The sequence below is a fragment of the Saccharopolyspora kobensis genome, from assembly GCF_900108315.1.
GTDB classification, from domain to species: domain Bacteria; phylum Actinomycetota; class Actinomycetes; order Mycobacteriales; family Pseudonocardiaceae; genus Saccharopolyspora; species Saccharopolyspora kobensis.
In genome coordinates this window covers 461,374-576,040 of record NZ_FNVB01000004.1, presented here as the reverse complement: position 1 = coordinate 576,040, position 114,667 = coordinate 461,374, and the positions used below count along the sequence as shown (strand labels likewise).

Here is a 114,667-nt window from a genome sequence, read left to right as displayed (position 1 = left end):
GGCGGTCGCGTTCAAGGTCGCCGCCGGCGAGGAGTTCAAGGACCGGCAGCGCCGCACCGTCGAGGGCGCGCAGGTGCTGGCCGAGCGGCTGCTGGCCGACGACGCCAAGGCGGCCGGGGTGCAGCTGGTCTCCGGCGGCACCGACGTGCACCTGGTGCTGGTCGACCTGCGCGACTCGGAGCTGGACGGCCAGCAGGCCGAGGACCGGCTGCACGAGATCGGCATCACGGTCAACCGCAACGCGGTGCCGAACGACCCGCGGCCGCCGATGGTGACCTCCGGGCTGCGCATCGGCACCCCGGCGCTGGCCACCCGCGGCTTCGGCAAGGCCGAGTTCACCGAGGTCGCCGATGTGATCGCCGAGGCGCTCAAGCCTGGCTTCGACGAGACCACCAGCGCCAAGCTGCGGGCCCGCGTCGAGGCGCTGGCCGCCAAGCACCCGCTGTACCCGAACCTCTGACGGTTCAGCACTCCGCGGCCGGTGCGCGCAAACCCGCTTTGCGCGCACCGGCCTTTTCGTGCTGAGATCTGGGTCACTCCATCGCGGTATTCAGCCGCGATAGAACGTCAATTTGTTTCACAATTCCCCATTCGCACCAGAACTGCCTCGGTGCACCATTTTCCCCTTTCGTCGGAGAATGCCGCGCGGCGGAGGAAAAGGCTCGATCTCAACTACCCCGAATCTCTTGCCAGCACCGACCGGATGCCGGAGTATCTGCGCAGTTCCAGCGAAACACGCTGACGGACAACGCGTTGCGGGCCGTGCGGTCGCACACCGAGAACCCGGCCCCGTTCTGGAGGAGTCCACTTCGATGAGCCAACCAGCGACCGAGGAGTACCGGAAGGATCTGAGCACCCGGCACATCAACATGATCGCGATCGGCGGGGCGATCGGTGTCGGGCTGTTCCTCGGTTCCGGAAAGGCCCTGCACCAGGTCGGCACCGGCCTGATCCTGATCTACGCCATCGCCGGTGTGATGATCTTCTTCGTCATGCGGGCCCTCGGCGAACTGCTGATGTACCGCCCGGTGAGCGGATCCTTCGCCGAGTACGCCGGTGAGTTCGTCGGCCCGTGGGCGCGGTTCGCGGTCGGCTGGGGCTACTGGCTGGTGTGGATCGTGACCGGCATGGCCGAGATCACCGCCGTCGGCAAGTACTTCCAGTTCTGGTTCCCGACGGTGCCGCAGTGGATCCCGGCGCTGGGCGCGCTGGTCGTGCTCAGCGGGGTCAACCTGATCGCGGTGAAGCTCTTCGGCGAGTTCGAGTTCTGGTTCGCGCTGATCAAGGTGATCGCCATCATCGGGCTGATCGTGCTGGCCGCGGCGATTCTGGTCTTCGGCTTCAGCGACCTCGGCCCGACCGCCTCGCTGAGCAACATCTGGGCCCACGGCGGGCTCTTCCCCAACGGCGGCGCGCAGGCCCTGCTGGCCTTCCAGATCGTCATGTTCGCCTTCATCGGCGTGGAGATGGTCGGGCAGACCGCCAGCGAGAGCGCCAACCCGCAGAAGGTGCTGCCGCGGGCGATCAACGCCGTGATGTGGCGGATCCTGATCTTCTACGTCGGTGCGCTGGTCGCGCTCACCGCGCTGGTGCCGTGGTTCCAGTTCCCCGCCGACAGCAGCCCGTTCGTGCACGCCTTCACCCTGATCGGCATCCCGGCGGCCGCCGGAGTGATCAACTTCGTGGTGACCACCGCAGCGCTGTCGTCCTGCAACAGCGGCATCTACTCCACCGGCCGCATGCTGCGCACGCTGTCCGAGGAGGGGCAAGCTCCCCGCGCGGCCAGCCGGCTCAGCGGCCGCGGAGTGCCCGCCCGGGCGATCGCCGTGACGTTCTGCGCGATGTTCATCGGCGTCGTGCTCAACTACTTCGTGCCGGAAGAGGCGTTCACCTACATCACCAGCGCCAGCACCGCCGGTGCCATCTTCACCTGGGCGATGATCCTGATCGCCCACCTCGGCTACCGCCGCAAGATCGCCCGCGGTGAGATCGAGGCGGGCCCCTTCCGGATGCCGCTGGCCCCGTACTCGAACTACGTGGTGCTGGCCTTCCTCGCGATGGTCGCCGTGCTGCTGGCCTTCGACGCGGAAACCCGCATCGCCCTCTACATCACCCCGGTCCTGGCGATCGCCATCGGCATCGGCTACGTGGCCTCGCGCAAGCGCCAGCAGGAACGCACTCCCACCCGCAACTGACCCACCCAGTCGGCCCGGCTCGCTCTCCAGCGCGCCGGGCCGACGCACGTCCGGGTGATCACTCGACCCCTGGTCGGCCGGGGCTATTCACCGCCCTCGGACTCCAGGTAGTGCAGGACGGCGAGGACGCGGCGGCTGTAGCCGGTGGCCCGGGGCAGGTCGAGCTTGTCGAAGATCGCGTTCGCGTGCTTCTCCACCGCGCTCTGCGAGATGTGCAGGCCGGCCGCGATCCCCGCGTTGGTGCGGCCCTGCGCCATCTGGTCGAGGACATCGCGTTCGCGCGGCGTCAGCGCCGCCAGCGGATCGCGATCACCGGTCGACAGCAGTCGGCGGACCACCTCCGGGTCGAAGGCCACGCCACCGCCGGCCAGGCGCTGGAGGGCGTCCAGGAACTCGTCGACCTGCACCACGCGGTCCTTGAGCAGGTACCCGACCCGGGCCGAGTCGCCGGTGAGCAGCTCGACGGCGTAGCGCTTCTCGACGTACTGCGAGAGCACCAGCACGCCGACGTCGGGGAACCGGCGGCGGATCTCCAGCGCGGCGCGCAGGCCGTCGTCGGTGTGCGTCGGCGGCATCCGCACGTCGACCACCGCGACGTCGGGCCGGTGGCGGTCCACTTCGGCCAGCAGGCTCGGCGCGTCGCCGACCGCGGCGAGGACCTCGTGGCCCTCCTCCGCCAGCAGGCGCGCCAGGCCTTCCCGGAGCAGCGTGGCGTCGTCGGCCAGGATCACGCGCACGGCAACTCCGCGGTGATCACCGTCGGTCCGCCGACCGGACTGTCCACTGTGAACCTCCCATCGAGCGCGGCGACCCGCCGCGCCAAGCCGGAGAGGCCGGCACCGTCGGCGACGGCGCCACCGGCACCGTCGTCGGTGATCTCGGCCACCAGCCACCGTCCTTCCCGTTGCACCCGGATGGAGACGATACGCGCGTCGGCGTGCTTGGCCGCGTTGGTCACCGCTTCCGAAATCACGAAGTACGCCACGGCTTCGACCTCGATCTCCGGCCGGGATTCCACCGCGTAGTGCAGCTCCACGCGCATTCCGGCGCGCTCCGCCAAGGCTTCCAGCGCGGGGTGCAGTCCGCCCGCGTCCAGCGCCGCCGGGTACACGCGCCACGCGACGTCGCGGAAGTCCCGGAGCACTTCCTGGGATTCCTGGTGCGCCTGCGCCAACAGCTCTGCCGTCCGGTCGCCGTCGCCCGCGCGCCGAGCGCGGCCGATCAGCAGGCCCAGCGCCACCAGCCGCTGCTGGACGCCGTCGTGGAGGTCGCGTTCGATGCGGCGGCGCTCCTCGCGGATCGCGGCGACGACGTCGGCGCGCGTGACCGAGAGCTCCTCCACCCGGCGCTGCAACCGCTCGGCCCGGTCCGGTTCGAGGAACCGCCGCGCCAACGCCCGGTCGAGCGCCCCGACGCCGATGAGACCGGCCAGCGCCAGGTAGCCCATCACCGCGCAGAAGACGGCCAGGTAGACCGTGAGCCAGAACTTCTCGCCGGAGGACCGGCCTTCCAGCGGATGCGATGAGGTCCACAGCTCGCCGAACTCGGCCACGGAACCCACCGCGCCGTAGCCCAGCAGAAGCAGCAGGACACCGCCGAGCAGACCGACCAACCCGCGCAGCGCCAGGTACTGCAGCGCCCGCGCACCATCCGGTTGATCGGCGTGCGAACTGCCGAAGTAGCGCGCAAGACGCCGACGTTCGAGCTCGACCAGCGCACGCGCACCCCGGAAGGCCAACGCGCGCGACCGGGGCCAGAGCAGCACGAGGGCCGCGCACAGCACGTACACGAGCTCGATCAACGCCGTGCACGCACCGAACGCCACTCCCAGGAGCCCCCAAAGCCACCGCCGCATGCCCGAAGCCTAAGCACGACGACGACCTGCGGTTTTCCGCACCCCGGCCGGGCGAGCGAAAACCCGTGGCCGCCAACGGACTCGTTCACGTAGCCTCGCCCGCGGAGGAGATGATCGTGCGACGTGCGAAGAGCGGTCCCGCGCGGGTCCTCGTCGTCGGTGATGTGCACGGTGAGTTCGAGCTGCTCGCGAAGTGGTCGGACGCCGTTCGCGCCTCGCACGGCCCGCTCGACGCGATCCTCGCCGTCGGCGACGTCGAGCCGAACCGGGACGAGGCGGACGCGGCGGGTGTGCGCAGCCCGGCGAAGTACCGGAAGGTGGGCGATTTCCCCTTCCTCGCAGCGGGTTTGCTCGACCTGGGCGCTCCGCTGCACTTCATCGGCGGCAATCACGAGCCGTGGCCCGCGCTCGACGCGGCCGGGCCCGGCCAGTGGGCCGAGGACGTGCACTTCCTCGGCCGGGCGGGTGCCGCCGAGGTCGCCGGGCTGCGGGTGGCGTTCCTGTCCGGCATCTACTCGGCGAAGATCACCGATGTGCCGAAGGCGCACCGGGAAACCGTGCGGGACCGCGTCCACTACACGGCGGAGGAAGTGCGGATCGCCGGACGAGCACGCCGACCGGTCGACGTCCTGCTCACCCACGACTGGCCGTCCGGGATCGCCGGACCGCACCGGGAGCGCCCGGTGGGACGCCCGGAACTGCGCGAACTGTGCGAGCGGGTCCGGCCGAAGTGGCACTTCTGCGGGCACATGCACCACCGCCACCAGGCCCGCATCGGCGCCACCGACGTCGTGTGCCTCGGCCACATCTCCGACGGGCCGGATGCGCTCGCCCTCGTCGAACGGCGGCCGGACGGGGAGCTGACCCTCGTCGAGCACGTCGACGCCCGCCTCTGACCCGAGGGGTGCGGTTTTCCGCACCGGGGTTGTGCGCGATGCCGCAGCGAAGTCGCCGGGGAACCGCATTCCACACGGCAGCGCGGATTTCTAGCGTTCCGGGCATGAACTTCCTCGCACAGCCCGAAACCACGACCGGCGGTCTGGTCGGGTGGGTCACCGACCTCATGGAGACCATCGGCGGCCCCGGCGCCGGACTGGCGGTGGCGCTGGAGAACCTGTTCCCGCCGATCCCCAGCGAGGTGATCCTGCCGCTGGCCGGGTTCGCCGCGGCCCGGGGCTCGATGAGCCTGCTCGGCGCCATCCTGTGGACCACGCTCGGCTCGGTGGTCGGCGCGGTGGTGCTGTACTACCTCGGCGCGTGGCTCGGCCGGGAGCGCACCCGCGCGATCGCGGCCCGGTTGCCGCTGGTCAAGGTGGCCGACGTCGACCGCACCGAGGCGTGGTTCGCCCGGCACGGCACCAAAGCGGTGTTCCTCGGCCGGATGGTGCCGATCTTCCGCAGCTTCATCTCGCTGCCCGCCGGGGTGGAGCGGATGCCGCTGCTGCCATTCCTGGTGCTGACCGCGCTCGGCAGCCTGATCTGGAACACCGCGCTGGTGCTGGCCGGCTACTTCCTCGGCCACAGCTGGTGGCTGGTGGAGTCCTACGTCGGGATCTTCCAGAAGGTCGTGATCGTCGCGGTGCTGGTCGCGGTCGCCTGGTTCGTCGCGAACAGGGTCCGCCGCCTCCGCCGCGCCCGCGCCTGATCAAAAGCCCGTGAGCGTTTCGGGGTGCCATGGCGCCCCGAAACGCTCACGGGTTCTTCTCGTCCGGGCGCGCTCATCGGCGATGGCACAACCGACGTTTCCGGCTCCGATGACGACCACGCGGGGCATGGGTGCCTCCAGGCTCGAAGCAGTGGGAGTTGTTGCGCGATGCGCGCCGAGTTCTGCTACGGGCAACACGATCACCGACGCTCCCCGTCGTCGGCAAGGGCGCGAGCCGCGTTTTCCCGCCGCGTAACACGGATGGACGTCATGAACGACGAATCGGCAGAACCCCCTTGACGCACCCCGGACCCGAGCCGCACATTGTTGCGCATAGCACTCCGTGTTCCGGATAGCGCAACGGAGGTCCTGATGCTCGAAGCCTGCTCGATGTCCGACCTGCCGCCCGGCGAAGCCGTCCGCATCGAGGCGCACGTGCCGATCGCGGTGTTCAACGTCGACGGCGAGCTGTTCGCCATCGACGACACCTGCACCCACCAGGACGCCTCCCTCGCGGAAGGCTGGGTGGAGGACTGCCGGGTCGAGTGCCCGCTGCACGCGGCCGCGTTCGACCTGCGCACCGGCCTGCCGTGCGGCCTGCCCGCCAAGCGCCCGGTGCGGACCTATCCGGTGCAGGTCGCCGACGGCGTGGTCTACGTCGAGACCGAGGCGGCGGAAGTCGCGTGAGAACGGTCGCGATCGCCGGTACGCCGACGTCACGGTGGTGCAGGCGCTGAAAGCGCCCGAAGCTGTTCGCCGGGCGTCGCGAGCGGCTGTCCGGCGGAACCCGGGCCAGCGCCGGATCGTTGGGTGCACGTGGAGACCGCGCTGATGCTGGGCATTCCCGGCATGACGCTGCTGCTGGTCGCGGTCGGCGGCTACGAGATCGTGCAGAAGCGGCGCGGGAAGCGCTCCGGAACGCCGCTGGCCGGGACCTACGTCGACGAGGTCACGGCGCTGTTCTACGGCACCAAGCGGATGGAGCTGGAGCACCGCGATTCGACGTCGATGATGCGAGACGAGGAGGGCGACGGGGCACCCGGCGTCGACCTGGACGGCCGCAGGATCGTCCTGCGCCGGGAAGACCTCTGACGCTCAGGCCGCGACGTCCTTCGCCGGCTCCTCCGCGGCGGCGGCCTCGGGCTGCTTGGTCCCGCGACGGCGGCGCAGCAGCCAGATCGACACGCCGATCACGACCACCGCGGCCATCAGGATCCAGCTCGTCCGCCCCAATGCGTCCTCGATGTACTTCGCCGACGCCCCGGCCAGCCAGCCGATGCTCACGTGCGTCGCGGACCAGGCGATCGCCCCGATCAGCGAGGACACCGCGAACTTCGGGTAGGACATCCCGCTGGTCCCGGCCGCGGCGGGCATCAGCGTGCGCACCACCGGCAGGAATCGACCCACCAGCACCGCACCGATGCCCCACTTGCGCAGCAGCTGCCCGGCCCGGTCCCAGTGCTGCTGGCCGAGCTTGCGCACCACCTTGGTCTCGCGCATCTTCAGCCGGTAGCGGCGGCCGAGCCAGAACCCGATGTTGTCGCCGACCGTCGCGCACACCGCGACCACGCCGGCCAGCACGAAGAAGAAGCCGAGATCGGTGACCGCGGCGGAGGCGATCAGCAGCCCGCTCTCGCCCGGCACCAGGAAGCCCAGGCCGATGGTGCACTCGCCGAGCACGAGAGCTCCGGTCACCAACACCAGCAGCGGCTTCGGCAGACTTCCGACAGCTGCCAGGACGTCACTGATGAAGGTCACGGGACGAGCTCCTAGGCATGGGACTTCGACGACAGCCATCACGCTACCGGCGTAACGGTGACGAGGTCTCGGCAATGCCCCCTACTCGACCCTGAGACTGGACTCACACTTTCGACTAGGTGTAGCGCCACTACCTGTGCAAACAGCTGGCCCCGGAGCGCCCGCGCGAGGACACCGGCGCGCTCTTCCCGGAACGGGAACGCTGTCCGGAACGGTGCGCCGCCTCAGTTCAGCAGGCCTTCACCCAGGAGCATTCCAGCGCCCCCTCGTCGATCCCGGTGGCCGGGTCGTCGCGCTGGATCCGCGGCTGCGGCACCCGCGTGCGACCGCGCGGCTGGTCCTCCGCGCCGCGGTACTCGGCCAGCCGGACGGCGATCGCGTCCTCCAGGTCCTTCGGCGAACCGGACACGAAGTCGTTGAACACCACCGAGAACACCAGCTCGCGGCCACCGGCCGTGGTGACGTAACCGGACAGCGAGGTGACTCCGGTCAGCGAACCGGTCTTCGCGCGCACGTTGTTCTCCGCCGCCGTCCCGGCCATCCGGTTGCGCAGCGTGCCGCCGACCATGCGGTCCGCGACGCCGGCCACCGGCAGCGAGTCGTACCAGGCCGGGAACCAGGGGCGCTGCCGGGCGTTGTCCAGCAGCACGGTCAGCTGCTCCGGCGTCACGTTGTCCATCGTGGACAGACCGGAGCCGTCGACCAGGCGCAGCACCTCCGGCGACAACCCGAGCTCGCCCAGCCGCTCGGTCAGCACTTCCAGGCCCGCCGCCCAGCTCCCCTCGCCGCGAACCTCCCGCCCCATCGCCTTGACGAGCACCTCCGCGTGCCCGTTGTTGCTCAGCTTCATGAACGGCACGAGCAGCTCCCGCAGCGGGATCGACTCCCGTTCGGCCAGCACCCGGGCACCTTCCGGCGCCGTCCCCTCACCCGCGTTGCGCACCCGCACACCATGCGCGGCCAGAGCGCGGGTGAACAGATCCGCGGCGTAGGCGGACGGGTCCGGCACCGTGGTGAAGTCCTCGACCGGCTCCGCACCGGCAGGCACCGTTCCGCTCACCACCACGCGCGACCCGCCGTGATCGCGCTGCACCAGCACGTCGGGCTCTTCGCCCTCGGCGGAGGTGGTCGTCCGGTTCTCGATCCGCACGACGTCGGTCGCCGGGTCCAGCCGCACCTCGGCGGGCGCGCCCTCGACGGTCGGGCTGACGCGCACGATCGCGGTTCCGGCGTCGAAGTCGGTGTTTGGCGAGGCGGTCAGCGCCGAGACCGGAGCGGCGTAGTAGTACGGCTCGTCGTCCCAAGCCCAGCCGGTGCCCAGCGGCACGTCGTCGAACCAGGTGTCGTCGGTGCGCAGGCCGCCCTGCACGAAGCGGATGCCCGCCGCCGCGACCTGCTCCGCCAGCCGGTCGTAGTCGGCGGCGAGCAACGTCGGGTCACCGGTCCCGCGCAGGTGCAGGTCACCGAGCAGGACCGGCCCGGCCTGCTGAGCGCCGGTGACCACCTCGGTGCGGAACCGGTAGTCCGGGCCGAGCGCCTCCATCGCGGCGGCCGAGGTGAGCAGCTTCGCGTTGGACGCCGGAGTCGCCCGCGCCGCGGCCTGCCTGCTGTAGAGGACCTCGTCGGTGGCCGGGTCGCGCACCACCACGCCAGCGTGCGAACCCGCCAGCCGGGGATCGGCGAGGATCTCGTCGAGATCGACGCGCAGCGCGTCCGGCCCGGTGGGCGCCGCCCCGGACGGCGCCACGAAGGCGAACGGAATCCCGACCGCGACGACCAACCCGAACGCCACACCCCAACGTCGACGCATCGCGCAGCTCCCTCACCTCGCCCGACCAGATCATGCAGCGTAAGCAGATCGACACGGACGGTCAACGAAACCGCGCCCCACCAACGGAAACCGACCCCACCGAGCACCCGAACCGCCGAACCCGCTCCCCCGTCCAGCCGCCCCGGCACGCCGCCCCGACCAGCCGCCCCGGCACGCCGCCCCGGCACGCCGCCCCGGCACGCCGCCCCGGCACGCAATTTCAATTGAAATCAGACGTCTGATTTCAATTGAAATTGCGGAGGTCGCCGCTGCCGTCGGCGTGTCGGAGGGCGACACGCCGACAGTCCGCAATTTCAATTGAAATCGGAGGTTAGATTTCAATTGAAATTGCGCGACCGCCCGGCGCACCACGGGGCTGTCGGGGGCCGGAGACGCCGGCGGGCCGCGGCTTCATGGGAAGCCGCGGCCTCTTCCGGGCAGGTGGTGCAGGTCAGGCGACTGCGATGGAGGTTGCCATGGCCAGGAGGGCGCCGCCGCAGCAGCGCTCGAAGACCTTGCGGCGGCGGGGATCGGCCAGCAGGGCCGCCAGCCAGCGCACCGACGGGACCACGATCAGCCACCACGCCGCGAAACCGCTCACCGCGACCGCGCTGAGCAGAGCTGCCTGCGTCATCGGGTCGGCTGCCGGGTCCATCGCCTGCGGCAGCAGCGTCAGGAAGGTCAGCATGACCTTGGGGTTGAGCACATCGGTCAGCAGCCCGCGCAGGAACACCGCCCGGCCCGAGGCGGGAACCTCCACCGCGCCGGGTCCCTCGGTCGCGGCGGCACCGGCCTTGCGCAGGATCTGGAAGCCCATCCAGGCCAGGTAGGCGACACCGATCGCCTTCACCACGAGCAGCGCGGCCGGGACGGCCACCACGAGCGCCGAGAGCCCGAGCGTGGCAGCCGTCGCGTGCACCAGCAGTCCGCAGGTCGATCCGGCCGCCGCCAGCCAGCCCCACCTCGCCCCGGTCGCCGCGTTGCGGGTGACCAGCACGAAATCGGGCCCGGGTACGACGACGATCACCAGCAGCGCCAGCAGGAACGGCCCCCAGGCGATGTGCACGACTCCTCCTTCGAAAGAAGTGGTTGGGAAGTGCCGCCATTCTCGGCTTCCCGTTCGCCGCCTCACCACCAGCGCCGTAGCATCTTCGGATATGCAGGACTCCGTAGAACTGGATTCGGTTGACTGGCAGATCCTGGAGGAGTTGCAGAACGATGCGACGCTGCCGAACCGGGTGCTCGCCGAACGGGTCGGGCTGGCCGCCTCCAGCTGCCTGCAGCGGGTCCGCCGCCTGCGCGAACAGGGCGTGATCACCGGGTCGCACATCGACGTCAACCCGGCCGCGACCGGACTGGCGCTGGAGGCGGTCGTGGCGATCAACGTCCGCCCGCACACCCGGCAGGTGGTCGACCAGTTCCGCGAGTTCGTGATGAAGCAGCCGGAGACCCGCTCGCTGCTGCACGTCAGCGGTCAGGCCGACTTCCTGCTGCACATCGCGGTGGCCGACACCAAGCACATGCAGGGATTCCTGGTGGACAAGCTGGCCTCGCGCACGGAGGTCCGCCACTTCACCAGCTCGATCGTCCTGGAGCAGCTGCACACCAAGGCCCTGACGCCGCCCCGGCACCTCCGCCCCAAGCGCCGCCGCCGCAGCTAGCTCCGCACCGGGACACGGGCTCCGCTTCCCCAGGTCAGGCCTCGTGAGTGTGTTGACGGGTCATAGCACCACAAAGCACTCACGGGCCGCCACCAGCGAAAACGGCCCGGGCAAGGACATTTCGGCCGGAACGAGGTGCTCCCGGTCGCTCCGGTTGCCCAGCGGACGCTTGGTTGCGCCGTCGGCCGGACGCCTCCACGGTGGACAGGATCGTCACCGAGCGGGAGGACGGTGCTGTTGGCGGAGCAGGCAGAGCACGTGCTGGGTTTGGTCACCGATCCCGACATGCCCACGCAGGTCGGGCAACGCACCGCTGAGCGGGTCACCGAGTGGCTCGGCAGGCGCACCGGGCACCGCTGGACGATCGACGTGCGCTGCGATCCTCTCACCGCAGGCCACGACACGAGCGAAGACCTCCTCGACTCCGTCCAGCGGCACTGCGAGGAGCACCGCTGGGACTTCGCGATCTGCCTGACCGACCTGCCGCTGCTGCTGGCGAAGGGGCCGCTGCTGGCCGACGTCAGCACGCGGCGCCGGGTCGCGCTCCTGTCGCTGCCCGCGCTCGGCGCGTTCCGGACCTACCACCGCACCCACCGCATGCTGACGCGGATCCTGGACGACCTGCTGCCGGACAGCAGCGACGAGGCGCCGAGGCGGCTGGGCTCGGTCCACCGCACGCACCACGACGGCCCGGTCGACGTCCGGTACACCAACACCCGGCTGCGCGGCTGGCTCCGCCTGGTCTCCGGGATGGTGCGGGCGAACCGGCCCTGGCAGCTGATCTGGGGACTGTCCAGCGCGTTGGCGGCAGCGCTGGCCGCCGCCGGGTTCGGCATGTTCACCTCGACGGTCTGGCAGCTCGGCGACGTGCTGAGCCCGCTGCGCGCGCTGACCACGACGGTCTTCGCACTCACCCTGATGACGGTGTGGTTGATCGCCGCGCACGGGTTGTGGGAACGAGTCGGCCGCCGCGCGGTCCGGGACCGGCGCCTGGCCGTGATCTACAACGCCTCGACGATCACCACGCTGTCGTTCGGCGTCGCCTGCCTCTACGCCGTGGTCTACCTGGTGAGCCTCGCCGGTGCGCTGAGCCTGATCGACGAGGGCGTCCTGGCCCGCACGCTCGGCCACTCCGCGGACTGGTCGGCGTACGCGCGGCTGGCGTGGATGGTCGCCTCCATGGCGCTCATCGCCGGCGCCCTCGGGTCGAGCCTGGAGACCGATGCCGCCGTGCGCCAAGCGGCCTACGGCTACCGCGAGGAGCAGCGCCGCGCCCAGCAGGCCGAGTCAGAGGACTGACCGTCCACCGCACCACGAGAACGGAACCCAGGCGGACGCTGAGGTCCTGCCACGCAGGACGAGCTGCCGGGAAGGCGTTCAGTCCCCGACGCGGAGCAGGCCCTCTTGGACGACGGTGGCGACCAGCTGGCCGTCGCGGGAGAAGAAGCGACCGGTGGCCAGGCCGCGGGCGCCGGAGGCGCTCGGCGAGGCGCAGTCATAGAGCAGCCACTCATCGGCGCGGAACCGGCGGTGGAACCACATCGCGTGGTCCAGGCTCGCGCCGCTGACGTTGTCCAGGCCCCAGTACACGCCGTGCCGGGCGAGCACCGCGTCCAGCAGGGTCATGTCGGAGGCGAACGCCGCGGTGCACACGTGCAGCAGGTCGTCGTCCGGCAGCACGCCGTCCGCTCGCATCCACACCTGGCTGCGGGCTTCGCGCGGGCCGTTCTCCCGGCTCACCCACGGCGGGTCGGTCACGTAGCGCACGTCGATCGGGCGGGGCTGCGCGCGCCCGAGCGTGTCGATCAGCGAACCCACCTGCTCGCCGAAGGTCGGCAGCGTTTCGGGGTCCGGCACCTCCGGCATCGGCTCGGCGTGGTCGATGCCGCCCTCTTCCACCTGGAACGACGCCGACAGCGAGAAGATCGCCTTGCCGTGCTGCACCGCCACCACCCGGCGGGTGGTGAACGAGCGGCCGTCGCGGGTGCGGTCGACCTCGTAGACGATCGGGACGCTCGGATCACCGGGCCGGATGAAGTAGGCGTGCAGCGAGTGCACCTGCCGCTCCGGCGGCACCGTGCGACCGGCCGCGACCAGCGCCTGACCGGCGACCTGCCCGCCGAACACGCGCACCGGCGAGGAGGCGGGGCTGACACCGCGGAAGATGTTCTCCTCGATGCGCTCCAGGTCCAGCAGGGCCACCAGGCTGTCCAGCACCGGCTGGCCGTGCGGCATGCCGTTGACGTCCAGCGGGACGTCGTCCCGCAAGCGGGTTCCCGCCGGATCTGCGGCGGCGGCTCGGGCCGCTTCGGTCACAGCGCGCTCCTCATGTCGTACACCGGGACGGCCGGACGGGAGCGCCGGGTGGCTCCCGTCCGAGAAAGCGGATCAGACGTGGTCTTCCTCGCCCAACCGGTGCACGCGGATGAGGTTGGTGGAACCGACCGTGCCGGGCGGCGAACCCGCCACGACGACGACCATGTCGCCCCGCTGCGAGCGGCCCAGCGACAGCATCGCCTGGTCCACCTGCCGCACCATCTGGTCCGTGGTGTCGACTTTAGGCACCAAGAACGTCTCAGTCCCCCAAGTGAGAGCCAGCTGACTCCGCACCGACTCCTCGGGGGTGAACGCCAGCAGCGGCAGCCTGGTGTGCAACCGGGCCAACCGGCGCACGGTGTCGCCGGACTGCGTGAAGGCCACCAGGGCCTTGGCGTTGAGGCGCTCGCCGATGTCGCGCGCCGCGTAGGAGATCACGCCGCGCTTGGTGCGCGGGACGTGGCTCAGCGGCGGCGGCGCGGTGGATCCTGCTTCGACCGCTTCGACGATGCGAGCCATCGTCTGCACGGTCTCCACCGGGTAGCGGCCGACGCTGGTCTCCCCGGAGAGCATCACCGCGTCGGTGCCGTCGAGCACCGCGTTGGCGACGTCGGAGGTCTCCGCGCGCGTCGGACGCGAGTTGTTGATCATGGAGTCGAGCATCTGGGTGGCGACGATGACCGGCTTGGCGTTCTCGCGCGCGATCCGGATCGCCTTCTTCTGCACCAGCGGCACGTGCTCCAACGGGAGTTCGACGCCGAGGTCACCGCGGGCGACCATGACGCCGTCGAAGGCCAGCACGATGGCCTCCAGGTTGTCCACCGCTTCCGGCTTCTCCAGCTTGGCGATCACCGGAACGCGGCGCCCGACCCGGTCCATCACCTGGTGCACCAGGTCGATGTCGGCCGGACTGCGGACGAAGGACAGCGCGATGAAGTCCACGCCGAGTTCCAGCGCGAACTCCAGGTCCTCGATGTCCTTCTCGGACAGTGCGGGCACCGAAACGTCCATGCCCGGCAGCGAGATTCCCTTGTTGTCCGAAACCGGACCGCCCTCGGTCACCTCGCACACGACGTCGTTGTCCTCGACGCCGGTAACGACCAGCCCCACCTTGCCGTCGTCGACCAGCAACCGGTCGCCGCTCTTGGCATCGTTGGCGAGGCCCTTGTAAGTGGTGGACACCCGGTCGTGGGTGCCCTGGACGTCGTCCACGGTGATGCGAACGATGTCGCCGGTACGCCACTCGACCGGCCCGGCAGCGAACTTGCCGAGTCGGATCTTCGGTCCCTGCAGGTCGCCGAGAATGCCCACGGCGCGGCCGGATTCCTTGGCCGCGGCCCGGACCATCTCGTAGACCCGCTGGTGATCGGCGTGGCTGCCGTGGCTGAAATTCAGCCTGGCGACGTCCATTCCGCTGCTGACGAGCTCTGCCATCTTCTCCGGTGAGGCAGTGGCAGGGCCCATGGTACAAACGATCTTGGCTCGTCGACTCACATCATGCCAGCGTAGTCTGTTGACCGGTGTGCGCAGCACGCGCCATGCCCGGCGTCAGGCCCAGCGGGGAGATCGTTGCTGGATCATTACAGAACGCAGCTCACCCGGATACCCTTCGGGATCGCGGTGCTGGCGAGCCTGCTCGTCCTGTTCATGCCCGCCTCGGGAGTGCCGAGCGCGCCGCCCGGCACCGACAAGGTGGTGCACTTCGCCCTGTTCGCGGTCCTGGCCGCCACCGGCCGGTTCGCCGGTTTCCCGACGGCGAAGCTGCTGGCGGCGCTGGTCGGCTACGCGGCGGTGTCGGAGGTCCTGCAGGGCGTGCTGCCGATCGGTCGCAGCTGCGAACTCGCCGACGGCCTGGTGGACGTCGCGGGTGCGGTGACCGGTTTGGCCGTCGCGATGCTGCTGCGGAAGATCAGCGGCGCTTCTTCGCGGTGACGCCGATGTGGTCGGCGCACCACTGGTTGAGCTCCCGCACTTCCTCCCAGGACCGCCGCACCCGGTCCAGACAACTGCGGTCGTGCAGCGAGTCGTCGGGTTCCCAGCGCCGGCAGGCGTAGAGCGTCCGGTGCCGCAGCAGGTCCAGCCGCGGGTGATCGGCGGCGAACCCGCGCGGGCGGCTCTTGAGCACCTCACCGGCGATCTCCCACCCGGACGCGGTCAGCGCGTCGAGCAACCGCCGCAGCCGCTCGCCGTGGATCTCGGTGTCGACCGCGGTGCGGAGCCGGGCGAGCTGGTCGGACTCGGTGTGGAAGCACCCGCCGGCGACGAGCATCCCGGCGGCCCCGACCTCGACGTAGTAGGCCCCGCCGCCGCGCCCCTGCTCGATCACGGCCCCGCAGTGCGTCTTGTACGGCGACTTGTCCCGGCTGAACCGCACGTCCCGGTGCGGCCGGAACACCTTCCCGGTCCCGAAGCCGGGTCCGAACTCGGGCTCCAGCTCACCGATCAACGCCTCCATCGGCGCCCGCACGTGCTCCCGGTAAAGAGCCAGGTTGTCGCTCCAGAAGGCCTTCGAGTTGTCGGCCTCCAACCCGTCGAAGAACTCGACGGCCCCATCCCCAAAACCCTCGAACCGCACGCCACAAGCCTATCCACCGCACGTTCGGCGACCGGAAGCCGTGACATCACCCTGGGCGTGACCGCGATTACGCAACGCTTCCGCGAGCTGCGGCGATCTAGGAGGAGATCGGGCAGCAGCCCGCATACCAGTGACAACCGGACAGGGGACCTCCATGACCCAGCAGCACGCCCCGTACCCGTACGCGCAGCCGCAGAGGGCGAGGTTCAAGGGGCTCGCGATCGCCGCGCTGGTGCTGGGCATCGTGGGTGTGGTCGGGTCGATCATCCCGATCCTGAACAACGTGACGGCGCTGGCCGCGCTCGTCGGCCTGGTCCTCGGCGTGATCGCGCTGTTCGGCACCAAGAAGGTGATGGCGGGCATCGGAGCCGGCCTGTGCGTTCTGGCGATCGTGGTGACGATCGCGATGCAGGCGCTCTTCCTCCGCGAGCTGGACAAGGCGCTCGGCACCAGCGTTCCCGAGAACGGCCAGGTGGAGACGACCGGCGAGCCGGCCCGCCTCGGGTTCGGCGAGGCGCACAAGTGGTCCACCGGGGAGGTCTTCTCGATCTCGCAGCCCCGCCCGCACACCCCGTCCAACGAGTTCTTGCAGGCACCGGAGGGCAAGCGGTTCGTCGAGTTCGACGTGACGATCCGCAACGAAGGCGATCAGGGCTACAACGTCGTCGTCTCGTCGCTCACCGTCCAGCACAACGGCCACGTCGCCCAGCAGAACTACTTCGCGGGCGACCCGTTCCCGAGCGCGCAGGTCCCGCCCGGCGGCGACGTCACGTTCACGTCGGTGTTCGAGATCGGCAGCGAGCCCGGTGAGCTCCAGATCTCGGTGCAGCCCACCCCGTTCGCGAAGGACACCGCGTACTTCGTCGGACAGGTCTGACCCGAGCGGTGCGGGTGAAGGCACCTTCCGCCCACGTGCCCGGCGGAAGGTGCCTTCACGCCGCGAGCGCGGCCAGCAGAGGCCGATCAGGATCGGGGCCGCGTTGATCGCGCCGTGGATTCGCAGGAGCGGCCACAGCGTGCCGGACGACGAGCCGCTTCCCGCAGATCGCGCGCCACGCCTCAAAGCGGCCGTGCTGCTGGCTTCGGCCGGTGCTCTTCACCGTGCTGCTCTGGTTCGCCGATCCGGAGCCGACGCACGCGGTGCTGAAACTCGTGCTGCTCCTGGCCGTTCCGGCAGTCCCGTTCCCGACGAGGACCGCGACTCCGGCAGCGGGCCGACGTGCCACGTTGAGCACGTCCGCAACATGTCGCACAGCCGTGCGATGCGCGGCTAACTTCCGGATCGCCGGGAGAGCCCGCTCAGCCAGAGCTCCACCTCCGGCACGCGCTCCAGCGTCCAGCCCGGGACCCCGTCGACCTCCACGTCGGGTTCCGGGAACGGGTGCTCGGAGTTCGCGGGGTACTGGCCGAGCCACTTCGACACGTCGCGGCGGGGCACGCCGAGCTGCCGCGCGAGACCCGATACGCCCAGGTAGTGCTGGGCGGTCATGACTCCGGACCGTGCATGTCGACCCCCGGTGGACGGACGGCAACATTGTCCGGCTCCGGGGCGGACTCCACCACCGGCCCGGGGAAGGCCCGCCGGTAGACCTGGCGGGAACCGCCCTCCGGCCCCGGGTCCGCGGGCTCGGCCGGAGCGAAGCCGAGCCGTTCGTAGAAGGTGCGCGCACCGCTGTCGACCGCGCCGGGGTGGTCGGGGCCGAAGGTGATCACCTCGATCGTCCCCGGATCGGGCCCGAACCGGCGCATCGCCTCGGTCAGCAGCGCGCGCCCGACCCCGCTCCCCCGCGCCCGGCCGGACACGACGAGCCAGTGGACGCGGCGGACCGGGGGCTCAGCGCTGAACAGCATCCCGCCGACGATCTCCGAGGTCTCCGCGACCAGCGCCGCGGACCGGCGGATCCGCCCGCGCACGGCGCGGTGGAAACCGGGCTCCTCGACCATCGGCCCGAACCAGTGCTCGACCTGGGCGGCCAGCCGGAGGAAGCCCGGGAAGTCCCGCTCCTGTGCGAGGCGGATGATCATCCCGGCAGTCTGCCAGCCCCGGCTCAGCTCGGTCGCTGCCGCTCTCCCTTCTCCGAGGAAGCGCGGATGGCGTCGAGGACGCGGTGCAGGCGCAAGGCCCTGTCAAAGCCGGGCGCCGTCTGCTCACCGGTCCGCAATCCTTCGGCGATCTGGGCGTAGGTGGCCGCGACGTTGCGGGCTTCCTCGGTCACCGCTCGGGCCGGAGGCAGCTCGACGAGGCTCCACGGGCGTCCGGGCTCGCTCGGGCGGCGCAGTTCGAGATCGCTCATCTGGATCTGCGTGCCGCGCGGGTCCTGCCGACCGCTGGAGGCGATCGCCAGACTTCCCCCGGTGCCGACGATCTCCACGAGCACTCGCGGGTCCTCGGCTTCGGCGTCGCGGACGGTGGCCGACAGCACCGCGCCCGACGCCGACCTGGCGTTCAGCACGAGGTGGTCCGGGCTGTCCACGGGTACCTCCTCACCCGTTTCGGCCACGACCTGGTGCGGGTGCTGCGACGACAGGTCGGCGGACAGCTCGGTGATGTCGCCGATCAGGTGCTCCAGCACCGACAGGACGTGCCCGCCGTGGACTTCCAGCAGACCCGCGCCATTGGCCGACCGCAGCGTGTAAGCCGCCCACGCCGGAACCCGGCCCGCCGCACCCTTCCCCCGCGCGCTGTGCACGGTCACCGAGGTGATGCGGCCCAGCTCGCCGCGGTCGATCAGCTCCTTCGCCCGCACCACCGCCGGAGCGCGCAGCGCCTGGAGGCCGATCACGTCGTGCACCGCGGCCTGCCGCGCGGCTTCGACCAACACCTCGGCCTCCTCCGTGGTGCGCGCCAGCGGCCACTCGCAGTAGACGTGCTTGCCCGCGTCGAGCGCGGCCCGGACCAGCTCCAGGTGCTGGGGCACGCGCACCGCCACGACGACCAGGTCGACGTCCGGGTGGCCGGCCAGCTGCCGCGCGTCGGTGAAGGCGTGCGCGGCCCCGAACTCCGCGGCCGCGCGCTCGGCGCTCTCCCGACGGCTGGTGGCCACCGCGGTCAGCTCGTACTGGTCGAGCGAGCGCAGCGCCGGGACGTGCGCGCGCACCGCCCAGCCCCGTTCCGGGTTGGCTCCGATGATCCCGACCTTGATCCTGTCCACGACGCCTCCGAACCGGACTCGCTCAGTCCGTTTTTCTCCGACAAAACCGGACTCCAGAGGTCCGGTTGTGCGCGGAGTCTAACCGGACTCACCGAGTCCGGTTGTTAGGGTGAGCCGGTGACCGCGGTGGAGAAGCTGCTCGGCGAGACGGCGCGGGCGGACGCCCAGCGCAACGTGCGACGTCTCGTGGCCGCGGCCCGCGAGGCGGTCGCCGAGGTCGGCGTGGACGTGACGGCGCACGAGATCGCCCGCCGGGCCGGGGTCGGCATCGGCACCTTCTACCGGCGGCTGCCCTCCCGCGAAGCCCTGCTGCAGGCCGTCGTCGAGGACACCGTCTACGAGATCGTCGAGCTCGCCCGGGAGGCGCTGCGCGACCCCGATCCGTGGCACGGGTTCTGCACCTTCGCGGCCGAGTTCGTGCAGCTGCGCGCCATGAGCTGCGGCATCAACGAGGCGCTGGGCACCGACTGCGCGCTGTCCCTGGACGCCCCGCTGGAGCAGTTGCGGGAGCAGATCAGGCTGCTCGTCGAGCGCTGTCAGCAGTCCGGGGCCATGCGTGACGACGTGCCCTGGCAGGACGTGCCGTTCGTGCTGACCTCCGTGATGACCGGTGATCGCACGATCGGGTTAACCGCCGCGGACGACCAGTGGCGGCGGAACCTGCGCGTCGTGCTCGCCGGGTTGCGGGCCCAGCAGCTTCACACCTCTGAGTGAATCCGGCCGCGCAGCCGCGCGACGCCCCGGCTGCGGGCTGTTCCGCTCACCACACTTCTGGGTGACGAGGCGTGCGCTGGGACAAGATCGCAGGTCAGAGCCCATTCGGGCGGTTAAGCTCGTGGAGTGGTCACCACTGCGCGAGCCCGCGTGCGGGAGCCGGCGGGCAATCTCCCGGCCGACGTCACGAGCTTCGTCGGCCGGCGCCGTGAGATCACCTTGACCAAGCGGCTGCTCGCCGAATCCCGGGTCGTCACCCTCACCGGCCCCGGCGGCGTCGGCAAGACGCGGCTGGCCATGCGGGTCGCGGGCAACATGCGCCGCTCGTTCCGGGACAAGGCGTGGTGCGTCGGGCTGGAGGACGTGCGGGACGGCTCGCTGGTCGTCGACGCCGTCATCGAGCAGCTCGCCATCGGCGTCCCGAGCGCGGGCGAGGACCTCGACACCGTCGTCGAACAGCTCAAGAACCGCGAGATGCTGCTCGTGCTGGACAACTGCGAGCACGTGGTCGACGACGTCGCGCTGCTGGTCGACGCGGTGGTGCGGTGGTGCCCGGGCGTGCGGGTGCTGGCCACCAGCAGGCAGTCCCTCGGCGTCGCCGGGGAGGCCACCATGGTCGTGCCGCCGCTGCAGGTGCCCGACATCGAGCACCTCCCGCCGCCGGAGGCCTACGAGCAGTTCGCCTCGGTCCGCCTGTTCATCGACCGGGCCAGGGCCGCGGTGCCCGAGTTCGAGGTGACCACCGACAACGCCACCGCGCTGATGCGCCTGTGCTACCACCTCGACGGCAACCCGCTGGCGATCGAACTGGCCGCGGTGCGGTTGCGCTCGCTGTCGCTGCAGCAGTTGGAGGAACGCCTCGCCGAGCGGTACGACCTGCTCACCGAGGGCCGCCGCGGTGCCCCGGCCCGGCAGCAGACGCTGCGCGCGCTGATCGACTGGAGCTACGAGCTGGCCTCCGAGCAGGACCGGCTCGCGTGGGCGCGGATGTCGGTGTTCTCCGGCACCTTCGACCTGGCCGCCGCCGAGCACGTGGCGAGCAACGGCCTGACCGGCTCCGACGTGCTGGGCGCGATCCACTCGCTGGTGGACAAGTCCGTGCTGCTGCGCGAGGAGGACGGCGGCGAGGTGCGCTTCCGGCTCCCGCACGCGCTGCGCGAGTACGGGCAGGACAAGCTCGAGGAGTTCGGCGAGCTGACCGCGATCCGGCAGCGGCACCTCACGTGGTTCAGCGATCTCGCCGGGCGCTTCGCCGCCGACTGGATCGGCCCGGACCAGGTCGCCTGGATGCAGCGGCTGCGCAAGGAGCAGGGCAACCTGCGGACCGCGCTGCAGAACGCCGCGGCGGACCCGGAAACCGCGGGCACCGCGCTGGGCATGGCCACCGACCTCTGGCAGTACTGGGTCATCCGCGGGCTCAACGGCGAGGCGCGCCACTGGCTGGAGCAGGTGCTGGCCAACACCCCGCGCGAGGTGCCCGAGCGGGTGCGCGCGCTGCGCGTCAGCGCGTGGTTCGCGCTGCTGCACGGTGACCTGGACAACGTGCAGTCGATCCTGGAGCAGGCGACGGTGCTGGCCACGCAGCGCGGCGAGGAAGCGGAGAAGCCCTACCTCGCGCTGGTGCGCGGGCTCACCGCGTTCGCGGACAACGACACGGCGCGGGCCGCCACGTTGGTGGAGGACGCGCTGGGCCAGTTCCGCAAGCGCGAATCGCTGGCCGGCGAGCTGTTCGCCCTGTTCGGGCTCGGCATGATCAAGGGGCTCGACGAGTCGGCCGAAACCGGGCTCGCGCTGCTGGCCGAGGGCATCCGGCTGTCCTCCGAGCACGGCGAGCTGTACTGGCAGTCCTACGCGCTGTGGGCGTCGGCGCAGATCGAGGCGCAGCACGGGGATCTGGAGCGGGCCGATGCGGCGGCCAAGAAGGCGCTCCGGCTGCAGTGGCAGCTGGACAACCGGCTCGGCATCGCGTTCAGCATCGACACCCTCGCCCGGATCGCGCAGCAGCAGGGCAAGTACGACCGCGCCGCCCGGCTGTTCGGCGCGGCGGCGTCGGTCTGGGACGTCGTGCGCGCCACGCCGGGCTTCTGGGCCCGCTTCGCCGCCGACCACGACGAGCACCAGGCGCAGACCCGCACCGCGCTGGGCGAGGAAGCGTTCCAGGAGGCGTTCGACCGGGGCCGGGGCCGACAGCTGTCCGTTCAGCAGATCGTCGACTTCGCGCTGGAGGTCAAGCGGCACTCGCGGGTGCGCACCGAGGAGAACGTGCACCCGATGCCGCTGACGCGGCGGGAGCGGCAGATCGCGGACCTGGTCGCGCGGGGCAACACCAACAAGGAGATCGCGGAGAACCTGGTGATCGCCCAGCGCACGGTCGAGGGACACGTGCAGAACATCCTCACCAAGCTGGACTTCTCCTCCCGCGCGCAGATCGCCGGCTGGGTGACGGCCCAGCGCACGGCGAGCGAAGCGAGCGACACCGTCCCGCGCTGAACCCGCCCGGCACGTCGACGGCGAGCGGACGTGGAGACGGCCTTGGCACGGTTTCGCGCGAAATCGCCCTCACCACCGCGTGCGCAACTGGCGATTTCGCGCGAGATCGCCGACCATCCCGCCCGCTTCTCGGCGCGGAGGCCGACCGGTGCGGACGACTCGATCGACGGCTTCGTCATCAGGATCACGGGGCGGTGCTCCCGGACTGTTGTGCGAACCACAAAACCTCACGTTGAGTAGTTAGCCAATCCGCGCTTAGTACTCCGTTTGGGCTAATCTAGGTACCTATGTACGTGCAAACCTCGGTGCGCGTGCACTCTCCGTGCCGGAACCTGGGTTCTCGTGACCCCCGAACCGAAATCCCCCGACAACCGCATCCTCGACGACCGAGATCCCCGGCCGACCGGTTGGCACCGTTGGGAGAGGGCGGTGCCGAACACGGCGAGCTGGCTGCGTGCGGCATTCCTCGGCGACAAGTCCGACCGGCAGCACCGCGTCGCCCCGAAGACGCGGGCGCTGCAGCTCGGCACCGCGGCGGCCGCCTTCGGCGTGCTCGGCGTGGTCACCGGCGTCGGCGGCCCCAGCACCGAGCAGCCCGCGGTGGAGACCGCGGCCGTGGTCACCCCGATCGACCAGGCCGTCCCGCTCCACGTCCCGGCCCCGCAGCCGGCCGCCGACCCCCGTCCGGCGGCCCCCGCACCGGCCGAGCAGCCCGCCCCCGAGGCCGCTCCCGTGCCGGAGCAGCGGGCGCCGGAGGCCAAGCCGGTCGACCAGATCGGCGCCTGGATCGACGAAGCCGTCCACGTCATGGAGCAGAACGGCGTCTCGCGCGACCAGGTCGACACCGAGGCCATCCGCATGATCATCATGCACGAGTCCAACGGCGACCCGAGCGCCACGAACAACTGGGACTCCAACGCCGCGGCCGGCACCCCGTCGATCGGTCTGATGCAGACCATCGAGCCGACCTTCGAGTCCTTCGCGCTGCCCGGCCACGAGGACATCTACAACCCGGTGGACAACATCATCGCGGCCACCCGCTACGCGATCGCGCGCTACGGCTCGGTCGCCGACGTCCCCGGCGTCTCCGGTGTCCGCTCCGGCGGCAGCTACCTCGGCTACTGATCACCCCGACGCACCGCACCCAAGTGAACCCGTCCCTCCCCCGACCCGTGCGCACCAGCCCCGCCGCTGCGGCGCACCGACCGGAAAACGCAATTTCAATTGAAATCAGACGTCAGATTTCCATTGAAATTGCACAACTCCCGACGCACGTCGGCGTGTCAGGGCCCCGACACGCCGGCCGCCCGCCCGGTGCCCCGAGCCGTCCCCAGTCCGGCTCGGGGCATCCGGCCGTCGACCGCGGGTCAGCGGGACGCGGCCTGGGCACCCGCCAAACCGGAGAGGGTTCCTTCCAGGGCTTCGGCGACCAGCTCTCGCATGGCCTCCTCGGCGCGGGCCCGATCACCGCTGCGGATGCACTCGGCGATCTCGCAGTGCAGGCGGACGGCGACCGGGCGCGGATGCTCCGGCATCAGCCCGTGCCCGGCCCGCCAGGTCAGCAGCTCCTCGACCACCTCGTGCAGCTGGGCGAACATCTCGTTGCCCGAGGCCCGCAGCACCAGCCGGTGGAACTCGACGTCGGCCGCCATGAAGGTGTCCAGGTCGCCGGAGCGCGCCGTGGCCACCATCCGCTCGGACAGCGCGACGAGCCGGGCCGCGTCCTCGTCGGCCGCGCGCTGGGCCGCTGCGGCCGCGGCCATCGGTTCGACCGCGGTGCGCAGCTCCGCCAGGGTCTTGAGCTGCGCGGTGCGGTCGGCCGCCAGCAGCCAGCGGATGAGCTGCGGGTCGAAGGCGTTCCACTCCTCGCGGGGGCGGACCACGTTGCCGACCCGCTGGCGGCCCACGACCAGCCGGATCGAGGCCAGGCTGCGCACCACCTCGCGGGCGACGCTGCGGGAGATGCCGAACCGCTGCTCCACCTCGTCGGTGCGCAGGACGCTGCCGGGCGGGTGCGTGCCGGCGGCGATCTCGTGTCCCAGCACGTCCAGGACCCTGCCGTGCAGCCCGCCGCCCATTTCGCCCCTTTCGCCGCTGAACGCACCAAACATAAGCGGCTGGACGGGGGTGACGGGCACAACAGGCATACTTAATCGGTCAACATAGCAATAAAGTCATACTTATTGCTTAGGCTGTGCCGCGCACCAGCTGCTCAACGAGGAGCCCCTCCATGCCAACCAGCCTTTCCGGCGGCCTCGCCGCCGTCCTCGCCCAGGCGCCGCAGGCCGGCGGGTGGACCCCGCACGACACGCGCCTGCTGATCGCGGCCCTGGCGGGCATCGCCGTCATCGTCGTGCTGATCAGCTGGGCGAAGCTGCACCCCTTCCTGTCGCTGGCCCTGGGCGCGACCACGCTCGGCGTGGTCGCCGGGATGCCGTTCACCGATCTCGTCTCGACCTTCACCGAGGGCCTCGGCAAGACCGTCGGCGACGTCGGCCTGCTGGTCGCGCTCGGCGCGATGCTCGGCAAGCTGCTCACCGACACCGGCGGCGCCGAGCGGATCGTGGAGACGGTCCTGCGCCGCACCACCGACCGCACCCTGCCGTGGGCCATGGTGTTCATCGCCGCGCTGCTGGGACTGCCGATGTTCTTCGAGGTCGGCGTCGTGCTGCTGGTCCCGGTCGTGGTGATGGTGGCCAGCCGGTCCGACCAGCCGATGCTGCGCATCGGCATCCCCGCGCTGGCCGGGCTGTCGATCCTGCACGGGCTCGTGCCGCCGCACCCCGGCCCGCTGGCCGCGGTGGACGCGCTCAACGTCGACCTGGGCACCACCCTCGCGCTCGGCGTGCTGGTGTCGATCCCGACCGCCATCGTCGCCGGGCCGCTGTTCGGTTCGTTCATCGCCAAGCGCGTGCAGCTGCCGCCCGCCACCCACCTGCTCGGCAAGTCCCCGGTGGAGACGGCACCGGAGAAGCGGCCCAGCTTCTTCGCCGCGGTCGCCATGCTCCTGCTGCCCGTGGTACTGATGCTGGGCAAGTCGGTGGCCGAGCTGCTGCTGGCCGAGGACAGCTTCGGCTACCTGGTGCTGGACACCGTCGGCACGCCGGTCGTGGCCATGATGCTGACCGTGCTGATCGCCATCGTGGTGCTCGGCACCGGCGCCCGGTTCAGCCGCAACCGGCTCTCCGAGGTGGTCGGCGGTTCGCTGCCCGCGATCGCCGGGATCATCCTGATCGTCGGTGCGGGCGGCGGCTTCAAGCAGACCCTGGTGGAGTCCGGGGTGAACAACATGATCACCGACCTGGCCACCGGGGCGCACCTCTCGCCGCTGGTGCTGGGCTGGCTGATCGCGGTCGGCATCCGGGTCGCCACCGGTTCGGCGACGGTGGCCACCATCTCCGCGGCCGGCATGGTCGCGCCGATGGTGATGGGCCTGCCGCCCGCGCAGGGCGCCCTGGTGGCGCTGGCCATCGGCTCCGGCTCGCTGTTCCTCTCGCACGTCAACGACGCGGGGTTCTGGCTGGTCAAGGAGTACTTCGGGATGACCGTCGGGCAGACCCTCAAGACCTGGTCGGCGATGGAGACGCTGCTGTCGGTGACCTCCTTCGCGGTGATCCTGGGCCTGTCTGCGGTGCTGTGACCACGGGGTCGTGAGCGCCTTTCGCGCTCACGACCCCGCTCCGAGCGCGCGGTATATTGGTGGGTCGGGCCGACCTGCGAGTCGGGCTTGCCCCAATTCCCCCTGAGTACCGAGGTGGCGCAGTTGTCCAATGCCCGATCCGATCGGGATGCCGTCCGCGCGCAGGAGATCGCAGCCGAGCAGCAGTACCTCACCGTGCTGTACGACAAGCTGGACGCCCTCCGGCAGGAGACCACGCAGCGGTTGAAGGACACGCTGCGCGACAGCGGCGGCCCGCCGCAGGCCCGCACCGAGCGGGACATCTCCACCCGGATGTACACCGACAAGCTCACCCAGCTAAGCGCGGTGGAGCACGGGATGTGCTTCGGCCGGCTGGACCTGGACAGCGGTGAGACGTTCCACGTCGGCCGGCTCGGGTTGTTCGACGAGGACAACGAGTACGAGCCGCTGCTGCTGGACTGGCGCGCGCCGGCCGCCCGGCCGTTCTACCTGGCCACGGCGGCGGCTCGCGACGGCGTGCGCCGCCGCAGGCACCTGCGCACCAGCTGGCGCAAGGTGCTCGACTACGAGGACGAGGTGCTCGACCTCGACGCCGCCGAGCAGGGCAGCGACCTCGGGCTGGCCGGGGAGGCCACGCTGCTGGCGCGGCTCGACGCCCGCCGCACCGGGCAGATGCAGGACATCGTCGCCACCATCCAGGGCGAGCAGGACCGCATCATCCGCGCGGGCATGAACGGCGTGCTGGTGGTGCAGGGCGGACCGGGAACCGGCAAGACGGCGGTGGCGCTGCACCGCGCGGCCTACCTGCTGTACACGTTCCGCGAGCAGCTGTCCAAGCGCGGTGTGCTGGTCGTCGGCCCGAACGAGACGTTCCTGCGCTACATCGGGCAGGTGCTGCCCTCCCTCGGCGAGACCGGCGTGCTGCTGTCCACTGTGGGCGGTCTGTACCCGGGGATCACCGCGACCGGCGCGGAATCCGCGCGGGCGGCCGAGATCAAGGGCCGCGAGTGCATGGTGGAGGTGCTCACCGCCGCGGTCCGCGATCGCGAGCAGGTGCCCGCCGACCACGTCGAGGTCGTCTTCGACCGCGAGCCGCTGCGCATCGACCGCAAGACCGCCACGCAGGCCCGCACGCGCGCCCGCCGCGCGCGCAAGCCGCACAACCTGGCGCGCCGGATCTTCCGCAACGAGATGTTCTCCGCGCTGACGCTGCAGGTCGCCGACCGCCTCGGCCGCGACCTGCTCGACCGGCGCGACCTGGACGAGATCAACGTGGAGCTGCGCGCCGATCCGGCGGTGGACCGGGCCCTCGACGAGCTCTGGCCGGAGATCACCCCGCAGCAGCTGCTCGACGAGCTGTTCAGCTCGCCGGAACGCCTGATCACGGCCACCCGCAAGCACCTCGACGATGAGGAGCGCGAAGAGCTGCAGCGGGCCGCGGGCGCACCGTGGACTCCCGCCGACGTGGCGCTGCTGGACGAGCTCGCCGAACTGCTCGGCGAGGACGACGCACAGGCCCGCGCCGAGCGCGAACGCCAGGAGCGCGAGGAACTCGCCTACGCGCAAGGCGTTCTGCACATCATGGAGCAGGACGAGGAGATCGCCGACGAGGAGCGGTTGCGGGTCTCCGACGTGCTCGACGCCGAGCTGCTGGCGGAGCGGTTCCGCGCCCGCAGCGACCTGACCGCGGCGGAACGCGCTGCCGACGACCGCACGTGGACCTTCGGGCACGTGATCGTCGACGAGGCGCAGGAATTGTCGCCGATGGCGTGGCGGGTGCTGATGCGCCGCTGCCCGAGCCGGTCGATGACGCTGGTCGGCGACGTCGCCCAGACCGGCGCGCTGGCCGGGGCGAGCTCCTGGCACGACGTCCTGCACCCGTACGTGCAGGACCGCTGGAAGATGGTCGAGCTGACCGTCAACTACCGCACTCCGGCCGAGATCATGGACATCGCGGCCGAGGTGCTGTCCGAAATGGACACCGAGCTGGAGGCGCCGACCTCGGTCCGGACCAGCGGGCACCAGCCGTGGTCCCGCCGCGTCGACGACCTCGCGACGGCGCTGCCGGAAGCGGTCACCGACGAGCTGCGCGAGGTCGCCGACGGCCGCCTCGCGGTGCTGATGCCGCCGCAGGTGCTGGCGGAAATCGGCCCGCAGCTGGCGGATTCGCTCCCCGAGGCGGCGATCGGCACCAGCGCCGACGACCTGGACGCCCCGGTCGCCCTGCTGACCGTGGAGCAGGCCAAGGGCCTGGAGTTCGACGCGGTCCTGCTGGTGGAACCGGCCGCGATCGCCGAGGAGTCCGAACGCGGTCTCAACGACCTCTACGTGGCCCTGACCCGGGCGACCCAACGCCTCGGCGTCCTCCACACCGACGAGCTCCCCGCGGTCCTCCGCGGGATCTGACCTCCGGCCCGAGGGGCGCCACGCGGCGAGGTGCCCCTCGAACGCTCTCCCTTGACAGGTGGGTGAGCGCTCACCAACTATGGTGAGTAAGTGCTCACCAACCGTGCCCGGAACGACCCGGCCGGTCAGGGGAAGGAACTACCGTGGTGCGAAAGCGCATCGTGTCCGGTAAACGGATCATCGCGTCGGTGTGCGTGGTGCTCGCTGCGACCTTGGTCGTGACAGGTGTCGGCGGGTACTTCGCCTTCCTCCGCTCGCCGGCCAACACGCCGGGCGAGGCCTGCGGGAGCCCGCGCCCAGCGGTGGTCGCCGCCGGCGCCAGCATCACCCGCGGCACGCTCGGCGGTGACTGGATCGGCTCGCTGCGCAGCAGGCCCGATCTGGTGGGCTACGAGTTCGTCAACGCGGGGATCAACGGCAACACCAGCGCCGATCTGCTCGCCCGCATCGACACCGACGTCGTGGCCTGCCGACCGGTCGCGGTGACGATCCTCGTCGGCACCAACGACGTCCGCGACGGCGTGCCGCTGGAGCGGTACCGGGGCAACCTCGCGGCGATCACCGCCCGGATCCAGGACCGGACCGGCGCCCGGATCGCCCTGATGTCCTTACCGCCGATGGGCGAGGACCTGAACGCGGAGATCAACCGCAGGCTCGCCGACTACAACCGCGCGATCGAGGAGACGGCGGCGAACGCCGGAGTGGACTACCTCCCGGTGCACGAGCGGATGGCGGAGATCGTGGCCCAGCGGGAGAACCGGACGCCCTACGACTTCAGCTTCCTGCTGGCGCTGTCCGCCGCGACCCAGCACTACGCGTTCGGCCGCAGATGGGACGACATCGCCGCCAGCGGCGGCCGGGAGCTGCTCATCGACCACATCCACCTCAGCGACCGCGGCGCGGCAGTGATCACCGAACTCGCCGCGGACTGGCTGTCCCGGACCCCCGAGGCGTAGCGAACTCACCGCCGGCGAGAGCCGTTACCAGATCGAGAGCTTCGAACGCTTCTGATCGGCGTCAGGTGGCGGTGCGGCGGCGGTTCGCAGCTCCGGGAGCCGGTCGCGGAGGGCCGCGACGCCGAGCGGGATGAAGACCAGGCACACCGACACCCCGCCGCCCAGCACTCCCAGCGGAATCGCGCTTTCCTTGAGAACTCCCATGAAAACCCATCCGAACAACAGCAGCAGGGTGCCGCGCACGAGCCCGAGCACGCCCGCGCGCCAAGCACCGAGCACGAGCAGCAGCATTCCGAGGATCGAACCGGCGGAGGCCGTGACCGGGATGCGCCACAGCCCGTAGGACAGGTCCACGTAGGAGCTCAGCACGAAATCGGTGGCCTGCTGCAGGCCGATCCGGTCGACCAGCTGGAACGCGGTCAGGTCGACACCGGAGAAGTACAAGCGGGCGAACAGCGAGATGACGAACAGCGTGCAACCCCAGAACGCGAGTCGCGGGCAGCGCGCGGCGACGAGCCGGGCGAAGGCGACCACCGCCGGGAACAGCAGGATGGTGCCACCCGCGAAGAGCGCGTACCCGGCCGTGACCAGCGAAGGGTGCTGGGCGTAGGCGGCCAGCTGGCTCGGCGCGTCGAAGGTCTGCGCGGCGAAGTACGCCTCCTGCTGCGGGGAGAACTCCGCAGCCCGCGCACCGAGGTGCCTGACCAGCAGTCCGGCCAGCCACACCAGCGGACCCGCGATCAACGCCGCCCCGCCGATGAGCCGGCCAGGGGGCCAGGCGTTGGAGAACTGCTGATCCGGTCGGACACCTGCGAACGGCGATGACTTCGTCACGAGGCCTCCACATCCTTGGTGCGCCCCAACAGTTGTAGCCGTTCATCGCCGACAGCACGGGCGCTTCGGGGGCGAAACGCCGGAAAGGGCGCAGCCGGCTTCAGCTGCCCGACTGCTCCCGATCGGCGTGCCTCGCGGGCGCGGTGAGCAGACCGGCGAGCGCGTCGGTCAGCCAGGACAAGCGCTGTTCGTCCACGACACCGGCCTGCTCGGCGTGCTGTTCGAGGTCGGCCGTGCCGGTGATGAGCAACCGCCCGGCGAGTTCGACCCGGTACCGCGCCACCTGTTCCGGCATCCGCGCGGCCAGCAGTTCCCCGAGCAGCTCGATCACCTGCTGCGCGCTTCCCGTCAACCCGTACTCGGGCAGCGTCTCCAGCGTGTGACCGGCGTGCTCGTAGAGCCTGGCGAGGAATCGCGCGTAGTGGCTGCCCGGTCGCGCGGCCTGTTCGGCGAACGGGCGCGCGAGGACATCGCACAGGTGCCACGGGTCGTCGTCCACGCGGTCGGCCCGGATCTCGTCGAGCAGCTCGGTCCGGCGCTGGTCGATGTGCGCGAGGCGGCTGGTGAAGATCGCGCCGATCAGCTTCGGCTTGTCCCCGAAGTGGTAGTGCGCCGCCGCCACGTTGCGCTGTCCCGCCGCCGCGGCGATCTGCCGCAGCGAGACGCCGTCGATGCCGTGCCGGGCGAAGAGCCGTTCGGCGGCGAGCAGCAGTTCCGAGCGGGTGTCCACCCATCCAGTCTGATCAGCCGGAACACCTGCGTCAATGTCGTGTAAAACACTCGCTTTAGCAGTCTAAAACAGTCGCTTTAATTGTTTTCCCGCAGGCACAGTGGAGTTGCGGAGGGATCGAGACGACCGATTCGGAGGCAGTTGTGAAACCGTTGAACAGGCGGAAGTTCGTGGTCGGCGCCGGAGCGACCGCCGCAGCGCTGACGCTCACCTCGTGCACGACGACCGCGGGACCCGTCGGCGGCGCGGGCAGGCGGTTCCCGACCGACACGACCGGACTCCCCTACGGCGACCGCACCGACTTCGCCAACGCCGACCGCGGATTCCTCGGTGCCCTGGAACCGGGGAAGGTCAAGGGCGAGGACGGCGCCGTGGTCTACGACGCCGACGCCTACTCGTTCCTGGCAGGCGACGTTCCCGGCACCGCCGACCCCAGCCTGTGGCGGCAGGGCCAGCTCGCGTCGCGCCAGGGGCTGTACCAGGTCTCGGACCGCATCTACCAGGTGCGCGGCCTGGACCTAGCGAACATGACGTTCATCGAGGGCGACACCGGGGTGATCGTGATCGACACCCTCACCTGCAACGAGACCGCAGTTGCCGCGCTGGGCCTCTACCGCGCGCACCGCGGCGACCGGGCCGTCACCGGAGTCATCTACACCCATTCGCACGTCGACCACTTCGGTGGCACCGAAGGGATCCTGCCGCCCGGCCACGCCGTTCCGGTTCTCGCTCCCGAGGGCTTCATGGAGCACGCCGTCGCCGAGAACGTCTACGCGGGAACCGCCATGAGCCGCCGCGCCGCGTACATGTACGGCGACCACCTCGACGTCGCGCCGGACGGCCAGATCGGCTGCGGTCTCGGCCAGGCAGTGGCCACCGGGACGAGCAGCCTCGTGCCGCCGACCGAATCGATCACCGAGACCGGCCAGCGCCGGACCCTCGACGGCGTGGTGATCGAGTTCCAGCTGACACCGGGCACCGAGGCCCCTTCCGAGATGAACATCTACTTCCCGGAGCTGAAAGCGCTGTGCATGGCGGAGAACGTCGCGCACACCATGCACAACATCATCACGCTGCGCGGTGCCCAGGTGCGAGACGCCCGGCAGTGGTCGCGCTACCTGACCGAGACCCTCGTGCTGTTCGGCGACCAGGCCGAGGTCCTATTCGGCAGCCACCACTGGCCGACCTGGGGAACCGAGCAGCTCAACCGAGCGCTGGCCGAGCAGCGCGACCTGTACGCCTACCTGCACGACCAGACCCTCCGGCTGATCAACCAGGGCCACACCGGCGACGAGATCGCCGAACTCCTCGAACTGCCACCGGCCCTGGAAAACGCCTGGGCCGTCCGCGGCTACTACGGATCGCTCAACCACAACATCAAGGGGATCTACCAGCGCTACATGGGCTGGTTCGACGGGAATCCGGCCCACCTCTGGGAACACCCGCCCGTCGAGCAGTCCAAGCGCTGGGTGCAGGTGATGGGCGGTGTCGCGGACGGGATCAAGCGCGCCCGCTCCTACGCCGATCAGGGCGATCTGCGCTTCGCGGTCACGCTGCTGAACCACTGCGTCTTCGCCGAGCCGGACGACGAGAAGGCCAAGCAGGAGCTCGCGAAGATCTACGAACAACTCGGCCACGGTGCGGAGAACGCGGTGTGGCGGAACTTCTACCTGTCGGCGGCCAAGGAGCTCCGCGAGGGCAAGAAACCGGCGGCCCTGTCCAGCAGCAGCCCGAGCATGCTGACCGCGCTCAGGGTGGACCAGCTGATCGACTCGGTGGCGATCCGGGTGAACGGCCCGAAGGCGTGGGACCGCACCATCACGATGGACTGGAAGCTGACCGACGAGAACAAGATCTGGCACCTGCGCCTGTCCAACGGAGTCCTGACCCACCACAGCGACACCACGCCCGACCCCGCCGCGCAGCTGACCCTGACGATGACGAAGCGCCAACTGCCCGCCCTGCTCGAGAACCAGGACCGGACCGGCATCGACCACCGAGGCGACCTGACCCACCTCCAAGCCCTCGTCGAAGTCCTCGACGAACCAAACCCCGACTTCAACATCGTGACCCCCTGACACCCCAACCGCTCCCGCCCCGAGGGATGACCTCGGGGCGGTCAGAGCCCCACGACCCAACGATGTCCGCCGCCGCAATCGCCGATCCACATAGGACGGATCGCGCGCTCTTCCCGGTCAACCGGAGTGAGAGCCGGGATGCGCGAAGGGCGCCCTCCGCCAATGGTTCTGGTGGAAGGCGCCCTTCGGGGTAGTTGGTCAGACCGCGAGCGGCAGAGCCGTCGGGTGGACCGGGGACGGGAGCTGGGAGGAGCCCGTCAGGTGGGCGTCGACCGCGTTGGCCACCGAGCGGCCTTCCGCGATCGCCCAGACCACCAGGGAAGCTCCCCGGTGGGCGTCTCCGCAGACGAAGACGCCGGGCGTCGTCGTCTCCCAGTTGGAGCCGCAGCCGATCGTGCCCCGCTTGGTCAGGTTGATGCCCAGGCCGTCGAGGAGCGGCATGTGCTCGACTCCTTCGAAGCCGATCGCCAGCAGAGCCAGGTCGCAGGGCAGTTCCTGGACCTCGTCGGAGACCGGGACGACCTGGCGGCGGCCGTTCTCGTCGCGCTCGACCTTCACCTCGCGCAGCCGGACCGCGCGCACGTTGCCCTCGTCGTCACCGACGAACGACTCGATCGCCACCGCGAACCTGCGCTCCCCCGCCTCCTCGTGCGCCGGGTAGGTGCGCAGGACGTACGGCCAGGTCGGCCACGGGGAGCGGTCGTCGTCGCGGGTCGTCGGGGGCTGCGGGTAGTTGTCCAGCTGGGTCACCGACAGCGCGCCCTGGCGGGTCGCGGTGCCGTAGCAGTCCGCTCCGGTGTCTCCGCCGCCGAGGATGATGACGTGCTTGCCCTGCGCCGAGATCGGCGTCGGGCCGTCGCCCTCGCACTCCTTGTTGGCCGGGACCAGGTGCTCCATCGCCAGGTGCACGCCCTTGAGCTCGCGGCCCGGGATCGTGGTGTCGTCGCGGCCGCGCAGCGCGCCGACCGCGAGCACCACGGCGTCGTAGCCGGCGCGCAGGTCCTCGACCGTCAGGTCCACGCCGACCTCGCAGCCGGTGATGAACTTCGTGCCCTCGTCGCGCATCTGCGCCAGCCGCCGGTCCAGGACGGACTTCTCCATCTTGAACTCGGGGATGCCGTAGCGCAGCAGGCCGCCGATGCGGTCGTCGCGCTCGTAGACGGTCACCTCGTGCCCGGCGCGGGTCAGCTGCTGGGCCGCGGCCAGCCCGCCCGGGCCGGAGCCGACCACCGCCACCCGCTTGCCGGTGTGCGCCTCCGTCACCTGCGCGGTGACGTGATCGTTCGCCCAGCTGACCTCGGCGATGGTCTCCTCGACGCGCTTGATGGTCACCGCGCCACCCGCCTCCGGGGAGATCGCCAGCACGCAGGCCGCCTCGCACGGCGCGGGGCACAGCTTGCCGGTGAACTCCGGGAAGTTGTTGGTGGCGTGCAGCCGGTCGCCCGCCGCCTGCCACTGGCCGCGGCGCACCATGTCGTTCCACTCCGGGATCAGGTTGCCCAGCGGGCAGCCCGCCGAACCGGAGTGGCAGAACGGGATGCCGCAGTCCATGCACCGCGACGCCTGCTCCGACACCTGCGCGGTCAAGTCCTCGGTGGACAGCGCCGCGTAGACCTCCTGCCAGTCGCCCAGCCGCTCGTCGGTGGGGCGCTTGGGGGCGTCGGCCCGGGTGTGCTTCAGGAATCCCCTCGGGTCAGCCACGGGAAGCCTCCATGATCGCCTCGTCGATGTCGCGGCCCTCGATCTTGGCCATCCGCATGGCCTCCAGGACTCGCTGGTAGTCGCGCGGCATCACCTTGCGGAACGCCGCCGAACGCCGCGGCCAGTCGCCGAGCAGCGAGGCCGCCACCGCCGAACCGGTCAGCTCGCGGTGCTGCTGCACGATCTCGTGCAGCCACTTGAGCTCCTTGGCGCTGGGCCGCTGCAGTTCCACCATCGCGGTGTTCACCCGCACCGGATCCAGGTCCAGCACGTAGGCGATGCCGCCCGACATGCCGGCGCCGACGTTGCGGCCGGTGCCGCCCAGCACCACCGCGCGGCCACCGGTCATGTACTCGAAGGCGTGATCACCGGCGCCCTCGGAGACCAGCAGCGCACCGGAGTTGCGCACCCCGAAGCGCTCGCCGACCCGACCGCGCAGGAAGATCTCGCCGCTGGTCGCGCCGTAGCCGATCACATTGCCCGCGATCACCTGGTCCTCGGCGGCGAACGCCGAATCCGGGTGCGGGCGCACCACGATCCGCCCGCCGGACAGGCCCTTGCCGACGTAGTCGTTGGCGTCGCCGACCATGTCCAGCGTGATGCCCGGCGGCAGGAAGGCGCCCAGCGACTGCCCGGCCGAGCCCTCCAGCTCGACGTGGATGGTGTCGGTGGGCAGGCCGTCGCCGCCGTAGCGGCGGCTGACCTCGGCACCCAGCAGCGTGCCGACGGTGCGGTTGACGTTGCGCACCGGCAGCTGCAGCTTCACCGGGCGGGCGTCCTCCAGCGCCGCCTCGGCGAGCTGGATCAGCGTGCGGTCCAGCGCGCGGTCCAGGCCGTGGTCCTGCTCGCGGACCCGGCGCCGCACCGTCGAGTACGGGGTCTGCGGCTCGGCGAACACCGGGGTCAGGTCCAGGCCCCGGGACTTCCAGCTCTGCACCGCCTCGTCCACGCCGAGCGCGGAGACCTGGCCGATCGCCTCGTCCAGGGTGCGGAAGCCCAGCTGCGCCAGGTACTCGCGCACCTCCTGGGCGATGAACTCGAAGAAGTTGACCACGTGGTCGGCCTGACCGGTGTAGCGCTTGCGCAGGTCCGGGTTCTGGGTGGCCACGCCCACCGGGCAGGTGTCGAGGTGGCAGACGCGCATCATCACGCAGCCCTCGACGATCAGCGGCGCGGTGGCGAAGCCGTACTCCTCGGCACCCAGCAGCGCGGCCACCACGACGTCGCGGCCGGTCTTGAAACCGCCGTCGACCTGCACCGTGATGCGGTCCCGCAGGCCGTTGAGCAGCAGCGTCTGCTGCGTCTCGGCCAGCCCGACCTCCCACGGCGTGCCCGCGTGCTTCAGCGAGGTCAGCGGCGCCGCACCGGTGCCGCCGTCGTGGCCGGAGATCAGCACCACGTCCGCGTGCGCCTTGGACACACCCGCCGCGACCGTGCCGACGCCGATCTCCGAGACCAGCTTGACGTGCACGCGGGCGTGCTCGTTGGCGTTCTTCAGGTCGTGGATCAGCTGCGCCAGGTCCTCGATCGAGTAGATGTCGTGGTGCGGCGGCGGCGAGATCAGCCCGACGCCCGGTGTGGAGTGCCGGGTCTTGGCCACCCACGGGTACACCTTGTGGCCGGGCAGCTGCCCGCCCTCACCGGGCTTGGCGCCCTGCGCCATCTTGATCTGGATGTCGGTGCCGTTGACCAGGTATTCGCTGGTCACGCCGAAGCGGCCGGAGGCGACCTGCTTGACCGCCGAGCGCCGCTCCGGGTCGTAGAGGCGGTCGACGTCCTCGCCGCCCTCACCGGAGTTGGACTTGCCGCCGATGCGGTTCATCGCGATCGCCAGCGTCTCGTGCGCCTCGGCGGAGATCGCGCCGTAGCTCATCGCGCCGGTGGAGAACCGCTTCATGATCTCCGAGGCCGGTTCGACCTCGTCGATGTCGATCGGCGCCCGCCCGCTGTTCAGCTCGAACAGCCCGCGCAGCGTGCCGCCCTCGGCCGACAGCCGGTCGCACTCCGCGGTGTACTTGCGGAACACGTCGTAGCTGCCGGTCTTGGTGGAGTGCTGGAGCAGGAACACCGTCTCCGGGGTGAACAGGTGCAGCTCGCCCTCGCGGCGGTAGGCGTAGTCGCCGCCGACCTCCAGCTTCCGGTGCACCCGCTCGGTCGGGTTGTCCGGGTAGGCGCGGCGGTGCCGCTGCGCGACCTCCTCGGCCAGCACGTCCAGCCCGACGCCGTCGAGCTTGGAGGTGGTGCCCTCGAAGTACTCGCCGACCAGCTCGGCGGACAGCCCGACCGCCTCGAAGACCTGCGCCGCGGTGTAGGCGCCGACGGTGGAGATGCCCATCTTGGACATCACCTTCAGCACGCCCTTGACCAGCGCCTGCACGTAGTTGCGGATCGCCACCTTCGGCCGGAAACCGGTGATCTGCCCGGTGGCGATCATGTCCTCGATGGTCTCGAACGCCAGGTACGGGTTGACCGCCGCGGCGCCGTAGCCGAGCAGCGTGGCGATGTGGTGCACCTCGCGGGCGTCACCGCTCTCCACCACCAGCGCCACGCGCAGCCGCTCCTTGGTCCGCACCAGGTGCTGGTGCACCGCCGAGACCAGCAGCAGCGACGGGATCGGCGCCCGCTTGTGGTCGGAGTCGCGGTCGGAGAGCACCAGCACGCGCGCACCGGCGGCGATGGCCTCCGAAGCCTCCTCGCGGACCCGCTCGATGGCCTCGGCCAGCGCCTCGCCGCCGCCGTCGACCTCGTACAGGCCGGACAGCACCGCGGAGGCGAAGCCGGGCAGGTCGCCGTCGTCGTTGACGTGGATGAGCTTGGCCAGCTCGTCGTTGTCGATGACCGGGTTGGGCAGCAGGATGTGGCGGCAGGACGCCGCCGACGGGGCGAGCAGGTTCTGCTCCGGGCCCATCACGCGCGCCACCGAGGTGACGATCTCCTCGCGGATCGCGTCCAGCGGCGGGTTCGTGACCTGCGCGAACTGCTGCACGAAGTAGTCGTAGAGCATCCGCGAGCGCTGCGAGAGCACGGCGGGCGGGGTGTCGGCGCCCATCGAGCCCAGCGGCTCGCCGCCGCTGGTGGCCATCGGCGCCAGCAGCAGGCTCAGCTCCTCCTCGGTGTAGCCGAAGGCCAGCTGGCGGCGCACCACCGACTCGTGCGTGTGCACCACGTGCTCGCGGTCGGGCAGCTCGTCGAGGTTCAGCAGCCCGGAGTGCAGCCACTCCTCGTAGGCGTGCTCACCGGCCAGCTCGGACTTGATCTCCTCGTCGTCGACGATGCGGCCCTGCGCGGTGTCGATCAAGAACATCCGGCCCGGCTGCAGCCTGCCCTTGGCCACCACCTGGGCCGGGTCGAGGTCGAGCACACCGGTCTCGCTGGCCAGCACCACCCGGTCGTCGGCGGTGCGCCACCAGCGCGCCGGGCGCAGGCCGTTGCGGTCGAGCACCGCACCGACCAGCGAACCGTCGGTGAAGGTGACGCAGGCCGGGCCGTCCCACGGCTCCATGAGGCTGGCGTGGAACTGGTAGAACGCCTTGCGCTTCGGGTCCATCTCGGCGTGGTTCTCCCACGCCTCCGGCACCATCATCAGCACCGCGTGCGGCAGGCTGCGCCCGCCGAGGTGCAGCAGCTCCAGCACCTCGTCGAAGGACGCCGAGTCCGAGCCGTCCTCGGCGCAGATCGGGTACAGCCGGGACAGCTCACCCGGGATCAGGTCGGAGGCCAGCAGCGCCTCGCGGGCCCGCATCCGGTTGCGGTTGCCGCGGATGGTGTTGATCTCGCCGTTGTGCGCCACGTAGCGGAACGGGTGGGCCAGCGGCCACGACGGGAAGGTGTTGGTGGAGAACCGGCTGTGCACCAGCGCGATCGCGCTGACCAGCCGCTCGTCGGTGAGGTCCGGGAAGAACGCGGGCAGCTGCTCGGTGGTCAGCATGCCCTTGTAGACCATGGTCCGGCTGGACAGCGACGGGAAGTAGAGCTCCAGGCCCTCCGCCGCGGCGGCCCGCTCGGCGCGCTTGCGCAGGCAGAACGCCAGGCGGTCCAGCGCCACGCCCGCCTCGTCGCGCTGCCCGGCGACGAGCAGGGTCGCGAAGTGCGGCATGCACTTGAGCGCCGTGGTGCCCACGCCCGCCTTCTCCGGGGTGGTCGGCACGTCGCGCCAGCCCAGCACGCGCAGCTGCTCCTCGGCGGCGACCTGCTCGATCACCTCCACCGCGCGGCGGCGCTGGTCGGGGTCGGCGGGCAGGAAGGCCATGCCCGCGGCGTAGCGGCGCTGCCCGGCCTCGTCGGCCGCGGGCAGCTCGACACCGGCCTCGGCGCGCAGCAGCTCGTCCGGGAGCTGGACCAGGATGCCGGCACCATCACCGCTGGTCGGCTCGGCACCGGCGGCGCCGCGGTGCTCCAGGTTCGCCAGCGCGGTCAGCGCGTCGGCGACGATGCCGTGCGAACGGCGGCCGCGGATGTCGGCGACCATGGCGACACCGCAGGAATCCTGCTCGGCAGCCGGGTCGTACAGGCCCTGGGCTGCTGGGACGGCGGAGAAGACCACTGCGCAGACCTCCCTCGTCATTCTCGTGCTGGAAGTCGGCGGCCGACTGGCCTGACTTCATGACTTCTGGGCACGGGACGGCGCTGGCCCGCAGATTCCGGTGTCACGACAGAAGTTTTCCGGGCTTTCGAAAGCCCGCTCGCGACCGGAGCGTTCAGAGAACTTTAACAGCCACGATACCCGGAAGCAGCAATCCAGAAGTGATGCTGACCATGTTGTTGTAACGCACCCGTGTGGGTTAAGAGCCCGGTCACAGCGCCGCCTCTCCCAGTTCCGCCTCTCCGCGTTTTTCAGTGGTGGTGGCGTTCGGCGTTGATCGTGCGTTTTCGAGGCTCCCCGGGCTGGGTCGCGTCACGGTCCCCTGCGGTGCGGTGGGGTGGGGGCTGGCTGTGCGGGCTGTTCGTGCGCGCTTCCCGTGCGGGAATACTACGAGAAAGAGTGCTCCGGTGAACACCGTCCGTGGCCGGATCCGGCCACTCGGTCGCCACCTCGGCCGCCCGTGCCCGACGACACCCCGCAGCCGCTCGGCGGGTTGATCGACCCCTGATATCTTTGCAGCTCAGAGTGCCCGGCCACGGGTGCTCGCGGGACGCCAGCGCCAAGCGAAACCGGTGCGAACCCGGTGCTGTGCCGCAACTGCGATGGCCCGGTGCGCCACCGGGCACGAGCCAGGTCGCCTTGCGCGTGGTGTCGATGTCCGCCACTCCCGGTGCAGGGGTGCGGTGTCGGCTTCCCCGGCCGCGCCCCCGTGCACCGGCCGAAACGTAGGGAAGACATGACCCGGCTCCGCCGACTCGCCACCCTGCTGCTCGCCGCGCTGGCCCTGCTCGTCGGGGTCACGGCCTGCGCCACCCGACCTCACTCCCAGACCACCGCCCCGGCCGACGACCCGGCTTCGGCGTTCCCGGTCAAGGTGCAGCTGCCCGGCCAGGAACCGGTGACCCTGCCGCAGCAGCCGAAGCGGATCATCTCGCTCTCCCCGACGGCCACCGAGACCCTCTACGCCATCGGCGCCGGGGACCAGGTCATCGCGGTCGACCAGTTCTCCAACTTCCCGGCTCAGGCGCCGCGCAGCGACCTCACCGCGTTCAACGCGGACGCCGCGGCCGTCGGCGGGCACAACCCCGATCTGGTCATCGCGCCGGACAGCTCCAGCCAGCTGGCGCAGGGCCTCAAGGCCGCCAACGTGCCGACCCTGCTCACCCCGGCGGCGGCGAACCTGGACGAGGCGTACCGGCAGATCGAGGTGCTGGGCCAGGCCACCGGGCACACCCAGCAGGCCGCCGAGCTGGTGGCCAGGATGCGCGCCGAGATCGACGAGATCGTGCGCGACACCCCGAAGCCGCCGGAGCCGCTGACCTACTACCACGAGGTCAGCCCGGACCACTACACCGCGACTTCGACCAGCTTCGTCGGCAACGTCTACAGCCTGTTCGGCCTGCACAACATCGCCGACCCTGCGGGCGGCGACTTCCCGCAGCTGTCCGAGGAGCACATCCTGCAGGCCAACCCGAAGCTGATCTTCCTGTCGGACGTCAAGTGCTGCCAGGTCACCTCCGCGTCGGTCGCCGAGCGGCCGGGCTGGAACACCCTGGACGCGGTGCGCACGCAGCACGTCTTCGAACTCGACGACGACATCGCCAGCCGGTGGGGCCCGCGAGTGGTCGACATGGTGCGCTCCATCGCCGATGGGGTCTCCAAGGCGCAGCAGGGGTGACGGGCACTCCCCTGACGCAGACCAAGCTGCGACCCCGGCACCTGGTGCTCGGGGTCGCGGCGCTGGTGGCCAGCGTCCTGCTGTCGGTGCTGCTCGGGGCGGCCGAGCTCGGCTGGCAGCGGGTGTTCGCCGAGATCGTCGCGCAGCTCACCGGCGGCGTCTCGCCGCTGTCGGAGCGCGAGGCGGCCATCCTCTGGCACCTGCGGGTGCCCAGGGTGGTGCTCGCGGTGCTGGTCGGCGGCGCGCTGGCGGTGTCCGGCGCGGCGTTCCAGGGCGTGTTCCGCAACCCGCTGGCCGACCCGTACCTGCTGGGTGCGGCGGCGGGCGCCGGTTTCGCGGTGACGCTGGTGATCACCGGTGCGCCGCACGCCGCGCTGTCCGTCCCGGTGCAGGCCGCGGCCTTCGCCGGCGCGCTCGGCGGGGTCGGCCTGACCTGGCTGGTCGGGCGTTCGGCGGGGCGCGACACCGCGACGCTGGTGCTGGCCGGTGTCGCCGTCGGTGCGTTCCTCACCGCCGGGCAGACCTTCGTGCAGCAGCTGCGGGTGGATTCGCTGCAGCAGGTCTACATGTGGATCCTCGGGCGGCTGTCCACCACGGGCTGGCGCGAAGTGCTGATCGTGCTGCCGTACCTGGTGCTCTCGGCGGTCGTGCTGTGCGTCTGCGCGCGGCTGCTGGACCTGCTGGGCACCGGTGACGAGGAGGCCGCCGCGCTCGGCGTGCACCCGGGACGGGTGCGGCTGCTGGTGCTGGTGGCGGCATCGCTGGCCACCGCGGCGGCGGTGTCCACGGCGGGCCTGATCGGCTTCGTCGGCCTGGTCGTGCCGCACCTGGTGCGGTTGGCGATGGGCGGCAGCTTCCGGATCATCGTGCCGATGTCGCTGCTGTTCGGCGGCGTGTTCCTGGTGCTGGCGGACATGCTGGCCCGCACCCTGCTGGCACCCGCGGAGATCCCGATCGGCGTGATCACGGCCTTCACCGGAGCCCCGTTCTTCGCCGCACTGCTCCACAGGAGGCGCGCATGAGCAGTCCCGCCCCTCGGCGATTCACGGTGGCGGCCGCCTTTGCAGTTGATCTTGCGTTCGCGGGGTTCTCGTGGCCGGGGTGCGTCACGTTCCCCTGGGGTGCGGTCGAGCAGGAGGCGGGACTGGCATGAGCCGATTGGAGGTGTGTGAGCTTTCGGCGGGTTACCGGCGTGCCGCGGTGATCTCCGGGATTTCGACCACTGTGGACACCGGGGGTTGGCTGGGCATCATCGGGCCGAACGGTTCCGGCAAGTCGACCCTGCTGAAGGCGATCGCCGGACTGGTGCGCCACAGGGGCTCAGTGCTGGTCGACGGTCGGCCGCTGGCCGAGCTGCGCCGCCGCGAACGGGCCCGCGCGATCGGCTACGCGCCGCAGATCCCGCAGCTGCCGATCGGCCTGACCGTCACCGACTACGTGCTCCTCGGCCGCACTCCGCACCTCGGCCCGCTGGGTCGCGAGGGCGCGAGCGACCTGGACGTGGTGCGCTCCCTGCTGGACCGCCTGGACCTGGCGCGCCTCGCGGATCGCCAACTGGCCACGCTCTCCGGCGGCGAGCGCCAGCGCGCGGTGCTGGCCCGAGCCCTGGCCCAGCGCGCGGGCGTGCTGCTGCTCGACGAGCCGACCACCGGCCTGGACGTCGGACACGCGCAGGCCCTGCTCGACCTGATCGACGAACTCCGCCGAGAGCTGGGCACGACGGTCGTCATGACGCTGCACGACCTGACCCTGGCGGCCCAGTACGCAGAACGCCTGCTCCTCCTGGACACCGGCCGCCCGGCAGCCGAGGGCACCCCCACCGAGGTCCTCACGCCGGAAGTCCTCGAGAAGCGCTACACGGCTCGGGTCACGGTCCTCTGCACCCCCGACGGCTCACCCGTCATCGCCCCGATCCGGGGTTGACGACAGCTCCCGTCGCCACGCGGCTTGCCGATCCGCCGGCGGAAGACCGGCTAGAACCTCCCATGCGCCTTCGACCTCCTGACCGGTGACCCGGTCGCACCGACCACGTCGTCCTCCCCGTCACTCGAACTGACCATGCCCGAATAATAGCGTCGACGCGATATCGCGTCGACGCTATTATCGGCTCGTGCCCCACGAAGTCGGAGGTGAACGATGGACGCTCGTGCTATCGCCAGAAGTCGAGCACTGGTACAGGAGTTTGAAGACCCGGGACCGAGCCACAGCGGATCGAATGTTCGACCTGCTCGCGGAGTTCGGGCCGCTTCTCCGCATGCCGCACAGCAGGCATCTCGGAGGTGGTCTGCGCGAACTCAGGTTCCACTGCGAAGGAGTCGATCGCCGGGTGACCCACTTCCTCGACCCGGACCGTCTGGCGGTCGTTCTGACGACGATCCGGAGCAGCGCCCGAACGAACGGCGCGAAGTCGTGCGCGCCCACTCGGTCATGAAGTACGAGCGGAGGGGTTCGAGATGACCTGGAAGAAGCTCGATCAGATTCGGCGCGAGAAGCCGATCACCGATCAGGAGGAGTACGACGAGTCGTACGCGGAGGCATCGCTGGCGTTCTCGCTGGCGCGCCTGGTGTACGGGCTGCGCACGCAGGCCGGGCTCACGCAGACCGAGCTCGCGCGACGGATGGGCACGACCCAGTCCTCGGTGGCCCGGTGGGAGAGCGGCGGCAGCATGCCGACGATCGACCTGCTGGATCGCCTCGGGCAGGCTGTCGACGTCCGCTTGGAGCTGGTGGCGTCGCCGAACGACGACACCAAACCCAAGGACACCAGCAGCAACGCGGTCGCCTTCGGTTCCCGGTAGCGGCCCGGCCGCGCAGGGCGGCAGAACGAGACGGGCCGCGCACTCAGCGCGGCCCGATGCTCAGTCCTTCTCGCTCTTCGCGCCTCCGGCGCTGCGAGCCTGCGAATCGCCTCCGGCGTCCTCGGCTTTCGCCTCGGTCGCCTCCGGCTCCTCCGCCTCCGGCTCCTTCGGATCCGCCCCGTCGGCCTTCGCCTCCGGCTCGGCCTTCGGCTCGTCCTTCGCGTCGACCGGCTCCGCCGGAGCTTCGCCGGACTCCGGCTTGCCCTTCAGCAGCTCCGGGTCCTCGCGCTTGCCCCGCACCATCACCAGGTAGAGCACCGCGCCTGCGAAGACGATCAGGGAGGTGAAGACGTTGATGCGGATGCCGAGGATGAGGGTGGCGTCGTCGGTGCGCATCATCTCGATCCACAACCGGCCGAGGGTGTAGCCGGCGACGTAGAGCGCGAACACCCGGCCGCGACCCATCCGGAACTTGCGGTCGGCCCAGATGACCAGGCCGAAGACCAGCAGGTTCCACAGCAGCTCGTAGAGGAAGGTCGGGTGCACGACGGTGATCGGGGTGTGGTCCAGCGCCACGCCGCCGATGGGGTCGTTGAGGCCGGTGGCCGGGTCGACGCGCCGGTAGATCTCCAGGCCCCACGGGACGGTCGTTGCCGCGCCGTAGAGCTCCTGGTTGAACCAGTTGCCGAGGCGGCCGATGGCCTGCGCCAGGATGATGCCGGGCGCGACGGCGTCGGCGAACGCGGCCAGCGGGACGCCCCGTCGGCGGCAGCCGATCCAGGCGCCCACCGCGCCGAGCGCGACGGCGCCCCAGATGCCCAGGCCGCCCTCCCAGACCTTGAGGGCGTCCAGCGGGTTGCGGTCCGGGCCGAAGTACTTGTGCCAGTCCGTGGCCACGTGGTAGAGCCGACCGCCGACCAGGCCGAACGGCACCGCGAAGACCGCGATGTCGATGACCGTGCCTTCGGCGCCACCGCGCGCCACCCAGCGACGGCTGCCGATCCAGACCGCGGCGACGATGCCCGCGATGATGCACAGCGCGTACGCGCGCAGCGGAACCGGGCCGATGTACCAAACCCCTTGCGACGGGCTCGGGATGTTGGCCAAGAACGAATTCGCCGTGGCGGCAACCGGGGCACTCACGGAGCTAACGGTATCGGTCGCCCCAGCGCGGAACGCGCGGCCCCCGTGATGCACGAGCGAGCACCGGAACACTCCCCCGCCACCTGCGGCGAACAGCCCAACAAGCACACCCGATCGGCCTACGCCCGGAGTCTTCGGACTCCACGGCACCCGAACCGGGATGAGGTGTCAATTTCGCCCGAAATTGACACCTCCCGGGTGACGCCGGGCTTCAGCGGCTGCGAACGCCCCGGGCCAGTTCCGCGGTGAGGTCGCGGACTCCGGTGACGCCGCCCTGCTCCGCGGCGGTCACGAAGGCCGAGCCGACGATCACCCCGTCCGCGTAGGCCGCGATCTCGGCCGCCTGCTCGCCGGAGCGCACGCCGAGGCCCACGCCGATCGGCAGGTCCGTGTGCGCGCGGGTGCGCTGGACCAGGCCGGCCGCCGCCGAGCCGACGGTGTCGCGGGCGCCGGTCACGCCCATCACCGATGTCGCGTAGACGAATCCGCTGGTGGCCTTCGCGGTCAGCGCCAGCCGCTCCTCAGTGGAGGACGGGGCGACCAGGAAGATCCGGTCCAGGCCGTGCTCGTCGGTCGCGGCGATCCAGTCCTCGCCCTCGTCCGGGATCAGGTCCGGGGTGATCACGCCGAGCCCGCCCGCGGCCTTGAGGTCGCGGGCGAAGGCGTTCACGCCGTAGCGGTGCACCGGGTTCCAGTAGGTCATCACCACCGCGCGCCCGCCCGCCTCGGCGATCGAGGAGACCACGTCGAAGGTGTCGCGCAGCCGGAAGCCCGCGCGCAGCGCCTTGTCGCTGGCCGCCTGGACGGTGGGGCCGTCCATCACCGGGTCGGAGAACGGGACGCCGACCTCGACGATGTCGCAGCCGGCGGAGCCGTCGCCGGTCAGCATCGCGCCGAACAGCTCCTTGGACTCCGCCACCGTCGGGAAGCCGGCGGGCAGGTAGCCGATCAGCGCGGCGCGCTGCTCCTCCCGGCAGGTCTGGAAAACCTCGCGCAGGCTCACCGCGCACCCTCCTGAGCCTCGTCGACGAGCCCGAAGTACTTCGCCGCGGTGTCCATGTCCTTGTCGCCGCGCCCGGAGAGGCTGACCACGATGATCGCCTCCGGCCCGAGCTCCTTGCCGAGCTCGATCGCCCCGGCCAGCGCGTGCGCGGACTCGATCGCCGGGATGATGCCCTCGGTGCGCGAGAGCAGCTTGAACGCCTGCATGGCCTCGTCGTCGGTCACCGACCGGTACTCGGCGCGGCCGGTATCCTTCAGGTACGAGTGCTCCGGCCCGACGCCCGGGTAGTCCAGGCCGGCGGAGATCGAGTAGGCCTCCACGACCTGCCCGTCGTCGTCCTGCAGCAGGTAGGAGCGGGCGCCGTGCAGCGTGCCGGGCGTGCCCTCGCCGAGGGTCGCGCCGTGCTCGCCGGAGTCGATGCCGTGCCCGGCCGGTTCGAAGCCCACCAGCCGCACGTCGGCGTCGTCGATGAAGCCGTGGAAGATGCCGATCGCGTTGGAGCCGCCGCCGACGCAGGCGACGACCGCGTCGGGCAGCCTGCCGGTCAGCGCCAGCGCCTGTTCGCGGGCCTCGTCGCCGATGACCCGGTGGAAGTTGCGGACCATCATCGGGAACGGGTGCGCGCCCGCGGCGGTGCCCAGCAGGTAGTGGGTGTGGTCGACGTTGGCGACCCAGTCCCGCAGCGCCTCGTTGATCGCGTCCTTGAGGGTCGCCGAGCCGTTGCTGACCGGGATGACCTCCGCGCCCAGCAGCCGCATCCGCGCCACGTTGAGGGCCTGCCGCTCGGTGTCGACCTTGCCCATGTAGATCACGCACTCCAGGCCGAGCAGCGCGCAGGCGGTGGCGGTGGCCACGCCGTGCTGCCCGGCGCCGGTCTCGGCGATGACCCGGCGCTTGCCCATCCGCTTGACCAGCAGCGCCTGACCCAGCACGTTGTTGATCTTGTGCGAGCCGGTGTGGTTGAGGTCCTCCCGCTTGAGCAGGATCCGCGCGCCGCCCGCGTGCTCGGCGAAGCGCTTGGCCTCGGTCAGCAGCGACGGGCGACCCGCGTAGTTGCGCAGCAGATCGTCCAGCTCGGCCAGGTACTCGGGGTCCTGCTGCGCCTTGGCGTACTCGGCGGCCAGCTCGTCCTGAGCGGCGATCAGCGCCTCCGGCATGAACCGGCCGCCGTAGTCACCGAAGTGCCCGCGCTCGTCAGGGTCGTGCCCTTCCGGCACCGCCTTGCCCTGGCGGTGTGCGCGCGCGGTATCCGCCCCCACGGTCATTGCCCTACCTCCTGTGCCTCGCCGACCCCGTCCAGCCCGGTCACCGGCTCGGCCGCGGGCATGCGGGGTGCGACCCGGCGGTCACCAGCTGGGTGACGGCCGTCTTGGGATTGTCGCTGGTCACCAGGCCTTCGCCCACCAGCACCGCATCCGCGCCCGAGCCCGCGTAGGCCATCAGGTCGCTGGGCCCGCGAACTCCGGACTCGGCGATCTTGAGGACGTCCTGCGGCAGACCCGGCGCGATCCGGCCGAACACGTCGCGGTCCACTTCGAGCGTATGCAGGTTGCGGGCGTTGACGCCAATCACTTTCGCGCCGGCCTCCAGCGCGCGGTCGGCCTCCTCCGCGGTGTGCACCTCGACCAGCGCCGTCATGCCCAGCGACTCGACCCGGTCCAGCAACGCTTCCAGCGCGTTCTGCTCCAGGGCCGCGACGATCAGCAGCACCATGTCCGCGCCGTGCGCGCGGGCCTCGTGCACCTGGTACGGGCTGACGATGAAGTCCTTGCGCAGCAGCGGCGTGCCGACGACCCGCTTGCGCACCGCGTCGAAGTCGGCCAGCGATCCGCCGAACCGGCGTCCCTCGGTGAGGACGCTGATCACCCGCGCCCCGGCGTCGGCGTAGTCGGCGGCCAGCTCGGCCGGTTCGCCGATCTCGGCCAGCTCGCCCTTGGACGGGCTGCGCCGCTTGACCTCCGCGATGACGCCCACGCCCGGCGCCTTCAGCGCGGCGAGCACGTCGTGCGGCGGTGCCGCCGCCGCGGACAGCTGCTTGATCTCGTCGAACGGAATCGCGGATTCGCGAACTGCAAGATCCTCGCGAACGCCTTCGATGATGGATTCCAGAACGGTCACGCGAACACCTCGCCGGCCCTGCCCCGAACAGCTACCCGCAAGTCCCTGAACCACGAGTTGGATGCGCAGATGAACTCATTGCGCTCGATCACGACACTCCCCTTCCCGCCGTGCCGTCGCATGGCCGATGCTAAACCTCGCCCGGGCCCCGGCCCATCAAGGGGTGTCCGGAACGTCCCAGCGCAGCAAGGACCTTCGGCCCTTGTGCACGGGTGGTGCGGGTGTTCGGAACCGTACCGAACTGGGTTTTCCGACTTCACGGGGAAACTTGAAATAAATTCAGCGATCCTGGTCGTCGGTCGGATCGCGACCGGCGTCCAGGTCCTGCCACATCTGCCGGTCCGGATCGTGGGATTTCCGCTTCGCCGTCGCGGGCGCCGAGTACTTGGCGCCCATCGCCGGCATTCGCCCCGCCCGGAGCAGGACCAACACCCCGGCGACGACCAGCAGCACCGCGGCGACCAGCACCAGCAGCGGCCCGTAGGGCTGCGTGGCGACCTCACCGACGGGCGCGCTGCCCGGCGGTGCCGACGGCGCGCTCCGCACCGCCAGGCCGCCGCTGAAGGCCTGCACCGACCGCCAGACGAGCGCGGCGCCCGCGACGAGCACCAGCACGCCCACCACGCGCCGCAGCCAGCCGCCGGTGGCGAGCACCGCCGCCACCGCGGCCAGCGATGCCAGCGCCATCGGCACCAGCTCCGGACGCAGATCCGCGCCCGTCAGCTCGACCAGGACCTCGTTGCCGAACGAGCCGCGGAACAGCTGCTCGGCCCAGGTCAGGCCGCTGGCGCCCCACAACGCCCCGGCGGCGGCCAGCGCCAGCAGCACGACCAGCCACAGCAGTCCCCTGGACCGGCTCGGTTCAGATCCCGGCTCGGTGGTCAACCCGCTCCTCCGTCACCTGCTCGCCGCCCGGCCGGGCCAGCGTCTCCGCCGTCGCGACCGCGTTGAGCACCGCGCGCGCCTTGTTCAGGCACTCCTGGTCCTCCGCGACCGGGTCCGAATCGGCCACGATCCCGCCGCCCGCCTGCACGTAGGCCCTGCCGTCGCGGACCAGCGCGGTGCGGATGGCGATCGCGGTGTCGGCGTCCCCGGCGAAGTCCAGGTAGCCGACCACGCCGCCGTACTGGGCGCGCCGCGTGGGCTCCAGCTCCTCGATCAGCTCCAGCGCGCGCGGCTTGGGCGCGCCGGACAGGGTGCCCGCCGGGAAGCAGGCGGCGATCGCGTCGAAGGCCGTCTTGTCGTCGGCCAGCTGCCCGGTCACCGTCGACACGATGTGCATGACGTGGCTGTAGCGCTCGATGCGGAAGAAGTCGACGACGTGCACCGAACCCGGCTTGCAGACCCGGCCCAGGTCGTTGCGGCCGAGGTCGACCAGCATCAGGTGCTCGGCGCGCTCCTTGTCGTCGTTGAGCAGCTCCTTCTCCAGCAGCGAGTCCTCGTCCTCGTCGGCACCGCGCCAGCGGGTTCCGGCGATCGGGTGCGTGGTGGCCTGGCCGTCGCGCACCGTCACCAGCGACTCCGGGCTGGAGCCGACGATGTCGAACGGGGTACCGCCGTCGGGTGCCTCCAACCGCAGCAGGTACATGTACGGGCTGGGGTTGGTGGTGCGCAGGACCCGGTAGATGTCGAGCGCGTCGGCGCTGGTGGACATCTCGAAGCGCTGGGAGACCACGACCTGGAACGCCTCGCCGGCCCGGATCGCCTCCTTGGCCTTCTCCACCGCCGCGTAGTGCTCCTCCGGCTCGCGGCGGCGGACGAACTGCGGGCTCGGGCGGGAGAACGCCGCCACCGTGGGCGCCGACGGCGTGCACAGCTGCTCGGTCATCTCGTCCAGCCTGCGCACCGCGTCGTCGTAGGCGGCGTCCACGCGCTCCGGGCTGTCGTCCCAGTTCACCGCGTTGGCGATCAGGGTGATGGTGCCCTCGTGGTGGTCCAGGGCGGCCAGGTCGGTGGCCAGCAGCATGACCAGCTCGGGGATCCGCAGGTCGTCCTCGGTGAGCTCGGGCAGCCGCTCCAGCCTGCGCACCGCGTCGTAGCCGAGGTAGCCGACCATGCCGCCGGTCAGCGGCGGCAGGCCGGGCAGCGGATCGGTCTGCAGCAGCCGGACCGTCTCGCGCAGCGCCTGCAGCGGGTCGCCGCCGGCGGGCAGGCCGGTGGGCGGCGTGCCGGTCCAGTGCGCTTCGCCGTCGCGGACGGTCAGCGCGGCGGCGCTGCGGGCACCGACGAAGGACCATCGCGACCAGGAGCGCCCGTTCTCGGCGGATTCGAACAGGAACGTCCCGGGGCGGTTCCCGGCGAGCTTGCGGTACACCCCGAGCGGGGTCTCGTCGTCCGCGAGCAGCCGCCGCACCACCGGGATCACCCGGCGGTCCGCGGCGAGGGCGCGGAACTCCTCGCGTCCGGGACTGATTGAGCCGATATCACCGTCGCCGACCATGCCGACATTGTGCCGCGCACCCGTTCCGGCCCGCGCGCGCCCTCCTGACCGCTTTGCCCCAGGACCGTCGCAGCGGCCAGGATGAGCGGGTGAGCAGTGGAACGAACGGCACCGAGCCGAAGCGGCGCGGACGGCGGCGCAGCGGTGCCGACACCAAGGCCGCGCTGCTGGCGGCGGCGCGCGAGGTGTTCACCGAACAGGGCTACGACGCGGCCACCGTCCGCGCCATCGCGGCGCAGGCCGGCGTGGATCCGGCGATGGTCAACCACTGGTTCGGCGGCAAGGCCGGGCTGTTCTCCGCAGCGGTGCACATCCCGGTGAACCCGGCGGAAGTGGTGCCGCAGCTGCTGGCCGGAGACCGCGAGCAGCTGGCCGAGAGGCTGCTGCGGCGGTTCCTGACGGTGTGGGACAACGCGGAGGGCGGCCAGTTCGCGGCGCTGGTGCGCAGCATCGCGACCAACGAGAACGCGGTGGCGATGCTCCGGGAGTTCATCCAGAACGTGATGTTCGAGAAGCTGATCAAGGCGCTCGACGTGGACCAGCCGGATCTGCGCGGGGCGCTGTGCGGATCGCAGATCGTCGGCCTGGGCATGGCCCGCTACGTGGTGCGCCTGGAACCGCTGGCCTCCGCCGACCACGACACGGTGGTGGCCGCGGTCGGCCCCAACCTCCAGCGCTACCTCACCGGCGCGCTCGACTGAGCCCGCTGGTACCGAGGACCACCGGCGCGTCCGGCGCGGACGAACGGCTCCGTCGCCGACGGCCAGACCTCCGCAATTTCAATGGAAATCAGCTCTTCGATTTCAATGGAAGTTGCACACCTCACCGGCGCGTCGTCCGCGGACACACCGGCGGGGTGTCGGGAACGACGCAATTTCAATGGAAATCAGACGTCTGATTTCCATTGAAATTGCACCCACGAGGCCGCCGTCCCGGCGCGCCCAGCACGGGCCGGGGTCGGGACCCGGAGACGGGGTCGGGACCGGAGGCGGGTCGGGACCGGAGGCGGAAGCGGGGTCGGGACCCGGAGGCGGAAGGGAGGCCGGGGCCGAGGTTGGGGTTGCGGTTGGTCGGAGGGTGGTGTGTTAGGGCTTGGCGGGCAGCAGGGTGTCCGCGTCGAAGCAGGTTCGGTCGCCCGTGTGGCAGGCCGCGCCCCGCTGGTCCACGACCAGCAGGATCGTGTCGCCGTCGCAGTCCAGGCGGACGTCGTGGACCTGCTGGGTGTGGCCCGAGGTCTCGCCCTTGACCCAGTACTGCTGGCGGCTGCGGGAGAAGTAGGTGGCGCGGCGGGTGGTGAGGGTGCGGTGCAGCGCCTCGTCGTCCATCCACGCCATCATGAGCACCTCGCCGGTGCCGCGCTGCTGCGCGATCGCGGCGACCAGCCCGTCGGCGTTGCGCTTGAGGCGAGCCGCGATCGCCGGGTCCAGACCGCTCATCGCACCGTGATCCCTTCCGCCCGCATGGCGTCCTTGACCTCACCGATCCGCAACTGTCCGAAGTGGAACACGCTGGCCGCGAGCACCGCGTCCGCACCCGCGCGCACCGCGGGCGCGAAGTGCTCCACCGCTCCGGCGCCGCCGCTGGCGATCAGCGGCACGTCCACGACGGCCCGCACCGCGCGGATCATCTCCAGGTCGAAACCGGCCTTGGTGCCGTCGGCGTCCATCGAGTTCAGCAGGATCTCGCCGACGCCGAGCTGCTGGCCCCTCGCCGCCCACTCGACCGCGCAGATGCCGGTGCCGCGCCGCCCGCCGTGCGTGGTGACCTCGTAGCCGGAGGCCGTGGGCTGCCCGCCCTCGGGCACCCGGCGCGCGTCGACCGACAGCACCACGCACTGGGCGCCGAAGCGCTGCGAGGCCTCGCTGAGCAGCTCCGGCCGGGCGATCGCCGCCGTGTTGAGGCTGACCTTGTCCGCCCCGGCGCGCAGCAGCCGGTTGATGTCCTCGGTGCTGCGCACGCCGCCGCCGACGGTCAGCGGGATGAACACCTGCTCGGCGGTGCGGCCGACCACGTCGAAGGTGGTCTCCCGGTTGCCGGAGGAGGCCGTGACGTCCAGGAAGGTCAGCTCGTCGGCGCCCTCCGCGTCGTAGGCCCGGGCGAGCTCGACGGGGTCGCCCGCATCCCGGAGGTCGGTGAAGTTGACGCCTTTGACGACCCGCCCCTGATCGACGTCCAAGCAGGGGATCACACGCACCGCAACGGCCATGCCACCAGGGTAGAGACACGGCCGCGCGGCGCGGTGCACGGGGCGTTTTCGCGCGGAACCGTCACTCCCGCCTCAGCGAGCACGCCGGTTTCGCGCGAAAACGGCGGTCAGCCGCCCCAGCCGACGTACGGCCGGACGGTGGGGTTCTCCGTCGGCGGGACCGCCGCGCAGTGCGTGCCCTCCGGCGGCACGACGCCGTCGACGAAGTACCGGTCGGCGGCCGAGGTGGTGCACTCGCCGCGGTCGTAGACGCCGTGGCCCCAGCCGTCGTAGGTCAGCAGCGTGGCCTGCTCGACGTGGCGGTCCACATTGGTCGCCCAGTTGTACCCGGTGGCCGGGTCGTGCTGGGCGTTGAGGACCAGGATCGGGGCTTCGGTGCGGATCTGCGGCACGTGCTGCGGGTTCTGCACCGGCGACGGCCAGTCGATGCAGCCCCACGCGACGCCGCCGCCGAGGCCGAACCGCATGTGCGGCGCGGCTTCGTTCTGCCGCTGCCACTCCTGCGCGTACCGCTCGGCGGAGTCGATGTCGATGTTCCAGTCACCGCAGAAGGCGGCGACGCTGTGCGGGATGGTCTCGGGCAGCGCCAGCGCGGTCGGGGCCGGCCGGTCGTCGCGCAGCGCCTTGAGCTGGTCCGCCAGCTGCTGCCAGTTCGGCCCGTAGAAGGCGCCGAGCGTGCTGCTGCTCAACTGCACCGGACCGATCGGTGTGCTGGGATCGCCCGGCGCGTGCAGCTCCCCGGCCTCAGCTCGCTCGTAGAGCTCGTCGTAGACCGCGCCGACGTCCTCGCCGTGCAGCGCGCACTGCGCGTCCTCCGCGCACCACTTCGCGAACTCGGTGAAGGAGTCCTCCGCCGTCTCCGCTTCGGTGACGAGGAATTCGCCCGCGCTGAGGCTGTGGTCCATGACGCTGTCGAGGACCAGCGCGCGGACCCGGTCGGGGAAGTTCTCCGCGTACATCTGGCCGACGAGCGTGCCGTAGGAGATGCCGTAGAGGCTGAGCTGCTCCTCGCCGAGCGCCTGCCGGAACGCGTCGATGTCGCGCGCGACGCTGACCGCGTCCATGTGGTCGATGATCGGCCCGGTGCGGGCGCGGCAGTCCGCGGCGACCTCCCGGTTGTAGCGCTTGATCTCCTCGAACTTCTCCGGCCCGCCGGGCAGGATGTCGGGCCCGGCCAGCACCAGCTCGGTGTCGCACTGCAGCGGGTTGCTGCGGCCGAAGCCCCGCGGGTCGTAGCTGACGATGTCGAACCGCGAGCTCAGCTCCGGGGAGAACGGCGAGCCCGCGAGCAGGCTGTCGACGCCGGTGCCGCCCGGTCCGCCGGGCATGAAGACCAGCGAACCGATCCGCTGGTCGGCGTCGGTGGCAGGGCGGCGCGCCACGGCCACCTCGATCTGCTCGCCGCCCGGATTCGCCCAGTCCAGTGGCACCGGCAGGGTCGCGCACTGGACCTCGGCGTTCTCCGGGCACGGCTGCCAGTCCAGCGCGGGCGCGGGCGCGGCGACCACCGGAACGGTGGCGCCCAGCGTCGCACCGGCGGCCAGCAGAACTCCGAGGGCGGACGTCATCCCTCGTCTCATCGAGACCTCCGATCGCGATCCGCATTTCGGATCTCGGTCGCGATCGTGCCGATCCGCGCCCCGGAGTGGATCAGGCTTTTCCCCGAGCCGACCCGCATTCGCCCTGACCAGCGGCAGGGACGCTGGGCCGAACGGACGACGTCAGGGGTGCATCCGCGCCCCCTTGAGGATCTTGTCCACCGCGTTGCGGGGCCCGTGCACCGCCAGCCCCACCAGGTCGAGCTGCTCGGTTCCCACCGCCCGCACGGCGGCCCGGTTGTCCCGGTCGTTGCCGGTGCCGAACAGGTCCGAGGTGAACACCGCGGTGTGCAGCGAGCGGGCCAGCGCCTTGCGGTGCGCGGCGCTAAGCACCTCCTTCGCGCCCTCGAAGACCAGCACGGGCTGGCGGAACATCGGCAGGTGCTCGACGCCGTCGGCGTCGGCGTAGGGCTCGCCGATCAGCTCGGGCACCGCCGTGCCGAGCCCGCTGACGACGAAGGCGGTCACGTTCAGCCGCTGCCAGCTCGCCAGGTCATCGCGCAGCAGCACGGCGATCTTGGTGTCGAAGCGCACGTTCTCCGTTCCCATGCCCCGATGCTGCGACCTGCGCGCACCCGCCGTCTTGTACGTTCTTCACATGGCGTCCCGGCAGGAGATCACGGCGTGGCGCCCCTCGGTCCCGGGCGTCGTGGAGGTCTTCCACGCCCACTTCACCGAGCACGAGTACCCGCTGCACGTCCACGACGCCTGGACGCTGCTGATCGTCGACGACGGCGCCGTCCGCTACGACCTGGACCGCCACGAGCGAGGGACACCGGACGGCACGCTGAGCCTGCTGCCGCCGCACGTCCCGCACAACGGTTCCCCGGCCACTCCGCGCGGCTTCCGCAAGCGCGTGCTCTACCTCGACACGACGCAGCTCGACGAGAGCTTCACCGGTCCGGCCGTCGACGGCCCGGAGATCACCGACGTGCTCCTGCGCAGGCACATCGAGCAGCTGCACGCCGCCCTCGCCCACCGGGGCGACGAGTTCGAGGCGGAAAGCAGGCTGGCCCTCATCACCCAGCGCTTGCGCGAGCACCTGCGTCCCCGGCTGGTCCCCGGAGGCCCGGCGGATGACCGCGGAACAGCGCACGACCTGCGCGACCTGCTGGACTCCCGGCTCCGGGAGAGCACCACGCTGGCGGAGATCGCGCGGCTGCTCCACGTCCACCCGGCGCACCTGGTGCGGGCCTTCAGCGCCGCGTTCGGCATCGCACCGCACCAGTACGTGACGTCGCGCCGCGTCGACCTCGCGCGCCGGTTGCTCCTCGAAGGACGGCCACCGGGCGAGGTGGCGGTCGCGGCCGGTTTCTACGACCAGTCCCACCTCACCCGGCACTTCAAGCGGGTCCTGGGCACGCCTCCCGGGAGGTACGCCCGAGCCGGGCGCGGCCGCGGGTGATGATCAGCTGACGGCGGCCAGCGCCTCTTCGAGGGTGAAGTTCTGCGCGTACAGCGCCTTGCCGACGATCGAGCCCTCCAGGCCGAGCGGTGCCAGCTTCGACAGCTCCACCAGGTCGTCCACGCTGGACACACCGCCGGAGGCGATCACCGGCGCCTCGGTGCGGTCGCAGACCGCGCGCAGCAGCTCGGTGTTCGGCCCCTGCAGGGTGCCGTCCTTGCTCACGTCGGTGACCACGTAGCGGCGGCAGCCGGCCGCGTCCAACCGCGCCAGCACCTCCCAGAGGTCGCCGCCGTCCTTGGTCCAGCCGCGGGCGGCTAGCCGGTGGCCCTGCTCGGTGATCCGCACGTCCAGGCCGACCGCGACCCGCTCGCCGTACTCGGCGACCACGCGGTCCGCCCACTGCGGGTTCTCCAGCGCCGCGGTGCCCAGGTTGACCCGCGCGCAGCCGGTGGCCAGCGCGGCCTCCAGCGAGGCGTCGTCGCGGATGCCGCCGGAGAGCTCCACCTTCACGTCGAGCTTGCCGGTCACCTCGGCCAGCAGTTCGCGGTTCGAGCCGCGGCCGAACGCCGCGTCGAGGTCGACCAAGTGGACCCACTCCGCTCCCGCGCGCTGCCAGGCCAGCGCGGCCTCCAACGGGTCGCCGTAGGAGGTCTCGGAACCGGCGGCGCCCTGCACGAGGCGGACCGCCTGCCCGTCGGCAACGTCAACTGCGGGAAGCAACGTGAAGCTCACGCCCCAACCCTACTGTCCACGCCCCGACCGCACCCCGGTCACCCCGGATGGTGTCAATTTCGCGCGAGATCGACACCGCGCCGGGTCAGCGGCGGGAGCGCTCGGAGTGCAGGACCGCCACGACCGGCACCGCCAGCACGATCAGCACCAGCAGCAGCACCGTCCACAGCGGGAAGCCCGCCTGCAGCAGGTAGGGCGCCGCGATGCCGGCGATCATCCCGAACGCCAGCACGGTGGCGATCAGCTTGACCGCCCGCTGGCCGAGCATCCCGTGCTTGCGGGTCACAGGGTGTCCAGCCAGTTGCGCAGCAGCCGGGCGCCCGCCTCGCCGGACTTCTCCGGGTGGAACTGGGTCGCCATCAGCGGGCCGTTCTCCACCGCGGCGACGAACCGCTCGCCGTGCTCGGCCCAGGTCACCAGCGGCGGCTTGATCGAGTCCGACGGCTCCAGCTCCCAGCGGCGCACGCCGTAGGAGTGCACGAAGTAGAACCGGGTGCCAGGTTCCATCCCGGCGAACAGGACGCTGCCCTCCGGGGCGTCGACCTCGTTCCAGCCCATGTGCGGCAGGACGTCGGCCTGCAGCCGCTCGACGGTGCCGGGCCACTGGCCGCAGCCGTTGGCCTGCATGTCGTGCTCGACGCCCTGGTCGAAGAGCACCTGCATGCCGACGCAGATGCCCAGCACCGGCCGGTCGCCTGCCAGCCGGTGATCGATGATCTTGTCGCCGCCGACCTCCAGCAGGCCCCGCATGCAGGCCGCGAACGCCCCGACGCCGGGGACCACCAGGCCGTCGGCCTCCACCGCGGCACGATGGTCGGCGGTCACCTCGACGTCGGCCCCGACGCGCTGCAGCGCGCGCTCGGCGGAGCGGAGGTTGCCTGATCCGTAGTCCAAGATGACGACTCGTGCCACGGTCCCAGGCTACCGGCGCAGGCGGTCACCCCACGTCGCGGGCTTGGAGGCGCTCGGAGTCGATGCCCCACGAGAGGATCCGCTTCGGACGGATGCGGATCACGTCGCCGCTGAGCCCGCCCTCGGTCGACCCGACGCCGAGCAGCGCCTCCGCCTCCCCGCGGATCTCGATGCCGCGGACCCGCCACGGCGTCCGCGACGCGATGTCGTCGACCACGAACGTCACGCGCGGATCCCGCAGCACGTTGCGCCACTTCTGCGACTCGGCGTTGTGGTAGCCGGGAACGTCGATCGTGCCGTCCGGGCCCAGGTGCACGCCCACCGGCCGGGCCTGCGGCTCACCGCCGGGTCCGAGGGTGCACAGCCGCCCCAGCGACTGCCCTTCCAAGTAGTCGATCTCGGCCGGGGTGAAGGTCATCGGGCGGCTCCGTCCAGGAAGTGCCGGATCGACGCGGCGATCGCGGTCGGGCTCAGGCCGTGCGCGGCCTCGTGCTCCTCGGTCGTGCCGTACGCGCGCAGCTCCCGGTCGCGGCGCACGCCGAGTGCCAGGGCCCGGTGCGGGATGTCGGCGAGCGCGTCGTTGATCTCGTGCGTCGAGGTGCCGCGCAGGTACGGCTCGACCAGCACCACGTCGGAGGTCGCCGCGTGCACCGCCGCGCGCAGCCCGGCGGCGTCGAACGGGCGGATGGTCGCCGTGTAGAGCACGGTCACGTCGATGGCCGCGGTGGCGGTCAGGACCGGGCCGAGCATCGGGCCGACGGCCAGCACCACGCCCTTGCCGCCGGTTCGCACGGTGTGCCAGCCCGGGCCGGTCACCAGCGGTTCGGCGTTGACCCGCTCGGAGAGCCGCAGGTAGACCGGCTCGTCACCGGGCAGCGCCGAGCGCAGCAGGGCGTCCACCTCGGCCGGGTGGCCGGGCACGTGCACGGTCCAGCCGGGCAGCGTGTCGATCAGCGCGACGTCGCCGGGCGCCATGTGCGTGCGTCCGGCGGTCGGGTAGTCGAAGGACGCACCGGTGCTGACCACGATGGCGCCGACGCCCTGGTGGCCGAGGTCGAGCTTGAGCTGCTCGAACGGGCGCTCCACGACGAACGGCGTGATCGAGTGCACCACCGGCCGCAGGCCGGTCAGCGCCAGCCCGCCGCCGACGCCGACCATGGCCTGCTCGCGGATGCCGACGTTGAGCACCCGGCGCGGGTGCCTGCGCGCGGCGTCCTCGAAGCGGTCGGCGGAGATCTCGGCCAGCACGACGGCCACCCGCGGGTCGGTGTCGAGTGCGTTGTCGATGGTCTGCACGAACTGCTCGCGCATGGTGGTGGCGATGGTCGGGGCGCTCATCACTGCTCCTTGGGTTCGACTTCGGCGACCACCGCGAGCGGGCGGTCCGGGTGGGTGTCGGTGAGGGCGCGGCGGAGCGCGTCGTGGTCGCGGCCGTCGACGGTGTGCACGGCCCAGCCCTCGCGGGCGAAGCGGTCGGCGATGCCGCCGGGCCAGCCGGTGCTGGAGGAGCTGTTGTCCACCACGACGGTGGTCAGCTGCCCCAGTCCCCAGCGCCCGGCGACCTGGATGGCCTCGTGGTTGCTGCCCTCGTCGAGCTCGGCGTCGCCCACCAGCACCACCACCCGCGGTCGGTCGCGGTCCTGGGCGCGCAGGCCGAGCACCACGCCGAGGCCGAGCGGCAGGCCGTGCCCGAGGGAGCCGCTGCCGATCTCCACGCCGGGGGCCAGCACGCGGTCGGGGTGGAAGCCGAGCCGGGAGTCGAACGCGCCGAAGCCCGGCAGCTCGGCGGGGTCCAGGAAGCCCTTGGCGGCCAGCACCGCGTAGAAGGCCATCGGGCCGTGCCCCTTGGACAGCAGGAAGCGGTCGCGGTCGGGGTCGTCGATGCGCTGCGGGTCGACCGACAGGACCTGGTCGTAGAGCACCCACAGCACGTCGAGGGTGGAGGTGGCGGCGACATCGTGCTTCTCGTCGCCCGTCATGGCGCTCATCAGCGGCCGGAGATCGGCGTAGCCGTACGTCGTCGTGATCGTCATACGACCAGGGTGGAACTTCGAGCGAACTGGAGGTCAAGCCCCGTTCCGGGGAAAATACCTCCACCATGCTCCAAGTGTTTGAGCTAGCCTGGCGGACGTGTCGAAGCTACCCAAACTGCTGACCATCGGTGAGGTCGCGCACCGCAGCGGAGTCGCGCAGACCGCGCTGCGCTTCTACGAGGACCGCGGTCTGATCAACAGTACCCGGACCTCCGGCAACCAGCGCCGCTACGACCGCGGAGTGCTGCGCCGCCTGGCCTTCATCCGCTCCGCGCAACGCGTCGGGCTGAGCCTGGAGCAGATCTCCGAAGCGCTCGGCACGCTCCCCGACGACCACGCGCCGACCAAGGCGGACTGGGCTCGCCTGTCCCGCCGCTGGCGCGACGAGCTGGACGCCCGCATCGACGGCCTGCAGCGCCTCCGCGACCGCCTGACCGGCTGCATCGGCTGCGGCTGCCTGTCGCTGCGCACCTGCGCCCTGCACAACGTCGACGACAGGATGGCGGAATTCGGCCCCGGCGCACCGGGTCTCCGCCCCGCCGCCGACAACCGCTGACATGCCCCGTGAGCGGTTCGGGGCGCTATCGCACCCCAAAGCGCTCACGGCGTCTCAGGCTTCGCCGATCCAGCGGTAGGTCATCTCCGGGCGGCCCACGCCCCCGTAGTGCGGGCGGCGTTCGGCCATTCCGTTGTGCACCAGGTATTCCAGGTAGCGGCGAGCCGTCACGCGGGACACTCCCGCCGCTTCGCCGACGGTGCCCGCCGCCGCACCTCCCGGTGCCGCGCGCAGCGCCGAGACCACCGAGGCGAGCGTTTCGTCGCCCATGCCCTTCGGGAGGGCCGCGCGGTCCACGCCGCGCAGGGTCGAGAAGGCGCGGTCGATCTCGGCCTGGCCGCTGACCTCGCGGTCGTGCCCGAGGCTGGTCCGGAAGCGCGCGTAGTGCTCCAGCTTCTCCCGCATCGCCGCGAAGGTGAACGGTTTCAGCAGGTACTGCACCACGCCGCTGGACACCGCCGCGCGGACCACCTTCAGCTCCCGGGCGGAGGTCACCGCGATGACGTCGGCGTTGCTGCCCGCGGTGCGCAGCGCGCGCGCCACCTGCAGGCCGTCCATGTCGGGCAGCCGCAGGTCCAGCAGCACCAGGTCGACCGGCGTCCGCTCGACGAAGCGCAGCGCCGCCTGCCCGGTGCGGACCCGCCCGGCCACCGCGAACCCGTCGATCCGGTTGACGTAGGTCTCGTGGGCCTCGCCGACCAGCGGATCGTCCTCCACCACCAGCACCGAGATCACCGGGGCACGTCCGATCCGGCGGGCAGCAGCACGGTGAACACCGCACCGTCGTCGCTGGTGACCTCGATGCTGCCGCGATGCCGCCGCACGCTCTGCCCGACCAGCGCGAGCCCGAGCCCGCGCCCGGAGTCCTTCGTGGACCAGCCGCGCTCGAACAACCGCTGCGCGGTCTCCGGATCCACGCCCGGCCCGTTGTCGGCCACTCGCACCAGCACTCCGTCCGAAGTGGACCGAACGGTGACCGCCACCCGCGGGCTCGGGCGCTCCACCACGGCCTCCACCGCGTTGTCGATCAGGTTGCCGAGGATCGTCACCAGGTCGCGCGAATCGATGTGCGCCAGGTCGACGTCGTCGATCTCGGTGTCGTCGGTGAGCACCACCTCGACCCCGCGCTCCCCCGCTTCGGCGCTCTTGCCCAGCAGCACCGCGGCCAGCACCGGCTCCGCGATCGCACCGACGACGCGGTCGGTGAGCTGCTGGGCGAGCTCCAGCTCGGCGGTGGCGAAGGTGACGGCCTCGTCGGCGCGGCCGAGCTCGATCAGCGAAACCACGGTGTGCAGCCGGTTGGCCGACTCGTGGGCTTGAGAGCGCAGCGATTCGGCGAAACCGCGCATGGAGTCCAGTTCCCCGCTCAGCGCTTGCAGCTCGGTGTGGTCCCGGAGGGTCACCACGGTGCCGAGGTCGCGGCCGCCGCTGCGGATCTCCGAGGCGTTGACCAGCAGCACCCGCTCGTCGGTCAGGTGCACCTCGTCGCGCACCGCCCGTCCCGACCCGAGGCTGCCCACGAGCGACTCCGGGAGCTCCAGCTCGGACACCGGGCTGCCTTCGACGGCCAGCGGGTCCAGGCCGAGCAGCAGACCGGCCCCGTCGTTGCACAACGTCACCCGCCCGGCCGGGGAGATCAGCAGCAGGCCCTCGCGCACCGCGTGCAGGATCGCGTCGTGGTACTCGTACATCCGGCTGAGCTCCGCGGGCCGCAAGCCGTGGGTGTGGCGGCGCAGCCGGGCGCTGACCAGGTAGGTCAGCAGCCCGCCGATCAGCAGCGCCGCCGCCGCGACCAGCACGAGCACGCTGACCTGCTTCTCCAGCTCCAGGGAGATCGAGCGCACGGTGATGCCGTCGGAGACCAGCCCGATCAGCCGGTGCCCGTCGTCGTGGACCGGCACCACGGCGCGCACCGAGAAGCCGAGCGTGCCGGGGAAGATCTCGGTGAACACCTGCCCGGCGACCGCCTGCTCGATGTGGCCGAGGAACGGCTGGCCGATGCGCGCCGGATCGGGGTGGGTGTAGCGGATGCCCTGCGGGGACATGATCGTGATGAAGTCGACCCCGGTGTCGGCGCGCACCCGTTCGGCCAGCGGCTGCAGGGTCGCGGTCGGGTCCGGCGCGACCAGCGCGTCCCGGACGCCCGGTTGGGCGGCCAGCGTGCGGGCCACCGCCACGACCTTGTCGCGGGCCGCGCTCTCGTTGCGCTGCTCCGCGTCGTACCAGGCCAGGGCGGTGCCGGCGAGCACCACGACGGCCACCACCACGACCTGCAGCACGAACAGCTGGCGGGCCAGGCTCCACTGCGGCCGGACGCGGCCGAACCAGTTGCGCGCATCGGCAGGGGACATGGCGGATCCGGAGGACGAATCGAGCGGGGACCCCAGGAGGCTACACCACTCGCGACCTGCGGAAACCCGACCACCTCGGCAATTTCGCCCGCCCGCGCTCCGTTTCCGCTGGTGAGGGCACGTGAGCACTTCGGGGCGCTATAGCACCTTAAAGCACTCACGGCACTTGACCAGCGAAAACGGAGCCGGATCGCGCTATGACACCAGGGCCGGGCTCCGCCGGGCGAAGGCGGGAGCGCGTTCCGGGCGGATCCCGATGCCGCCGATGTAGCCGGTCAGGCCGCGCAGGGCCGGGAAGCGCCGCAGCAGTCGGAGCAGGAGCGGCAGGTCGTGCTCGTCGAGCGTGCCGTCCAGCGCGGGACGCAGCAGCATCTCGTGCTCGCCGCGCTGCGTCCGCTGCGCCACCGCCACGGGCAACGACCGCCGCCGCTGGATCTTCGCGAGCACGCTGGTGGGCGCTTGACCGCGGCGCAACGGCCCGGCCAGGAGCCGTGCCGCGGCGACGGCGTCCTGCACGGCGATGTTGACGCCGACGCCGCCGACCGGCGACATCACGTGCGCGGCGTCGCCGATGCACAGCACCCCGTCGCCGTACCAGCGCCGCAACCGGTTCATCTCGGTTCTCAGGAGCTTCACGTCGTCCCAGGTCCGGACCGATTCGAGCTGGCGCTCCGACCAGCCGAACAGCTCGGCCAGCCGCGTCCGGAACACCGAGATGTCCTGCGCGCGAAGGGTTTCGTCGCTGCCCTTGGGGATGAGGTAGGCGGTCTGGTAGTAGTCGCCGCGGTCCATGGTCACCGACGCCTGGCCGCCGCCGAACCGGCCGAAGACCTCGCCGTCGGTGGCGCCGTCCGCCTTGGCCACCCGCACCTGCCAGACGTCCATCGGCACCTCGAAGTCGACCGATCGCAGGCCGGCCGCACGGCGCACCACCGACCCGCGGCCGTCGCAGCCCACGGTCAGCGGTGCCGCGAGTTCGCGTTCCGCGCCGTCGGCGTCGAGGTAGCGCACGCCGGTGACACGTCCGGCATCGGTGCGCAGCCCGGTCACCTCGCGGCACATCCGCAGGTCGAAGGAGGGCTCTTCGGCGGCGGCCGCGGCCAGCAGGTCCAGGAAGTCCCACTGCGGCACCATCGCGATGTGCCGGTGCGAGCCGCGCAGCCACCGGAAGTCGGCCATCACCACGGTGGTTCCGCCGACCTGGATCCGCATCTGCTCCAGCCACCCGGCCGGGAGCCGCGCGAACCGCTCTCCCAGCCCGAGCTCGTCGAGCAGCCGCAGCGTCGAGGGGTGCACGGTGTCGCCGCGGAAGTCGCGCAGGAAGTCGTGGTGCTTCTCCAGCACCGTCACCTCGACGCCGGCGCGGGCGAGCAGCAGGCCCAGCATCATCCCGGCCGGTCCGCCGCCGACCACGCAGCACTGGGTCCGTTCCACCTCGCAGTCCCGCCTCTCCGGGTTCTTCAGTGGTGGTTGCGTCTGTGGCGATCTCGCGTTCGGCGGTTTCTCGTGGCTGGGTTGCATCACGGTCCCCTGATGTGCGGTTGAGCAGGACTCCGGTTGGCACACGGCGTGCCGTGCCGCCACGCTAGCAGAAACTTAGAGTGACTCTAATTTTGCATCCGCTGTAGGATCGGCGCCCATGACCGGACTGCGCGAGCGCAAGAAGCGGCGCACCAAGCAGGCCCTGATCGACGCCGCCCTCCGGCTGTTCGACGCCAAGGGCTACGACAGCACCACGGTCGCCGAGATCGCCGCGGCCGCGGAGGTCTCGCCCGCGACGTTCTTCAACTACTTCGCCACCAAGGACGAGGTCGTCTTCGCCGACGACGCGATCTACCTCGAACTGCTGCCGCAGGCCTTCGCCGACCGCGCCGGCGAAAGCCCGGAGGACCTGCTGCTGCGCGCGATCGACCGGCTCAGCACGGCGGAGTCCTGGAGCTTCCCGCTCGACCACGAGCTCACCCGCATCCGCGCCCGCCTCATCGCCGAGGTCCCGGTTCTGCGCGCAGGCGCGCTGCTGCGCAACGCGACGCTGCAGAAGCAGCTCGCGCACGCTCTCCGCGACGCCTGCCCCGAGGTCGACGAGTTGACCGCCGCTGCCCTCACCGGCGCGCTGCTGGGCGCGATCGACGCCGCCATGCACGCCGACCTCGCCGCTTGGGGCAGCACGTCCGACGTCGTGCGGAGAGCCGCCGAGATCGCGTTGCGGGGCCGGAAACATTTGTGAACACAATGAACACAAGCGTGACGACAGTGTTGCCGGGCACAGATAGTCTCTCCCGGCCACACCGTGACCTGGGCCACGGAGTGGACCTCTAGTGTGACCCGGCCCGCCCAGGTAGGAGCGCAACAGTGGCAAGCAACGACGCTGCGGCACCACGTCGCCGGGACCGGACGCACTACCTCTACATCGCGGTGATCATCGCGGTGCTGGCCGGTATCGCCGTCGGGTTCCTGGCCCCCGATCTGGGCAAGGCTCTCAAGCCGCTGGGCAGCGGCTTCGTCGAACTGATCAAGATGATGATCTCGCCGGTCATCTTCTGCACCATCGTGCTCGGCGTGGGCGGCGTCCGGCAGGCCGCGAAGGTCGGCAAGGTCGGCGGCCTCGCCCTCGGCTACTTCATGATCATGTCCGTGGTGGCCCTGGTCATCGGCCTGCTGGTCGGCAACGTGCTGCACCCGGGCGAGGGCCTGCACATCAGCGACGAGATCCGCGGTCAGGGCGCTGAGCAGGCGGGCAAGGAAGCCCAGAGCACCACCGAGTTCCTGCTCGGGATCATCCCGAAGACGCTGGTGTCCTCGCTGACCGAGGGCCAGGTGCTGCAGACGCTGCTGGTCGCGCTGCTGGCCGGTTTCGCGCTTCAGGCGATGGGCTCCAAGGGTGCACCGATCCTGCGCGGCATCGAGCACATCCAGCGCCTGGTGTTCAAGATGCTGGCGATGGTGATGTGGGCGGCCCCGGTCGGCGCGTTCGGCGCGATCGCGGCGGTGGTCGGCGCGACCGGCGTGGAAGCGCTCAAGGGCCTGGCCGTCATCATGCTCGGCTTCTACGCGACCTGTGTGCTGTTCATCTTCCTGGTGCTGGGCCCGATGCTGTGGATGTTCGCGCGGGTCAACATCTTCTCGCTGCTGCGCTACCTGGGCCGCGAGTTCCTGCTGATCGTGTCCACCTCGTCCTCGGAGGCGGCGCTGCCGCGGCTGATCGCGAAGATGGAGCACCTCGGGGTGAGCAAGCCGGTGGTGGGCATCACGGTGCCGACCGGCTACTCGTTCAACCTCGACGGCACCATGATCTACCTGACGATGGCCTCGCTGTTCATCGCCAGCGCCCTGGGCGACCCGCTGTCGCTGGGCGAGCAGGTGGGCCTGCTGCTGTTCATGATGATCGCCTCCAAGGGCGCGGCCGGGGTCAGCGGCGCGGGCCTGGCGACGCTGGCCGGTGGCCTGCAGTCGCACCGCCCGGAGCTGCTCGACGGCGTCGGCCTGATCGTCGGCATCGACCGCTTCATGTCCGAGGCCCGCGCGCTGACGAACTTCGCGGGCAACGCGGTGGCGACGGTCCTGATCGGCTCCTGGACCAAGGAGATCGACCGCGACCAGATGAAGCAGGTCTTCGCGGGCGAGAACCCGTTCAACGAGCTGTCCTTCGTGGACGACCACGAATCCGGCCCGAAGGACGAAGAACCGGAGAAGGCAGCGACCAAGAGCTGACCGCACCGACGGAAGGGCACCTCCCGGCGAACCGCCAGGAGGTGCCCTTCCGCTTGTCTCGGAGCGGGGGCGCCGGGATCTACCCGTAGATCATCCAGCCGATGCCGCCGGCGATGGCCATGACGGCCGCGACGGCGAGCATGATCGCGAACCCGCGCGCGGTCTTCCACGTCGCGTAGACGCCACCGACGAGGAAGCCCGCCAGCGCGAGCAGGAGGATCGGGAGAACATCGCCCATGCCCGGCAGCGTACCGGGGCGTCCTGGCCGATCAGCCGGTGACTCCGGGGGCGCCGTTCTCGGATCGGCCGGTGACGTGGCGGCGGAACGTCTTGTCCTGGGGCGTGGTGATCTCCACGTCGTACCAGCCCTGGTCCGTCGGCCACTCCAGCGGCTGGGCGCCGCCCGCCGCGACGCGGACCTGCTCCTCGTGGACCACGTAGCCGGTCGAGCGCAGGCGGAGCGTGATGTCGGCCGATCCGTCGTTGCGCAGTTCCAGCGCCAGGCCGCGGGCGGTGTGGCGGGTCTGGACGTCCACGCCCGCCGCCTTGCCGCTGCGCGATCCGCTCAGCTCGAACCAGAACCGGTTCGGGCCCTGCACCGCGAGGCGGTACTCCTCGCCGACCGGCACCGTCACCACCTGCTCGCCGAGCACGTCCACATGGGACGGTTCGGGGAGTTCGCCGGCGTACGGGTAGATCGCGAAGTGCGCGGACGCAGTGCCCACGTTGCCGAGGCGCAGCGTCACCGCCTCGCCGTTCAGCACGCCCGAGACCTGCGGCTGGTACGGCAGCGCGCGGGCCGGGCGGCGGCCCTGCTCCTGCACCGGAAGCGCCTGCTCCGCAGGGGGTTTCGGGTGCCAGCGATCGATCGGCTCGGGCACCGGGCCCGGTTCGGCGGGCTTCGGCGGTTCGGCCGCGTTGTCGAAGTCGAACACCGAGGTCAGGTCGCCGCACGCGGTGCGCCGCCAGGAGCTGATGTTCGGCTCCTGCACCCCGGTCCAGCGCTCCAGCAGGCGCAGCACCGAGGTGTGGTCGAAGGTCTCGGAGTTGACGAACCCGCCGATGGTCCACGGCGAGACCACGGTCATCGGCACCCGCGGGCCGAGGCCGATCGGCTGGCCCTCGAAGTGGTCGTCGCCCTCCCCCGACTCCGGCTTCGGCGGCACCGGCGGCGGCACGTGGTCGAAGAAGCCGTCGTTCTCGTCGAAGTTGAGCAGCAGCGCGGTCTTCGGCCACACCTTCGGATCGGCGATCGCGTCCAGCACCCGGTAGATCAGGTTCGCGCTGCCGACCGGCGTGGAGCTGCCCGGGTGCTCGGAGTCGGTCGACGACGGCACCAGCCAGACGACCCGCGGCAACCGGCCGGCGGCGATGTCGGCGCGCAGCCGCTCGACCAGCGTGCCCGGCTCGCTGCGGTACATCGCGCGGTCGAACAGGCTCCGCTCGGCGTCGGTCAACGCCGCCCGGCCCGATTCCAGCTGGCCGAGCAGCCGCTTCCGCTCCTCGGCGGACTTGTCGAACAGCGCGTTGTAGAACTCCTCGGTGGTGCGGAACTTCCCGTCCACCGGAGCGAGCACCTTGCGCCCGATCTCCTTGAAGGTCTTGAAGTACTCCACCGAGTTGTCGGTGAAGTTGTCCCACTCCTGGTAGATCTGCCAGGACAGCCCGGCCTGCTCCAGCCGCTCCGGGTAGGTGGTCCACTCGTAGCCGGCGTGGTCGTAGTCGTAGGCGGCGTTGGTGACCGCGCGCTCGCTGCTGCCCGGCTCGTACCCGGTGGTGCCGGAGAACAGGTAGTTGCGGTTCGGGTTGGTGGAGCCGAACACCGAGCAGTGGTAGGCGTCGCAGAGCGTGAAGGTGTCCGCCAGCTCGTACTGCAGCGGGATGTCCTGCCGCTCGTAGTAGGTCATGGTGGCGGCGGTCTTCGCGGCGACCCAGTCGTTGTTCCAGCCGCGAGCCCAGGCCTTGCCGCTGCCGCCCCAGCTGTGGTCGAGGTCGCCGAGGTACTGGATGTCGGAAACCGGTCGCCCCTCCCGCTCGGCGCCCTGCCGCAGCGAGAACGGCAGCACCTCGCCACCGGCCTTGGGCTGCTGGAACACCGAGCGGCCGTCGGGCTGCCGCAGCGGATGCCGGTCGCCGAACCCGCGAACGCCCTGCAGCGTCCCGTAGTAGTGGTCGAAAGACCGGTTCTCCTGCATGAGCACGATGACGTGCTCGAGCACGTCCAGGCCGCCCTGGGGAACCGGCTGGGCCATGGCCCGGTGCAGCGAAGGTGGCAAAAGCGAAGCAGCAGCAGCGCCACCGACCGCACCAGCGGCCCCGGCGAGCACCCGACGGCGAGAAACCTCAGTCACAACGGGCCATCGTTATCGACGGAACCAACGGTGGGGAGACCCCGTAGTGACGCAAGGGTAAACCACCCGAGTCATCCGAACGGCGCAACGCCCAGCGTCAACCGGACTACTCTCCGTGTCAGACCCGGCCCGAACCGCACCCGCTCCTGCTCGGTCAGCCGCCGAACCCCCTGCCAGCCGAGCACGGTGACGTCCCCGTCGTCCGCGTAGAGCGTCGCTACGACGTGGCCGGAATCCAAGTCCCGCAGCGCCGTTGGTCGCCGGGAACCCCGAGGCCCGCGCCGCAGAGCAGCAGCGCGAAATCGCGCAGCGGACGTTCCTGACGCGCCACCGGACTCCCCCTCTGACGACAGTGCGGAGAGTGCCGATCAACGCACTCTCCGCACTGTCGTACCAAAGGAGGAAGGACGGCGGGCACCTTGTCCGCGAACGCCGCCCGTCACCCCGAACCGCGCTACAGGGCGCCCTTGGTCGACGGGATCACTCCGGCGAAGCGGGGGTCCGGTTCGACCGCCGCTCGGAGGGCTCGGGCGATCGCCTTGTACTGGGCTTCCGCGATGTGGTGGGGGTCCCGGCCGTGGATCACGCGGACGTGCAGGTTGATCTGGGCGTGGAAGGCCAGGGACTCGAAGACGTGGCGGTTGAGGACGAACGGGTAGTTTCCGCCGATCGTGAAGCTGTTGTACTGCTCCGGTTCTCCCGTCAGGACGCAGTACGAGCGGCCCGAGACGTCCACCGCCGCGTGCGCGAGGGTTTCGTCCATCGGGATCCAGGCGTCGCCGAAGCGGCGGATGCCCTTCTTGTCGCCGAGGGCCTGGCGCAGGGCCTGGCCGAGCACGATCGCGGTGTCCTCCACCGTGTGGTGCGCGTCGATGTGCACGTCACCGGTCGACTTCACCTTCAGGTCGAAGGCCGCGTGCGTGCCCAGGGCGGTGAGCATGTGGTCGTAGAACGGGACCGTGGTGTCGATGTCGACCTGCCCGGTGCCGTCCAGGTCGAGCTCGACCAGCACCGAGGACTCCCTGGTGCTGCGCTCGACCCGGCCCACTCGGGTTCCCGGCTGGAATGTCACTGCTCGATCTCCTCGCTCACTGCCTTGCCGGCCGCCAGGAAGGCGTCGTTCTCCTCCGGCGTGCCGATGGTGACCCGCAGGTGGCCGGGGATGCCGACGTCGCGGATCAGCACGTCGGAATCCAGGAAGCGCTGCCAGGCGCGGTGCGCGTCCGCAAACCGTCCGAAGAGGACGAAGTTGGCGTCGCTGGGCACCGGCGAGAAGCCCATCGCGGTCAGCTCGCCGACCACCCGCTCCCGCTCGTCGATCAGCGCGCGCACCGAACCGAGCGTCGCATCGGCGTGGCGCAGCGCGGCGCGCGCGGCCGCCTGCGTGACCGCCGACAGGTGGTACGGCAGGCGCACCAGCAGCAGGGCGTCGATCACCGCGGGCGCGGCGGCGAGGTAGCCGAGCCGGCCGCCGGCGAAGGCGAACGCCTTGCTCATGGTGCGGCTGACGATCACCTTCGCCGGGTACTGCTCGATCAGCTCGATCGCGCTGGGCCGGGCGGAGAACTCCGCGTAGGCCTCGTCGACCACGACCACGCCGGGTGCGGCGTCGAGGATCGCGCGCAGGTCGTCCTGCGACACCGACTGGCCGGTGGGGTTGTTCGGGCTGGTCACGAAGACCACGCTCGGCTGCATCTCGGCCACGATCCGGGCCGCTTCCGCGCCGTCCAGGCTGAAGTCGGCGCGCCGCGGGGCGGGCACCCAGTCGGTGCGGGTGCCCGCGGACAGGATCGGGTGCATCGAGTACGACGGCTCGAAGCCGAGCGCGGTGCGGCCCGGCCCGCCGAAGGCCTGCAGGATCTGCTGCAGCACCTCGTTGGAGCCGTTGGCGGCCCACACGTTCTCCACGGCCAGCGGCACGCCGGTCGCCCCGCTCAGGTAGGCGGCCAGGTCGGTGCGCAGCGCCTTGGCGTCGCGATCGGGGTAGCGGTGCAGCTCAGCAGCCGCTTCGCGGACCGCCGCGGTCACGTCGTCGACGAGCTCCGGCGGCGGCGGGTAGGGGTTCTCGTTGGTGTTGAGCCGGACCGAGACGTCCAGCTGCGGTGCGCCGTAGGGGCTGCGGCCGCGCAGGTCCTCCCGCAGCGGCAGGTCGGCCAGCGCGATGTCGGCGCCCAGCACGTCACTCATGTTCCAACCTTCGGGTCTTCAGCCGGGAAAGCGAGCGGTGATCGCCTGGCCGTGTGCCGGGAGATCTTCGGCGTTGGCCAGCGCGACGACCTTGTCGGCGACGTCTCGCAGCGCCTGCTCGCTGTAGGAGATCACGTGGATGCCGCGCAGGAAGCTCTGCACGCTCAGCCCGGACGAATGCCGGGCGCAGCCGCCCGTGGGCAGCACGTGGTTGGAGCCCGCGCAGTAGTCGCCGAGCGACACCGGCGCGTACGGGCCGACGAAGATCGCGCCCGCGTTGCGCACCCGCGCGGCCACCGCGTCGGCGTCCGCCGTCTGGATCTCCAGGTGCTCGGCGGCGTAGGCGTCCACCACGCGCAGCCCGTCCTCCACAGTGGACACCAGGATGCAGCCGGACTGCTCGCCGCCCAGCGAGGTGCGGATCCGCTCGGCGTGCTTGGTCTGCGCCACCTGGCGCTCCAGCTCGGCGTCGACCGCGTCGGCCAGCTCCGGCGACGAGGTCACCAGCACGCTCGCCGCGAGCGGGTCGTGCTCGGCCTGGCTGATCAGGTCCGCCGCCACGTGCGCCGGGTCGGCCGTGTCGTCGGCGAGCACCGCGATCTCGGTCGGCCCGGCCTCCGAGTCGATGCCGATCATGCTGCGCAGGTGCCGCTTGGCCGCGGTCACGTAGACGTTGCCCGGACCGGTCACCATGTCCACCGGCGCCAGCTCCGCGCCGTCGGTGTCCTGGCCGCCGTAGGCCAGCAGCGCCACCGCCTGCGCGCCGCCGACCGCCCAGACCTCCTCGACACCGAGCAGCTGCGCGGCGGCGAGGATCGTCGGGTGCGGCAGGCCGCCGAACTCCGCCTGCGGCGGGCTGCACACCACCAGCGACTCCACCCCGGCCGCCTGCGCCGGGACCACGTTCATCACCACACTGGACGGGTACACCGCCAGCCCGCCCGGCGCGTACAGGCCGACGCGGGCGACCGGCACCCAGCGCTCGGTCACGGTGCCGCCGGGCACCACCTGCGTGGTGGTGTCGGTGCGCCGCTGGTCGGCGTGCACCCTGCGGGCGCGGCTGATCGACTCCTCCAGCGCGGCGCGCACCTCCGGGTCGAGCTCTTCGAGCGCGCGGCGCAGCTCCGCCGCGCCCACCTTCACCCGTTCCGGTCGAACCCCGTCGAACTTCTCGGTGAATTCCAGCACCGCGGGCACACCCCGGTCGCGGATCTCCTCGATCAGCGGCCGGACCCGATGCAGCACGTGCTCCACGTCCATCTCGGCGCGCGGCAGCGTGGCGCGCAGCTCGACGGTGGACGGAACGCGACCGCGCAGGTCGGTACGGGTGAGCATGAGCGTCCTTCCCGGGGCTTCGAGGTTGCACCGACCAGGGTAATCGCCGCCACCGGTGGCTGTCCCCGAGCCCGGGCGGCGGTCACACCGGCCCACCTATCCGGGATAGATGTTGACGGGCGACCATTGTTCGCCAGTGGCTTGCCAACCCCGGTGCACTCCTACAACCTCTCCACGTCACAACCAGTGATCGATCGGAGACCCGATGTTCAGCTCACGGCGCAAGGCAGTGACCGTGGCGGCCGCCGCTTGCCTGGTCCTGCTGGCCCCGTTCTCGGCCAGCGTGTCCGCGGAGCCGACGTCCGCCGCACAGGACCCGGCGATCTACACCGTCCCGAACACCGACAGCACCAGCCGCACCGAGATCAACCGAACCGGTGCGCAGGTGATCGGGGTCCGCGACGGCGTGGCCACCGTGGAGGCCACCCCCGAGCAGGCCCAGCGGCTGCGGGCCGCCGGGTTCGTGATCGGCGAGGGCACCGGCCTGGGCGAGGCGCTGCAGCGGATCAACCGCGGGCAGGCCGCTCCCGGCGACTTCCCGCCCGGCTACGAGGGCTACCACAACTACGACGAGACGGTCGCCGAGCTCGACCGGATCGCCGGTGCGCACCCCGACATCGCGGCGAAGTCCAGCATCGGCAAGTCCGTCGAGGGCCGCGACATCCCGGTGCTGAAGATCAGCGACAACGTCGGGCAGGACGAGGACGAGCCCGAGGTGCTGTTCAACTGCAACCAGCACGCCCGCGAGCACCTGACGACGGAGATGTGCCTGCGCATCGCCGACCGGTTCACGTCCGGCTACGCCTCCGACCCGGCGGTCAAGGAGGCCGTCGACGGCCGGGAGATCTGGGTGATCCCGATCGTCAACCCGGACGGCAAGTCCTACGACATCGAATCCGGCGACTTCCAGGGCTGGCGGAAGAACCGGCAGGACACCACCGGCACCGACCTCAACCGCAACTGGGGTTACAAGTGGGGCTGCTGCGGCGGTTCCAGCGACGACCCGAACGCCGAGGACTACCGGGGCACCGCCGCGTGGTCGGCGCCGGAGACCGCGGCGATGCGCGACTTCATCGACTCCCGGGTGGTCGGCGGGGCCCAGCAGATCAAGGCCGCGATCGACTTCCACACCTACTCGGAGCTGGTGCTGTGGCCGTTCGGGCACACCTCCGACGACGTCACCGAGGGCATGACGCAGGAGGAGTACGACCGGTTCGCGCGGGTCGGCGGGGAGATGGCCCAGTCCAACGGCTACACCCCGCAGCAGTCCAGCGACCTCTACGTCACCGACGGCGACAGCCTCGACTGGATGTGGGGCCAGCACAAGATCCTGGCCTACACCTTCGAGATGTACCCGGCCAGCGGCGGCGGCCTGGACGGCTTCTACCCGCCGGCCGACGTGATCGAGAAGGAGACCACCCGCAACGACGCCGCGGTGGACATCCTGCTCCGCGAGGCGGGCGCCTGACCTGCCCCCGAGCACGAACGGCCCGGGACGCCGCACCGGCATCCCGGGCCGTTTCGCGTGTCCGACGGGAGCTCACCGGGCTGAACGGTCGCAGTGGTGGGGTTGGGGAGCTGCGGCGGTGGTGATAATGGCGGCATGGCTGCCGAACCTGGTCCGACCACAGTGGCCGAGCACGCGCTCCTGCGGCGCGGGACGTGGGTCATCTGCCCGCTCGTCGGTGCGCTGCTGCTGCTCCTGCTTCGGCTGGCCTCGGGGTGGGTCGCCGGGTTGCCGTGGGCGCCGTTCCAGGGCGTGTTCGAGCTGGCCGCTTCGGTGGCGGATCCGTGGGGCACCATCGGCGCCGTCGCGATCGGCGCGTTCATCGGCTTCGGGTTCGCCGGGCTGTTCGCGAAGGAGCGGCTGACCGTGATCGTCGCCCCCGAGCGGCTCACGCTGGCGATCGGCGACACCGAGCAGCACCTCGACCGCGACCAGGTCGACGCGGTCTTCGTCGACGGCAAGGACTTCGTGGTGCTGGACGCCGCCGGCGCCGAACTCGTCCGCAGGCAATCCGAACTGGATCGCAAGGAGCTGCGGAAGGCCTTCACCGAGCACGGCTACCCGTGGCGCGACGGAGATCCGCACGAGTACCGGTTGTGGGACGACGACAGCTCCGAGCTGCCGCTGCGGATCAACGCGCTGCTGGCCGACCGCGAGCGCGCGCTGCGCAAGCGCGACCACAAGGAAGCCGCGCTGCTGCGCGCGGAACTCGCCGAGCGCGGCATCGTGGTGCGCGACTCGCAGCGCCGCCAGTACTGGCGATCGGTCGCGTCGTCCTAGCCGATCACGCCTGCTGGAGGGTGAAGCGGTTGCCCTCGCTGTCCAGGAACGTCGACCACCAGCCCCACGGCTGCTGCACCGGCGGCTCCGGGAACTCCACGCCCTTGGCCGACAGCTCCTCGTAGGTGCGCTGGACGTCGTCGCTGTAGAGGAAGAAGGTGGCGGTCGGGACCCCGTCGCCGTGGTCCCGGAAGACCGCCCGGTCGGACTCGCTCGCGCTCAGGATCAGCACGGAGCTGCCGTTGGGCGCGGTCACCTCCACCCAGCGGGTGCCCTGGTCGTCGTAGGCGGCGTCGGTGGTGAGCGCGAAACCGACCGTCTCCGTCCAGAACTTCTTCGCGCGCTCCTGGTCGCGCACCGGGACGACCGCCTTGCTGATGCCCTGGATGGCCATGCGCTGTCCCGCCTCTCCGTGCTTTCAGTGGTGGTCGCGTTTCGAGTTGATCCCGCGTTTTGCGGTTTCTTGTGGCTGGTCTGCTTCACGGTCCCCTGATGTGCGGTTGAGCAGGGCTCGGCACGAGGGGCACCAAGGAACATCATGCCCGAGCCGGGTGAGCCGTGTCGTGCGGCAGTGCCGTCCGGTCCCGGGTGTGAGAATCGAGAGGTGGACGGTGTTGTCTGGAACCTCGCGCTGGTGCTGCTGTTCGTGCTGTTCGGCGGGTACTTCGCCGCCGCCGAGATCGCTCTGGTGTCGTTGCGCGACAGCCAGGTGCGCAGGCTCGCCGAGCACGACCGGCGCGGCGCCCGCGTGGCGAAGCTGCGGGCGGACTCCAACCGGTTCCTCTCCGCGGTGCAGATCGGCGTCACCTTCGCCGGGTTCTTCGCCTCCAGCTACGGCGGCGCGACCATCGCGGTGCGGCTGGAACCGGTGCTGCAGGGCTGGGGGTTGCCGATCGGGCTGGCCGCCTCGGTCGCGCTGATCGTGGTGACGCTGTTCGTGTCGTACCTGTCGCTGGTGCTCGGCGAGCTGGTGCCCAAGCGCCTCGCGCTGCAGAAGTCCGAGGCGGTCTCGCTGGTCACCGCCGGTGTCCTGGACCGGCTGGCGAGCCTGTCGCGGCCGGTGATCTGGCTGCTGTCGAAGTCGACCAACGCGGTGGTGCGGCTGCTGGGCATCGATCCCCGCGCGCACGAGGAGCCGGTCAGCGAGGAGGAGCTGCGCGACATGGTGCGCACCAGCGAGCAGCTGACCGTCGAGGAGCGCCGGTTGCTCAGCGACGCCTTCCGGGCCACCGACCGGGTGCTCGGCGAGGTGATGGTGCCGCGCACCGAGGTCGACTTCCTGCACCTCACCACGACGGTGGCCGACGCCATCGACGAGGTGGCGGGCAAACCGCACTCCCGCTACCCGGTCATCCGCGACACCGCCGACGACGTCGTCGGGTTCGTCCACGTCCGCGACCTGCTGACCAGGGCGCACCGCGAGGACGTGCGCACCATCGGCGAGCTGACCCGGCCGGTGACCGCGCTGCCCGCGAGCAAACCGGTGCTGGCCGCTCTGTCGCAGATGCGGCGCCGCGGCGGGCACCTGGCCGTGGTGGTCGACGAGTACGGCGGGACGGCGGGCATCGTGACCGTCGAGGACCTGGTGGAGGAGGTCGTCGGCGAGATCTGGGACGAGTACGACCCGAGCGCGGCGCCGGTGCGGGCCAAGAGCGACGGCAGCCTGGAGGTCGACGGGTTGCTGCACCGCAGCGATTTCGAGCAGCAGACCGGCATCGCGCTGCCGGACGGGCCGTTCGACACGGTGGCGGGCTTCGTGGTCAGCCGCCTCGGCCGGGTCCCGGAGGAGGGCGACTCGCTGGCCGCGCTCGGCCACCGCTTCACCGTCCGGGCGATGGACGGCCACCGGGTGTCCCGAATCCTGGTCGCCGAACTAGACGACCAACCCTGATCCCCCGGCGCACCCAGCTCTGATCCCCCGGCGCACGCGGACGGACCGGCCGCCGGAGTGATGGACATGCGCAATTTCAATGGAAATCAACTCCACGATTTCAATGGAACTTGCGCACCCCGTCGGCGCGTCGGGAGCCGACACGCCGACGGGTGTCGGGATCTCCGCAATTTCAATGGAAATCAGACGTCCGATTTCAATTGAAATCGCATGAGAACGGCGACGGCCCCTCCGACCGCGTTGGCCGGAGGGGCCGGAAGCTTCCGCCGGGTCAGGACAGCAGCAGGAACAGCGCTCCTACCACGATCCCGATGACCACCACGGCGGCTGCGACGATCATCACCGCGCGCATCTTCGGGCGGTCGTCGCGCACCTCGCTCTGGGCCCGCTCCCGCCACTGCATGAAGGTGGTGCCTTCGCCCTCGCTCACCGTCGACTCCTCGGGTCCGTCGTCACTTACCGAGCGGTTCCCCGCAACCGCGCACGGCTCCACCTTGTCACACCGCCTCGCCGCTCAGGCGCACCACGTGCTCCGCCCAGTGGGCGAGCAGGTCCTCGTCGTGGCTGATCGCCAGCACGCCGGTCCCGCGCTCGCGCACCCGCCGGTCCACGACCTGCACCAACGCCGCCGTGGTGGAGGCGTCGAGCATGGCGGTCATCTCGTCGCAGATCAGGTACCGGGGCCGCAGCGCCAGCGCTCGCGCCAGGCACGCCCGCTGCAGCTGGCCGTCGCTGACCTCGTGCGGACGGCGTGAGAGCAGCTCCGCGGTGAGCCCGACCTCCTCGGCCAGCTCGTCCACGTCACCGGTCGTCCCGGTGGCCCGCAGCGGCTCGGCGACGACCTCGCGCAGCGTGAACCGCGGATCCACAGCGGGCCGCGGGTGCTGGAAGACGATCCCGATGGCCGCGCGCTGCGCCTTCGGCGTGGCGTGGCGGTAGCCGCCGACGGGCGCGCCGTCGATCGAGACCTGCCCGGACCACGGTTCGTGCAGCAGGCCGAGCACCCTGGCCAGGGTCGACTTGCCGCAGCCGCTGGGCCCGGCCAGCCCGACCACGACGCCGGTGGGCAGCTCCAGGTCGACGCCGTCGAGCACCGGCTCGCCGCGCCGGTACCCGGCGACGACGCCGGTCGCGCTCAGCACGGCGGGTGCGCGGCGACCCAGCGGCCGCCGTGGTCGATCAGCTCCGGATCACCCGTGCACGGCGCGAAACCGGGCACGTCCGGGCAACGTTGGCAGAACACGCAACCCCATTCCCGTTCGATGCGGTCCAGTTCGGTCAGAACGGGCGGGTGGCCGGGGATCGGCCGGAACCCGCCGTCGGGCAGTGCGGCGAGCAGCCCCGCGGTGTACGGGTGCCAGGGCTCGGCCAGCACTTCGGCGGCCGGCCCGGCCTCCACGATGCGGCTGGCGTACATCACCGCGATGTCGGTGGCGACCCGCCGGGCCGCCGCCAGGTCGTGGGTGATCATCAGCACCGCGCGGTCCTCGGTGGCGGTTTCGGCGAGCAGGTCCACGGTGCGGTGCACCAGCGGCCGGTCGAGCCCGGTGGTCGGCTCGTCGGCCAGCACGATCTGCGGGTTCCCGGCCAGCGCCAGGGCGAGCGCGACCCGCTGGGCCATGCCGCCGGACAGCTCGTGCGGATACCGGTCGAGGGCGGCGGGATCCAGTCCGACGCGTTCGGCGAGCGCATCGGCGTCGGCCGGCCCGTCGAGGGCCCGGATGGTCTCGACGAGCTGGCTGCGCGCGGTGCGCACCGGGGTCAGGTGGGTGCCCGCCGACTGCGGCACCAACCCGACCATCCGCCCGCGGACCTGCCCGGCCAGCACCGGTTCGGGCGCGGACAGCAGCTCGATCCCGCCGCGCAGCAGCGCCTTCCCGCGCACTTCGGCGTTGCCGGGCAGCAATCCCAGCAGCGCCGAGGCCAGCACGGACTTGCCGCAGCCGGATTCGCCGACCAGCGCCAGCACCCGGCCGGGCCGCAGCCGCAGCGTCGCGTCGGTCACGGCGCGCACCTCCGCCTGCTGCCCCAGCAGGAACCGCACGGACAACCGCTCCAGTTCCAGCAGCGCCTCACTCATCCGACGACCTCCGAACTCGTGCCCGTTCCCCGGCCGCTCGGCGCCGTGTGCGCAATTTCAATGGAAATTGGACGTCTGATTTCCATTGAAATTGCGTGGGATCCGACGCGCCGTCGGCGTGTCGGGTGCACGACACACCGACCGGTCGTGCAAGTTCCATTGAAATCGTGGATGTGATTTCCATTGAAATTGCGCGGTTCCGGTGCGGCGGGGCACCGCCGGGCATGGCGGGCCGTTGTCCGCGCTGTGCGGGTTTCGCTTGCTCCGGGCGTTTTCGCGGTCACAGGGCCAGCTCCGATCGGCGTCGGGGCACGACCCGGTCGCGCCAGGTCGCCGCCAGGCCGGACACCGCCAGCGTGGTGGCCACCAGCAGCAGCGACGGGAAGAGCACGATCCACCAGGCGCCCAGCAGAACGGCTTCGCGGCCGTCGCCGAGGATGTTGCCGATGCTGGCCAGGTGCGGCGGTAGGCCGAGCCCCAGGAAGCTCAGCGCGGTTTCGTGCCACACCGCGTGCGGCACGAGCAGCACCGCCGACAGCGCCGCCTGCGGAACGATCGCCGGCAGCAGGTGCCGCACCAGGATCCGCCACCGCGACGAGCCGCCCGCGATCGCCGCGTCGACGTACGGGCGGCTGCGCAGCGACAGCACCTCGGAGCGCACGATGCGCGCCACCGTCGTCCAGTGCGTCAGCGCGATCGACAGGATCACCGCGCCCAGGCTGCCCCGGTACAGCGCGACGATCACGATGCCCAGCAGCAGGTGCGGCACCGAGTTCACGGTGTCCACCGCGCGCATCAGCAGCCGGTCCGGCCAGCCGCCGAGCGCCCCCGCGACCGCGCCCACCAGCGAACCGAGCACAGTGGACACCAGTGCGCTGAACCCGGCCACCAGCAAGGAGATCCGCAGGCCGGTCAGCGACTGCACGAACAGGTCCCGGCCACCGGAGTCGGTGCCGAACGGGTGCGCGAGGCTAGGCGCGAGCCGGATCGAGTCGTAGCGCACCGACTCGCTGCCGAACAGCAGCGGCACCGCGAAGGCGCCCAGCACGAGCACCGCGAACGCCACCAGCGAACCCCAGAACCGGGCCCGCGGGTGCGCCCGGGTGGTGCGGGAGCGACCGGCAGGCCGCCACGTGGTCTCAGCCATCGGCGGCCACCCTCGGGTCGAGCAGGATCGCGGCGATGTCGGCGAGCAGCGAGCCGAGCAGCACCGCCGCGGTCGCCACCAGCGTCAGGATCGCCAGCAGCGGGTAGTCCACCGCGGTCGCCGAGGTGACCACCGCCGCGGCCAGCCCTGGCCAGGAGAAGACCTCCTCGACCAGCACCGCGCCGGTGACCAGCTCCGGGATCCGCGCGCCGATGAGCGTCACGAACGGCAGCAGCGCGGTCGGCAGCGCGTGCCGCAGCACCACCACCCGCTCGGCGAGCCCGCGCGCCCGCGCACCGGTCACGTGGTCCTCGGACAGCGAGGTCAGCATCGACTGCCGGACGTGCAGCACCAGCCACGGCGACTGCGAGACGCCCAGCACCAGCGCGGGCAGCACCAGGTGCTTGGTGACCTGGCCGAAGGAGGCGGCCTGGCCCGCATCGGTCAGCCCCGCCACCGGCAGCCAGCCCAGCCCCAGCGAGAACACCGCGATGGACAGCAGCGCCAGCACGAACGGCGGCACGCCCTCCAGCGCGTGGCCGATGGCGGTGACGAACCGGTCGACCCAGCCGCCCTGCCGCCACGCCGCGACCGTGCCCAGCACGAGCGCGAGCACCACCGCGAACGCCAGGCCGGTCGTGGTCAGCAGGAGCGTCCACGGCAGGCGCTCGGCGACGACCTGCGCGACGGGCTGCCGGAACGACCGCGACACCCCGAGGTCTCCGCCGAGCACGCCGCTCAGCCAGTTCCAGAACTGCACGAGCACGGGATCGTCGAGCCCGAGCTCGGCGCGCACCCGCGCGACGTCGGCCGCGGACGCGCCGAAGATCTCCACGCCGTAGTACTGGTAGACCGGGTCGAACGGCGAGGCCGCGGCGAGCAGGAACACCCCGAGCGCCACGATCACCAGCACCGGCACCGCGAACCCGATCCGCCGCAGCACCAGGCGGCCGATCGCACCGCTCATCCCTGCGGTTTCCAGGCCTCGACGTTCCACCACGGACCCCAGGTGGTGCCGTGCGTGTGCGGCTCGACCGGCGGCTGGTAGCCGGTCCACCCGCCGTCGCGCATCACGTAGCTGTGGTCGATGAACGCCAGGTACACCAGGCCGGGATCGGCGACGTAGGCGCGCTGGGCCTGCCGGTAGAGCTCCGCGCGCTTGGCCGGGTCGAGTTCCTGGCGGGCGCCGTCGAGCGCGGCGTCCACCTCGGCGTTGCGGTACTGGCCCGGGTTGTTGTAGGTCCCGGTGCCGATCACCGACGAGTGCAGGCTGTTGTAGACCTGCGGGTCGGGGTCGATCGGGTTGCCGCCGCCCAGCACGATGCCCTCGTTCGCGATCCGCGCGGCGACCGCGGAGCGGTCCACCCCGGCGAGGTCGACCTGGATGCCGACCGCCTTGGCGTCGGAGGCGAACGCGGTGGCCAGGTCCTTGCGGAGGCTGTCGTCGGCGAAGTACATCACGGTGAACCGGGCGGGCACGCCGCCGCGCTCGCGGATGCCGTCCGCGCCCGGCCGCCAGCCGGCCTCGTCGAGCAGCTTCTTCGCCTGCTCCGGGTCGAAGGCGAAGCGGGCGGCGGGTTCGAAGTTGGCGCCCATCGACTCCGGCACCGGCGCGTAGGCGGGCTTGCCGTGGCCGCCCAGCAGCGCCTTGATCATGCCCTCGCGGTTCACCGCGAGGTTCAGCGCCTTCCGCACCGCGGGGTCACCGGCGGCCGGGTGCGCGTTGGGCAGCGCGATGCTGCGGAAGTCGGCGGTGTTGTGGTGCACCGTGCGGTAGCCGTCGCGGCCGACGCTCTCGGCGAGCACCGGCGGCAGCACCGTGCCGTCGAACTCGCCGGAGGCCAGGCGCTGGGCGCGGGTGTTGTCGTCCTTGGCGAAGACCACGGTGATCTTGCCGATCGCCGGGGCGCCGCCCCAGTAGTCGGCGTTGCCCTCCCAGGTCATCTGGTCGCCCTGCCGCCACTCGACCAGCTTGTACGGGCCGGTGCCGACGGGCTTGGTGTTGAGCTCGGAGCTCTCCTGCGGCTGCGGCGCGGCCAGCTTCTCGTTCGGCACGATGCCCAGCACCAGCTTCGACGGCCAGGCCGAGTACGGGATCTTCAGGTCGAACCGCACGGTGTGCGGGTCGAGCGCGCGCACCTCGGCGAGCATGTCGTAGTCGGAGCTGATGGTGGAGGCGTAGGCGGGATCGATCGCCGCCTTGTAGGTGGCCACCACGTCCTCTGCGTCGAACGGCGTCCCGTCGTGGAAGCGCACGCCCTCGCGCAGCTTTACCGTCCAGGTCTTGGCGTCCGGGGAGGACTGCGGGGCCTCGGCGGCCAGCGCGGGCCGCAGCTCGGTGCGGCCGTCGAAGGCCAGCAGGCCGTCGTAGAACTTCGCCGCGCCTTCCGCTCCGTAGCCCAGCAGCGGGTTCAGGCTCTCCGGTTCGAAGCCGTCGGCGAGCAGCATGGAGCCGGGATCGGCGGACCCCGGCGAGGTCGGCGCGGCGCACCCGGCACCGAGCAGGGTCAACGCGACTGGAACGGCGATGAGCAAGCCACGACGATTGAGCACGCCTGAACTCTAAGCACTGCTGCAAATGTTTCTCAATAATGGTGACCTTCCTCGCCTGCACCGGAAATCCGGAATGGGCGATTGGTCCGCCGTGAGCGCTTCGCGGTGCCGCAGCGCCGCGAAGCGCTCACGGGCCGTCGCGCTCACGCCACCGGGTCGGGCATGCGGTCGAGGCGGTACTCGCAGGCGATGGTGGCGCCGGTCTTCGGGTCGCCGAGCTCCACCCGCCAGGAGCCGGCGAACTGGTCGACCGCCGAGTCCATCGGGATGGTGCCCGACAGCAGCACGGTGCCCGGCCGCAGCAGACCGCGCTCCCGCAGGTCGTCGAGCCAGTACTGGGGCGAGAGCAGCTCCGCCAGGGTGCCCCGCTGGATCTGCTCGCCGCCCGCCCAGGCGGTCAGGGTGAGCTCGTCGACGCGGTCGGCGACGTCGACCAGCCGCCACGCCTGGCGCCCCAGCACGTCCGGCCCGGCCTGCTTGCTCCACGCGACGCCGTGCACCTCCAGCGCCCGGTCGGTGTGGTCGCAGGCGACCGTGAGCAGCACGTCGCGCTCCTCCGGCCCGGCGATGACCAGCGCCCACTCCGCTTCTCCGGAGGTGCGGTCGTGCTGCACCGGGACCGCGTCCGGCTGCATCGCCAGGTACGGCGCGACCGGGTACAGGCACGGCGTGCTGGTCGGCGCGGGCACGCCGAGTTCGGCGAGCTCGGCGACGTGCGCGGCCACGTCGTCCTGGCTGCGGCCGGCGTAGCCGCCGTTGAGCAGCGTCGTCACCGACACCTCGACGACTTCGCCGTTGACATCGAAACGCAGTGGAAACACAATCCCCTCCAAGGCGGCATACCGGTTGTATACATTTAGTATCACAGCCACCCGCACCTCTGCGCGGCAAGCCGACGACCTGGTACGACAAGGACCTCGATGACTCAAGCCATCCCCGCCACCACGCGGCCACCCCGCAAGGATCTGATCAAGGCGTTCGTCGCGTCGCTGAGCGGAACCTCCCTCGAGTGGTACGACTTCGCCGCCTACTCGGTGGCCTCGGCGCTGGTGTTCGGCCAGCTGTTCTTCCCCAGCCACGATCCGCTCTCGGGCACGCTGCTGGCGTTCTCGACCTACGCCGTCGGCTACGTCTCCCGGCCGCTGGGCGGCTTCGTCTTCGGCCGGCTCGGCGACGTGCTGGGCCGCAAGCAAGTCCTGGTCATCACGCTGCTGGTCACCGGCGTCTCGACGTTCCTGATCGGACTGCTGCCCACGCACGGCCAGGTCGGGGCGCTCGGCGCGGTGCTGCTGGTGATCCTGCGGTTCGCGCAGGGCGTGGGCATCGGCGGCGAGTGGGGCGGCGCGGTGCTGCTGTCCAGCGAGTTCGGCAGCGAGAAGCACCGCGGTTTCTGGGCGTCGGCGGCGCAGATCGGCCCGCCCGCGGGCAACCTGATGGCCAACGGCGTGCTCGCGGTGCTGGCCGCGACGCTGACCCAGGAGCAGTTCATGTCCTGGGGCTGGCGGGTGGCGTTCCTGCTCTCGGCCGTGCTCGTGCTGTTCGGCATGTGGATCCGGGTGAAGCTGGAGGAGACGCCGGTCTTCAAGGAGCTGCAGGCCAAGGGCGAGCAGGCCGGTGCGCCGGTGCGCGAGGTCTTCACCCGCGAGCCGCGGGCGCTGGTCTCGGCGATCCTCTCCCGCGTCGGCCCGGACGTGCTCTACGCGCTGTTCACCGTCTTCGTGCTCACCTACGCGACGCAGGAGCTGGACATGCCCAAGAGCTGGGCGGTCACCGGCGTGATGCTCGGCTCCACGCTGCAGCTCGTGCTGATGCCGCTGGCCGGTGCGCTGTCCGACCGGATCGGGCGCCGCCGGATCTACGCGGTGGGCGCGATCGGCGCGGGCGTGTGGCCGTTCGTGTTCTTCCCGATGGTCCAGGGCGGTTCGGCGACGCTGCTGGTCATCGGCGTGATCGTAGGCCTGGTGTGGCACGCGCTCATGTACGGCCCGCAGGCGGCCTTCGTCTCCGAGCAGTTCAGCCCGGCGCTGCGCTCCACCGGATCGTCGCTGGCCTACACGCTGGCGGGCGTCATCGGCGGCGCGCTGGCACCGCTGCTGTTCACCGCGCTGTTCGCCCACTTCGGAACCTGGATCGCTCCGGCGGCGTACCTGGTGGCGACGTGCGCGGTGACGCTGATCGGTCTCGCGCTGGGTCGCCGCGACGCGCAGTGAGGTGCTCGTGAGCGGTTCGGGACGCCCCGAACCGCTCACGGCTCAGCCCTCGATGAGAACTTGCTGGGTGGCCGAGAGATGGCTGGTGATCGCGGCTTCGGCGGCTTCGGCGTCGCCCGCGACGAGCGCGTCGACGATCGCCTCGTGCTCGACCAGCACCGCCTTGCGGCGGTCGCCGCGGGCGAACAGCGCCACGATGCCGGCGCGGATCTGCCGGGCCCGCAGCCCGTCGTAGGTCTTGCTCAGCATGTCGTTGCCGACGGCGCGCACCAGCGCCGAGTGGAACCGGTGGTCGCGGTCGATGAACGCGCGGTCCTCGCCCTCACCGGCGAGGGCGCGCTGGGCGTCGAGCTCGGCGCGCATCTCGGCTTCCGGGACCGCGTCGAGCTCGATGGCGCGCCGGGCCGCGTAGCACTCGATCATGGCGCGGATCTCGAACAGCTCGCGGATCTCGCGACCGCCGACCGGCGCGATGTAGGCGCCGCGCTTGGGCACCAGCTGCACCAGCTCCTCGGCGGCGAGCAGCAGCAGTGCCTCCCGGATCGGCGTGCGGGACACCCCGATCTCGTCGGCCAGGGCCTGTTCGTTGACGAACTGCCCCTGCATCGACGGATCGCTGAGGACGGTGTCCTTGAGGTGGTCGTAGGCGAGTTCGCGTCCGGACGGCAACGAGTACCCCTTCTTGCATATCGCTGGTATACAAAACATGGTAACGGTTGTGGAGGATGGTTATGCGGATTGCGTTGTGCCAGATCGTGACCGGCCCGGACCCGAAGGCCAACCTGGAGCTGGTGGCCGACGGCATCCGACGGGCCGCCGAGGCGGGCGCCGATCTCGCGGTGTTCCCGGAAGCGACCATGGCGTGCTTCGGCGTCAAGCTCGGCCCGCTGGCCGAACCGCTGGACGGACCGTGGGCCACCGAGGTGCGGCGCCTGGCCGATGAGGCGGGCATCGCGGTGGTGGCGGGCATGTTCACCCCCGCCGCCGACGGCCGGGTCACCAACACGCTGCTGATCACCGGCCGCGGCCTGGACACGAGCTACGACAAGATCCACCTCTTCGACGCCTTCGGCTTCGCCGAGTCCGACACCGTGGCCCCCGGCGCGGAACCGGTGGTGGTGGAGCTCGACGGCACCAAGATCGGCTTCGCGACCTGCTACGACATCCGCTTCCCCGGCCTGTACACGGCGCTGGCCGACCGGGGCGCCGAGGTGATCGTCACCTCGGCCTCCTGGGGCTCCGGCGAGGGCAAGCGCGAGCAGTGGGAGCTGCTGGCCCGGGCCCGCGCCCTGGACTCGACGTCGTGGGTGGTGGCCTGCGGCCAGGCCGACCCGCGCAGCATCGGCCGCGAACCGAGCGGCAAGGCCCCGACCGGCATCGGCCACAGCCTGGTGGCCACCCCGCTCGGCCAGATCCACGCCCAGCTCACCGACTCCCCGGAGGTCCGGGTCGTCGACGTCGACCCGGCCGCAGCGGCCCGAACCCGCGAAGCCATCCCGGTCCTCGCCAACCGCCGCATCTGAACGAGCTGGAGGGCCCTTCGACCTCGGACGGTCGGAGCGGCCCTTCACCTCATGAGGCCAACGAGCGACCTCGTGCTCCGAGCACGCCGCTCGACGCGGTTCCGGGAAGTAGCGACCCGGTCCTCCCGATGCCCTGCACGGCATGTCGGAAGTGCGGTAGACAGTAGCCGACAGTAGCCATCCAGTGCTGGTAGGGAGAAACCCGGTATGCCCGATTCCGAGGACGTCCAGATACGGGGGTCCGCCGTTTCCGACGAGATGGACACGACCGTGCCGCACGCGGCCCGCGTCTGGAACTTCTGGCTCGACGGCAAGGACCACTACGCGGTCGACCGCGCCGCCGGCGAGGAGTTCCTGCAGGTGTTCCCGGGGATGCGGACGGCCGCGCAGGCCAGTCGGGGCTGCCTGGGGCGGATGGTCCGGCACCTGGTCGCCGAGTGCGGCGTGCGGCAGTTCCTGGACATCGGCACCGGCCTGCCGACCGCGGAGAACACCCACGAGATCGCGCAGCGGGTGGCCCCGGAGAGCCGGATCGTCTACGTCGACAACGATCCGCTCGTGCTGGCCCACGCCCGCGCGCTGCTGACGAGCACGCCGGAGGGGGCCACCCGGTACATCCACGCCGACGTCCGCGAACCCGAGGCGATCGTCGAAGCCGCCCGCGAATTCCTGGACTTCGACCGCCCGGTGGCCCTGATCCTGTTCGGAATCATGGGCCTGATCCCCGAGTACGACCGCGCACGTTCCATTGTGGACACTTTGCTGGCGGCGCTGCCGGCGGGCTCCTACCTGGCGCTGTTCGACGTCGACGACACCGATCCCGGAGCGGTGGACGCGGCGCGGCGCTATGCGGAGTCCGGCGCGATCCCGTACAACCACCGCACGCCGGAGGAGATCGCCGGCTACTTCACCGGCCTGGAGCTGGTGGAGCCAGGTGTCGTCCGGTCCGGCCAGTGGCGCGCCGAGGCCCCGGAGCTCGCGCAGCAGGACACCACCACGCTGGCAGGGCTGGGACGCAAGCCCTGACGCCCGCCTCCGCAACGGGACCGTGAGTCTTCTTGGTTGTCACCTCACCGGAAAGGCTCACGGCCCGAACGCGCGCTCTCGCCGTCACCTGGTCGTCGACCGGGTGCGGCGGCGGTAGGCGAGGTAGGCGAGGACGGTGCCCGCGATGAGAGCCGCGGTGGTGAGCAGGCTGGCTTCGATGCCGAAGCCGCCGCCGGTGAGCAGGTCGGCGCTGCCCGGCGCCCCGCCGATGCTCAGCACGGTCGTCCGGACGTCCATGCCGGAGACCTGGATGCCGTAGACGTTGCCCTGGCACCAGTTCCACACCGCGTGGAAGGCGCAGACGCCCCACAGGCCGCCCTCGGCCAGCGCCCAGAACGCCAGCAGCAGCGCGATGAGCAGGATGTTGACCAGGGCCACCACCGTCACGTTCGGGTTGGTGCCGTGCAGCAGCGAGAAGACCACGGCCTGCAGGACGACCGCTGCGGTCAGGCCCCACTTCCGGAAGGTGACCTGCATCAGGTAGCCGCGCGTGATGATCTCCTCGGTGCTGGCCTGCACCGCGAACCCGATGAGCGCGACGAACGCCGCGCCCACCCGCGCGGTGTGCACCGCCCCGACGTCGAGCTGTCCACTGAGGAGGTTCACGCCGACCGGCACGCCCAGCAGCACCACGGCCACCCCGGCGCCGATCGCCAGGTGCAGGCCGACGCGCGAAGCGGGGAAGAACCCGACGCTGCCGAACGGCCGCCCCTCCTTGAGCCGGATCCACAGCGCGAGCAACCCGGCGATGCCGACGAAGCTGAGCAGCATCGCGAGCTGATCGGTCAGCTCCACCGCCCCGCCCAGCGCAGCCGCCGAAGCCCCGAACAGCGGGAACAGCACCAGCGCGGCGAGGACCTGCCCGACCAGCAGGCACACCACGACCACGACCAACCCGACGATCGGCCCGCTGGGCCGTTTCGCGCGCTCGATCCCGCCCAACAACGGCGACGGCAGCAAGAGGCTCGATTGGGCATTCGTCATGCCTGAATCATCCCCGACCACCCCACGGCAAACACATCGAGTAGCATTCTGTAACTCCGAGTGAACGACCCGTCTCGCGCGATCCCCGAGGCAGGTCATTGCGGCTACGCTGGTCCAGTAATCGTGGGGAAAGGGGCTCGACAATGACCGCACTTCCCGACTGGATGGCCTTGCCGCCCGAGGGGCTGAGCGCTGCGGACTACGAGGCGCTGCCCGAGGAAGTGTGCCGTCACATCGAGATTGTCGATGGAGCCATCGTCGTGACCCCCGCCCACCGTCGGCTTCACCAGAGAATCGCTCGCCGACTGGCGGGTGAGCTGGAGCAGGCCGCTGCCCCCGAACTGACCGTCGATACGGGCGTCGATCTTCGACTTCGGGACGTCCCGCTGCTCAACCGCCGCCCGGATGTCGTCGTCTACGACTCCGCGCTGCCCGACGACGCGCTGCTCAGGCCGCAGCACTGCCTACTGGTGGTCGAGGTGATGTCACCGGGGTCTGTTACCGCTGATCAGACCGACAAGCCTGCCGAATATGCCGCCGCAGGCATCGAGCACTTCTGGCGTGTCGAGAGCGACGCTCAGGACGACCGGTGCCTGACCGTGTTCCGCTACCGCCTGGATCCCACGACACGGCTCTACGCGCTTCTCGGCGCGGACACCGACAAGCTGTCAGTGTCCGCGCCCGTAGAACTCACCATCGACTTCGACTCACTGCTGTAAACGGCTCGCGCATGATGCGGCCTCTTCGGCACCGGGTGGTCACATGTCGAGGCCGAGGTCGAGGGCCGGGGAGGAGTGGGTCAGGCCTCCGACCGCCAGGTACTGGACTCCGGTTTCCGCGTACTCCGCCGCCACTTCGAGGGTGAGGCCGCCGGAGGCCTCCAGTTCCGTGCGCGGGGAGACCTCGGCGACGCGGCGGACCGCTTCCGCGCACTGGTCCGGGGTGAAGTTGTCCAGCAGGACCAGGGACACGTCCTCGGCCAGCACCGCGTCGAGCTCGTCCAGCGTGCCGACCTCGACCTCCATCGGCAGGTCCGGCGCGTGCGCGCGGCAGGCCCGCACCGCGGCCACCACCGAGCCCGCCGCCACCACGTGGTTGTCCTTGATCAGCAGCGCGTCGCCCAGGCCCATCCGGTGGTTGACGCCGCCACCGCAGCGGACCGCGTACTTCTGCAGCACGCGCAGGCCGGGCAGCGTCTTGCGGCTGTCCCGGATGCGGCAGCCGGTGCCCGCCACCGCGTCCACCCACGCCGCGGTGGCGGTAGCGATGCCGGACAGGTGGCACAGCAGGTTCAGCGCCGTGCGCTCGGCCGTGAGCAGGCCGCGGACCGGGGCTTTGACCCGCAGCGCGCAGTCGCCCGGGGCCAGCGCGTCGCCGTCGGAGCGCTCGGAGAGCACCGCGTAGGCTTCTGCGCCCAGCACCTCGTCGAGGACCATCCGCACCACCGGCAGGCCCGCGAGCACACCGGCGCGGCGGGTGTTGAAACCGGCTTCGGCGACCGCGTCGGCGGGCACCGTCGCCACCGTGGTCGCGTCCGGGCCGTAGCGCAGGTCTTCGGCCAGCGCGGTGCGCACCACCTCGCGCGCGTCGTCGATGTCGATCGTCATGCCGCCGTCCTCGCAATCCCGGCCGTGGTGTGGATGAGCCATCCCGATGCGTCCAGCCGGAACACCGTGCTGCGCCGCCAGCGCAGGTCGTCGGTGTCCGGGAAGTCCGAGCGGCGGTGGCAGCCGCGGGACTCGGCGCGCTGCCGGGCCGCGGCGAGCAGCGCCTGCGCGGTCATCAGCATCGACGCGTCCTCCACCGCTTCCCTGGTCCGCAGCGGGCGGACGATCGCCGCGCCGTCCAGCGCTCTCGTGGCTGTGGCCAGGCCTTCTTCGGAACGCCCGATGCCCGCGTGGCGGCTCATGACCGTCTGCAGCAGCTCGCGGTCGACCACCGCGAGCGCGGGCGGGCTGACCTCGCCGACCGGCTTGCGGGTCAGCAGGCCGCAGCACAGGTCCTTGGCCACCGCCTCGGCCGCGCGCGCCCCGACGACGAGGCCTTCCAGCAGGCTGTTGGAGGCCAGCCGGTTCGCGCCGTGCAACCCGGTGCAGGCCACCTCGCCCGCCGCGTAGAGCCCGGACACCGAGGTTCGTCCGTCCACACTGGACATCACGCCGCCGCACGAGTAGTGCGCGGCGCTGGCCACCGGGATCGGTTCGCGCACCGGGTCGATCCCGGCCGCCAGGCACGCCGCGTGCACCGTCGGGAACCGGGCGGCGAAGCCCGCGCCGATGCCGGTCGCGTCCAGGAAGACGTGTTCCGAGCCGGTTTCCGCGGCGCGGCGGTTGATCGCCGCCGACACCACGTCGCGCGGCGCGAGGTCCTCCAGCGGGTGCTCCCCCGCCATCACGCGGCGACCGCGCACGTCGACCAGGACCGCGCCCTCGCCGCGCACCGCCTCGGTGATCAGCGGTCGGCGGCCGCGCGGGCCACCCGGCGTGTAGAGCACCGTCGGGTGGAACTGCACGAACTCCAGGTCCGCCACGGTGGCACCGGCCCGCAGCGCGAGCGCCACACCGTCCGCAGTGGACACCTCGGGGTTGGTGGTGGCCGCGTAGAGCTGGCCGAGGCCGCCGGTGGCCAGCAGCACCGCGGGTGCGCGCAGCACTCCCGGCCTGCTCTCGCCGTCCATCGCCAGCGCCCCCGCGATCGAGCCGTCCTCGCCGCGCAGCAGCTCGACCACGCAGTGCTGCTCCAGCACCGGGATTCCGCCGCCGCGCACCGCGTCGGCGAGCGCGCGCTGCACCTCCGCGCCGGTGGCGTCGCCGCCCGCGTGGATCACGCGGAACGCGCTGTGCCCGCCCTCGCGGGTCCGCGCCAGCTCGCCGCCGGTTCCGACGTCGAAGCGGGCACCGGCCGAGCGCAGCCGGTCGATCGCCGCCGCACCGCCGGCCAGGATCTCCCGCACCGCCGGGCGCGAGCACAGCCCGACGCCCGCGGTCAGCGTGTCCTCGACGTGCTTGGCCAGGCTGTCGCCCGGGTCCAGCTCGTCGGGCCGGACCACGGCGATGCCGCCCTGCGCCCAGCTCGTGTTGCCCGCGTCGACCGAGTCCTTGCTGACCACCAGCACCCGCAGACCCAGCTCGCGGGCCCGCAGGGCCGCGGTCATGCCCGCGACGCCGGTGCCGACGACGAGCAGGTCGGCGCCCGCTTCCCAGCTCATTCGCCGCCTCCGGGCTTGCCGATGGCGATCATCCGCTCGACCGAGGCCCGCGCGCGGTCGGCGACGTCGGTGGGCACGTGCACCTCGTCGGCGCCCTCGCGCAGGCAGCGCAGCAGCGCGGCCGGGGTGATCATCTTCATGTAGCGGCAGGAGGCCCGGTCGTTGACCGCGCGGAAGTCGATCTCCGGTGCGGCCTTGCGCAGCTGGTGCAGCATGCCGACCTCGGTGGCGACCAGCACCGACCGCGCACCGGTGTCGCGCGCGGCGGTCAGCATGTCGCCGGTGGACAGGATCTTCACCCGCTCCGGGGCGACGGTGCCCTCCCCCGCCAGGTACAGCGCCGAGGTCGCGCAGCCGCACTCCGGGTGGATGAACAGGTCCGCGTCCGGGTTCGCCGCCGCGCGCTCGGCCAGCTCCGGGCCGTTGATGCCCGCGTGCACGTGGCACTCGCCCGCCCAGATGTGCAGGTTGTCCCGGCCGGTCTCGCGCTTGACGTGCGCGCCGAGGAACTGGTCCGGGCAGAACAGCACCTCGCGGTCGGCCGGGATGGAGCGCACCACGTCGACCGCGTTGGACGAGGTGCAGCAGATGTCGGTCTCGGCCTTCACCTCGGCGGTGGTGTTGACGTAGGAGACCACGACCGCGCCGGGGTGCTCGGCCTTCCAGGCGCGCAGCTGCTCGGCGGTGATCGAGTCGGCCAGCGAGCAGCCGGCGCGCTCGTCCGGGATGAGCACCGTCTTCTCCGGGCCGAGGATCTTGGCGGTCTCGGCCATGAAGTGCACGCCGCAGAAGACGATCGTGCTCGCGCTGCTGCTGGCCGCGATGCGGCTCAGCGCCAGCGAGTCACCGGTGTGGTCGGCGACGTCCTGGATCTCGGGCAGCTGGTAGTTGTGCGCCAGCAGCACCGCGTCCCGCTCGTCGGCCAGCGCGCGGATCTCGCGGGCCCAATCGGCGTCGGCCCGCACTCCCGTGTAACCGGCGTCGGTCCGCTCCCAGGTGGCAGTAGCGGCCATGTCGTCCTCCTCGCCGGATCCCCCGGTCGGCTGGCCAGGGAGGTCCGTTCCACACCCCGGATCAACCGCTCCGAGGTTTTCGCCTTAGAATCGAAAACGTGCCACATCCTAACACCGCAGGTCACCCGAACGAGAGCGACGCTGGTCACGAAGTGCTCGCCGGAGTCCTGCAGGTGCGCGACGACCAGCTGCAGGTGATGCTCTGGCAGCGGGCACGGGAGCCGGACGTGCACCGGTGGTCACTGCCCGGCGGGCGGCTGGCCGCCACCGAGGACGTGGAGACCTCGATCCGCCGCCAGCTGGCCGAGAAGGTCGACGTGCACAAGCTCTCCCACGTCGAGCAGCTCTCGGTGTTCAGCGCGCCGCACCGGGTGCCCGACCGCCGCGTGGTGGCCACCGCGTTCCTCGGCCTGGTGCCCTCCGACGTCGATCCCGAAGTCCCCGCCGACACCCGCTGGCACCCGGTCGAAGCGCTGCCGCCGACGGCCTTCGACCACGAGCAGATCGTGCTGGCCGCCCGGGACCGGCTGCGCGCCAAGCTGTCCTACACCAACATCGGCTTCGCCCTGGCCCCCGCCGAGTTCACCGTCTCCGAGCTGCGCGGCATCTACTCCGCGGCGCTGGGCTACCAGGTCGCGCCGACCAACCTCCAGCGCGTCCTCACCCGCCGCGGCGCGCTGGAACCCACCGGCCGCACGCTGCCGGCCGGCCCGGCGGGCGGCCGCCCGCCCGCGCTGTTCCGCTTCACCAGCCGCGACCTGCAGGTCACCGACCCCTTCGCCGTCTTCCGCCCGCCGAGCTAGGCCTCTGGCAGGATTCCGGCAATGCAGGTGACTCGCTTCGACGTCCTGGAACCGGCGCTGCAGGGGCGGCTGAACTCCAACACGGTGGCCCGGCTCGACGGCGTCGAGACGTTCGCCGAAGTCCTCGCCGCCATGGACGAGCTGCGCGCCGCGCACGCTCCGGCGCGGATCCTCTGCACCCTCGACGACGTCGACCAGTGCGCGTACACCAGCGGCCACGCCTCGTTCGACGACCGGCTCTGGTTCGACACCGAGGACAGCGACGACCCTGCCACGAGGCATCGCGCCGACAACGCGCGCACCGCGCACATCGCCGCGGCCCTCGACGCCGGGGGCATCGCGTGGGAAGCGCTCCCCGGCTCGCGGGTCGGCGGAGAGCAGGACGCGGCGGCGCTGGTGGAGCTGAACCGCGACCCGGATCAAGCGCTCGACGACGTGGTGCTCGTCCAGCGGGTGCCGGTGGCCCGCGACGACCTCGCCCTGGCAGCCATCCCGAACGGCTACTTCACCGGCGACTGGGACACGTTCCAGAACCACGCCGTGGTCCGGAGGATGGCCGCGCACGGCTACCGCCACATCGGAACCGGCGCCGAGCTGCTCGCCTTCGACCGCGAGAGCGCGCCGACGCCGGAGGCAGCGCGAGCCGTCGTCGCCGACCTCGTCCACCTCTACGGCGCATCCGGCTCCGACTGCTGGGTCCAGCTGACCGCGCTGCTCGCCGAACGGCGCTTGCTGATCATCGGCTACGGCGAGGACTTCGCCGAACGACCGGCCTAGGGCCGCAGCGAGTCGAGGTGGCGGGAGAGCACGCGCACCGCCCAGTCCGGGCCCTGCTCGTCGGGCTCGTAGACGAGGTGGACGGCGAGGCCGTCGAGCAGCGCGTGCAGGCGCCACGCCTCGACTTCGACATCGCTGCCCGCGGCCAGGTCGACGCCGTTGTCCAGCCGCTCGACCATCCACCGGCACAGGCCCCGCAGGGCGCGGTGCGCGTCGTCGCGGGGCTGCTTGAGCCTGCCCTCGGTGTTCGCCGCCGTGAACAGGGCGATCGAGACCTGCATCTCCGCGGTGCGCTCCGCGTCCAGCGGGAGCAGCTGGGCCGCCATCTCCTCGACGGTCGCGCGGACCGTCGCGCGCGGCGGCAGCGCGGAGATCCGCCTGCTCACCCGCTCGCTGACGAAGTCCATCAGGAAGACCAGGAGTTCGTCCTGGGTGGGGAAGACGTGCCGCACCGAGCCCGCGGACAGACCGGCCTCGGCGGCGACCGCGCGCACCGACACCTGCGCCACCCCGTCGCGCAGGATGATCTGCCACGCCGCCAGCGCCAGTTCTTCACGACGCTTCCGGTGGTCGATCAACTTCGGCATTCCGACATCCTAGCTAGCACAACCTCGCCAACATAATCCGCTGTGGAAGCACACGCGTACCACCAAAAACCCAACTCGCTCCGCTGGCTGAGCCCGGCTTGCGCTGCCCTCGCGCTCGGTTACGCCGCGCTACCGGTGGTCATGGCGCTCGCCCCGGGAACGACTCGCGAGTCGGTGCTCCGGAGCAACCCGGAGCTCACCGGCACCGCGGTGGACTTCGCCGTCGCCGCGGCCATCGGCTACTCCGCCGCGGTGCACGCCATCAGCATCGCGCTGCTGGTCTGGTTCACCGCGGCGACGCTGCGCGGACGCCGCTGGGGCCGGATCGCGCTGACCGTCCTGCTGGTGCTGGCGACCGCGGGCAGCTTCGCCTCCTGGGACGCCGGCCTGCAGTTCCAGTGGTCGGTGATCCTCAACAACGCCCTCCACCTGGTGCTGCTCGGGCTCGTCTGGGTGCCGCGATCGGCCCGCCGGTTCTTCGCCAGGACCTGACCGGTTCCGCGTTCGCGGGGCCGGTCCTTCACCCGGCAAGTAGGTTGGTGGCGTGTTGGACGTCTTGCCGCTGTTCCCGCTGAGCTCGGTGCTGCTGCCGGGTGGTCACCTGCCGCTGCACGTCTTCGAACCGCGCTACCGGCAGCTGGTCGAGGACCTCGTCGGCGAGTCGTTGCCGGACCGCAGGTTCGGCGTGGTCGCCATCAGGCAGGGCTGGGAAGTCGGCGAGGACAACGTGGACTCGATGTACGACGTCGGGTGCTCCGCCCTGCTGGACCAGGTCCGCGCACTGCCCGGCAACCGCTACGACGTCAGCGCCGCGGGCGAGCGGCGGTTCCGGCTGCTGCAGATCGACCGCGACACCGCGCCTTACCTGATCGCGCACGTGCAGTGGCTGCCCGACACCGAACCGGCCGACGACTCGCCTGCCCGCCGCGAGCACCTGACCACCGCCGCCCGCGCTGCGCACCAGCGCTACCACGCCACCGGACTGCGCGGCGGCAACCGGGAATTGCCCGACGCCGACGCCGCGGAGCTCTCCTACCTGCTGGCCGACGACTGCGTGCTGACCGTGGAGGACCGGCAGGACCTGCTGGCCGAGACCGATCCGCTGGTGCGGCTGCGCAACGTCCGCCGGCTGCTGCTGCGCGAAGCGGAGTTCCTCCGCGAACTGCGCGCCGTGCCCGCGCCGCTGGCCGAGTTCACCCAGGGCACGAGCGTCAACTGACCTGGGGCGATCACGTCTCGTCGGCTGGTTAGGATCACTCCATGTCCTCACCTGGTGGTCATTGGGGTTCGCACGAGAGCGGTCAGCAGTACGACCCGCTGACCGGTCAGCCGGTGGGCGGTGCCCAGTACCCGCAGCCCGACGCTCAGCAGTACCAGGGCTTCGGCGCGTACGGCCAGCCGCAGCAGCCCCAGTACCAGCAGTACCAGCAGCCCCAGTACCCGGGCATGCCCGGCGGCTACCCGACGCCGCCGAAGAAGAGCAAGGGTCCGCTGATCACCGCGATCGCGCTCGGCGCGGTGGCGCTGATCGCCATCGTCACCACGGCCGTCGTGCTGCTGGTGCCCAGCGGCCAGCAGGCCTCACCGACACCGCCGCCGAGCCCGAGCACCACCAAGAGCACCCCCACCCGGACCACCACCGCGCCGCCGAGCGCGGCCAACCCGGACCTGCAGCCGGTGGTCCCGGGCTGGCAGGTGGTGCGGGTGCCCAAGCGCACCGCGCTCTACGACGTGCCGCTGGCCGGGTGGGAGCTGGATCCCGACCCGGAGAACATCCAGGCCTACGGCCCGCCGGACGACCCGGTGACGATGACCGGTGTCGCCGACTACATGGTCGGGTTCTGCCCCGGCGATCCCCGCAGCTACCGCGCGACCTCGGGCGTGAGCGCCCGCAAGGGCCCGGACGACACCACGGTGGCCAACGAGACGCTGGCGAAGCTCGTCCAGCACGCGCACAGCCGCGACGGCATCGCGCCGATCGTCGAAACCGGTGCGCCGGAGCACATCCAGCTTCCCGGCAACGTTCCCGCCGTCCGCGTCACCGCGCGCGTCACGCTGCCCAAGCCGGGCGCGTGCGACGCGGCCACCGCGCTGACCAGCGTGGTGGCGACGAACAGCGACGGGCAGAGCTCGGTGGTCATGATGGCCACCGCCGACCAGGGCGTCGAAGGCGCGCTGAGCCAGGAAGACCTCAACAAGCTGACCGGTTCGCTGCGCGCCGCGCCCTGATTCCCGGCTCGCGGGAGAACGCGCGTCCCGGCCCGGGGCGCGCGTTCTTCGCTCGAGATCAGGGCAGGCGACGACCGAGGTCGTCCAGGCCGTTCCAGGAAGCCGCGAGGCCGTAGCCGAGGGCGAGCGCGAGCGGTTGCGCCAGCAGGACCCAGTTCGTGCCGATCTCGGGCGCCACCGCGATCAGGTCGCCCAGCTGCGGGTTCGTCGGCATCGGGTACAGCCCGGAGGCGAACGAGACACCCATCTGCACGCCGAGCCAGGACGCCACCAGCGAGCCGAGCGCGCCCGCGATCAGCAGCACCGGGCCGCGGCGGCGGCGCACCCACCAGAGCACGGAGGACGTGAGCAGCCCGAGGCCGAAGGTCAGCAGCGCGAAGATCGCGATCGCGTCGAAGCCGTGGTAGCTCTCCACCAGCAGCGGGGTCAGCGAGCCGTTCGGCCCGAGCACGCTCTGCTGCGGCGGCGCCAGCCGCGACCACACCCAGCCCGCGGGCAGGCCGAGCAGGGCGATCAACGACACCGCGCTCACCGCGGGCAGCAGGTCGGCCTTCACCACGACGCGCGGCACCGGCGGGGCGGCGAGCCGGGGCAGCAGGTGGTCCAGCTCGGTCCCGACCCGCTCCGGGACGGCACGAGTGCCGTGGAATTCGTGGGGACTCTCCGCCACCCGCCGACCTCCTCAGTGGCGTCGCACCGCGATGCGGACCGCGGTGGCTCCGGGCACCGGATCGCGGCTGAACCCGCGACCCGGAAACGGCGACCGGCCGTTCCGGTCACCCTAGCGCTACGCCGCGCACCGCCCGCATCACCCGATGGCGGGGTCTGCGGCGCACATCAACTATTCTGCGCGGGCCCCCATGTCAGCTACGCCGAAGGACGCGTGAAGTGGCGGGAATCCTGCCGAGCATGAAGTTGACCGGACCGAGCCCGATCGACGAACCGCGGCGGGACTCAGCGGTCCGCCTGCCGCTGCGCAACACCGTCGCCGAGCTGCTGCTGGGCACGGTCGTGGCCGTCGTGGTGAGCATGCTGCTGCAGTTCGCGGCCGCCCGCCTGAGCATCAGCGAACCCAGCTTCGCCCCCGAGGCGCTCGCCGCGGTGGGCAGCGGGGTGGTGCTGGCCGTGCTGTTCCTGGCGCTGGCGCTCGGCCACCGCCGCTCGCCGCGCTGGCTGCGGCTGTTCGGGTCCTGGGTCGCGCTGAGCGCGTTCAGCACGCTCGCACTGGCCATCCCGCTGCAGGCCACCAGGTTCTACTACGGCGGGTCCTCTGTGGACAACGGCTTCCGCATGCAGTACATGACGCGGATGGCCAGCACGCCCGGCCTGGCCGACATGAACTACGCCGACACCCCGCCCTACTACCCGGGCGGCTGGTTCTGGCTGGGCGGCCGGTTCGCCAACCTCCTCGGCTGGGAGGGCTGGGCCGCCTACAAGCCGTACGCGCTGACCTGGGTCGCGGTGAGCACCGTGGTGGCGTTCACGCTGTGGAGCGTGGTGGTGCGCCGCCGCATCGCGCTGCTGGCCGCGATCGCGACCGCGCTGGCCGGGATGCTGCACGGCGTCGAAGAGCCCTACGCCTGGCCGTCGGCCGCGTGGCTGGCGCCGGTGGCGGTGCTGGCCTGGCACGCGCTGCGGCGGCGCGGCCCGGCTCCCCGGTGGACGCTGGTGTGCATCGGCGTCTACGTCGGATTCGCCTCGATCACCTACACCCTGCACTTCGGCTTCGCGGTGCTGATGATCGTGACGATGGCGGTGCTCATCGGCGCGTTCCGGGTGCACCAGGGCCAGCGGCTGTGGCCGACGGTGCGGCAGCTGTTCCTGCGGCTGCTGCCGATCGGGCTGGTCAGCCTGGTCATCGCGCTCGTCGGCTGGCTGCCCTACCTGCTGGCCACCAGCTTCCTGCTGAACAACCCGCGCAGCGCGGCGCTGCACTACCTGCCCGAGGACGGCGCCTTCCTGCCGGTGCCGATGATGCAGGGCACCGCCTTCGGCGTGCTGTGCCTGGCGGGCCTGGTGTGGCTGCTGGTGCGCTGCCGCCGCAACGAGGTCGCGGCGTCGATGCTCACCATCGTCATCGCGGTGTACTGCTGGTTCGTGCTCTCGACGCTGGCGCTGATCGCCAAGACCACGCTGCTGGCGTTCCGGCTGAACGTGATCCTCGACGTGGTGCTGGCCGTGGCCGGGGTGTTCGGCCTGCTGGAGCTCATCGGCTACCTGCGCCGCAGGTTCGACGCCCGGCACGCGCTGCAGATCAGCATGGTCGCCTGCGCGCTCGGGATGCTCGGCGCGATCACCATCAACCAGGGCGCGATCGGGGTCGCGCTGCAGGACTCGGTGAAGGCCGCCTACCAGGACTACTACCCCACCGGCGACAACGCGATGGGCCAGCGCGACCCGGACGAGCTCGGCTCGTGGACCGACGACGAGGTCCGCGCGGTCGCCGAGCTGACCGGCCGCGCACCGGAGCAGAACCTGCTGCTGAGCACCGACTACAAGCTGATGTCGTTCAAGCCCTACTGGGGCTTCCAGCAGGAGACGCCGCACTACGCCAACCCGCTCGGCGACTACGACGAGCGGGCCGCCGAGATCCACCGCTGGACGACCGCCCGGACCAGCGAGGAGTTCCTCGGCATGCTCCGCAGCAGCGAGTTCCGCACGCCGAACGTGTTCATCCTGTCCAACCCGGCGAGCCCGCACTCGGACGTGGAGCTGCCGGAGAGCGAGGAGGGCAAGCTGGTGCTGCAGCTCAAGGGCGACGCCTTCCCGCAGCTGCCGAACGTCCGCGACTACGACGTGTACTTCGACCCCGCGGTGTTCGACTCGCCCGAGTTCGTCCAGCGCGAGGTCGGCCCGTACACGGTGATCGCCCGGCGCTGAGCCTGCGGTTCCACGCGGAGCCAGCAGCTCCACGGCTCCGTTTCCGCTGGCGGAGACCCGTGAGTGCTTTGGGGTGCTATAGCCCCCCAAAGCACTCACGGGACCTGAGCAGGTGCAACGGAGCCGACCAGTGCCTGCGCTGCACTACACCGCCGCGGGCTGCGGGGTCGTGGTGCGGCGGGTCCGGTAGTTCAGGGCGGCCAGGGCCAGCGCGACCGACCACAGGGGCCAGAGCAGCATCGGCAGCCAGGCCATCGGAGCCACCGAGAGCGCCGAACCCGGTATCGCGGCGACGCTCAGGATCTCCTTGGCCGCCGTCATCACCAGCACCGACACCGACAGCGCGGCCACCACGGGGAAGTTGACCGGCACCTCGCGGCCCGCGACCCGCGGCATCCAGCGCGGCCAGCGCTCGCCCCACGGCCGGATCAGCCCCCAGGTCAGCACCGCTCCGCCGGTCGCGGCCACCGCCAGCCCGAGCCCGGCGCCCTTGCTCGCCGAGTCCATCGGCACGGCGAAGCCCGGCACGTTCAGCACCATCAGGAAACGCGTCGCCGCGTAGACCAGCGGCGCGATCATGGCGACCTTCGTCCACCGCGCGGTGCGGATCCGGGCCAGCTCGTGAGACGCGGCCCCGTCCGGCGACGACCGGGCCACCACCGTCCACAGCAGACTCGCGGCGGCCACCGCCATGGCCAGCTGCATGAGCAGCGGCACCGAGAGGTAGGCGGCGAGGTTGTCGACGTGGCCGGTCACCGCCGAGACGACCATGAACGGCAGGTAGCCGATCGCCGCCAGCGCACCGGAATCCAGCAGCAGCGCGAACACGCCGAGCGCGGCGATCCGGACCGCGGCGCCGATCCGCCCGCCGCGCACCACGGCGGCGGCGATGATGAGCGCGCCGCACGCGATCATCACCAGATCCGCCGCCGGCTGCGGCAGGAAGGCCAGCGAGCGCCCGGAGGTGGTGCCCGGTGCGGCCAGCGGGTTGGGCGCACCGACGGCCCAGCACACCAGCGGGATCACGAGCAGCGCCAGGCCGACGATTCCGGTCGCCCAGCGGGAGAAGCGGTGTTCCTCGGTTTCGTTCATGGCCGCAATGCTCGCCGGGAACCGGGGTGCCGAACCTCCTCCGCGACGGACCGATCTCCTCCTCCTGGAGGAGGAGATCAGCTCCGCACCACGCCGTTCTCGTAGGCCCAGATCACCGCGTGCAGGCGGTCGCGGACGCCGAGCTTGCGCAGGATGCTGCCGACGTGCGTCTTCACCGTGGTCTCGGCCAGGTGCAGGGTGGCGCCGATCTCGGCGTTGGAGCAGCCGCGCGCCAGCTCCACCAGCACGTCGCGCTCGCGCCCGGTCAGCGCTTCCCACGGCGGATCCGGTGGCTGCGGCGCGGACCTGCGGGCCAGCTCCAGCAGGCTGCCGGTGGCGCGCGGCGAGACGATCGAATGACCCTCGTGGACGGTGCGCACCGCCGCCACCACCTCCTCGCCCGGGGTGTCCTTGGTCAGGAAACCGCTGGCGCCGGCGCGCAGCGCGGCGAACAGGTTCTCGTCCAGGTCGAAGGTGGTGAGCACCAGCACCCGGGTGCCCGGCAACTCGGCGGTGATCAGCTCGGTGGCCGCGATGCCGTCCAGGTCCGGCATCCGGATGTCCATCAGCACCACGTCCACCCGGTGCGCCCGGCACGCGGCCAGCGCCTCCCGCCCGGTCGCGACCTCGGCGACGCAGGTCAGGTCGTCGTGCAGCCCCAGCACGGTGGTCAGCGCCGAGCGGATGAGCTGCTGGTCGTCGGCGACCACCACCCGGATCGTCATCGCGGTGCTCCCGGCAGGCCGAACCCGGCCCGCACCTCGGTTCCGCCACCAGGTGCGCTGCGCACGTCGAAATCGCCTCCGATCTGCCGCATCCGCTCGGCCATGCCCGCGATGCCGAACCCACCGCCCGCGGCCAGGTCAGCCGAGGTGCCCGGACCGTCGTCCGAGACCGTCACGGTAAGCCGGTCCGCCGCCCAGTCCAGCACCACCCGGCACGTCACCTCCGGCCCGACGTGCTTGAGCGCGTTGGTCACCGACTCCTGCACGATCCGGTAGACGGCGTGCCGCTGCGCGGTGTCGATCTCCCGCTCGGTGCCGCTGCTGACCAGCTCGACGGCGGCGCCCGCGCGGCGGAACGTCTCGACCAGCTCGGCGAGGTCGCCGTCCGCGGGCGCGGGCTCGTCGCCGGTGCGCAGCACGCCGAGCATGCTGCGCAGCTCCCCCATCGCCTGCCGCCCGACCTCGACCGCCGTGCCGATCATCTCCCGCGCCTTCTCCGGATCGCGGTCGAAGACCAGCCGGGCGGTGTCGGCCTGGGCCAGCACGACCGCCAGCGAGTGCGCGGCCACGTCGTGGATCTCGCGGGCGATCAGCCGGCGCTCGGCGGCGGTGGCCTCGCGCACCTGCTGCTCGCGCAGCAGCTCGGCCTGCGCCGCCCGCTCCTCCAGGGACCGCACGTAGGCCACCCGGATCCGCTGGTAGCGGCCCAGCGCCCAGGCCGCGAGCACCGATCCGAACGCCGCGGTCGCCAGCACCCCGGCCGTGCCCAGCGGGTCGAACGGGAAGCCGATCACCCCGCGCACGACGCTGATCCCCGCGCCGAGCAGACCGCAGGCGACCGGCAGCGCGGAGCGCTCGGTGTAGGCGACGACCGCGTACAGCAGCACCGGGTGGATCAGCGAGAACGGCAGCAGGATCGGCGGCACGCCCTGCTCGCCGATGTTCGGCAGCGCAACCAGCCCGAGCATCAGGGCCGAGCCGACGACGAACGCCCCCGTCGGCCGGATGCGGCGCACGGCCAGGCAGCCGGTGAGCCCGACCAGGATCGCGATCACCGCGGCCGCCACGGCCGGATCCGCGTCGCGCACCGTGCTCAGCGACGCCGCCCCGACGACCGCCCCGCAGAGCACGGACACCGAGCCGTCGACGAGGAACCGGTGATCTGTGGTTGAAGTCCGCACTGCGCCAACGTATCCGCCCGCGGGCGCGCGGACCTCCTCCTCGAGAACGAGGTCCGCGATCCACTGTGGTTCCCGGCCACCCTCCGCTCCGACGACCGGCACCTCGGGAACCTGCGCAATTTCAATTGAAATCAGACGTGCGATTTCAATTGAAATCGCGTCGCTCCGGGCGGGCGGAACGGGGAGCGGTCGCCCGCGGGGCCGCGGGCCGGCCCCGTCACGCGAGGTGAGTCCGGGAGAACTCGTTGAAACTGGGTCCACCGGAACACTCGGGCGGACGGGGGTGCGATGAGTCTGGAGCAGTTGTACCTGGTGCTGCTGGTCGGCGGGCTCGTGCTCCTCACCGGCGCGGTGGCCGCGCTGCTCGCCACCCGGCTCGGCCTGCCCAGCCTGCTGCTCTACCTCGGACTGGGCGTGGTGCTCGGCGAGGACGTGCTCGGCATCGAGTTCCACGACACCGAGATCGTCCAGAGCCTGGGCACCGCGGCGCTGGCGGTCATCCTCGTCGAGGGCGGGCTGGCCACCCGGTGGTCCGACATCAGGCGGCTGATCGCGCCCGCCGCGCTGCTGGCCACGGTGGGCGTCGGCATCAGCCTGGTGGTCACCGCACTGGGCGCGCATCTGCTGCTGGGCATCGACTGGCAGTTATCGCTGCTGGTGGGCGCCATCGTGTCCTCCACCGACGCGGCGGCGGTGTTCTCCGTGCTGCGGGTGCTGCCGCTGCCGAGGCGGCTCGCCGGGCTGCTGGAGGCGGAGTCCGGTTTCAACGACGCGCCGACGGTGATCCTGGTCCTGCTGTTCAGCACCGTCCCGCTGGAGATCGCGCCGCTGGAGATCGCGCTGAACCTGGTCTACCAGCTGGCGGTCGGCGCGGTGATCGGGCTGGCGATCGGCTGGGGCGGCGCGCAGGTGCTGCCGAGGCTGGCGCTGCCGGCCGCCGGGCTGTACCCGGTGGCGACCTTCGGCCTCGGCGTGATCGCCTTCGCCGCCGGTGGCGCCGTGCACGCCAGCGGGTTCATCGCCGCCTACCTGGCGGGCCTGGCCCTGGCCAACACCGGCAGGCTGCCGCACCGCTCGGCCACGCGCTCGTTCGCCGAGGGGCTCGGCTGGCTGGCGCAGATCGGGCTGTTCGTGCTGCTCGGCCTGCTGGTCACGCCGAGCGAGCTGCCCGGCGAGGTGTTGCCCGCGCTCGTCATCGGGCTGGTGCTGCTGCTGGCGGCCCGGCCGCTGTCGGTCGTGCTGCCGCTGCTGGGCTTCGGCGTTCCGTGGCGGGAACAGGTGTTCCTGTCCTGGGCGGGACTGCGCGGCGCGGTGCCCATCGTGCTGGCGACCTTCCCGATCGTGCGGGGCGTGCCGGGCAGCGAGCGGGTGCTGGACATCGTGTTCGTGCTGGTGGTGGTGTTCACCCTGGTGCAGGGGCCCAGCCTGCGCCCGCTGGCCAGGCTGCTGGGCATCATCCCGCGCGAGGCCACCCGGGAGATCCAGGTCGACTCGGTGCCGCTCAACGTCGTCGGCGCCGAGCTGCTGACGATGACCGTGCCGCCGGGGTCGCGGCTGCACCACACGACGGTGGTCGAGCTGCGGCTGCCCGAACCGGCGGTGATCCCGCTGGTCGTGCGGCGCGGCCGCGCCTTCGTCCCGATGCCGGACACCTACCTGGAGATCGGCGACGAACTGCTCGTCGTGACCACCGTGGAGCACCGGGCGGCCGCGGAGCGCCGCCTGCGCGCCGTGAGCCGCCGCGGCAAGCTCGCCCGCTGGTTCGGCGAACGCGGCGACCCGGACTGACCTCCCCGCGGCACAGGGCCGCCATCGGTGCCGTTTCCGCTGTTCAGCTCCCGTGAGTGCTTTGTGGTGTCACAGCCCCTCAAAACACTCACGGGCCGCCACCAGCGGAAACGGAACCTCAGCGCCCGGCAGGGTGGACCGGGAAGGTGCGCAGGCCGTGGATCAGGGTGCTGAAGCGCCACTGCACGTCGTCCAGCGATCCCGCCGCGGTGAGGTTCGGGAACCGCTGGATGAGGCCGCGCAGCGCGGTGTGCGCCTCCAGGCGGGCCAGCTGGGCGCCCAGGCAGAAGTGGATGCCGTAGCCGAAGGCCACGTGCCCGTGCGCGTCGCGGGTGATGTCGAACCGGTCCGGCTCGGGGAACTGCTCCGGGTCGCGGTTGGCCGCGGCCAGCCCGACCCAGACGATCTGCCCGGCCGGGATCTCCACGCCGCCGATCGTCATCGGCTCGGCGGTGAACCGGAAGGTCCCGTGCATCACCGGCCCGTCGAAGCGCAGCATCTCCTCCACCGCGCCGGTCACCAGCTCCGGATCGGCCCGCAGCGCGGCCCACTGGTCGGGGTGGCGCAGCAGGTGCAGCACCCCGTTGGCGATCAGGTTGACCGTCGTCTCGTGCCCCGCCACCAGCAGCAGGAACACCATCGCGATCAGTTCCTTGTCGCTGAGCCGGTCCTGGTCCTCGGTGGCGTCCACCAGCGCGGTGACCAGGTCGTCGCCGGGTTCGCGGCGCTTGACCTCGATGAGTTCGGCGAGGTACTGCGCCATCTCCGCCGCCGCGACCCCCGACGCCTCGCGGTCGGAGGCGTCGAGCAGCACGTTCGTCCAGGCGCGGAAGGCGTCCCGGCGGCTCTCGTCGACGCCGAGCAGCTCGGAGATGACCTGGATCGGCAGCGGGAACGCGAAGGAGTCCAGCAGGTCCACTTCGGACTGGCCCGCCATGTCGTCGAGCAACCGCTCGGTGATCTGCTCGACGCGCGGGCGCAGCGCCTCCACCCGGCGGCTGGTGAAGGCCTTGACCACCAGCTTGCGCAGCCGGGTGTGGTCCGGCGGGTCCATGTTGAGCATGTGCGAGGCCAGCGACTCCTCGAACTCGCGGCCGCCGGAGTCCGGTGGCACGTTGGCCGCGATCACCTCCTGGATGCGGGTGACCTCCTTGCGCAGCCGGGGATCGGTCAGCGCAGCGCGGACGTCCTCGTAGCGGGTGATCACCCAGACCGGCAGGCCGTGCGGGGTGACCATCCGCTGCACCGGCGTGACTTCGCGGATCTCGGCGTACCGCGAGTGCAGGTCTTGCACGAAGGCGGCGTCGAAGACGGGAACTTCGGTGTGTGCCTCGGTGATGGACATCGGATTCCTTCGCACTAGGCAGTCGTGACCCCTGCGCTCCAGTGAACCCCGTTCACCACGACCTGTCACACGAAGCTGAGAGCCCCCTCAGCGGGATCGCGCCCCGCAGGAACGAACGCATAACGACCCCTACTGCTCGCCCGGCCGATCGGTGAGGATGCAGCCGACCGACCCTGGCCGCCGACCGGAGGAGCCCGAAGTGGTCGACCACGACGCAGCAATCGCGGCAGCACTCGCCGAACTCGACCTGGACGCCAAGGCCCGGCTGCTCGCGGGCCGGGGCATGTGGTCGCTGCCCGCGCTGCCCGAGATCGGCCTGGCACCGCTGGTGATGTCCGACGGGCCGATCGGGGTGCGCGGCGTTCGCTGGAGCGCGAGCGACCCCTCCATCGCCCTGCCCAGCCCCACCGCGCTGGCCGCCACCTGGGACCCGGAGCTGGCCCGGCGCGCCGGACACCTGCTCGCCCAGGAAGCGCGGCGCAAGGGCGTGCACGTGCTGCTCGCGCCCACGGTGAACCTGCACCGCTCGCCGCTGGGCGGGCGGCACTTCGAGTGCTACTCGGAAGATCCGCACCTGACCGGCGAGATCGGCACCGGCTACGTGCGCGGCGTGCAGGAGGGCGGCGTGGGCACCACGGTGAAGCACTTCGTCGCCAACGACGCGGAGACCGAGCGATTCACGGTCGACAACATCGTCGGCGAGCGGGCGCTGCGCGAGCTCTACCTGGCACCGTTCGAGGCGATCGTCAAGCAGGCCCGCCCGTGGGGCGTGATGGCCGCCTACAACTCGGTGAACGGCCCGACGATGACCGAGCACGCCGGGCTGCAGAACGAAGTACTGCGCGGGGAGTGGGGTTTCGACGGCTGCATCGTCTCCGACTGGTTCGCCGCCCGCCACACCGCGCGGGCCATCCGGGGCGGCCTGGACATCGCCATGCCCGGTCCCCGCACGGTTTACGGCGAGGCGCTGGCCGCGGCGGTCCGCGCCGGCGACGTCGACGAGTCCCTTGTGGACGATGCGGTGCGCAACGTCCTGCGCCTGGCGGCCCGCGTCGGCGCGCTGGAGGGCGTGCCTGCGGCGGTGCCGCCCGAGCAGCGGCCCGACCGGATCGACGGGCACGCGCTCGCGCGGGAGATCGCCCACCGGGCTTTCGTCCTGGTCCGCAACGAGAACCGCGCGCTGCCGCTCCAACCGTCGGCCGACGTCGCCGTGATCGGCCGCGCAGCGCGGGACGCCCGGGTGCTCGGCGGCGGTTCGGCCCAGGTGTTCCCCGACCGCGTCGTGTCGCCGCTCGACGGGCTGCGCGCCGCGCTGCCCGACGTGACCTTCGCCGTCGGCACCGAGATCAACGACGAACTCACCGCCGCCGGAACGGGTTTCGCCCTGCGGGCCGTGGTCCGCGATGCGGACGGCCGGGTGCTCGGCGAGGAGGCGCTGCCCAACGGCATGGTGCAGTGGCACGGGGACTTCCCCGAAGGCGTGCGCTACGACGAGCTGCACAGCGTCGAGATCACCGGCACGTTCACGCCGCAGGACAGCGGCAAGCACACCTTCGGCACCAAGGGCCTCGGCGGGTTCGAGCTCACCGTCGCCGGTGCGGTCGTCTTCGACGGCGAGCACTCGGCGGACGGCCGCGATCCGTTCGACGTGTTCTTCGACGCCCCGGTGCCGCGCGCCGAGGTCGAGCTCACCGCGGGCGAAGCGGTCGAGGTCAGCCTGGTCAACGTCGTCCCCAAGACCACCGCGGCGCTGGACTCGATCGCGGTCGGCCTCGCCCACCGCGGCCCGCAGCGCGACGCCGAGGAACTCCTCGACGAGGCCGTCGCCGCCGCGCGGGCAGCCGGGACGGCGATCGTCGTGGTCGCCACCACCGACCGGGTGGAGAGCGAGGGCTTCGACCGCACGAGCCTGCGGCTGCCCGGCAGGCAGGACGAGCTCGTGCGGCGGGTGGCGGCGGTGAACCCGAACACCGTGGTGGTGGTCAACTCGGGTTCGCCGGTGGAGATGCCGTGGCGGGACGACGTCGCGGCCGTCCTGCTCAGCTGGTTCCCCGGGCAGGAGGCCGGCGCCGCCCTCGCCGACGTCCTGCTGGGCGTCGAGGAACCGGGCGGTCGGCTGCCCACCACCTGGCCGACTCAACTGGCCGACGCACCGGTCACCCGGGTGAGCCCGACCGACGGCCGACTGCACTACGACGAAGGCGTTTTCATCGGCTACCGGGCCTGGCAGCGAGCCGGAACCGCTCCGGCGTACTGCTTCGGCCACGGCCTGGGATACACCGACTGGCACTACGAGTCCGCCGAGCTCACCGCACCGGAAGGCCCGGACGAGCTGGCCAGGATCACCGTGCGCGTGCGCAACACCGGCGACCGCGCCGGACGCGAAGTCCTCCAGGTCTACCTGGCGGTGCCGGAGGCGGACGCCGTCGAACGCCCCGCCCGCCGCCTCGCCGGTTTCGCCTCGGTGACCGCGGAACCCGGCGCGACCGCCGAAGCGACCATCGCGCTGCCCCGCCGCGCGGCCGAGATCTGGGACGAGAGCGCCGGCGCCTGGCGCCTGATCCCGGGCACCTACACGGCGGAAACCGGCCACAGCCTCGACGACCTGCGCCTGCACACCCCCGTCCGAGCGACCTGACGAACCGCCCCCGCACGCACCGAACGCCGTCACCCGGCCATGCGTCGATTCCGCACGAAATCGACGCCGCCCCGGGGGCGGTTCAGCCGTGGACGTCGCGGCGGAGCGATTCGGTGGCGTGCTCGCGGAAGCGCCGCGCCGCCAGCGAGAGGTAGCCGTTGCGGCGCCACGCGAAGGACAGCGTGCGGTAGCAGTCCGGCGAGTCGATCCGCACGAACGCCACCATCCCCAGCTCGTGCCTGCTGGCCATCTCCGGGAGGAACCCCACCCCCAGGCCGAGGCTGATCAGGAACGTGGTCGCCGCCAGCTCGTTGCCCTCGGAGACGACGTTCGGGCGCAGGCCCGCACGGGCGAACAGCCGGTCGGTCAGTTCGCGCTGCCAGAACTCGCCGTTGGTGGTGATCACCGGTTCACCGGCGAGTTCGGCGATGTCCACGCTCGCCCGCGAGGCCAGCCGGTGGTCGAACGGGACCGCCAGCATCGCCTCCTCGCGCAGCACCTCGGCCGTCTCCAGCTCCGGGTCGTCGATCTGCTGCGATGCCAGGCAGAGGTCGACCTCGCCCCGCCGCAACCGCTGCAGCATCCGCACTCCCGACGACTGGGAGATCCGCACGTCGGCCTCCGGGTGCTCGGCCCGGAAGGCGACGAGCGCCGAGGCCAGCGTCAGCAGCGTCTCGGAGGCGACCGAGACGCTGCCGCGCACCGGCCCGGCCGCGTCGGCGAGCTCCTGCCTGCCGTCGTCGAGCTCGGTCAGCGCCCGGTCCACCCGGGTCAGGAAGGCCGCGCCGTAGCTGTTCAGCCGGATGTGGCGGCCCTGCCGGTCGAACAGCGGCACGCCGAGCTCCTTCTCCAGCCGCGCGATGGTGCGCGACAGCGACGGCTGGGACACCCGCAGCTCGGCGGCGGCCCGGCTGATGTGCTCGTGGCGCGCGACGACCTGGAAATAGCGCAGCGGCAGCAGATCCATGGCCCCATCATGCCTCCAGGGGCATGAGTTCATCGCAGAATTAGTCTTGGAAGGCATCGGAATCCGGCTCTACCGTCGCGATCGGGAACAGAGATCTCCAGGAAGCGACAATGGAACCGTCCACTTCGGCCGCACCGGCCAAACCCGCCCGCGGCAAGGAACGTCCGGCGCTGATCGGGCTGCGCGCCATCGCCACGGCGCACGCGATCGCGATCTTCGGGCAACCCGTGTTCGCGGGCGTCCTCCTCAGCGGCGACTACGACATGCTGCACACCCACGCCGTGGGCGCGGACGTCGTGTACTACCTGTGCATGGCCCAGCTGGCAGCCGCGATCTTCCTCTGGGCGCGGGGCGGCCCGCGCTGGCCGAGCGCGGTGACCGGGCTGGTCCTCCTCGGCGAGACCGGGCAGTACTTCGCCGGGATGTTCGGCGCGCTCGACGTGCACTTCCCGCTCGGCGTCGCGCTGATCGCCCTGACCACGACCGCGCTGGTGGCGCTCTGGCGCCCGAGCACGCTGGGAGTCGCGCGATGATGGGACGCCGCCGCTTCCTCGGGCTGACCGGCGGCGCCGGGCTCGTGCTCGCGGCGAGCCTCGGCGGCCCGCAGCTGCTGCCCCGCCGAACCTCGGCCGGCGCGGTGCTGCGCAGCGCGGTGCCGCTGCCCGCGCCGTTCCAGCTCCCGCTGGTGATCCCGCCCGTGCTGGCACCCGCCGCGCGGGAGGGCGGTGCCGACCGATACGAGATCACCGCGCGCGAGGCGACGGCGGAGATCCTGCCCGGCCTGCGCACGCCGATCTGGGGCTACGAAGGCGTTTTCCCCGGCCCGACCATCGAAACCCGGCGCGGCCGCACCGCGATCGTCCGCCACCGCAACGAGCTGCCGGTGCCGACGGTGGCGCACCTGCACGGCGGCCACACCCCGCCCGAGTCCGACGGCTACCCGACCGACCTGGTCCTGCCCGCCCGCGGCTGGAGCCACGGCCACCACGGCATGCACGACCCGCGGGCCGTGATCACCACCGGCACCCGCGACTACACCTATCCGCTGGACCAGCGCGCCGCGCTGCTCTGGTACCACGACCACCGGATGGACTTCACCGGCCCGGCCGTGTACCGGGGCCTGGCCGGGCTGCACGTCGTCCGCGACGACGAGGAGGACGCCCTCCCGCTCCCGCGCGGAGACCGCGAGATCCCGCTGCTGATCACCGACCGGGCCTTCGCCGCGGACGGCTCGTTCGACTACCCCTCGCTGGATCCGACGCTGACCACCGTGCCCGGCGTGACCGACACCTACGCGGCAGGCGTGCTCGGCGACGTCGTCCTGGTCAACGGCGTGCCGTGGCCGGTGCACGAGGTCTCCGCGACTCGCCACCGGCTGCGCGTCCTCAACGCCTCCAACGCCCGCCGCTACGAGCTCGCCCTGGACCCGCCACCGCCGGACGGCCCGGCGTTCGTGCAGATCGGCTCGGACGGCGGCCTGCTGAGCTCACCCATCGGCCACGAGAGCATCACGACGGCCTCCGCGGAGCGCCACGACGTGATCGTCGACTTCGGCCGCTACCCGGTGGGCACCGAGGTCACCCTGGTGAACCGGCTCGGCACCGGGCCGACCGCGCAGGTGATGCGGTTCCGCGTCGCCCGCCGCGCGCCCGAGGACTCCGCCATCCCGGCCCGGCTGTCCGAAGTGGAGCCATTGCGCCGCGAACAGGCCGTGGTGACCAGGGACTTCAGCTTCCGCAGCGGCCATCACGGCGACCGGCGGGGCTGGCTGATCGGCGGCAGGCCGTTCGACACGGGCTACGTGGCGGCCCGGCCGCGCCTCGGCGACGTCGAGATCTGGCGCTTCGTGGCGGACCTGCACCACCCGATCCACCTGCACCTGGCCAACTTCCAGGTCCTCTCCCGGGGCAACCGCGAACCGCGCCCGCTCGACGCGGGCTGGAAGGACACGGTCGACCTGGAGCCGGGTGAGGCGGTCGAGGTCATCACCCGCTTCGAGAACTACCGCGGCCGCTTCGTCTTCCACTGCCACAACGCCGAGCACGAGGACATGGGCATGATGGCCACCTTCGAAACCGTGTGACCGAAACCCGTGAGCGCTCCGGGGTGCTACAGCGCCCCGAAGCGCTCACACCCGCGTGACCTCCGCTGCGGCGCCTGAGCACCTGTCTTGGTCTTTGTCTTTTGAACGCCGGAGGCGTTCAGCCCACCCTCGCAGCTCGCACCGCCGCGGGTTCTCAGCGTCCGCCTGGCGAGGACGGCCCGGCTGCCGTGTATTGGTGCCGGGCGCCCGCGGTCCAGGCGGGCGCTGAGGTTCCGCTACCCGCACCGCCACGCAAAACGAGCCCGGAAAACCTCACACGGTCTCGAAGCAACCAGCGCCGAGGAGTCCCTTGAGCTCGCCCTGCAGGCCGCTCTCGGTGGAGACGAAGTAGTCGCTGGACAGCGCCAAACGGGTCACGCCGCGCGGGCTCTGCAGCTTGAGGTGCACCGGCGTCGTGCCCGAGTGCGCTTGCAGGGTCCGCTTCAGCTCCGCCACCAGCGACTGGTCCACCCGGCCCACCGGCACCTTGATCACGAACGCCGGGTCGGTGCCCGGGTCGGTCTCCGCGGCCGAGATGTCGATCGGCACCGCGTCGGAGGCGAAGATGCTGATCTCGCCCTCGCGCTCGTTCACCCGGCCCTTGACCGCCAGCGCGTTGTCCTCGATCAGGCAGTCGGCGAACATCTCGTAGGACTGCGGGAAGAACAGCACCTCCACGCTGGCGTCGAAGTCCTCCAGCGTGACGATCGCCCACGGCTTGCCGTTCTTGTTGATGCGCCGCTGGATGCCCGAGATCATCCCCGCGATCTTGGGCTGCTCCTTGTCCTTGCCGAAGCCGGTCGGCCCGATCTCCCCGCCGACGAGCGCGGCGATGCTGGTGTCCTGGTACGGCGCCAGCAGCCGCTCGGCACCGTCCAGCGGGTGCGCCGAGACGTACAGGCCGAGCATCTCCCGCTCGTAGGCGAGCAGCTGCTTGCGCGGCCACTCCTCGTCGGTGAACTGCAGGTGCGCGAGCGGCGAGGTGTCATCGCTGGGCCCGGAGTCATCGGCTCCGCCGAACAGGTCGAACTGGCCCATCGCCTCCTGCCGCTTGAGACCGATCACGGCGTCGACCGCGGCCTCGTGGTGCTGGACCAGCGCCATCCGGGTGTGCCCGAGCGAGTCGAACGCACCGGCCTTGATCAGCGATTCCAGGACCCGCTTGTTGCACGCGGTGATCTCGGCCTTGTCGAGGAAGTCGGGGAAGGAGGTGTAGCGGCCCTTCTCCTGGCGGGTCTTGACGATCGACTCGACCACGTTCGCACCGACGTTGCGGATCGCGCCCATCCCGAACCGGATCCGGCCGTCGACCGCGGTGTGCTCGACGACGGACTCGTTCACGTCCGGCGGCAGCACCCGGATGTTCATCCGGCGGCACTCGGACAGGTAGATGGCGGTCTTGTCCTTGTTGTTGGCGTTGGCGGTGAGCAGCGCGGCCATGTACTCGGCCGGGTAGTGCGCCTTGAGGTAGGCCGTCCAGTACGTCACCAGGCCGTAGGCGGCGGCGTGGGACTTGTTGAACGCGTAGCCGGCGAAGGGCAGCACCGTCGCCCAGAGCTGGTCGATGGCCTCCTTCGAGTAGCCGCGCTCCTTCATCCCGGCCTCGAAGCGGGCGAACTGCTCGTCCATCACCTCCTTCTTCTTCTTGCCCATCGCACGCCGCAGCAGGTCCGCTTGTCCGAGCGTGTAACCGGCGACCTTCTGGGCGATGGCCATGATCTGCTCTTGGTAGACGATCAGACCGTAGGTCTCGCCGAGGATGTCCTTGAGCGGCTCGTCCAGCTCCGGGTGGATCGGCTCCACCGGCTTCTTGCCGTTCTTGCGGTCGGCGTAGTCCAGGTGCGCGTTGACGTCCATCGGGCCCGGCCGGTACAGCGCCACGCAGGCGACGATGTCGCCGAACCGGGTCGGCATCATCCGCTTGAGCAGGGACTGCATGCCCCCACCTTCGAGCTGGAACACTCCCAGGCTCTCACCGCGCCCCAGCATCTCGTACGTCTTGACGTCGTCGAGCGGGATCTCCAGCGGCTCGATCTCCGTGCCGTGGTTGGCCTTCACCATCCGCACGGTGTCGTCGATGGTGGTCATGTTGACCAGCCCGAGGATATCGATCTTGAGCAGGCCGACCGCCTCGCACTGCGGGCCGTCCCAGCCGGTGATGATCTCGCCGTCGTCCCGCTTCCACAGCGGGAGCACGTCCAGCAGCGGCTCGCGGGAGATGATGTGCGCGCACGCGTGCACACCGGCGTTGCGGATCAGGCCTTCCAGCCCCCGCGCGGTGTCGAAGATCTTGCCGATCTGCTGATCGTTCTCGATCAGCGTGCGGACCTCGGCGGCCTCCGGGTAGCGCTCGTGCTGCGGGTCGACGATCCCGGACAGCGGGATGTCCTTCGCCGCGATCGGCGCGGGCAGCGCCTTGCTGAACTGGTCGGCGAGCTGGAAACCGGCCTGCCCGAGGTGCACGCGGGCAGCGTCCTTGAACGCCGCCTTGGTCTTAATGGTGCCGTAGGTGATGACCTTGGCGAAGTACTCGGTGCCGTACTTCTCCTTGGCGTACTGGATGACCCGTTCGCGCTGGCGCTCGTCGAAGTCGATGTCGATGTCCGGCGGCGAGTCGCGCTCGGGGTTGAGGAACCGCTCGAACAGCAGGCCGTGCTGCAGCGGGTCGATGTCGATGATGTGCAGCACGTACGACAGCAGCGCGCCCGCCGCCGAACCACGGCCCGGCCCGACCCGGATGCCGTTGTTCTTGGCCCACCGGATCATGTCGCCGACGACCAGGAAGTACGAGCTGTACCCCTTCTCGGTGATGACCTTGAGCTCCCACTCGAGCTGGTCGCGGTACTCCTGCGTGAAGCTGTCGCCGGGGAACCGGGTCGGGATGAACTCCTCGACCTCGTCGCGCAGCACCTCCACGTCGGTGCGGCCGGCCTGGATCTTGGCCTGCGGCATGCGGTTGGTCGCCGCGAAGGCCTCCTCGTAGCCCTCGACCATCTCGGTGATCAGCAGCGTGCTGTCCGCCGCACCGGGCACCTCGGCGTCCCAGTACTCGCGCATCTCGGCCGACGACTTGATGTGGTAGCCGTCACCGTTGAACTTGAACCGGTCGGTGTCGGCGAGCATCGACCGGGTCTGCAGGCACAGCAGCGCGTCGTGGTGCCCGGCCTGGTCCGCGGTGACGTAGTGGCTGTCGTTGGTCGCCACCGTGCGCAGGTCGAGCTGCTTGGCCAGGTCCAGCAGCTCGCCGCGGATGTTGCGCTCCATCTGGATGCCGTGGTCCATGACCTCGATGAAGAAGTTCTCCGGCCCGAAGATGTCCTTGTAGTCCGAGGCGGCCTGCAGCGCCTCGTCCTTCTGGCCGAGCCGGAGCCGGGTCAGGATCTCGCCCGCCAGGCACCCGCTCGTCGCGATGATCCCCTCGGAGTGCTCGGCCAGCAGCTCCTTGTCCATGCGCGGCTTGCGGAAGAAGCCCTCCATGGACGCCAGCGAGGACAGCTTGAACAGGTTGCGCAGCCCGGTCGAGTTCTTCGCGAGCATCGTCATGTGGGTGTAGGCACCCGCGCCCGACACGTCGCCGCTCTCGCCGTACTCGTCCAGCTCCCGCTTGCCGGTGCGGGCCCGCTCGCCCCAGAACACCGGCTTCTTGTGGAACCGGCTCTCCGGGGCCAGGTACGCCTCGATGCCGATGATCGGCTTGATCCCGCTCTTCTTGGCGTTCGAGTAGAAGCTGTGCGCGCCGAACATGTTCCCGTGGTCGGTCATCGCCACCGCCGGCTGCTCCAGCCGAGCGACCTCGGCGAACAGCGCATCGTGCTTGGCCGCACCGTCGAGCATCGAGAACTCGGTGTGGACGTGCAGGTGAACGAAGGGGTCGACAGGCACGGGGAAGTCCTCCTTCGCGACAGCTTCCGGGAGAGTCGCCAGCCTAACGCGCACACCCGGTGTGACCGCCGATTCCCCCGGCGTTGCGT

The 114,667-nt window shown here is 71.2% G+C and carries 105 protein-coding genes (1 of these 105 cut by a window edge); 44 read left to right on the top strand and 61 right to left on the bottom strand.

The window, feature by feature from the left end:
- Both glyA and C4T78_RS15485 read left to right on the top strand, forming a co-directional pair.
- Positions 1–460: the 3' portion of a serine hydroxymethyltransferase gene (gene glyA / locus C4T78_RS15490; protein WP_093345225.1), read on the top strand. Its footprint begins 821 nt before the window's first position; 460 of the gene's 1,281 nt are visible here — the last part of the coding sequence; the start codon falls outside the window, past its left edge; it ends in the stop codon at positions 458–460.
- A gap of 352 nt (positions 461–812) precedes the next feature.
- A complete protein-coding gene (locus C4T78_RS15485; RefSeq protein ID WP_093345223.1) occupies positions 813–2,195 on the top strand; it encodes an amino acid permease in 1,383 nt (460 codons plus the stop codon).
- Positions 2,196–2,278: 83 nt separating this feature from the next.
- On the opposite strand, the gene C4T78_RS15480 is transcribed toward C4T78_RS15485, so the two are convergent.
- Together C4T78_RS15480 and C4T78_RS15475 are read right to left on the bottom strand one after the other, a co-directional pair.
- On the bottom strand, positions 2,279–2,932 hold the full coding sequence (locus tag C4T78_RS15480) for a response regulator (protein WP_093345220.1): 654 nt from the start codon (positions 2,930–2,932) through the stop codon (positions 2,279–2,281).
- Entirely contained in the window at positions 2,923–4,050 is a 1,128-nt protein-coding gene (locus C4T78_RS15475; RefSeq protein ID WP_093345217.1) for a sensor histidine kinase, read from the bottom strand. Before C4T78_RS15475 ends, C4T78_RS15480 begins: the two co-directional genes overlap by 10 nt.
- Positions 4,051–4,166: 116 nt before the next feature.
- On the opposite strand from C4T78_RS15475, the gene C4T78_RS15470 reads away from it, so the two are divergent.
- The 4 genes from C4T78_RS15470 to C4T78_RS15455 all read left to right on the top strand — a co-directional run bounded on the left by C4T78_RS15470 (position 4,167) and on the right by C4T78_RS15455 (position 6,787).
- Positions 4,167–4,946, top strand: coding sequence for a metallophosphoesterase (locus C4T78_RS15470; RefSeq protein ID WP_177247349.1), 780 nt, complete (start codon positions 4,167–4,169; stop codon positions 4,944–4,946).
- Positions 4,947–5,050: 104 nt separating this feature from the next.
- Positions 5,051–5,695: a DedA family protein gene (locus C4T78_RS15465; RefSeq protein ID WP_093345212.1), complete on the top strand. Its 645-nt coding sequence runs from the start codon at positions 5,051–5,053 to the stop codon at positions 5,693–5,695.
- 372 nt (positions 5,696–6,067) lie between these two features.
- Entirely contained in the window at positions 6,068–6,382 is a 315-nt protein-coding gene (locus tag C4T78_RS15460; RefSeq protein ID WP_093345209.1) for a bifunctional 3-phenylpropionate/cinnamic acid dioxygenase ferredoxin subunit, read from the top strand.
- A 123-nt stretch (positions 6,383–6,505) separates the two neighbouring features.
- Positions 6,506–6,787 (top strand): DUF6191 domain-containing protein, encoded by a 282-nt coding sequence (locus C4T78_RS15455; RefSeq protein WP_309599279.1) that lies wholly within the window; start codon positions 6,506–6,508, stop codon positions 6,785–6,787.
- Positions 6,788–6,790: 3 nt separating this feature from the next.
- Here C4T78_RS15455 and C4T78_RS15450 read toward each other — a convergent pair whose 3' ends face one another.
- The 3 genes from C4T78_RS15450 to C4T78_RS15440 all read right to left on the bottom strand — a co-directional run bounded on the left by C4T78_RS15450 (position 6,791) and on the right by C4T78_RS15440 (position 10,329).
- Positions 6,791–7,453 (bottom strand): DedA family protein, encoded by a 663-nt coding sequence (locus C4T78_RS15450; protein WP_093345207.1) that lies wholly within the window; start codon positions 7,451–7,453, stop codon positions 6,791–6,793.
- Between the two features lie 229 nt (positions 7,454–7,682).
- Entirely contained in the window at positions 7,683–9,263 is a 1,581-nt protein-coding gene (dacB, locus tag C4T78_RS15445; protein ID WP_093345204.1) for a D-alanyl-D-alanine carboxypeptidase/D-alanyl-D-alanine endopeptidase, read from the bottom strand.
- Positions 9,264–9,714: 451 nt separating this feature from the next.
- Positions 9,715–10,329, bottom strand: coding sequence for a LysE family translocator (locus C4T78_RS15440; protein ID WP_093345202.1), 615 nt, complete (start codon positions 10,327–10,329; stop codon positions 9,715–9,717).
- A gap of 91 nt (positions 10,330–10,420) precedes the next feature.
- Here C4T78_RS15440 and C4T78_RS15435 point away from each other — a divergent pair, with 91 nt between their 5' ends.
- Both C4T78_RS15435 and C4T78_RS15430 read left to right on the top strand, forming a co-directional pair.
- Positions 10,421–10,924: an Lrp/AsnC family transcriptional regulator gene (locus C4T78_RS15435; RefSeq protein WP_093345199.1), complete on the top strand. Its 504-nt coding sequence runs from the start codon at positions 10,421–10,423 to the stop codon at positions 10,922–10,924.
- Between the two features lie 237 nt (positions 10,925–11,161).
- Positions 11,162–12,223: a 5,10-methylene-tetrahydrofolate dehydrogenase gene (locus tag C4T78_RS15430; RefSeq protein ID WP_235862959.1), complete on the top strand. Its 1,062-nt coding sequence runs from the start codon at positions 11,162–11,164 to the stop codon at positions 12,221–12,223.
- Positions 12,224–12,301: 78 nt separating this feature from the next.
- Here the strand turns inward: C4T78_RS15430 and tesB are convergent, their stop codons facing one another.
- Positions 12,302–13,240, bottom strand: coding sequence for an acyl-CoA thioesterase II (gene tesB / locus C4T78_RS15425; RefSeq protein WP_093345195.1), 939 nt, complete (start codon positions 13,238–13,240; stop codon positions 12,302–12,304).
- A 72-nt stretch (positions 13,241–13,312) separates the two neighbouring features.
- On the bottom strand, positions 13,313–14,734 hold the full coding sequence (pyk, locus tag C4T78_RS15420; RefSeq protein ID WP_093345193.1) for a pyruvate kinase: 1,422 nt from the start codon (positions 14,732–14,734) through the stop codon (positions 13,313–13,315).
- 75 nt (positions 14,735–14,809) lie between these two features.
- Here pyk and C4T78_RS15415 point away from each other — a divergent pair, with 75 nt between their 5' ends.
- The gene (locus tag C4T78_RS15415; RefSeq protein ID WP_093345190.1) at positions 14,810–15,172 is read left to right on the top strand and encodes a VanZ family protein; all 363 of its coding nucleotides are present in this window, start codon (positions 14,810–14,812) and stop codon (positions 15,170–15,172) included.
- Here C4T78_RS15415 and C4T78_RS15410 read toward each other — a convergent pair.
- Positions 15,150–15,815 carry a DUF2461 domain-containing protein gene (locus tag C4T78_RS15410; protein WP_093345187.1) on the bottom strand — a complete coding sequence of 222 codons (666 nt, stop codon included), beginning with the start codon at positions 15,813–15,815 and terminating at the stop codon, positions 15,150–15,152. The genes C4T78_RS15415 and C4T78_RS15410 overlap by 23 nt on opposite strands.
- A gap of 154 nt (positions 15,816–15,969) precedes the next feature.
- Here C4T78_RS15410 and C4T78_RS15405 point away from each other — a divergent pair, with 154 nt between their 5' ends.
- Positions 15,970–16,692 (top strand): DUF4190 domain-containing protein, encoded by a 723-nt coding sequence (locus C4T78_RS15405; protein ID WP_093345185.1) that lies wholly within the window; start codon positions 15,970–15,972, stop codon positions 16,690–16,692.
- A gap of 393 nt (positions 16,693–17,085) precedes the next feature.
- Here C4T78_RS15405 and C4T78_RS15400 read toward each other — a convergent pair whose 3' ends face one another.
- From C4T78_RS15400 to C4T78_RS15390, 3 genes are read right to left on the bottom strand one after another with little or no spacing between them, the layout of a single operon-like run.
- Positions 17,086–17,304 (bottom strand): hypothetical protein, encoded by a 219-nt coding sequence (locus tag C4T78_RS15400; protein ID WP_093345182.1) that lies wholly within the window; start codon positions 17,302–17,304, stop codon positions 17,086–17,088.
- Positions 17,301–17,840 carry a GNAT family N-acetyltransferase gene (locus C4T78_RS15395; RefSeq protein WP_093345180.1) on the bottom strand — a complete coding sequence of 180 codons (540 nt, stop codon included), beginning with the start codon at positions 17,838–17,840 and terminating at the stop codon, positions 17,301–17,303. The genes C4T78_RS15400 and C4T78_RS15395 overlap by 4 nt, the downstream gene beginning before the upstream one ends.
- A 23-nt stretch (positions 17,841–17,863) precedes the next feature.
- A complete protein-coding gene (locus C4T78_RS15390) occupies positions 17,864–18,967 on the bottom strand; it encodes a Gfo/Idh/MocA family protein (protein WP_235862958.1) in 1,104 nt (367 codons plus the stop codon).
- A 117-nt stretch (positions 18,968–19,084) separates the two neighbouring features.
- On the opposite strand from C4T78_RS15390, the gene C4T78_RS15385 reads away from it, so the two are divergent.
- The 3 genes from C4T78_RS15385 (at position 19,085) to C4T78_RS15375 (ending at position 23,296) form a co-directional block, all read left to right on the top strand.
- Complete coding sequence (locus C4T78_RS15385) at positions 19,085–19,681, top strand: TetR/AcrR family transcriptional regulator (protein WP_093345175.1); 597 nt, start codon at positions 19,085–19,087, stop codon at positions 19,679–19,681.
- A 126-nt stretch (positions 19,682–19,807) separates the two neighbouring features.
- A complete protein-coding gene (locus tag C4T78_RS15380; RefSeq protein ID WP_093345172.1) occupies positions 19,808–22,171 on the top strand; it encodes an ATP-binding protein in 2,364 nt (787 codons plus the stop codon).
- Between the two features lie 429 nt (positions 22,172–22,600).
- The gene (locus C4T78_RS15375; protein WP_235862957.1) at positions 22,601–23,296 is read left to right on the top strand and encodes a transglycosylase SLT domain-containing protein; all 696 of its coding nucleotides are present in this window, start codon (positions 22,601–22,603) and stop codon (positions 23,294–23,296) included.
- Between the two features lie 242 nt (positions 23,297–23,538).
- Here C4T78_RS15375 and C4T78_RS15370 read toward each other — a convergent pair whose 3' ends face one another.
- On the bottom strand, positions 23,539–24,249 hold the full coding sequence (locus tag C4T78_RS15370) for a FadR/GntR family transcriptional regulator (RefSeq protein ID WP_093345170.1): 711 nt from the start codon (positions 24,247–24,249) through the stop codon (positions 23,539–23,541).
- A 152-nt stretch (positions 24,250–24,401) separates the two neighbouring features.
- Here C4T78_RS15370 and C4T78_RS15365 point away from each other — a divergent pair, with 152 nt between their 5' ends.
- The 3 genes from C4T78_RS15365 (at position 24,402) to C4T78_RS15355 (ending at position 29,173) form a co-directional block, all read left to right on the top strand.
- Positions 24,402–25,811, top strand: a complete 1,410-nt coding sequence (locus C4T78_RS15365; protein ID WP_093345167.1) for a GntT/GntP/DsdX family permease — start codon at positions 24,402–24,404, stop codon at positions 25,809–25,811.
- A gap of 123 nt (positions 25,812–25,934) precedes the next feature.
- Entirely contained in the window at positions 25,935–28,217 is a 2,283-nt protein-coding gene (locus C4T78_RS15360) for a HelD family protein (RefSeq protein ID WP_093345165.1), read from the top strand.
- A gap of 146 nt (positions 28,218–28,363) precedes the next feature.
- The gene (locus C4T78_RS15355) at positions 28,364–29,173 is read left to right on the top strand and encodes an SGNH/GDSL hydrolase family protein (protein WP_177247348.1); all 810 of its coding nucleotides are present in this window, start codon (positions 28,364–28,366) and stop codon (positions 29,171–29,173) included.
- A 24-nt stretch (positions 29,174–29,197) separates the two neighbouring features.
- On the opposite strand, the gene C4T78_RS15350 is transcribed toward C4T78_RS15355, so the two are convergent.
- Together C4T78_RS15350 and C4T78_RS15345 are read right to left on the bottom strand one after the other, a co-directional pair.
- Complete coding sequence (locus C4T78_RS15350; protein WP_093345160.1) at positions 29,198–30,007, bottom strand: hypothetical protein; 810 nt, start codon at positions 30,005–30,007, stop codon at positions 29,198–29,200.
- A 100-nt stretch (positions 30,008–30,107) separates the two neighbouring features.
- Positions 30,108–30,737 (bottom strand): TetR/AcrR family transcriptional regulator, encoded by a 630-nt coding sequence (locus tag C4T78_RS15345; protein WP_177247347.1) that lies wholly within the window; start codon positions 30,735–30,737, stop codon positions 30,108–30,110.
- A 143-nt stretch (positions 30,738–30,880) separates the two neighbouring features.
- Here C4T78_RS15345 and C4T78_RS15340 point away from each other — a divergent pair, with 143 nt between their 5' ends.
- A complete protein-coding gene (locus tag C4T78_RS15340) occupies positions 30,881–32,815 on the top strand; it encodes an alkyl/aryl-sulfatase (RefSeq protein WP_093345155.1) in 1,935 nt (644 codons plus the stop codon).
- Positions 32,816–33,013: 198 nt separating this feature from the next.
- Here the strand turns inward: C4T78_RS15340 and C4T78_RS15335 are convergent, their stop codons facing one another.
- Both C4T78_RS15335 and gltB read right to left on the bottom strand, forming a co-directional pair.
- On the bottom strand, positions 33,014–34,516 hold the full coding sequence (locus C4T78_RS15335) for a glutamate synthase subunit beta (RefSeq protein ID WP_093345152.1): 1,503 nt from the start codon (positions 34,514–34,516) through the stop codon (positions 33,014–33,016).
- Positions 34,509–39,059: a glutamate synthase large subunit gene (gene gltB, locus C4T78_RS15330; protein ID WP_093345150.1), complete on the bottom strand. Its 4,551-nt coding sequence runs from the start codon at positions 39,057–39,059 to the stop codon at positions 34,509–34,511. The genes C4T78_RS15335 and gltB overlap by 8 nt, the downstream gene beginning before the upstream one ends.
- A gap of 775 nt (positions 39,060–39,834) precedes the next feature.
- On the opposite strand from gltB, the gene C4T78_RS15325 reads away from it, so the two are divergent.
- The 5 genes from C4T78_RS15325 to C4T78_RS15305 all read left to right on the top strand — a co-directional run bounded on the left by C4T78_RS15325 (position 39,835) and on the right by C4T78_RS15305 (position 43,574).
- Positions 39,835–40,776, top strand: coding sequence for an ABC transporter substrate-binding protein (locus C4T78_RS15325; RefSeq protein ID WP_093345147.1), 942 nt, complete (start codon positions 39,835–39,837; stop codon positions 40,774–40,776).
- Positions 40,773–41,798: a FecCD family ABC transporter permease gene (locus tag C4T78_RS15320; protein WP_093148090.1), complete on the top strand. Its 1,026-nt coding sequence runs from the start codon at positions 40,773–40,775 to the stop codon at positions 41,796–41,798. Before C4T78_RS15325 ends, C4T78_RS15320 begins: the two co-directional genes overlap by 4 nt.
- 127 nt (positions 41,799–41,925) lie before the next feature.
- A complete protein-coding gene (locus C4T78_RS15315; RefSeq protein ID WP_093345145.1) occupies positions 41,926–42,699 on the top strand; it encodes an ABC transporter ATP-binding protein in 774 nt (257 codons plus the stop codon).
- 292 nt (positions 42,700–42,991) lie between these two features.
- Positions 42,992–43,207 carry a type II toxin-antitoxin system RelE/ParE family toxin gene (locus C4T78_RS37420; RefSeq protein ID WP_351114078.1) on the top strand — a complete coding sequence of 72 codons (216 nt, stop codon included), beginning with the start codon at positions 42,992–42,994 and terminating at the stop codon, positions 43,205–43,207.
- Between the two features lie 22 nt (positions 43,208–43,229).
- Positions 43,230–43,574 carry a helix-turn-helix domain-containing protein gene (locus C4T78_RS15305; RefSeq protein ID WP_093345142.1) on the top strand — a complete coding sequence of 115 codons (345 nt, stop codon included), beginning with the start codon at positions 43,230–43,232 and terminating at the stop codon, positions 43,572–43,574.
- Positions 43,575–43,634: 60 nt separating this feature from the next.
- Here C4T78_RS15305 and lgt read toward each other — a convergent pair whose 3' ends face one another.
- The 6 genes from lgt to C4T78_RS15275 form a co-directional block, all read right to left on the bottom strand.
- Positions 43,635–44,717, bottom strand: a complete 1,083-nt coding sequence (gene lgt, locus C4T78_RS15300; protein WP_093345139.1) for a prolipoprotein diacylglyceryl transferase — start codon at positions 44,715–44,717, stop codon at positions 43,635–43,637.
- Positions 44,718–44,928: 211 nt separating this feature from the next.
- Positions 44,929–45,720, bottom strand: coding sequence for a tryptophan synthase subunit alpha (gene trpA / locus C4T78_RS15295; RefSeq protein WP_093345137.1), 792 nt, complete (start codon positions 45,718–45,720; stop codon positions 44,929–44,931).
- On the bottom strand, positions 45,717–46,985 hold the full coding sequence (gene trpB, locus C4T78_RS15290) for a tryptophan synthase subunit beta (RefSeq protein WP_093345133.1): 1,269 nt from the start codon (positions 46,983–46,985) through the stop codon (positions 45,717–45,719). Before trpB ends, trpA begins: the two co-directional genes overlap by 4 nt.
- 40 nt (positions 46,986–47,025) lie before the next feature.
- The gene (gene trpC, locus C4T78_RS15285) at positions 47,026–47,838 is read right to left on the bottom strand and encodes an indole-3-glycerol phosphate synthase TrpC (RefSeq protein WP_093345130.1); all 813 of its coding nucleotides are present in this window, start codon (positions 47,836–47,838) and stop codon (positions 47,026–47,028) included.
- Between the two features lie 279 nt (positions 47,839–48,117).
- Positions 48,118–48,723, bottom strand: coding sequence for a Trp biosynthesis-associated membrane protein (locus C4T78_RS15280; RefSeq protein WP_093345127.1), 606 nt, complete (start codon positions 48,721–48,723; stop codon positions 48,118–48,120).
- A complete protein-coding gene (locus C4T78_RS15275; protein ID WP_093345125.1) occupies positions 48,701–50,278 on the bottom strand; it encodes an anthranilate synthase component I in 1,578 nt (525 codons plus the stop codon). Before C4T78_RS15275 ends, C4T78_RS15280 begins: the two co-directional genes overlap by 23 nt.
- 89 nt (positions 50,279–50,367) lie before the next feature.
- Here C4T78_RS15275 and C4T78_RS15270 point away from each other — a divergent pair, with 89 nt between their 5' ends.
- Complete coding sequence (locus C4T78_RS15270; protein ID WP_093345123.1) at positions 50,368–50,979, top strand: TetR/AcrR family transcriptional regulator; 612 nt, start codon at positions 50,368–50,370, stop codon at positions 50,977–50,979.
- Between the two features lie 384 nt (positions 50,980–51,363).
- On the opposite strand, the gene hisI is transcribed toward C4T78_RS15270, so the two are convergent.
- From hisI to C4T78_RS15250, 4 genes are all read right to left on the bottom strand, one after another.
- Positions 51,364–51,714, bottom strand: coding sequence for a phosphoribosyl-AMP cyclohydrolase (gene hisI / locus C4T78_RS15265; protein ID WP_093345122.1), 351 nt, complete (start codon positions 51,712–51,714; stop codon positions 51,364–51,366).
- On the bottom strand, positions 51,711–52,484 hold the full coding sequence (gene hisF / locus C4T78_RS15260; RefSeq protein ID WP_093148053.1) for an imidazole glycerol phosphate synthase subunit HisF: 774 nt from the start codon (positions 52,482–52,484) through the stop codon (positions 51,711–51,713). Before hisF ends, hisI begins: the two co-directional genes overlap by 4 nt.
- Before the next feature lie 107 nt (positions 52,485–52,591).
- On the bottom strand, positions 52,592–54,052 hold the full coding sequence (locus C4T78_RS15255) for an alpha/beta hydrolase (RefSeq protein WP_235862956.1): 1,461 nt from the start codon (positions 54,050–54,052) through the stop codon (positions 52,592–52,594).
- Positions 54,053–54,205: 153 nt separating this feature from the next.
- The gene (locus tag C4T78_RS15250; protein WP_093345118.1) at positions 54,206–54,631 is read right to left on the bottom strand and encodes a DUF2000 domain-containing protein; all 426 of its coding nucleotides are present in this window, start codon (positions 54,629–54,631) and stop codon (positions 54,206–54,208) included.
- Between the two features lie 49 nt (positions 54,632–54,680).
- Between C4T78_RS15250 and C4T78_RS15245 the strand changes: the two genes are divergently transcribed.
- Positions 54,681–55,487, top strand: a complete 807-nt coding sequence (locus C4T78_RS15245; RefSeq protein ID WP_093345115.1) for a helix-turn-helix transcriptional regulator — start codon at positions 54,681–54,683, stop codon at positions 55,485–55,487.
- A gap of 3 nt (positions 55,488–55,490) precedes the next feature.
- Here the strand turns inward: C4T78_RS15245 and priA are convergent, their stop codons facing one another.
- The 6 genes from priA to C4T78_RS15215 form a co-directional block, all read right to left on the bottom strand.
- Positions 55,491–56,222 (bottom strand): bifunctional 1-(5-phosphoribosyl)-5-((5-phosphoribosylamino)methylideneamino)imidazole-4-carboxamide isomerase/phosphoribosylanthranilate isomerase PriA, encoded by a 732-nt coding sequence (gene priA / locus C4T78_RS15240; protein WP_093345114.1) that lies wholly within the window; start codon positions 56,220–56,222, stop codon positions 55,491–55,493.
- 85 nt (positions 56,223–56,307) lie between these two features.
- Positions 56,308–56,508, bottom strand: coding sequence for a hypothetical protein (locus C4T78_RS15235; protein WP_177247346.1), 201 nt, complete (start codon positions 56,506–56,508; stop codon positions 56,308–56,310).
- Positions 56,505–57,134: an imidazole glycerol phosphate synthase subunit HisH gene (gene hisH, locus C4T78_RS15230; RefSeq protein WP_093345112.1), complete on the bottom strand. Its 630-nt coding sequence runs from the start codon at positions 57,132–57,134 to the stop codon at positions 56,505–56,507. Before hisH ends, C4T78_RS15235 begins: the two co-directional genes overlap by 4 nt.
- Positions 57,135–57,159: 25 nt before the next feature.
- The gene (locus C4T78_RS15225; RefSeq protein ID WP_093345111.1) at positions 57,160–57,552 is read right to left on the bottom strand and encodes a PPOX class F420-dependent oxidoreductase; all 393 of its coding nucleotides are present in this window, start codon (positions 57,550–57,552) and stop codon (positions 57,160–57,162) included.
- Entirely contained in the window at positions 57,549–58,472 is a 924-nt protein-coding gene (locus C4T78_RS15220; protein ID WP_177247345.1) for a transketolase family protein, read from the bottom strand. Before C4T78_RS15220 ends, C4T78_RS15225 begins: the two co-directional genes overlap by 4 nt.
- Positions 58,472–59,167 carry a thiamine pyrophosphate-binding protein gene (locus C4T78_RS15215; protein ID WP_093345109.1) on the bottom strand — a complete coding sequence of 232 codons (696 nt, stop codon included), beginning with the start codon at positions 59,165–59,167 and terminating at the stop codon, positions 58,472–58,474. Before C4T78_RS15215 ends, C4T78_RS15220 begins: the two co-directional genes overlap by 1 nt.
- 97 nt (positions 59,168–59,264) lie before the next feature.
- On the opposite strand from C4T78_RS15215, the gene soxR reads away from it, so the two are divergent.
- The gene (gene soxR / locus C4T78_RS15210; RefSeq protein WP_093148023.1) at positions 59,265–59,723 is read left to right on the top strand and encodes a redox-sensitive transcriptional activator SoxR; all 459 of its coding nucleotides are present in this window, start codon (positions 59,265–59,267) and stop codon (positions 59,721–59,723) included.
- 54 nt (positions 59,724–59,777) lie between these two features.
- On the opposite strand, the gene C4T78_RS15205 is transcribed toward soxR, so the two are convergent.
- The 3 genes from C4T78_RS15205 to C4T78_RS15195 form a co-directional block, all read right to left on the bottom strand.
- Positions 59,778–60,458 (bottom strand): response regulator, encoded by a 681-nt coding sequence (locus tag C4T78_RS15205; RefSeq protein ID WP_093345107.1) that lies wholly within the window; start codon positions 60,456–60,458, stop codon positions 59,778–59,780.
- A complete protein-coding gene (locus tag C4T78_RS15200; protein WP_093345105.1) occupies positions 60,455–62,074 on the bottom strand; it encodes a sensor histidine kinase in 1,620 nt (539 codons plus the stop codon). Before C4T78_RS15200 ends, C4T78_RS15205 begins: the two co-directional genes overlap by 4 nt.
- A 195-nt stretch (positions 62,075–62,269) precedes the next feature.
- A complete protein-coding gene (locus C4T78_RS15195) occupies positions 62,270–63,508 on the bottom strand; it encodes an FAD-dependent oxidoreductase (RefSeq protein ID WP_235862955.1) in 1,239 nt (412 codons plus the stop codon).
- Positions 63,509–63,713: 205 nt separating this feature from the next.
- Between C4T78_RS15195 and C4T78_RS15190 the strand changes: the two genes are divergently transcribed.
- Both C4T78_RS15190 and C4T78_RS15185 read left to right on the top strand, forming a co-directional pair.
- Entirely contained in the window at positions 63,714–64,301 is a 588-nt protein-coding gene (locus C4T78_RS15190; protein ID WP_093345102.1) for a TetR/AcrR family transcriptional regulator, read from the top strand.
- A gap of 125 nt (positions 64,302–64,426) precedes the next feature.
- Positions 64,427–65,785: a cation:dicarboxylate symporter family transporter gene (locus C4T78_RS15185; RefSeq protein ID WP_093345100.1), complete on the top strand. Its 1,359-nt coding sequence runs from the start codon at positions 64,427–64,429 to the stop codon at positions 65,783–65,785.
- 79 nt (positions 65,786–65,864) lie between these two features.
- Here the strand turns inward: C4T78_RS15185 and C4T78_RS36415 are convergent, their stop codons facing one another.
- The 5 genes from C4T78_RS36415 to hisD form a co-directional block, all read right to left on the bottom strand.
- Positions 65,865–66,023, bottom strand: coding sequence for a CG2302 family histidine operon protein (locus C4T78_RS36415; protein WP_170210311.1), 159 nt, complete (start codon positions 66,021–66,023; stop codon positions 65,865–65,867).
- 31 nt (positions 66,024–66,054) lie between these two features.
- The gene (locus tag C4T78_RS15180; protein ID WP_235863114.1) at positions 66,055–68,112 is read right to left on the bottom strand and encodes a phosphocholine-specific phospholipase C; all 2,058 of its coding nucleotides are present in this window, start codon (positions 68,110–68,112) and stop codon (positions 66,055–66,057) included.
- Positions 68,113–68,590: 478 nt separating this feature from the next.
- Positions 68,591–69,208, bottom strand: coding sequence for an imidazoleglycerol-phosphate dehydratase HisB (hisB, locus tag C4T78_RS15175; RefSeq protein WP_093147983.1), 618 nt, complete (start codon positions 69,206–69,208; stop codon positions 68,591–68,593).
- A complete protein-coding gene (locus tag C4T78_RS15170) occupies positions 69,205–70,323 on the bottom strand; it encodes a histidinol-phosphate transaminase (protein ID WP_093345095.1) in 1,119 nt (372 codons plus the stop codon). The genes hisB and C4T78_RS15170 overlap by 4 nt, the downstream gene beginning before the upstream one ends.
- Positions 70,324–70,341: 18 nt before the next feature.
- Entirely contained in the window at positions 70,342–71,658 is a 1,317-nt protein-coding gene (gene hisD, locus C4T78_RS15165) for a histidinol dehydrogenase (protein WP_093345094.1), read from the bottom strand.
- A gap of 205 nt (positions 71,659–71,863) precedes the next feature.
- On the opposite strand from hisD, the gene C4T78_RS15160 reads away from it, so the two are divergent.
- Positions 71,864–73,126 carry a M14 family metallopeptidase gene (locus C4T78_RS15160; protein WP_093345093.1) on the top strand — a complete coding sequence of 421 codons (1,263 nt, stop codon included), beginning with the start codon at positions 71,864–71,866 and terminating at the stop codon, positions 73,124–73,126.
- Between the two features lie 135 nt (positions 73,127–73,261).
- Positions 73,262–73,945, top strand: a complete 684-nt coding sequence (locus C4T78_RS15155) for a YqeB family protein (protein WP_143185710.1) — start codon at positions 73,262–73,264, stop codon at positions 73,943–73,945.
- Positions 73,946–73,949: 4 nt separating this feature from the next.
- Here the strand turns inward: C4T78_RS15155 and C4T78_RS15150 are convergent, their stop codons facing one another.
- Positions 73,950–74,339, bottom strand: a complete 390-nt coding sequence (locus C4T78_RS15150) for a glyoxalase superfamily protein (RefSeq protein ID WP_093345087.1) — start codon at positions 74,337–74,339, stop codon at positions 73,950–73,952.
- 210 nt (positions 74,340–74,549) lie between these two features.
- Here C4T78_RS15150 and C4T78_RS15145 point away from each other — a divergent pair, with 210 nt between their 5' ends.
- Positions 74,550–75,836: a hemolysin family protein gene (locus tag C4T78_RS15145; RefSeq protein ID WP_093345085.1), complete on the top strand. Its 1,287-nt coding sequence runs from the start codon at positions 74,550–74,552 to the stop codon at positions 75,834–75,836.
- A 271-nt stretch (positions 75,837–76,107) separates the two neighbouring features.
- Here the strand turns inward: C4T78_RS15145 and C4T78_RS36410 are convergent, their stop codons facing one another.
- From C4T78_RS36410 to C4T78_RS15115, 7 genes are all read right to left on the bottom strand, one after another.
- Positions 76,108–76,266: a hypothetical protein gene (locus C4T78_RS36410; RefSeq protein ID WP_177247344.1), complete on the bottom strand. Its 159-nt coding sequence runs from the start codon at positions 76,264–76,266 to the stop codon at positions 76,108–76,110.
- A gap of 67 nt (positions 76,267–76,333) precedes the next feature.
- The gene (locus C4T78_RS15140; RefSeq protein ID WP_093345083.1) at positions 76,334–76,978 is read right to left on the bottom strand and encodes an ABC transporter ATP-binding protein; all 645 of its coding nucleotides are present in this window, start codon (positions 76,976–76,978) and stop codon (positions 76,334–76,336) included.
- A complete protein-coding gene (locus C4T78_RS15135; protein WP_093345080.1) occupies positions 76,972–77,916 on the bottom strand; it encodes an ABC transporter ATP-binding protein in 945 nt (314 codons plus the stop codon). The genes C4T78_RS15140 and C4T78_RS15135 overlap by 7 nt, the downstream gene beginning before the upstream one ends.
- Before the next feature lie 280 nt (positions 77,917–78,196).
- Positions 78,197–79,063: an ABC transporter permease gene (locus C4T78_RS15130; RefSeq protein ID WP_235862954.1), complete on the bottom strand. Its 867-nt coding sequence runs from the start codon at positions 79,061–79,063 to the stop codon at positions 78,197–78,199.
- Positions 79,056–80,030 (bottom strand): ABC transporter permease, encoded by a 975-nt coding sequence (locus tag C4T78_RS15125; protein ID WP_093345078.1) that lies wholly within the window; start codon positions 80,028–80,030, stop codon positions 79,056–79,058. Before C4T78_RS15125 ends, C4T78_RS15130 begins: the two co-directional genes overlap by 8 nt.
- On the bottom strand, positions 80,027–81,616 hold the full coding sequence (locus C4T78_RS15120) for an ABC transporter substrate-binding protein (protein WP_093345076.1): 1,590 nt from the start codon (positions 81,614–81,616) through the stop codon (positions 80,027–80,029). Before C4T78_RS15120 ends, C4T78_RS15125 begins: the two co-directional genes overlap by 4 nt.
- Positions 81,617–81,759: 143 nt before the next feature.
- A complete protein-coding gene (locus C4T78_RS15115) occupies positions 81,760–82,437 on the bottom strand; it encodes a DUF2848 domain-containing protein (RefSeq protein ID WP_093345073.1) in 678 nt (225 codons plus the stop codon).
- 99 nt (positions 82,438–82,536) lie between these two features.
- Between C4T78_RS15115 and C4T78_RS15110 the strand changes: the two genes are divergently transcribed.
- Positions 82,537–83,826: an MFS transporter gene (locus C4T78_RS15110; RefSeq protein ID WP_093345070.1), complete on the top strand. Its 1,290-nt coding sequence runs from the start codon at positions 82,537–82,539 to the stop codon at positions 83,824–83,826.
- A gap of 42 nt (positions 83,827–83,868) precedes the next feature.
- On the opposite strand, the gene C4T78_RS15105 is transcribed toward C4T78_RS15110, so the two are convergent.
- Complete coding sequence (locus C4T78_RS15105) at positions 83,869–84,495, bottom strand: GntR family transcriptional regulator (RefSeq protein WP_093345068.1); 627 nt, start codon at positions 84,493–84,495, stop codon at positions 83,869–83,871.
- A gap of 62 nt (positions 84,496–84,557) precedes the next feature.
- Here C4T78_RS15105 and C4T78_RS15100 point away from each other — a divergent pair, with 62 nt between their 5' ends.
- On the top strand, positions 84,558–85,349 hold the full coding sequence (locus tag C4T78_RS15100) for a carbon-nitrogen hydrolase family protein (protein WP_093345065.1): 792 nt from the start codon (positions 84,558–84,560) through the stop codon (positions 85,347–85,349).
- 207 nt (positions 85,350–85,556) lie between these two features.
- Complete coding sequence (locus C4T78_RS15095) at positions 85,557–86,375, top strand: SAM-dependent methyltransferase (protein WP_093345063.1); 819 nt, start codon at positions 85,557–85,559, stop codon at positions 86,373–86,375.
- An 84-nt stretch (positions 86,376–86,459) separates the two neighbouring features.
- On the opposite strand, the gene C4T78_RS15090 is transcribed toward C4T78_RS15095, so the two are convergent.
- The gene (locus C4T78_RS15090) at positions 86,460–87,380 is read right to left on the bottom strand and encodes a CPBP family intramembrane glutamic endopeptidase (protein WP_093345060.1); all 921 of its coding nucleotides are present in this window, start codon (positions 87,378–87,380) and stop codon (positions 86,460–86,462) included.
- 143 nt (positions 87,381–87,523) lie between these two features.
- Here C4T78_RS15090 and C4T78_RS15085 point away from each other — a divergent pair, with 143 nt between their 5' ends.
- The gene (locus C4T78_RS15085; RefSeq protein ID WP_235862953.1) at positions 87,524–88,099 is read left to right on the top strand and encodes a Uma2 family endonuclease; all 576 of its coding nucleotides are present in this window, start codon (positions 87,524–87,526) and stop codon (positions 88,097–88,099) included.
- 39 nt (positions 88,100–88,138) lie between these two features.
- Here C4T78_RS15085 and nadC read toward each other — a convergent pair whose 3' ends face one another.
- The 3 genes from nadC to nadA are packed head-to-tail and all read right to left on the bottom strand — an operon-like array spanning position 88,139 to position 91,601.
- The gene (nadC, locus tag C4T78_RS15080) at positions 88,139–88,987 is read right to left on the bottom strand and encodes a carboxylating nicotinate-nucleotide diphosphorylase (protein WP_093345058.1); all 849 of its coding nucleotides are present in this window, start codon (positions 88,985–88,987) and stop codon (positions 88,139–88,141) included.
- Complete coding sequence (locus C4T78_RS15075) at positions 88,984–90,588, bottom strand: L-aspartate oxidase (RefSeq protein WP_093345055.1); 1,605 nt, start codon at positions 90,586–90,588, stop codon at positions 88,984–88,986. Before C4T78_RS15075 ends, nadC begins: the two co-directional genes overlap by 4 nt.
- Positions 90,585–91,601, bottom strand: a complete 1,017-nt coding sequence (gene nadA / locus C4T78_RS15070) for a quinolinate synthase NadA (RefSeq protein ID WP_093345052.1) — start codon at positions 91,599–91,601, stop codon at positions 90,585–90,587. The genes C4T78_RS15075 and nadA overlap by 4 nt, the downstream gene beginning before the upstream one ends.
- Before the next feature lie 152 nt (positions 91,602–91,753).
- On the opposite strand from nadA, the gene C4T78_RS15065 reads away from it, so the two are divergent.
- Together C4T78_RS15065 and C4T78_RS15060 are read left to right on the top strand one after the other, a co-directional pair.
- A complete protein-coding gene (locus C4T78_RS15065; RefSeq protein WP_093147913.1) occupies positions 91,754–92,404 on the top strand; it encodes an NUDIX hydrolase in 651 nt (216 codons plus the stop codon).
- Positions 92,405–92,425: 21 nt separating this feature from the next.
- On the top strand, positions 92,426–93,181 hold the full coding sequence (locus C4T78_RS15060; RefSeq protein ID WP_093345050.1) for a hypothetical protein: 756 nt from the start codon (positions 92,426–92,428) through the stop codon (positions 93,179–93,181).
- Here C4T78_RS15060 and C4T78_RS15055 read toward each other — a convergent pair.
- Positions 93,178–93,768, bottom strand: coding sequence for a TetR/AcrR family transcriptional regulator (locus tag C4T78_RS15055; RefSeq protein ID WP_093345048.1), 591 nt, complete (start codon positions 93,766–93,768; stop codon positions 93,178–93,180). The two genes, C4T78_RS15060 and C4T78_RS15055, sit on opposite strands and share 4 nt — an antisense overlap.
- Positions 93,769–93,810: 42 nt before the next feature.
- On the opposite strand from C4T78_RS15055, the gene C4T78_RS15050 reads away from it, so the two are divergent.
- Genes C4T78_RS15050 through C4T78_RS15040 form a run of 3 tightly spaced genes read left to right on the top strand, consistent with a single transcriptional unit; the run spans position 93,811 to position 95,997 of the window.
- Positions 93,811–94,260 carry a hypothetical protein gene (locus C4T78_RS15050; protein WP_143185709.1) on the top strand — a complete coding sequence of 150 codons (450 nt, stop codon included), beginning with the start codon at positions 93,811–93,813 and terminating at the stop codon, positions 94,258–94,260.
- Between the two features lie 55 nt (positions 94,261–94,315).
- The gene (locus C4T78_RS15045) at positions 94,316–94,987 is read left to right on the top strand and encodes an LON peptidase substrate-binding domain-containing protein (RefSeq protein WP_093348181.1); all 672 of its coding nucleotides are present in this window, start codon (positions 94,316–94,318) and stop codon (positions 94,985–94,987) included.
- A gap of 41 nt (positions 94,988–95,028) precedes the next feature.
- Positions 95,029–95,997: a DUF8017 domain-containing protein gene (locus C4T78_RS15040; RefSeq protein ID WP_093345043.1), complete on the top strand. Its 969-nt coding sequence runs from the start codon at positions 95,029–95,031 to the stop codon at positions 95,995–95,997.
- A gap of 58 nt (positions 95,998–96,055) precedes the next feature.
- On the opposite strand, the gene C4T78_RS15035 is transcribed toward C4T78_RS15040, so the two are convergent.
- Positions 96,056–96,667, bottom strand: a complete 612-nt coding sequence (locus tag C4T78_RS15035) for a DUF2567 domain-containing protein (protein ID WP_093345040.1) — start codon at positions 96,665–96,667, stop codon at positions 96,056–96,058.
- A gap of 239 nt (positions 96,668–96,906) precedes the next feature.
- On the opposite strand from C4T78_RS15035, the gene C4T78_RS15030 reads away from it, so the two are divergent.
- On the top strand, positions 96,907–98,877 hold the full coding sequence (locus tag C4T78_RS15030) for an arabinofuranosyltransferase (protein ID WP_103908128.1): 1,971 nt from the start codon (positions 96,907–96,909) through the stop codon (positions 98,875–98,877).
- 144 nt (positions 98,878–99,021) lie between these two features.
- Here C4T78_RS15030 and C4T78_RS15025 read toward each other — a convergent pair whose 3' ends face one another.
- From C4T78_RS15025 to C4T78_RS15015, 3 genes are all read right to left on the bottom strand, one after another.
- Positions 99,022–99,969, bottom strand: a complete 948-nt coding sequence (locus C4T78_RS15025; RefSeq protein WP_093345038.1) for a hypothetical protein — start codon at positions 99,967–99,969, stop codon at positions 99,022–99,024.
- 77 nt (positions 99,970–100,046) lie between these two features.
- A complete protein-coding gene (locus C4T78_RS15020; RefSeq protein WP_093345035.1) occupies positions 100,047–100,694 on the bottom strand; it encodes a response regulator transcription factor in 648 nt (215 codons plus the stop codon).
- Positions 100,691–101,875 (bottom strand): sensor histidine kinase, encoded by a 1,185-nt coding sequence (locus C4T78_RS15015; RefSeq protein ID WP_143185708.1) that lies wholly within the window; start codon positions 101,873–101,875, stop codon positions 100,691–100,693. Before C4T78_RS15015 ends, C4T78_RS15020 begins: the two co-directional genes overlap by 4 nt.
- Before the next feature lie 294 nt (positions 101,876–102,169).
- Between C4T78_RS15015 and C4T78_RS15010 the strand changes: the two genes are divergently transcribed.
- Positions 102,170–103,663, top strand: coding sequence for a potassium/proton antiporter (locus C4T78_RS15010; protein ID WP_218161479.1), 1,494 nt, complete (start codon positions 102,170–102,172; stop codon positions 103,661–103,663).
- Positions 103,664–103,781: 118 nt separating this feature from the next.
- Here the strand turns inward: C4T78_RS15010 and C4T78_RS15005 are convergent, their stop codons facing one another.
- Complete coding sequence (locus C4T78_RS15005; protein WP_093345026.1) at positions 103,782–105,008, bottom strand: cytochrome P450 family protein; 1,227 nt, start codon at positions 105,006–105,008, stop codon at positions 103,782–103,784.
- Between the two features lie 199 nt (positions 105,009–105,207).
- On the opposite strand from C4T78_RS15005, the gene C4T78_RS15000 reads away from it, so the two are divergent.
- Positions 105,208–107,646, top strand: coding sequence for a beta-glucosidase H (locus C4T78_RS15000; protein ID WP_235862952.1), 2,439 nt, complete (start codon positions 105,208–105,210; stop codon positions 107,644–107,646).
- 82 nt (positions 107,647–107,728) lie between these two features.
- On the opposite strand, the gene C4T78_RS14995 is transcribed toward C4T78_RS15000, so the two are convergent.
- Positions 107,729–108,613, bottom strand: coding sequence for a LysR family transcriptional regulator (locus tag C4T78_RS14995; protein ID WP_093345021.1), 885 nt, complete (start codon positions 108,611–108,613; stop codon positions 107,729–107,731).
- A gap of 110 nt (positions 108,614–108,723) precedes the next feature.
- Here C4T78_RS14995 and C4T78_RS14990 point away from each other — a divergent pair, with 110 nt between their 5' ends.
- Together C4T78_RS14990 and C4T78_RS14985 are read left to right on the top strand one after the other, a co-directional pair.
- Positions 108,724–109,146, top strand: coding sequence for a hypothetical protein (locus tag C4T78_RS14990; RefSeq protein ID WP_093345019.1), 423 nt, complete (start codon positions 108,724–108,726; stop codon positions 109,144–109,146).
- Entirely contained in the window at positions 109,143–110,696 is a 1,554-nt protein-coding gene (locus C4T78_RS14985; RefSeq protein ID WP_093345016.1) for a multicopper oxidase family protein, read from the top strand. Before C4T78_RS14990 ends, C4T78_RS14985 begins: the two co-directional genes overlap by 4 nt.
- A 273-nt stretch (positions 110,697–110,969) precedes the next feature.
- Here the strand turns inward: C4T78_RS14985 and dnaE are convergent, their stop codons facing one another.
- On the bottom strand, positions 110,970–114,578 hold the full coding sequence (dnaE, locus tag C4T78_RS14980) for a DNA polymerase III subunit alpha (protein ID WP_093345010.1): 3,609 nt from the start codon (positions 114,576–114,578) through the stop codon (positions 110,970–110,972).
- Between the last annotated feature and the right edge of the window lie 89 nt (positions 114,579–114,667).

Coding starts and splice junctions, on each gene's coding strand:
- C4T78_RS15160 (WP_093345093.1), top strand. CDS start 71,864: ATGTTCAGCTCACGGCGCAAGGCAGTGACCGTGGCGGCCGCCGCTTGC.
- C4T78_RS15030 (WP_103908128.1), top strand. CDS start 96,907: ATGAAGTTGACCGGACCGAGCCCGATCGACGAACCGCGGCGGGACTCA.
- hisI (WP_093345122.1), bottom strand. CDS start 51,714: ATGAGCGGTCTGGACCCGGCGATCGCGGCTCGCCTCAAGCGCAACGCC.
- trpB (WP_093345133.1), bottom strand. CDS start 46,985: ATGACCGTGGGGGCGGATACCGCGCGCGCACACCGCCAGGGCAAGGCG.
- C4T78_RS15100 (WP_093345065.1), top strand. CDS start 84,558: ATGCGGATTGCGTTGTGCCAGATCGTGACCGGCCCGGACCCGAAGGCC.
- nadA (WP_093345052.1), bottom strand. CDS start 91,601: ATGGCCGCTACTGCCACCTGGGAGCGGACCGACGCCGGTTACACGGGA.
- C4T78_RS15305 (WP_093345142.1), top strand. CDS start 43,230: ATGACCTGGAAGAAGCTCGATCAGATTCGGCGCGAGAAGCCGATCACC.
- C4T78_RS15370 (WP_093345170.1), bottom strand. CDS start 24,249: ATGGGCGGCGGGCTGCACGGCAGGGTCCTGGACGTGCTGGGACACGAG.
- C4T78_RS15095 (WP_093345063.1), top strand. CDS start 85,557: ATGCCCGATTCCGAGGACGTCCAGATACGGGGGTCCGCCGTTTCCGAC.
- C4T78_RS15190 (WP_093345102.1), top strand. CDS start 63,714: ATGACCGGACTGCGCGAGCGCAAGAAGCGGCGCACCAAGCAGGCCCTG.
- C4T78_RS15040 (WP_093345043.1), top strand. CDS start 95,029: ATGTCCTCACCTGGTGGTCATTGGGGTTCGCACGAGAGCGGTCAGCAG.
- C4T78_RS15220 (WP_177247345.1), bottom strand. CDS start 58,472: ATGAGCGCCCCGACCATCGCCACCACCATGCGCGAGCAGTTCGTGCAG.
- C4T78_RS15005 (WP_093345026.1), bottom strand. CDS start 105,008: ATGTCCATCACCGAGGCACACACCGAAGTTCCCGTCTTCGACGCCGCC.
- dacB (WP_093345204.1), bottom strand. CDS start 9,263: ATGCGTCGACGTTGGGGTGTGGCGTTCGGGTTGGTCGTCGCGGTCGGG.
- C4T78_RS14990 (WP_093345019.1), top strand. CDS start 108,724: ATGGAACCGTCCACTTCGGCCGCACCGGCCAAACCCGCCCGCGGCAAG.
- C4T78_RS15325 (WP_093345147.1), top strand. CDS start 39,835: ATGACCCGGCTCCGCCGACTCGCCACCCTGCTGCTCGCCGCGCTGGCC.
- C4T78_RS15135 (WP_093345080.1), bottom strand. CDS start 77,916: ATGAGTGAGGCGCTGCTGGAACTGGAGCGGTTGTCCGTGCGGTTCCTG.
- hisF (WP_093148053.1), bottom strand. CDS start 52,484: ATGGCCGTTGCGGTGCGTGTGATCCCCTGCTTGGACGTCGATCAGGGG.
- C4T78_RS36415 (WP_170210311.1), bottom strand. CDS start 66,023: ATGGGCGATGTTCTCCCGATCCTCCTGCTCGCGCTGGCGGGCTTCCTC.
- C4T78_RS15405 (WP_093345185.1), top strand. CDS start 15,970: ATGACCCAGCAGCACGCCCCGTACCCGTACGCGCAGCCGCAGAGGGCG.
- C4T78_RS37420 (WP_351114078.1), top strand. CDS start 42,992: ATGTTCGACCTGCTCGCGGAGTTCGGGCCGCTTCTCCGCATGCCGCAC.
- C4T78_RS14995 (WP_093345021.1), bottom strand. CDS start 108,613: ATGGATCTGCTGCCGCTGCGCTATTTCCAGGTCGTCGCGCGCCACGAG.
- C4T78_RS15090 (WP_093345060.1), bottom strand. CDS start 87,380: ATGACGAATGCCCAATCGAGCCTCTTGCTGCCGTCGCCGTTGTTGGGC.
- C4T78_RS15395 (WP_093345180.1), bottom strand. CDS start 17,840: ATGATCATCCGCCTCGCACAGGAGCGGGACTTCCCGGGCTTCCTCCGG.
- C4T78_RS15025 (WP_093345038.1), bottom strand. CDS start 99,969: ATGAACGAAACCGAGGAACACCGCTTCTCCCGCTGGGCGACCGGAATC.
- C4T78_RS15130 (WP_235862954.1), bottom strand. CDS start 79,063: ATGGCTGAGACCACGTGGCGGCCTGCCGGTCGCTCCCGCACCACCCGG.
- C4T78_RS15075 (WP_093345055.1), bottom strand. CDS start 90,588: ATGAGCTGGGAAGCGGGCGCCGACCTGCTCGTCGTCGGCACCGGCGTC.
- C4T78_RS15125 (WP_093345078.1), bottom strand. CDS start 80,030: ATGAGCGGTGCGATCGGCCGCCTGGTGCTGCGGCGGATCGGGTTCGCG.
- C4T78_RS15275 (WP_093345125.1), bottom strand. CDS start 50,278: ATGGTCGGCGACGGTGATATCGGCTCAATCAGTCCCGGACGCGAGGAG.
- hisD (WP_093345094.1), bottom strand. CDS start 71,658: ATGCTCACCCGTACCGACCTGCGCGGTCGCGTTCCGTCCACCGTCGAG.
- C4T78_RS15150 (WP_093345087.1), bottom strand. CDS start 74,339: ATGGCCATCCAGGGCATCAGCAAGGCGGTCGTCCCGGTGCGCGACCAG.
- nadC (WP_093345058.1), bottom strand. CDS start 88,987: ATGACGATCGACATCGACGACGCGCGCGAGGTGGTGCGCACCGCGCTG.
- C4T78_RS15475 (WP_093345217.1), bottom strand. CDS start 4,050: ATGCGGCGGTGGCTTTGGGGGCTCCTGGGAGTGGCGTTCGGTGCGTGC.
- C4T78_RS15215 (WP_093345109.1), bottom strand. CDS start 59,167: ATGACGATCACGACGACGTACGGCTACGCCGATCTCCGGCCGCTGATG.
- C4T78_RS15435 (WP_093345199.1), top strand. CDS start 10,421: ATGCAGGACTCCGTAGAACTGGATTCGGTTGACTGGCAGATCCTGGAG.
- C4T78_RS15485 (WP_093345223.1), top strand. CDS start 813: ATGAGCCAACCAGCGACCGAGGAGTACCGGAAGGATCTGAGCACCCGG.
- C4T78_RS15225 (WP_093345111.1), bottom strand. CDS start 57,552: ATGACCTTCACCCCGGCCGAGATCGACTACTTGGAAGGGCAGTCGCTG.
- C4T78_RS15055 (WP_093345048.1), bottom strand. CDS start 93,768: ATGCCGAAGTTGATCGACCACCGGAAGCGTCGTGAAGAACTGGCGCTG.
- C4T78_RS15400 (WP_093345182.1), bottom strand. CDS start 17,304: ATGACCGCCCAGCACTACCTGGGCGTATCGGGTCTCGCGCGGCAGCTC.
- C4T78_RS14985 (WP_093345016.1), top strand. CDS start 109,143: ATGATGGGACGCCGCCGCTTCCTCGGGCTGACCGGCGGCGCCGGGCTC.
- C4T78_RS15170 (WP_093345095.1), bottom strand. CDS start 70,323: ATGAGTGACGTGCTGGGCGCCGACATCGCGCTGGCCGACCTGCCGCTG.
- C4T78_RS15155 (WP_143185710.1), top strand. CDS start 73,262: ATGGCTGCCGAACCTGGTCCGACCACAGTGGCCGAGCACGCGCTCCTG.
- C4T78_RS15245 (WP_093345115.1), top strand. CDS start 54,681: ATGGCGTCCCGGCAGGAGATCACGGCGTGGCGCCCCTCGGTCCCGGGC.
- C4T78_RS15460 (WP_093345209.1), top strand. CDS start 6,068: ATGCTCGAAGCCTGCTCGATGTCCGACCTGCCGCCCGGCGAAGCCGTC.
- C4T78_RS15250 (WP_093345118.1), bottom strand. CDS start 54,631: ATGGGAACGGAGAACGTGCGCTTCGACACCAAGATCGCCGTGCTGCTG.
- C4T78_RS15020 (WP_093345035.1), bottom strand. CDS start 100,694: ATGACGATCCGGGTGGTGGTCGCCGACGACCAGCAGCTCATCCGCTCG.
- C4T78_RS15085 (WP_235862953.1), top strand. CDS start 87,524: ATGACCGCACTTCCCGACTGGATGGCCTTGCCGCCCGAGGGGCTGAGC.
- C4T78_RS15110 (WP_093345070.1), top strand. CDS start 82,537: ATGACTCAAGCCATCCCCGCCACCACGCGGCCACCCCGCAAGGATCTG.
- C4T78_RS15315 (WP_093345145.1), top strand. CDS start 41,926: ATGAGCCGATTGGAGGTGTGTGAGCTTTCGGCGGGTTACCGGCGTGCC.
- C4T78_RS15255 (WP_235862956.1), bottom strand. CDS start 54,052: ATGACGTCCGCCCTCGGAGTTCTGCTGGCCGCCGGTGCGACGCTGGGC.
- C4T78_RS15200 (WP_093345105.1), bottom strand. CDS start 62,074: ATGTCCCCTGCCGATGCGCGCAACTGGTTCGGCCGCGTCCGGCCGCAG.
- C4T78_RS15465 (WP_093345212.1), top strand. CDS start 5,051: ATGAACTTCCTCGCACAGCCCGAAACCACGACCGGCGGTCTGGTCGGG.
- C4T78_RS15365 (WP_093345167.1), top strand. CDS start 24,402: ATGCCAACCAGCCTTTCCGGCGGCCTCGCCGCCGTCCTCGCCCAGGCG.
- C4T78_RS15060 (WP_093345050.1), top strand. CDS start 92,426: ATGCAGGTGACTCGCTTCGACGTCCTGGAACCGGCGCTGCAGGGGCGG.